This is a genomic window from Variovorax sp. P2_H12 (assembly GCF_056403395.1).
Window position 1 is genome coordinate 56049 of the sequence record NZ_JBFUFO010000015.1, and the last position, 108308, is coordinate 164356.

Sequence of the window (108308 nt, forward strand, 5' to 3'; positions counted from 1 at the left end):
GACGGCGGTCTGGCCATCGCCCAGCATTTCGTGCACGAGAACCGCATCCGTCAGGCCGCGTCGAGCCTTGGCGCGGCCGATTTCTGCGTGCGCGAGAGCGTGAAATACGCGCGCGAGCGCAGGCCCTTCGGCGAAGAACTGGCGCGCAATCAAGGCATCCAGTTTCCGCTGGTCGAGCTGGCCACGCAGATCGAGATGCTGCGCCTGCTGATCCGCAAGACCGCGTGGCAGATGGATCACATGCCCAAGCCGCAGGTCGAGAAGCAGCTTTCCGACAAGGTTTCGATGTGCAACTACTGGGCCAATCGCCTGGTGTGCGAAGCCGCCGACCGTGCGATGCAGGTGCACGGCGGGATCGGCTACTCGCGCCACAAGCCCTTCGAGCACATCTACCGCCACCACCGCCGCTACCGCATTACCGAGGGCTCCGAGGAGATCCAGATGCGCAAGGTGGCGGGCCACCTTTTCGGCTACATGGGTCCCAACCGCGTCGCCACTGCCGACTGAACTGTTTCTCCGACGACTGACCACGACCGCCATGAGGGCGTGGCACTCGCCGGGGTAGCCCATCGGCAGGGCCTTCCTGTCAGGCCACTTTCCGCTCGCGCCCTTGCCAGTGCCGCTCACGCAGCTTGTACTTCAGTATCTTGCCCGCCGGCGACAGCGGCATCTCTTCGAGGAACTCCACGCTGCGCGGGCACTTGTAGCCCGCGATCAGGGTCTTGCAGTGAGCCATCAGCGCCTCGGCGCTCAGGGTTTCGCCGGCGCGCAGCACCAACACCGCGTGCACGCGCTCGCCCCACTTGTCATCGGGCACGCCAACCACGGCGCACGCCGAGACCTGCGCAAGCTGCGCGATCGCGTTCTCGACCTCGGCCGAGTAGATGTTTTCGCCTCCGCTCACGACCATGTCCTTGAGCCGATCCACGACGTAGACGAAACCGTCGGCATCCATGCAACCGCCATCGCCGGTGTGCATCCATCCGTCGCGCAGCACCTCGGCGGTCTGCGCGGGCTTGTTCCAATAGCCGGCCATCACCATCGGTCCGCGCACGGCGATCTCGCCGACGGCGCCGTTCGGCACGGGACGGCCTTCGACATCGACGATCCGAAGTTCTGCGATGGGCACGGGCCTCCCGGCCGAGCGCCGGCGGCCCGACGGCTGGTCGAGGTGGTGGCACCACGTGGGCAGCACCGTGACCACGGGCGACAGCTCGGTCATGCCGTAGAGCTGGCAGAAGCCGGCACGCGGCAGCTTCTCGATGGCTTGCAGCAGCAAGGTGTCGTCGATGGGGGCCGCACCGTACAGCACCAGCTGCAGGCTGGAGGTGTCGAACTCGGAGAAGCGCGGGTGCTCGATGAGCCGCTTGATCATGGTGGGCACCATGAAGGTCTCGCTGGCGCGCTCGTTCTGAATCGCCTCCAGCACCTTCACTTCGTCGAAGGCGGGGATGATGACCTGGGTGCACAGTCGCATCATCAGCTGCAGCGTGAGGCCGGCGCCGCCCACATGGAACATGGGCGCCATGTTCAGTCCGACGGATTCGGCCGGGCGCGCGGCGGCCATGTTGGTCGAGAGCTGGCTGGCGTAGAGATTGCCATGCGTGAGCATCACGCCCTTGGGCAGACCGGTGGTGCCGCCGGTGTACATCACCGCGGCCAGGTCGGCGCCGCTGCGCCTGGCGTCGGACACGGGCTGCGCCTGTGCCATCAGCGCTTCGGCGTCGGCCATGCCCTCCGGCGCGGGGCCATCGCCGAAGTGCAACAGGTGCTTCATCGAGCGAGACAGTTCGCGCTGCTGCTGCGCGACGGCGCCGAAGTGCGTATCGGAAAGCAGGATGCGGGTGTCGCAATCGTCCAGCGAGTACGCGATCTCGCGCGCACTCCATCGGACGTTGACCGGGTTGATCACGCCCCCCGCCCACCAGGTCGCGTAGAGGTATTCCACATAGCGGTCGGAATTCAGGGCCAGCAGGCCCACGCGGTCGCCCGGCTGCAGGCCGAGCGATCGCAGCACGGCCGCGAGCCGCGCCACGCGGTCAGCGAACTGGGCGAAGGTGTGTCGGCGCTCGCCGCAGACGAGGGCGGTGGCGTTCGGGCGTTCCTGCAAGGCCTTGTGCAAGGGCTGGGTGAGGTCCATGGACAGCGTGTCTCCGTCGAATCGTCGTTGTCTGCCAAGTATGAGGCGGACGCGTCCAGCCCGGATCGTCGGAAGCGACGAGAACGGATGGCCTCTCGCTCGGGCGCTCTCAACCGTCCGTTCCGACGATGGGATGTGCGAGAGAAGCTACCTAACATCCGGCACGCGCGCCGAACGAGACCCAGCGAGAGGTCCGTGGGCAGCCGCTTCCCTTGAGAACAACCGAGACAACACCATGACATCTGCCATCCATTTGCCCCGTCACGCGTCGCGACACCGCCTCCTGAGCGCAGGCCTCGCGGCAACGCTCGGGCTCGCCGCCGCCTTCACGGCCCAGGCCGAAAAACGCTATGACACGGGCGCGAGCGACACCGAGATCAAGCTCGGTCACGTCATGGCGTATTCCGGGCCCGGCTCGTCCTACGGCACCATCGGGAGGGCGGAAGCCGCCTACTTTGCCAAGGTGAACGCCGAAGGCGGCATCAACGGGCGCAAGATCAATTTCATCTCGCTCGATGACGCCTTCAATCCCGCGCAAACGGTGGAGCAGACGCGCAAGCTGGTCGAACGCGACGAGGTGCTCGCGATGTTCGCCGTGCCGGGCACGCCGAACAACCTGGCGATCCAGCGCTACTTGAACGCGAAGAAGGTGCCGCAGCTCTTCATCGCCTCCGGCGCCACGCGCTTCGGCGACCCCAAGGCCTTCCCCTGGACCATGGGCTGGCAGCCCACCTATCTGACCGAAGGCAAGATCTACGCGCAACACATCTTGAGCGCCAGTCCCAACGCGAAGATCGCCGTTCTGACGCTGAACGACGACTCCGGCAGGGAATTCCTCAAGGGCTTCACCGACGTGCTGGGCGACAAGGCCAAGACCATGATCGTCGCGCAGACCACCTATGAGATGTCCGACCCGACCATCGACAGCCAGATGATCAGCCTCAAGGCCTCCGGCGCCGACACCTTCATCAACTTCACGATCCCCAAGTTTGCGGCCCAGGCGATTCGCAAGGCTGCGGAGATCGGCTGGAAGCCCACGCAGTACCTGTTCAGCGCCTCGGTGTCGGTCTCGACGGTGATCAATCCGGCCGGTCCCGAGAACGCAAAGGGCGTGATCTCGGCGATGTACATTCGCGACCCCGTCGACCCCATGTGGAAGGGCGCGAAGGAATTCGAGGACTACAAGGCCTGGATGACCAAGTACTACCCTGCGGGCGACGTGAGCGATTCGCTCAACGTGCTGGGCTATTCCATAGCTCAGACGATGGAACAGGTGCTGCGCAAAGCCGGTGACGACCTCACGCGCGCCAACATCATGAAGCAGGCCGCGAACCTTCAGTACACCCCGCCGATGCTGCTCCCGGGCATCGAGGTCAAGACCTCGCCGACCGATTTCTTCCCGATCGAGCGCATGCAGCTCGTGCGCTTCAACGGCACCCGCTTCGAGCATTTCGGCAAGGTGCTGGGCGACTGAGTTGCATGCCTCACCTTGAGAACCCGACCATGAGCTTTTCCGCACTCCATTCAAGGCTGACTGCCTGCCACCAGAGCGTTCTCCTCTTTTACTATGGCGTGGACCGAGGGGACTACGCCCTCGCCATGGAACAAGTGGCACCCGAATGCCTGTGGGAGCGCGGCGGCGTCTTGCTACGCAATCGACAGCAGATCGAGGAATCGTTGCGCAAGCGGTCGGCAACGCAGGTGGCTCGGCACATCGTCAACAACTTCGCCCTGCTCAGGCAGGACGCCGAGAGTGCCACCGCGGTCTATGGTCTGGCCTTGCATCTGTACGACAGCGGCTCGCCCGCCAGCCTCCCGGTGCCGGGCTCGACACCATTTCTGCTCGTCGACGTCACGTGCGAATTGGCACAGGCGTCGGACGGTGCCTGGCGCATCCGACAACTGGATATTCAGCGCACCTTCAGCTATTCCCGAGAGGTCACGTCCCCCCTGGTGGCACCCGCCGGCAAGGGGTGAGTCCCGCGCCACGACGAGGGTGTCTTGCACCTCGCTGATGTGCGCACCACGTCCGGCCGGACCGTTCCTAGAGCGTGGAGCAAAGGTGTCCCCCGTCGACCGGGATGCAGGCCCCCGTCATCCAGGCACCGGCATCGGTGGCCAGCAGCAGCAGCACGCCGTCGAGTTCCTCGGGCTGCCCCAGGCGGCGCATGGGAATGCGCTTGATCATGGCTTTTCCGTAGTCGGTTTCCCACAAGTCGTCGGTCATCTCGGTGCGGACGTAGCCGGGCTCGATGGCGTTGACCCGGATGCCGTACCGCGCCCATTCCAGGGCCAGGCTCTTCGTCATGTGGACGACGCCGGCCTTCGAGATCGAGTACGCGGCGACGCCGGGCGACACCCGCTCGCCCTGGATCGACGCGATGTTGACGATGGACCCGCCTCGCCCGGCCGCCTTCCAGCGCCTCGCTGCCTCGGTCGCAACGAGCCAGACGCCGCGCAAGTTGGTCGACATGACCGCGTCGAATTGGGCGATCGGCTGCTCCATCGACGCGGCGCCGCCCCCAATCCCAGCGTTGTTGACGACCACGTCCACCAGCGCCCCGGTCGCCGAGATGGTCTCGAAGGCCTGCGTCACCGAAGCCTCGTTGGTCACGTCGCACTCAACCACCGTCACCAGCGGTGAGCCGAGCGCCTGCAGTTCGACGGCCAGCGCCTCCAGCCGCGAAACACGCCGCGCACTGATGACCACCGCCGCACCACAGCGTGCGGCAAGCCGTGCGAAATGCGCGCCGAATCCAGACGACGCGCCGGTGATCAGCACCTTCTTTCCCTTCAGCTTTGCCCCGAGATCCATGTCTTTTCCTTGTCGATCAAATCGCATCGACGCCCGCTGACTTCAAGGTCGGATAGTCAGCGCTGGTAGCGCTGCGCGCTGGCCCACCCGAGTTGCGCCAACGGCTCGGCCTTGCGCCCGGTCTCGACGGCGTCGGCCGCCGCGGCATTGCCGGAAGCTGCGCGCTCCGCAATGCCGTGCAGGATCGCAGCCATGCGGAACAGGTTGTAGGCCATGTAAAACTCCCAGTGCTCCAAGGGCTCGCGTCCGGTGCGCCGTGTGTAGGCGCGCAGGTAGGCCGCCTCATCGGGAATGCCCAGGTCCTCCAGGTCCAGGCCGCCCACGCCGCGCCACAAGGTGGCCGGAATGCGCCAGGCCATGCATTGGTACGAGAGGTCGGCAAGCGGATGCCCGAGCGTGGAGAGCTCCCAGTCCAGCACCGCCACCACGCGCGGCTCGGTGGGATGGAAGATCAGGTTGTCCAGGCGGTAGTCTCCGTGCACGAGCGTGGTCTCGTCATCGGGCGGAACGTGCTCGGGCAGCCAGTCCATCAGCTCGCGCATCGCGGGACCGACCGGCAGCCGTGCGTCCCGGCACTGGCGCGACCAGCGCGCGATCTGTCGGGCAAAGTAGTTGCCGGCCTTGCCAAAATCCGCCAAGCCCACCGCCTGGAAGTCCACCGCGTGCAGCGCCGCGATCACCCGGCCCATCTCCTGGTAGATGGCGCCGCGCTCCGTCCGCGAACACTCGGGCAACGACTGATCGACGAAGACACGCCCCGCGACAAGTTCCATCAGATAGAACTCGCGGCCCAGGCAGGCCGTGTCGGCGCAATAGGCCACCATCTGCGGCACCGGCACGTTGCTGTCGATCAGCGCCTCCATCACCCGGTATTCGCGGTCGATGGCGTGCGCAGACGCCAGCAGTTGGCCGGGCGGCTTGGTGCGCAGGACGAGGCGCAGGTCGCCCGATGTCAGCACGTAGGTCGGATTGGACTGGCCTCCGGACAGGGGCATCAACTGGACTTCCGGCGTCGGGGTCAACCCCTGCGCCAGCAGATACTCGCCCAGCTTGCGCACGTCGATGGCGGTGTCCGCGGTCGTCATGCGCCGGTCCCGGCCGCCTTGACGATCTTGCGCGCCATGCTCCAGCGATGCACCTCGCTCGGGCCGTCATAGATCCGGAACGCGCGCATGTCGGTGAAGATGCGCATGACCGGCGTCTCTGCCGTCACGCCTTGTCCGCCCAGGATCTGCACGCAACGATCCACGACGCGCCAGAGCGCTTCCGAGCACACGACCTTGGCGCGGCTGGATTCGAAACTGCAGGGCTCGCCCTTGTCGAGCAGCCAGGCGGTATGCCAGATGTGCAAGCGCGCGGTCTGCAGGTCGATGTCGTTGTCCGCCAACTGGAAGCCCACGCCTTCGTGTTGCGCCAGCGGCTTGCCGAAGGCGTGGCGGCGGGCCGCATAGGCGACGGCCGCGTCATGCGCGCGTCGCGCCTGCCCCAGCCAGCGCATGCAGTGGGTGAGCCGCGCCGGCGCCAGGCGCACCTGGGCGTAGCGGAAGCCCTGGCCCACCTCGCCGAGCACGTCTTCAGCGGGAACGCGCAGGTTCTCGAAACGCAACACGCCGTGCCCGCCCGTGAAGCAGCGGTCCATCGCCTCCATGCTGCGCTCGAGGGTGATGCCGGAGCGATTCATGTCGGTGAGGAACATGGTGGCGGATCCATCCTCCATCCGCGCCATGACGATGCCATAGTCGGCGCCCTCGGCGCCGGTGATGAACCACTTCGTGCCGTTGATCACATAGTGGTCGCCGTCGCGCCGGGCGGTGGTCGCCAGCATCGACGGATCGGCCCCCGCGCCGTCGGGCTCGGTCATCGCGAAGCAAGAGCGGGTGTGCCCTTGCACCTGCGGCCGCAGCCAGCGCTCCTTCTGCTGCGGTGTCGCCACCTCTTCCATCAGATGGATGTTGCCCTCGTCGGGTGCGTGGATGTTGAGTGCCGTCGGCCCGAGCCACGAGTAGCCGGCCTCCTCGAAGACCATCGCCTTGGCGATGTGGCTCAGTCCCTTGCCGCCCATGGCGACCGAGGCGTGGGGCGTCAGCAGCCCGGCCGATCGCGCCCGGGCCACCAGTTCCAGGCGCAGGCTCTCGTCGGGCCCGTGCGAGGACTGGCGCGGATCGTTCTCCAGCGGGATGACTTGTTCAGCGATGAAGCGCCGGGTGGCGATCGTCAGTTCCTCGATAGAGGGGCAAATCGTGAAGTCCATGTCGTGTCTGATGAGAATCAAAGAGGGAGCACTGGGAACCGCGTCACCGTGGCGCCGGCGCCGGGTAGAAGGCCCGGCGCCCGGCCGCGCGATCGCGCAGCCATGGCGAGGGGCGGAACCGCTCGCCGTACTTGTCCGCCAATCGCTCGCACTCCGCCACGAACCGCGCGGGACCGACCGTGTCGATGAACGAGAGCGTGCCGCCGGTCCAGCTCGGATAGCCCAACGCCAGAATGGCGCCCAGGTCGGCATCCGCGACTTCCGGTACCATCTGCTCCTCGACACAGCGCGCGGACTCGAGCGCCTGGATGTAGAGCAGCCGGTGCTTCACGTCGGTGAAGTCGGGTTGCACGGCCGCCGATGGAAATAGCTGCGCCAGCCCATCCCACAGGCGCTTGGGCTGTCCGGGTGCGAAATCGTGGAAGCCGCCCCCGCTCTTGCGACCCAGCCGACCGCGCGCCAGCATCGCATCGACCACCGGCTGCGCGTGCTGCCGCAGGAACTTGCCGGGCAAACCGTCCGCCCTCGCCTGGTTGATCACCCGCGCCTGCAAGTCCAGCGACACCTCGTCGGTGACCGCGAGCGGACCGGTTGCAAAGCCGGCCTGGCGGGCGGCGTTCTCGATCAGCGCCGGCGCCACGCCCTCGGCCAGCATCGCCATGCCTTCGTCGACGTAGGCGCAGAAGATCCGGCTGGTGTAGAAGCCGGGACTGTCATTGACCACGATGGGCACCTTGCCGAGCTGCGCCGCCAGGTCCAGTGCACGCGCGAGCGCACGCGGCGAAGTGCACTGGCCCACGATGACCTCGACCAGGGGCATGCGCTCCACGGGCGAGAAGAAGTGCAGGCCGATGAACGCCTCGGGTTGCGGCCACAGGGCCGCCAGGCCCGTGACAGGAAGCGTCGACGTGTTGGTCGCCATCACGAAGCCATCGGGCAGCGCGGCCAGGCCTTCTTCGGCGTGGTGGAAGGCGGTCGCCTTCGCGTCACGGTCCTCGAACACGGCCTCCACCACGAAATCGCAGCCACGCAGCGACCCGTAGTCGGCGCTGGGATGGATCCGGGCCAACTGCGCGTCGGCATTCTCCTGCGTGCAACGCCCGGCCTTCACATCGCGCGCATAGCCGGCGGCGACCCTGGCCTTGGCGGCGTCGACCACGGCCTGCGAAGTGTCGATGAGAACCACGTCGATGCCGGCAGCCGCCGCCACCTGTGCAATGCCCGCGCCCATCATGCCGGCGCCGAGCACGCCCAGACGCCGGACCGGCTGCTTTTCGACGTCGCGGGGCCGGCGCACCAGCTTGCGTGCCGCCCCCTTGTTGATGAACAGGGTGCGCATCAGATTGCGCGCCACGGGACCCGCCAACAACTGGCCGAAGCAGCCGCGCTCGATGGCAAGGCCAAGGTCCATCGGGACCTGCGTGCCCTCGTACACGGCCGTCAGGATGGCCGCGGGTGCCGGGTAGTTGTCCTGGGAGTCGCGCCGGATTTTCGCCAGCCCCATGCTGAAGCTCTCCATGGCGTGCGGCGCCATCGCGCCCGCTCCGCCGGGCACGGTGAAGCCTTTGCGGTCCCAGGCGGGCTGCCAGTCGGGATGCGCGAGCACCCAGCGTCGCGCCGCCTCGACCACCCCGGCGGCCGGGCGCAATTCATCGACCAGTCCGAGCTGCAACGCCTCCGCTGCGCCAACGTGCCGGCCGCTCAGCAGAAGGGGCAAGGCCTTGGGGATCCCGATCATTCGCGGCAGCCTTTGCGTTCCGCCCCCGGCGGGCAGCAACCCGACCGTGACCTCGGGCAGACCGACGACCGCCTTGTGGTCGTCAGCCAGCACCCGGTAGTGGCAGGCCAGGCACAGCTCGAAGCCGCCGCCCAGCGCCAGCCCGTTGATCGCCACGGCCACCGGCTTGCCGCAACGCTCCAGCGCGCGCAATGCGTTCGCCGAAGGCGCCACCCATTCACCGGCTTCCCGCGCCGACAGTCCGCGGTCGTGCACATGCACGAAGTCGAGCAGGTCGGCGCCCGCCATGAAGCCGCTCTTCTTGCCGGAGGTGATGACCGCACCGACGATGTCTGCCCGGCTTGTCAGCTGGACCACGACGTCCTGCAGTTCCCGCGTGAAGGCCGGAGTAAAGACGTTCATGGTGCGATCCGCCACGTCCAGCGTGACCAGCGCAACACCGTCGCCGTCGATTTCGAGATGGATGTTTCTCGTCATGGTTGCCGCCTCAAGCACGTTCAATGATCACGGCCGTGGCCTGGCCGGCTGCCGCGCACAGCGTCACGAGTGCGCGGGCGAGGCCGCGCCGCTCGAGTTCGTCGAGCACGGTCCCCAGCAAGATGGCGCCGGTGGCGCCGAGCGGATGGCCCAGCGCGATCGCGCCGCCGTTGACGTTCATGCGTTCGTGCGGGATGCCGAAGTGGCGCATGTAGCGCATCGGCACGACCGCGAACGCCTCGTTCACCTCGAACAGGTCGATGTCGTCGATCCGCAGACCGGCGCGCGCGAGCACCTTGTCGGTGACGGGGATCGGGCCGCCCAGGCTCAACAGGGGCTCGGAAGCACAGGTTGCCGTCGCCACGATGCGCGCACGGGGCCGCAAACCGCGCCGCTCGCCGTACGCCCCGCTGCCCAGCAGCACCGCGCAGGCGCCATCGACGATGCCGCTGGATGACCCACCGGTGTGCATGTGCCGGACAGCCTCGAGATGGGGATAACGGCGCAACACGATGGCGTCGAAGCCGGCCTCGCCCGCAGCAATGAAGCTCGGCTTGAGCTTGGCAAGGTCCTCCATCGAGATGCCGGGTCTGGGTGCTTCGTCGCGTTGCAGGAGCAATCCGCCGAAGGCGTCATGCACCGGAAGGATCGAAGCGTCGAACCAGCCCTGCTCCCGTGCCATCGCGGCGCGGCGCTGGCTTTCCACGGCATAGGCATCGAGGTCTTCCCGGGTGAAGCCGTCGAGGGTTGCCATCAGATCCGCACACACGCCGTTGGGCACGTACGGGTACTGCTGGCCAAGCCTGGGGTCGGTGTAGGCCGCGCCACCGTCGGAGCCGATGGCCACGCGCGACATCGATTCGACGCCGCCACCGATCACCGCATCGGCCTGCCCGGAAGCGATCAGGCCGAAGCCCATTTTCAGCGTGTCCAGGCCCGAGGTGCAGAAGCGGTTGATCTGATAGCCGGCGACGCTTTCGCCGTAGCCGGCCGCCAGCAACGCGGCGCGGGCAATGTCCGCGCCCTGCTCACCGACGGGCATGACGACCCCGAGACCCACGTCCTCGAGGTCCTCGGGTTCGATGCGATTTCGCTCCTTGAGCGCGCGCAGCACGGCTGCCGCCAGGTGCACCGGGGCGACGGTGTGCAATGCGCCGTCCGGGCGGCCTTTGCCGCGCGGCGTGCGCACGTGGTCATACAAAAAGACGTTGTTCATGGGTTCACTGTGGGTGTCGACCGGTCGATCCCGGTTTTCGAATGCGACGAGCCAGCGCCTGGGCACTTCCGCCGAGCTTCGCGGCGGCCAGCCCAAGGGGGAAGGGCCGCTTCTCGCCGACTTGCAAATTCATCCGAGATGACTATAGGTTTGCCAGCAGCAAATGCGGTCGTCGCTTCCGACGGTTCCGCCGAATGTTTCAGCCGCCAGGGCCGTCCGAGGCCACCCGCTGACGCGCCACTCCTGCCGGCTCGAATCGTCGAATCCGACGATGCCGCCGCGCAACGACCAGTCCTACAGTCGCTCGTTCGAGGGCAGCACAATGGACCGCCCTGGCAGCACAAGAGCGCAGACCCATGAATCCGTACGCATTTCCTTTGCTGATCAAGCAACTTCTAGTCACGCCGATCGCCCAGCGCTCGCGCAAGGAGATCGTCTACCGCGACCGCCTGCGTTTCGGCTACCCCACCCTCGTCGAACGCATCGGCCGGCTGGGCAGCGCGCTCACGCGCCTGGGCGTCGGGCCTGACAGCACCGTGGCGGTGCTCGACTGGGACAGCCATCGCTACCTGGAGGCCTACTTCGCCGTGCCCATGCTCGGTGCGACCCTGATGAAGACCAACATCCGCCTGTCGCCCGAGCAGATCGCCTACACGCTCGACCACTCCGAGGCAGACACGGTGTTGCTGAACATCGACTTCATCCCCTTGATCGAGGAGATTCGCGCGCAGTTGCCGCGCGTCAAGCGCTTCATCTGCCTGGCCGACGACGGCCAGGTGCCGCCGCAGTTCGACTGGGCCGGCGAGTACGAGGCGTTGCTGGCCGAGGGCGATCCGACGCACGAGTTTCCCGATTTCGACGAAAACACGCGTGCCACGCTGTTCTACACCACCGGCACCACCGGGCTGCCCAAGGGCGTGTACTTCAGCCATCGCCAGCTCGTTCTGCATTGCCTGACCGTGTTGGCAACGGTGTCGCAGGCCGGCGAGAATGGCCGCTTCTCGCGCAATGACGTGTACATGCCATTGACGCCGATGTTCCATGCGCATGCCTGGGGCTACCCCTACATCGCGACGTTGTGCGGGTGGAAGCAGGTCTACCCAGGCCGGTACGAGCCCTCGATGCTCGTCAACCTGGCGAAGAAGGAAGGCGTCACCTTTTCGCACTGTGTGCCGACGGTGCTGCACATGGTGCTGTCCGCGCCCGAGGCGCAGGACGCAGATTTCGGCGGCTGGAAGATCCTGATCGGCGGCAGCGCCCTGTCGCGTGCGCTGTGCCAGCAAGCGCTGGCACGCAACATCGACGTGTACAGCGGCTACGGCATGTCGGAGAGCTGCCCGCTGCTGACCCTGGCGCAGATCAAGACGGACGCCGCCGAGGACATGGCCGACCACGAAGCCCGACGGAACTACGAGATCGATGTGCGCCTGACGCCCGGCATGCCGGTCCTCCTGTCGCAGGTGCGAGTGGTCGACGCCGGCATGAAATCGGTGCCGGTGGACGGCACGTCCGTTGGCGAAGTGGTGGTGCGCGCGCCCTATCTGACGCAGGGCTATCTGAAGAATCCCGACGCTGGCGCAGCGCTGTGGGAAGGCGGCTGGATGCACACCGGCGACATCGGGCAGTTCGACGAACAGGGCTACCTGCACCTGGTCGACCGGCAGAAGGACGTGATCAAGAGCGGCGGCGAGTGGATCTCGTCGATCGCGCTGGAGAACGCGATCAGCGGGCACCCCGGCGTGTACGAGGTGGCCGTGATCGGTGTGTTTGACGCCAAATGGGGTGAACGGCCGCTGGCCCTGGTGGTGCCCCGGCAGGCGGGTGCGCTCGACGGCGCCGAGCTGCGGCGGCACCTGCGCGCGCTGGTCGCTACCGGCGCCCTCCCGTCCTATGCGATTCCGGAGCGCTTCCAGTTCGTCGACCAGATCGAGAAGACCAGTGTCGGCAAGCTCGACAAGAAGCGCTTGCGCGAACGCTACGCAAGCCTTGCGGGATGAGGAAGGCCGCGGCAACACACCATGCTGCAACTTGACCAAGGGCATCTCGCCTCGCAGCGGGATGCCCGCAGATTCATCACGCAGGCACCTGGGCCGTCGCGCGAGCCAACTGGGTCACTTGCCCCACGAGGATCGGCAGGAGTTGTTCCGGGAGCGGATCAATGAGCTTGTCGCCATTGAATGCCTTGTCGGCAAAAGGAACAGACACCTGCTGGGTAACCACGAGCGTATGCAGGATGCCCAGGATCTGGCGCAGATGCTGAAGGCCTCGCAAGCCGCCAAAGGGGCCGACCGATGCAGACATGACGCCAGCGATCTTGTTTCGAAATGCGCGGCACGCCGTCTGTCCCTCGCCATCAGTGGGTCGGGACACCCAGTCGATCGCGTTCTTCAGAACCCCGGAAACGGATCCGTTGTATTCGGGCGATCCGATCAGGAATCCCGAGTGACTGACGAACAAGGCCTTGAGTTCGCGCGCAGCGCTCGGAAAGCCGGCCGCCTCGATCTGGGGCGAGTACAGCGGCAACGGGAAGTCCGCCAAGTCGATCTGCGTCACGACGGCCCCCATCTCACGCGCGACATCTGCCGCGCGATTGACTAGCGTCTGATTGAACGAACCAGCTCGCAGGCTGCCGGAAAAGGAGAGCAACTTAACTGTCGACATCGATTCACCCATATCAATAGAGTCCTAAGTTTATTGCAAGTTTGCTTAGTCGACTACATAATAATCCGGCTGATTGCACCCCGAGACATCGGCCATATCAAGAGGAACATCACATGACAACCAATGGGAACACTGAGTTCGACATTCGCGGCGTCAATCACTTGGCGCTGGTCTGCAAGGACATGCGCCGGACGGTCGAGTTCTACCGCGACGTGCTTGGCATGCCGCTGGTCAAGGTCATCGACCTGCCCAACGGAGGGCTTCACTTCTTCTTCGACATCGGCAACGGCGACAAGATCGCCTTCTTCTGGTTTCCGGTGGCGCCCGAGGCGCATCCGGGAGTCGCTGCACCCGCTGCGCTGCCAGGTCAGGGATCGTGGCTTTCGGCGCACGGCTCGATGAACCACATCGCCTTCAACGTCCCGGCGGACAAGTTCGATGCCTATGTCGCGCGCCTTGCACAGAAGGGCGTCGAGGTTTCCCGCGTCCTCAATCACGACAACTCTGCCAAAGGGGCCACCGAAACCCTCACGGATGACGTCTACGTTCGCTCGGTGTACTTTTTCGATCCTGACGGTGCCTGCCTGGAGTTTGCAGCCTGGACGCGTGATCTCGACGAATCCTATGAGCGTGATGTCACGCAGCGGATTCTGACTCGCCTCGGCATCCCGCAAAGCGCGTAAGGCCGACAGCAGCACGAAAGGGCGGGGCTCTGCCCTGCAGCCAGCGTGCCCGCATCTCGATCGGCAATCTCACGAAAGACGTGCGTGCCGTTGATATCTCGATGCGCGTGATCGGCTGAGCTGCTTACGGCGCTCCGTTGTCGGTATGAGAATCCGACACCAGGTCGTCGCGGGCAAGGTTGTCCAGCATCACAAGCATGGCGCGACGCGTGGTTGCGATGGCCGCCTCGTCGAGGCCGCGCATCGCCAGGCCGTTGACCTCCTCGGCCAGCGGCACCAGCTTCTTCTTCAGGGCTCTGCCGGCCGGGGTGAGGTAGACGTACAGATTCTTCCGGTTTCCCGCCATGTGCTCTCGCCGGATGTAGCCCAGTGATTCCATCGCGCGCAACGCGATGAGCGTGGTCGGCTCCATGACGCCCGCTTCCTGGCTGAGCTCGCGCTGAGTGAGGCCGTCGTGCTCCCAGAGAATCCGCAGGAAGGTCCAGTGCCCGAGAGACACGCCGTGCGTGACCAGCCGCGCTTGCAGCGATCTCAGAAAGCTGCGAGTGGTGTCCTTGACCAAGTGCGCCATTCGGTCATTCGGAACCGCCTCATGCCAATGTTTGAGCAATCGACCGGAGATTTCGGCTTCACGCGCCGCTGTGAGTTTGGACATGCGCGCTATTTTCTCAGAGGCGCGCAGGCCATGGCTTGGCGCGATTCACTGTTGCGCGATTTTCGGACCCTGCCCGGCCACGTGCGCGGCCGAGCTCCCGAGAAGAAAATCAGCTTGCAGCGTCGGCGCTCATAGCGGGAAACGCGCCTGGAGCCAAGGCAGCAGCTTTGCCAATTGCTCGGCCGCGCCGGCATCTTGCGGCTCGTCGCCATCCGGCTCGAAATAGTGCAGCCGATGGGGAAATTCAAACAAGGTCTTGTCGGTGCTCGCCAGCGAATCCATGATGCCCTTCGTGTGCTGCGGGTACGCATCGAGGTCGCGGCCGGCATGAACGACAGCGACTGGTTCGGTCACGGACGGGGCCGTTTTCAGGACATTGGCATTGCTGCTCAGCCCCGACCAGGTGGACAGCCACGCGTCTGGTGTCTGCAGCCGTCCGAAGCCGAGCAGCTGGAAATTCATGATGTCGGGCCGGTCGCTCAACAGACTGCCGTAGCCCCGCTCGCTCGGATCAATGCTGTTGTCCACGTAGTTCAGGTTGGCCATGGTGCGGTAGGTCGTGATCACCGGCGTGAACGTCGCTTGCTGGACGGCAGAACGCTGCAAATGCTGCGGGGCATTCTCGAAGCCCGGCCAGTTGCACAGATCCTCGCCGCGGCTGCGCTCGTCGATCAGCGAATGGGCCAGTGCGTCGATCCGCGCCACGCGTTCCAGCTGCTTGCGGCGGTAGCGAAGCACGAATTCGGGGTCGTATCGCGTCCACTGCGGGGCCGGCTGGAAACCGTTGATCGGGTCATACATATCCAGCGACGAATCGGTCAGCATGGGGTTGTGCTCGTCGACCACTGACGGATCGATGGTCTGGCTGAGCACCAATCCTTGGCCTAGATGCGCGGCCGAGATCATCATCGCGTCGAACGCAGGCATCGAGATATCGGCCAATGGCACCGGCCGCCCGGCCGGCGTCTTGCGCAGGCGCTCGGAAGGCTTGGCTTTGGCCTGCTGCTGGTAGAAGCAGCCCAGCGTGCCGCCGCCCGAATTGCCGAGCCACACGACCTTCTCCACGCCGCACTCGTCGCGCAGCCAGTTGACGTAAGCCGCCAGGTCGATGAGCAGTTGCTCGTGCACGCAGTTCAGGTCGTTGTTGATCGATCGCAGGTTGGCGCCGACGCAGGCGTAGCCGGCGCGAAGCAACGCCGGGAAGGCATAGTGCTGCGAAAAGTCCACCCGCGGATGCGCCGCGATCACGGCCACCTTGGGCCGCGGGTTCGACCGGGGTGTCCAGTGCAGTCCCCTCACCTGCACGCCATCGTGGGTGTTCAGGAGCACAGGTTCGCATTGGGCGAACTCGTTCACTGGCTCGCGAAAGCGAATCCAGCTGGCGCGCCAGTAAGTGGCGGAAAGCAGTCGGGAAGCAGTCATGGGGTCCTCGTCAAAGTATCTGAATTCGCTGCGCCTGTGCAGCAGTATGGCCGGAGTCCATGGCCTGCGCGGCGCGCCAAACGCCGCGAAGGTTCACATCCGTCGTCCTCGTCCGGCAGCATCTTCGCGGCGCCCTCGATGCGATTGCCATGGCGCGCTGCATCATCGTTCGATCACCACGCCCGAGCGCTGGACCATCGACCGCCAGGTCTCCATGTCGCGCTTCATGGCCGGCTGGAACTCCGGGCCGTCCATCCAGTTCATCGTGATATTCAGGTCGTCCAGCGTCTTGCGCATGGCGGGATCCTCGCCAATGGCGTGAAGCTCCTTGACCAGCCTGGCGGCAATGTCAGGCGGCAATTTGGCGGGTGCCATGAAGGCATACCATCCACCCGTCCAGTTGACCTCCTTGAAACCCTGTTCCAAGAATGTGGGCACGCTGGGCAGCGAGGGTGCGCGCCCGGGCGCGATGACGGCCAAGCCCTTGAGCGTTCCGCTTTGAATGTGCGCGCGCGCGGTGGCTACCGTCAGCAGCGCCAAGTCGATCTGGCCACCCACCAGGTCGGTCAGCGCCGGCGCTTCGCCCTTGTAGGGCACGTTGAGCATGCCCAGCTTGGACGACTTGTTGAACACCTCGAGGATCACCTGGGGACCGAGCCCCGTGGTGCCGAAAGTCAGTCCTTTGCCGGGCGCGAACCGCACCAGCTCCGTGGCGGAGTTGGCCCCCAGGGCGGTGCGGGCGACCAGCACCGTCGCCGCCGCGCCAATGCGGCACAACGGCGTGAAATCGGCGATCGGGTCGTATCCGACATCCTTGAACTGCACCGGATTCTGGACGTGCTGGGTAAAGGTCAGCATCAGCGTGTAGCCATCCGCTGGCGCGCGCGCCACGGCCACCGTGGCCGGAATGCCATTCGCGCCGGGTCGGTTTTCCACCACGACAGGCTGCCCGACACGTTCACCAAGCCGTCGGCCGAACTCACGCGCCATGACGTCGGCCGTGCCGCCGGGCGTCACGGGAACGATGATCTTGATCGGGCGCACGGGCCAGCGCTCCTGGCTACGCGTCAGCGATGTCATGGTTGGCAAGACCGATGCGCCCAACAGTTTGACGAAAGTGCGTTTTCTCATTCAGCGTCTCCTTCTCCAAAGTCAATCGTGAGCCAATGGCAGTGAAGAAGGCCGAGTAGCGCCAGGACACCGCCAAGGGTTGACCCGGCTGCATTCAGTGTAGGACCGCGCCTTTCGGCAACCCATCGTCCGTTGCGACGTATTCGATCACCGTGATCCGACCGGCCAAATTCGTCGAATCCGACGATGGCGCCCGCCGGAGCGCGCGGCGAGCATCCGTACCTGCGACGTGAGCTTCACGCCGACCTTGGTGCGCTGCCGCGCGTGCCAGGCAACAACGACTGACATGTTGAGGGATGGATGGCTGGACCGCTTACAGGATTGCGAATGGTCGAGATGGCCGGATTGGGGCCGGGGCCTTTTTGCGCCATGCTCTTCGCCGATCTCGGTGCCGACGTCATTTCCATCGACCGCCCGGGAGGCCCGGGAGGCCCGGGCGAAGTGACCGGACGCGGCAAACGCCGCCTGACGCTCGACCTGCACCAGCCGGAAGCCCGCGAAGATGCGCTCGCATTGATTGCCCAGGCCGACTTTCTGGTCGAAGGTTTTCGACCGGGAGTGATGGAGCGCCTGGGCTTGGGCCCTGCCGAGTGTCACGCCCTCAACCCGCGCCTGGTCTACGGCCGCATCACCGGGTGGGGCCAGACCGGCCCCTTGTCCGCCGCCGCCGGCCACGACATCAACTACATCGCCCTGAGTGGCGCGCTGCATGCCATCGGCCGCCCAGGCGAGGCGCCGCCCCCGCCACTCAACTACATCGGCGACTACGGCGGGGGCGCCATGCTTCTGGCGGTGGGCCTGCTGGCCGCCCTGAATGAAGCGCGCAACTCGGGCCGCGGCCAGGTCGTCGACGCGGCAATGACGGACGGCGCCGCGCTGCTGTCCTCGTTGTTCTATGGCCTGAAGGCGGCCGGGCAATGGTCTGGCGAGCGCGGTGGCAACCTGCTGGACGGCGGGGCGCACTTCTACGACACCTACGCATGCGCCGACGGCAAGTTCGTCGCCATCGGCGCCATCGAGCCGCAATTCTTCCGCCGCTTGTGCGAGCTGTGCGGGCTGGACGAGTCCTTCGCCGCGCAGCAAATGGACCGCTCGCAATGGCCGCTGATGAAGCTGCGCTTGGCCGATGTCTTTCGCACGCGCACCCGCGACGAGTGGTGCTCGGTGCTGGAAGGCAGCGATGCCTGCTTTGCGCCGGTGCTTGACTGGGACGAGGCGCCGGCCCATCCGCACAACCGTGCGCGCGGCACCTTCGTCACGCTAGGCGACGTCGTGCAGCCGGCCCCGGCGCCGCGCTTCTCGCGTACGCCCGCGGAAACGCCGCGCGCCGGCCGCAGCGCTGACCTGGCCGTGGCGCTGGACGACTGGGGTGCGCGGCGACCCGCCGCCTGCGCAGGCGCCTGATCATGCCCATCGATCTCCAGCGCAGTTGGTCCGACCCGGACCTGGAACAGTACCGCGACACGGTCGTACGCTTCATCCATGCCGAACTCGCGCCGGGCGACGCCCAGGCCAGGCGCGACGGCAACGTCGGGCTTGCGGTCTGGCGCAAGGCCGGCGAGCTCGGCCTGCTGTGTACCGACATCCCGGAGGAATGGGGTGGCGGGGGTGGCGATTTCCGCCATGAGGCGGTCGTCTATGAGGAACTGGCACGCCGAGCGCTCAGCGGCATGAACATTTCGGTGCACAGCATCGTCGCTCACTACCTCCTCAACCACGGCACAGACGACCAGAAGCGGCGCTATCTGCCGCGCATGGCGCGAGGCGAGTTGGTGGGCGCGATCGCCATGACCGAGCCGGGCGCCGGCTCGGATCTGCAGGGCATCCGGACACGGGCCACGCCGACAGCCACCGGATGGCGCATCGATGGCAGCAAGACCTTCATCAGCAACGGCCTGCTGGCCGGGCTGGTGCTGGTGGTCTGCAAGACCGACCCGTCGCAGCGCGCCAGCGGCATGTCGATCCTGATCGTGGAAACGGAAGGCGCGGCGGGCTACCGCGTCGGGCGCGTCCTGCACAAGATGGGCATGCAGGCCCAAGACACTTCGGAGCTGTTCTTCGACGGCGTCGAGGTGCCCGGGCAGAACCTGCTCGGCGGAATTCAGGGCCGAGGCTTCTACCAATTGATGGGTGACCTTCCCTACGAGCGCCTGGCGATCGGCGTGATCGCGCTGGCTGCCATGGAGGGCGCCTACCAGGCCACACTGGACTACGTGCGAGAGCGGCAGGCCTTCGGCAAGCTGCTGGTGGAGCAACAGAACACGCGCTTCAAGCTGGCCGAGATCGCCACCCGGATCATGGTCGGCCGGGCCTTCGTCGACCAGTGCGTCCAGCGCCTGCTCACCGGCGACCTGGACACCGCCACCGCCTCGATGGCCAAGCTATGGGCCTCGGAAGCCCAGGGCCAGGTGGTGGACGAGTGCGTGCAACTCTTCGGGGGTTACGGCTACATGGACGAGTACCTGGTCAGCCGCCTCTACACCGACGCCCGCGTGCAGCGAATCTATGGCGGCACGAGCGAGATCATGAAGGAAGTGATCGCGCGGTCGCTCTGAGCCAGCCGCTTCGATCGACAACCCGTTGCGTAGCGGGAACACATGGAGACTACAGAATGCTATGGAATTCCTTTTTCCGTCGCTGCGCCGTCGCCAGCGCAGTGCTGTGCGTCACCGCCGGGGCCGGGGCCCAGACTGCTTCTTCCCTGCACAAGCAGGTGGCGCCCATCGTGTCCGGCATGTACCCCTCGCTCGAGGTGCTCTACAAGGACATCCACGCCCACCCTGAACTCGCGTTCCAGGAAGTGCGCACCGCCGCCAAGCTGGCCGAGGAGATGCGCAAGCTCGGCTTCGAGGTGACGGAGAAGGTCGGCGGCACCGGCGTCGTCGCCATCTACAGGAACGGCGCCGGCCCCACCGTGCTGGTGCGCACCGAACTCGACGCCCTGCCGATTGAAGAGAAGACCGGCCTGCCTTACGCGAGCAAGGCCAAGACCCAGTTCAACGGCCGCGAGACCTTCGTCGCCCACAGCTGCGGCCACGACGTGCACATGGCCAGCTGGGTCGGCACCGCGCGCACCCTGCTGGCGATGAAGGACCAGTGGAAGGGCACCCTGATGTTCGTCGCCCAGCCGGCCGAGGAAACGGTGTCGGGTGCCAAGGCGATGATCGACGACGGACTGTTCAAGCGCTTTCCCAAGCCCGACTACGCCTTGGCGCTGCACGTCTCGCCCCTGCCCTACGGCACCATCGGCTACATGATCGGCCCGGGCAGCTCCAACTCCGATTCGCTCGAGATCACTTTCAAGGGTCGCGGCGGCCATGGCTCGGCGCCGGACAAGACGATCGATCCGATCGCCATCGCCGCGCGCTTCGTCACCGACGTGCAGACGGTGATCAGCCGCGAGAAGGACCCGGCCGAGTTCGGCGTGGTCACCGTCGGCGCCATCCAGGGCGGCACCGTGGGCAACATCATTCCCGACACGGTGGTGCTGCGCGGCACCATCCGCGCCTACAAGCCCGAGGTGCGCGAGAAGGTGCTGGCCGGCATCCGCCGCACGGCGAACGCCGCCGCCATGATGGGCGACGCGCCCGAGCCGGTCGTGGAGCTGGTGTCCGGCGGCAAGGCCGTCATCAACGATCCCGCCGTATCTACCCGCACCGCGGCCGCGCTGAAGGCGGCGCTGGGCAACGCCAACGTGGTCGAAGTACCGCCGTTCGGCGGCAGCGAGGACTTCTCGGAGTTCCTCAACGCCGGCGTTCCGGGCATGATGTTCTCTGTCGGCGCCGCCTCGCCGGATGACCTGGCGGCCTCGCGCAAGCCCGGTGGCAAGCCGGTCCCCTACAACCACTCGCCCTCCTTCGCGCCGGTGCCCGAGCCCTCGATCAAGACCAGCGTGGTGGCGATGAGCCTGGCGGTGCTGACGGCGATGGCGCCGCAGCCGTAAGTCGGCGCGCCTGAACCGGCGTGGCGTATCGCCGCGCCGGTCCTCTCAGCCGATCAGGCCGTGCCGGCGCGCGATCGACACCGCCTGGGTGCGATTCTGGGCCGCCAGCTTGATGTTGATGCTGCGAAGGTGGGTACGCACGGTGCTTTCGGCGATGAAGAGCTTCTCGGCCATCGCACCGTTCGAGTAGCCTTCCGCCACCAGTTTGAGCACTCGCAACTCCTTGTTGGTAATGGGCTCTCCCCGCCAAGGGGCTTGCGTCGCTGGTGCCGGGCCTGATTCACCAGCCAGCGCGTCGCCGCCCAGCGATGCGAGCAAGCGCTGCACGTACTCCAGCAGGATAGGATCTTCCGGCCGGCAGGCCTTGCTCAGGTTCTGCAGCACCGCCTGAATGGGGCCCACGACGGCCGCGCCTTCATCGAGGATCAATCGCGCGAAGCCCTCGCGGCTGCCCGCCAGCAGCACCTCGGCCATCGCGTCGGCGGCAGCCTGGGCGTTGTTCTGGCGCCATAGTGCCACCGCCCACAGCACCCGAAGCTTGTGCGCTCGACGGATGCGCGACTCGGCGTGCGCCATCGGCAGTTCGGCCTCGATGCGCCGGGCTGCCGCAGCCGCATCGCCGAACTGAACCTCCCAGCGCAACCAACCGATGCCGATGTCCAGCAGCTCGTGCGCCGGGAGCCGCTGACGCGCCACCCGATCCCATACTTCACGGTCGTCACTGCGCTCCAGTTCGGCGCGCGAGCCGAACGCATTGCCCTGACGCATGAGCATGCAGGCTCGCTCGAGTCTGGCCGACGCCACCACCCGCGGCAGTTTTCTCAGGTGACCCAGGGACTCCAATTCGGTCAGCACGCGCGACGCGCCATCGACGTCGCCGCGCCCGAAAAGCAGTCGCGAGCGGATCGCGTGGCACTCGATCATGTGGTCCGGCAGCCCGACATCGCGGGCCAGAGGCAAGTAGACGTTCAGCAGACTTTCGACCGACTCCAGGTCGTCGGCCTCGTACATCGCGCTCGCGTAGAGAACGCCCGCCCACGCATTGCCGCCGGTATAGCGGTACGAGCTGGAGCGCGTGCTGCCCACCGCGATCCGAAAGCGTGCCATGGCCTGGCGGAACATGCCGCGCTGGAAATCCAGCATGCCCTCCGTCGACTCGGTGTACATGCGGTTGAAACCACTGCCGTACTGCGCGCTGCGGGCCGAATCGAGCAGCCGCTGGGCCTCGCGTGTCTCGCCCAACACCGCCGTGACGTGCGCCATGCAATTGATCAAGACGGTGTCTGCAAAGCGCACCGCGGTCGGCAGCCGTGCCAGGCCCTCGCGGCCCAGATCGTTGGCCTCGGGATAGCGGTCAGCCATGGCGAGCAACAGTGGACGCAGCGCATTCACGTGGGCACCGATGATGGTGTCGTCGCTCGTCGCGATGCCGCTGTCGAACAGCAAGGCGTGGGCCTCGGCCGGACCCTGGGTGAACAGGACCGCCCAGATTTCCATGGCCTGCATCAGCGGATGCTGGCGCAACTGAGCGCGCGGGATGGCAGCGAACCAGCGCGCCAGCAACCGCATGCGCCCTTCTTCCAGAAAGCCCTGCGCCGTGCGTGACAGCAGCGTCAACGCATACGGAAAATCCCCGCCTTCGATCGCATGATCGATGGCGGATACCGGTCGGTCGGCCGATTCGTACCATGCAGAGGCGGCCAAGTGCAGCCGCACGACTTCATCCGGATGTTCGCGGGCCAATTGGGCCCGCAGGAATGCGGCGAACAGGCTGTAGAAGCGGTAACGAGGCTCGACAGCATCGGTCTCGACCGGCAGCAGAAACAGGCTGGATGCATGCAGGTGCGCCAGCATGCGTGCGCAGTCGGTACGCGGCAGCAACGCCTGGCACAGCGAAGGGCTCAACTGCCGCAGGATGCTGGTGCGCATCAGGAAATCGCGCACCTCCGGTGGCTGGCGGCCGAGCACGTCTTCGGCCAGGTACTCGGCGATGACGCCGCTCCCGCCGGACAGTCGGTGCACGAAGCTGGCCGGATCGTCGTGGCGTTCGAGCGTGATGGCAGCAAGCATGAGCGCCGCGACCCAACCCTCCGTGCGTGCGTGCAGTGTCTCCAGCACGTCGTGGGATAGCGCCGGCAGGCCACGCGCCTGCAGGAACTCGCGCGTCTCTTCCACGCTGAAACGCAATGCCTCGACGTCGATCTCCATCAACTGTCCGCGCACGCGCAACCGGCCGAGATCCAGATCGGGCAGGTGGCGCGAACCGACCACCAGCCGCCCGTTGCGCGGCAAGCGCGCGACGATCTCGCGCAGCAGCGCCAGCACGGCGGGAGACTGCAGGACCTCGAATTCATCCAGGAACAGTGCAAATGGGGGCCCCTCTCGCTCGAGCAGCGCAACCGCATCAGCATCGCCTCTGGTTTGCCCATCGTCGGCGATCTGCAGACGGGCTACGGCTTCCGCCAGACAACTGAGGAAGCGGGGCACGTCGTTGTCGGCCGCGTCGAGCGTGATCCATGCCGTCGCGATGCCGCGCGCCTGCAGCTGTTCGTGAATCTGGCGCAATGCCGTGGTCTTGCCAAAGCCAGCGGGCGCACGCACCAGCACCAGTTTGGCAGCGGCGCCGCGCTCGACGCGGTCGGTGACCACTTGGCGATGCACCAGTGAGGCGTTGGAACCCGGGAGGTCGAACTTGCCGGCGTGCGCCAACGCACGCTCGCGAGCCAGAGTGGCAGATGGGGGCGACGACATGGACAACTGCTGGCGAAGAGTGGCGTCGGATTCTAAGGCCTCTAATCGTTTTTGGAAGCCGCTCCAGCGCGCCCTCGGAAAAACACCTAGTCGCATGCGACGAATTGCACCGCGGACCCAGGCAATGGAATCCGTCTGAACCGACGATGCCCAGCGGGAAGGCCCCCGCCTAGAGTCCCCCGTCAGCAGCGCCATCCCATTGAGACCTGCAACGAACAGCGACTTCAGTCGCAGTTCACAGGGCTTTGGAGTCCAGATGAAACAAGTCTGGCGTGCCATCGCGCCAGCTTCCCATGAGGAAGCCGGCTCGGCGGACAGGGGGAGACAAGGGTGCCAGGCATCTCTATCCAAACTTGAAGAACTTGAAATGAAAAAAACGCTAATTGCTCTGGCTGCACTGAACCTCGTGGGTGTCGCCTCAGCTCAGTCGTCCGTCACCTTGTTCGGCACTCTGGACGCTGCCGTCAGCTACTACCGCAACGAAAGCACTTCCGGCGTGACAACCAGCCAGTGGGCGCTGTCGAACTCGGGCCTCGGTTCGAGCCGTCTGGGCTTTCGTGGCACGGAAGACCTCGGTGGCGGCCTGGCCGCCAGTTATTGGCTCGAGTCGCAACTGAACAACGACGATGGCCGCGCCGGATCGGCGGTCCAGTTCTTCAACCGTCGTTCGACGGTGAGCCTGTCGGGAATCCTCGGTGAAGTCCGCCTCGGCCGTGACTACACGCCGACTGTATGGAACGACGTGGTCTTCGATCCGTTCTACACCATCGGGTCGGGAGGCAACCTGCTCTTGATGGCCAACACCCCGTTCAACAACAACGGCATCGCCGGCAGTGGCGGCAACAACTACATTCGCGCCAGCAACAGCGTCGGCTACTTTTTGCCCCCGGGTCTCGGTGGTTTCTATGGCCAGCTGATGTACTCCTTCCCCGAAGCCACCAAGTTCGATCCTGGCGCCCTGACGCCAAACACACCGAACACTCAGCGCGCTGGCCGCTACGCCGGCGGCCGCTTCGGGTACACCAGCGGCCCGCTGGACGTTGCTGCTTCTTACAGCCAGAACACCATCGGCGACAACTTCTTCGTCGGCACCACCACCTCGGTGGACAACTTCAACCTCGGCGCTTCGTACGACTTCGGCGTCGTGAAGCTCTCCGCTGAATACACGGACTCCAAGGCCCACGTCGATTACAAGGTCACTCCGACAGACCCCGTGCATGACATCGATCTGAAGGGCTATCTGATTGGTGCGACCGTGCCCGTGGGTCCTGGCCTGATTCGCGCGACTTACGCCCAGGTCAAATACGACTTCAACCGCGTCGGCGTCAGCAACCCGTCCGCCTACAAATGGGCCCTCGGCTACGTGTACAACCTGTCGAAGCGTACGGCCTTGTATGCGACGGTGGGCTATGTGCACGACAAGGATGGCGGTGCCATGACTGTGTGGGGCCTGTTCAGCACCCAGCCAAAGAGCTCGACCGGCTACGATTTCGGTATCCGGCACAACTTCTGATTCGAAGCAGCCAGTTGGCGACGGATCCTCCAAGCGCCATCAGGCGCTTTCATGCGGCTTTGCATCGAGCTTCAATTCGCGTAGCCAACGCCACAGCGTCGAGCGACTGACGCCGAGATGCCGAGCAGCACGCTGGCGATTGCCTTCGCAAATGCGAATGGCCTCCTGAACGCGTTCGCGCAGTGGCTGTGTCGCAGGCGGATGCTTCTCGAACAGTTCGGGACAGTCGAGCCGCAGTTCGTCATAGGGAATGTCTTCGAGTCGCTCGAACTGCAGCAGGAAGACGGCGACTCTTTCGCAGATGTTCTCCAGCTCTCGCACATTGCCCGGCCAGTCGCACGCGACGAAGCGGGGCAGCAGCGGTGCGAGCGCGCCCACGGCGTCCATGCGAGAGCCCAGTCGATGGAGGCAACGCTCCACGCGGGCCTGCGCAAGCTCGGCGATGTCGTCACCACGCTCTCGCAGGGGCGGAATGCTCAGGCGCAGGGTATTGATGCGGTAGTAGAGGTCTTGCCGAAATCGCCGCGCTGCGATCATCTCCTCCAGTGGCTGATGCGTGGCGGCGATCACGCGCACATCCACGGGAACGGGGGCCGTCGCACCAAGGCGGGTGATCTCCTGCTCCTGCAGCACGCGCAGGAGCCGGGTCTGCAGCGACAGCGGCATGTCGCCGATTTCGTCCAGGAACAAGGTGCCCGTGTGGGCTGTCTCGAAGAGTCCGCGCTTGCCGCCGCGGCGCGATCCGGTGAACGCACCTTCCTCATAGCCAAACAGTTCGCTCTCCAGCAGCGTTTCCGGAAAGGCGGCGCAATTGACCGCGACAAAAGGCCGGTCGGCGCGTGCGCTTTCGTTGTGCATCGCCTGGGCGAAGAGCTCCTTGCCGACACCGCTCTCGCCAACGATCAGCACGCCCAGATCGGTCTTTGCGAAGCGGCGCGCCGTGGCGACGGCGCGAACGAAGACGGGGCTTTGACCGACCAGGCTTGCGAAGCCGTACTTCGCGGCATTCTGATGGCGACGCTGCTGAATCCGCAGGCTGGTATCGGCCTCGTGGATGGTTCGCGCGTCGTACAGCGTGATGGCCGCGCCCACGATTTCGCCATGCTCGCGAATGGGGGTGCGGTTGACGATCCAGTCGCGGCGGGCATAGCGCTGCACCGCGGCACGCGCTTCGGTGCCCGTATCCAAAGTGGCTTGGAGGGACAGTTCGGGCTCCAGGAGGTCCAGGCGCTGGCCCAGCAAGGGGCGATGCGGCGTGCCCAGCAGCTGCTGCATGGGCGGATTGACCGCGATGATGCAGTTGTCCCGGTTGACGGCGAGCACGGCCTCCTGCAGGTTGTGCAGCACGCTGTTGAGCTGCTCGTAGCGACCTGCCTCGAGCTGGGCCACCCGCGCCAGCTCGACGGCATCCTCGAATCCTTTGCGGATGCTGGCCAGCGAATAGGCCAGGAAGCCATGCAACCCGGCCTCTTCGGCCAGTTCGACCACCAGACTCGAGCCCACGATGACGTCGAATCCGTCGCGGCGCAACTGCTCGAATTGCTCGCGGGCGTCCTCCGGTGTCTGGTAGGCGTGCTGCTGGATCTCGAGGTTGAGAAGATCCTTGATTGCGTCCAGCTCAGGGATGATCTGGCCGTACGTCACCACGCCGACGCGGCTCGAGATGCGGCGCGCCTTGATCAGCGCCTGCAACAGATCGAAGCCGTCAAGCTGGATCGTTGCCACCGGCGCCTCCAGTCCCGCCCGCAGGATGCTGGCGTTGGAGCCGGCGCTGACGAACGCGTCGACCGTGCCGCGCTCGACGCGATCTCGCGCGATCGCCAACGCGCCGTCAAAGGTGCCGTCCACCACTTCGATGTCCGCGCGCCCGACGTATTCCATGACCACGGGCATGGCGAGTTCACGGATCTGCCGGTAGCCAAGAAAGCACAGCCGGGGCAGGCGCGTTCGATGAAGGGGTTTGGCGGCCATGGGATTCGGTGTCTCAATGAAACGTTCAAGCGTTTCACTAATGTCGCATGAAACCTTCAATCAAAGCGTCACTTTCAACAAGTCTTTGAAAATCAACACGTTACGGGCTCATCAGCGGTTGGCATGCCTCATGCAACACGAAGAGGGACTGCGCTCTTTGGAAACATCGCCTTGGCACTCGAACACATCACCATCCTCGACCTGACCCACATGCTCTCGGGCCCCTACGGCACCATGCTCCTGGCAGACCTGGGAGCGCGCACCATCAAGGTCGAGCCACCCGGCGCCGGCGAGGGCACGCGGCGATTGCTGGAAAAGGACCCCGACTACGCCCGCGACGGCATGGGCGCCTATTACCTGACGCTCAACCGCAACAAGGAAAGCGTGTGCGTCGACCTCAAGAGCGAGGCTGGCAAGGCGGTGTTTCTCGACCTCGTGCGGCAGGCCGACGTGGTGTTCGACAACTTCAGCGTCGGCGTGACGGCAAGGCTGGGCATCGATCACGCGTCGCTGGCGCAGGTGAACCCGCGAATCGTCACCTGCTCGGTCACCGGCTTCGGCCAGACCGGCCCCGAAACCAACCGCCCGGCCTTCGACCAGGTGGTGCAGGCCATGGGCGGTGGCATGTCGATCACCGGCACCCCCGAGACCGGCCCCACGCGCAGTGGCATCCCGATCGGCGACCTCGGCGGCGGCATGTTCGGGGCCATGGGCGTGCTGGCGGCGCTGGCCGAGCGCGAGCACACCGGCCGCGGCCAGCATGTGGACATCTCGATGCTGGATGTACAGATCTCCCTGCTCAACTACATGGCGACCATGCATTTGATGTCCGGCCATCTGCCCGCCGGCATCGGCAACGGGCATTTCGTGCATGTGCCCTACAACAGCTATCCGACGGCCGACGGACACATCATCATCGCGTGCATCGGCGATCCGTTCTTCGAACGCTTCGTCGACTTCATCGACCTGCCGGCCCTGCGCAAGCCCGAGTACCTGCAGCAGCCTGCGCGCTACGCGGCAAAGGCAGAGATCGATGCGCTGGTCCGCGCCGAACTCCAGAAGCGATCGACCGCCTGTTGGCTCGAGCGCCTGCATGCCGCTCGCATTCCCTGCGGCCCGGTCAACAGCTTCGAGCAGGCTCTCAACGACGTGCAGGTGCGTGCGCGCGACATGGTGGTCGAGGTGCCGCTCAAGACCGGCGAGACCCTGCGCATGCCGGGCAATCCCATCAAACTCTCCGCCGCGTCCGCGAAGCCCTTTTCCTGCCCGCCCGCGCTGGGCGAGCACACGCAAGGCGTGCTGTCCGAACTCGCCGGCTACTCGGCGGAACAACTCGATCGCCTGCGGCGCGACGGCGCGATCGCCTGAGGGGCCGCGCGATGGAAAGAATCCACATCACGGACGTCGCCCCGCGAGACGGGTTGCAGAACCAGCAGCTGCACCTCTCCACGGAATCCAAGCTGGAGTTGATCCGCCTGCTGGCAGCCGCTGGCGTGCAGAGCGTGGAGGCCACGAGCTTCGTGTCGCCCAAGGCGGTGCCGCAGATGGCCGATGCCAGCGAACTGGTTTGCCGGTTGAATGAAGCGCTGCCGCAGTTGCGCAGCTCGGTGCTGGTGCCAAACCTGAAAGGCCTGGAACGCGCGCATGCGGCCGGGGCACAGGAGATCGCCGTGGTGCTCTCGGCCACGGAGACCATGAACCGCAGGAACATCCATATGGGGCTGCAGGAAGCCACCGAGGTCAGCGCGCGGACCCTCGCAGAGGCCCAGCGTCTCGGCTTGCGCACACGCGCCTACGTGGCGGTGGCCTTCGACTGCCCCTTCGAGGGCGAGACCCCCCTGTCGGAGGTGACGCGACTCGCTGCGTGCATGCACGCCGCAGGTGCCGGCGAAATCGTGATCGCCGACACCATCGGGTCCGCCGCGCCGGGACAGGTGAAGGAGCGCCTGCGTGCGCTGCGAGACGTGGTGCCGGTGGAGCAGCTCGCCGTCCATTTCCACGACACGCGCGGCATGGGCGTCGCCAACGCCTGGGCCGCGCTCGAATCGGGAGTGCGCCGCTTCGATGCCAGCGTTGGCGGCATCGGCGGTTGCCCCTTCGCGCCCGGCGCCGCCGGCAACGTCGCCACCGAGGACTTGGTGCTCATGGCGCAGCGCAGCGGCTTTGCGACAGGCATCGCCACGGACGGGCTCCTGGATGCCGTGCGTTACGCCGAGGCGCAACTGCAGCGCCCGCTGGGCGGGCGCTCCATTCGCTGGCTGCGCCAGCGACGGGAAGTTCAACCACAACGCCGACCTTGACCGGCACAACACGCGGAGACACGAACATGTCACTCAATACCCCCACGCCCACGTCTCGTCTCGGCGTACCCATCCAAGGCGTGCACCACTTCGCATACTTCTGCCGAGATGCCGAAGAAACCCGCCACTTCTACGAAGACATTCTGGGTTGCCCGCTGGTGCACGTGATCCGAGTCGAAAACCTGCGCGGCAGCGGCGCGCGCTGCCCTTACAGCCATTTCTTCTTCCAGATGACGGACGGCTCGTTCCTCGCCTTCTTCGATCTGCTCGAGGCGCCCGACGATCCGGCGCTGGTGACACCTCAGCCATGGACCAACCATCTCGCGCTTCGCGTGGATTCGCTGGCGGAACTGCAGACGGCAAAAACCAATCTCCAGGCCGCCGGCGTGGCAGTGATGGGGCCGATCGATCACGAATTTGTCGAATCCATCTACTTCATGGACCCCAATGGCCTTCGCCTCGAGCTGACGACTGCGACGGAAACAGAGGAATTCGCCCGTCGCGAACGCGAGTCCGCGCATTCGAATCACGCCAACTGGATCCGAGAAAAAAGCGACTGGCGTGCCCGAAACCCGGTGGCTGCGACCAATTGAAGGTGGCGCCGACTGCAAGGCTGCTCTTTGCCCTCAAGGACCTCACACCATGGACCAAGCTACCACCACTTCCCCGGCCGCTCCGAAGGCGCCTCACGATGGCGCCGCAACGAAGCCCGACGGCCAGGCCCGCCATGCGTTCGATCGCATCCCGGTGATCCTGCGCTTCAAGGAGTCGATCGTCATGGCGGAGACCTATGGCTTCAGCGGCACCCAGGGCGAGGTGATCCTGCAAAGTCAGCTGATGATTCCGCGCGGCGTCAAATCCAAGGTGCTGTACGTCTTCATGCACCCCGCTGCCACCTGCGAGATGCTGCAGATGCCCATCGCCATGGCCGAGGCCGGCATGCACGTGTTGTGCGCCGGCAGCCGCTACCCGAAGAACGACTCTGCGCTGATCATGGAGAAGGTCGCCTTCGACATGGGCGTGCACGTTCGCGAAGCACGCGAGGTCTGGGGCTACGAGAAAGTGATCCTGGTCGGCTGGTCCGGCGGCGGTTCACTGTCGCTTTTTTACCAGGCGCAGGCCGAGTCTCCCACGGTCACCCACACACCTGCCGGCGACCTCTACGACCTGACAAGCGCCCGGTTGCCGCCCGCCGACGGTGTGATCTTCATCGCAGCTCACCTGAGTCGGGCCGAGACGCTCACGGGATGGCTGGACCCCTCGATCACCGACGAACTGGACCCGGACCATCGCCTGCTGGAGATGGACATCTACGATCCGCAATGCCCGCACCAGCCGTCTTACGACAGCGAGTTCGTGGCCCGCTTTCGCCAGGCCCAGATCGACCGCAATCGGCGCATCAGCCATTGGGTGTTGGAGACGCTGGAGCGCCTCAACCGAGGCGGCGTGGAGAAGGAGCGTGGCTTCGTGGTGCACCGGACCATGTGCGACGTGCGCTGGCTCGACCCCAAGGTCGATCCCAACGGGCGTCGAGCCAACTGGTGTTACCTGGGCGATCCGCGGGTGGTCAACAACGGACCGGCGGGGATTGCACGCTTCTCGACTTTGCGCAGTTGGCTGTCGCAATGGTCCTTCGACCATTCCAACATCAAAGGCGCGGTCAACGCGGCGCGCATCCACCGCACGCCGGTGCTCCAGATCGAGAACCAGGCCGACGACGCTGTCCCGGCCACCCACAACCCCATCATCCGAAGTGCGCTCGCGACACCCGACAAGGAGTTCGTCCAGATCCAGGGTGCTACCCACTACTACCTGGGACAGCCGGAGTTGATGCAGGAGTGCCTAGGTCACGTCAAGCGATGGGCAACCCGTCATTGCTTCACTGACTGAACGACGTCGCCCTGGACGGTCCGACCACCATCGGCGTCAGGGCACCGTCCATCGTGATGAGCGCCTCGGGTGCGGACATCGGCACCCCTCACTGCGCCGCGGGTCCCAGCGTCAGGAACGCGATGCCGAAGGCCAGAAGGAAGACGAAGAGCGCGAGCTTGCAGGCGATGCCGAAGGCGCGCAGGCGGCCGATGCCCAGGCGGGTGCGAAACCATTCCGCCTCGACGCCGAGGTACCAGGCGAGCGCGCCGATCGCCAGCACGGCGGCCGGGAGCTGAAAGCCGAGCCGGCCGGACACCGACGCCATCGAGAGCGTCACCACGAAAGGCGAAGCGAAGAAACACTGCAGGAAGAACGGCTGCCGCAGCGTCTGCCGATCGATCTCCCGCCGCTGCCGCCGAAGCAGGCCGCACGCCATCTGCAGCGCAAACAGGCTGAAGGTGAGCGCGCGAAAGATCAGCAGGCTGGTGTCGGAAGACGGCAGCTCCTTCGATATCCCCGAAGTGAACGGCGCCAGGCTCGCGTACAGGCTGATCTCGAGCGCGTGCGCCAGCAGGATCGACAGCACCAGGAACAGCGGCGGACTCACGAGGTCGTCGAACGGGTCCTCGGCCTTCTCGCTCATCTCGGTCTCCACCCGCGCCGCCAGCCCCAGCGGATGGCGCAGCACGCGCCACAGCGTGCGGGGATAGAAGACCAGCCATGCCATCGCCTCGTACAGCAGCGCTTCGAGTGACCGGATGAACTTGAGGAATTCCATGGTGGCGGGCGGTCATCATGGCGGATTCCGCCGGCCTTGGGAACGCCGCCACCGGGGCGCCCCGGKGGCGCGCGCGCCCGAACTGGCGCAGCATCCGGGCTCGGGACTCGCGATGACCACGACCTGTACCGGCTGCGGCGCCGAAGTGCCGCCCTCCTCGTCCTTCTGCCCGCACTGCGGGCAGCGGCTGGCGGATCCTCGCCCGGCGGAGCCCGAACCGGTGGCCGATCGCCGCCAGGTCACCGTGCTGTTCGCCGACCTGACGGGCTTCACCTCGCTGGCCGAGCAACTCGACCCCGAGACCGTGCGCAGCTTCCAGAACGCCTTGTTCGAGACCCTGGCGCAGGCCATCGCACACTGCGACGGCTTCGTCGAGAAATTCGTCGGCGACGCCGTGATGGCGGTGTTCGGCGCCCCGCGCGCGCACGAGGACGACCCCCTGCGCGCCCTCGAGGCCGCGCAGGACATGATGCAGCGCGTGGAGCGGCTGAGCCTGCAGTGGGCCGCGCGCCTCGGCCGCCCGGTGACGCTGCACATCGGCGTCCACACCGGGGCGGTGGTTGCCGGCAGCCTCGGCAGCGGCGCCGGTGGGGCCTATGCGGTCACCGGCGACACGGTGAACACCGCCTCGCGGCTGCTCACCGCCGCGTTGCCAGGCACGGTGCTGGTGTCGGAAGCGACCCACGCGATGGTGCGGCACCGCTTCGACTTCGAGCCGGCCGCCGAACTGGCGCTGCGCGGCAAGGCGCGGCCGATGCGGGTCCATTGCCTGCGCGGCCTGCGCACCGATGCGGTTTCCGCGCGCGGCCTCGCCGAACTCGGGCTGGTGGCGCCGCTGGTCGGGCGCGGTGAAGACATCGATCGCCTGGTGGCCGCGTTCGACCGCATGCAGGGCGGCCGGGCCCAGTTCGTCAGCATCGTCGGCGAAGCCGGCGCCGGCAAGTCGCGCCTGCTGGCCGAGCTGTTCCAGCGGCTCGAAAGCGACGCCCGGCTGGCGGCGACGGGCGTGCGCCGCACCACCTGCTCGTCGCACGGCGAGCCGACCTACGGCACCTTCGGCGCGCTGTTCCGCGAGGTCTACCGGGTCGACGCCGCCGACTCGCTGGAAGTCGCCCGACGCAAGCTGAACGAGGGCCTGAAGGCCCTCGGCGCCGACACCGACGAGGTCGATGCGGTCGAACAGGTGGTGGGCCACCTGCTCGGGATCGAGGACCCGGGGCCGCGCGACATCGACCCCGAGCAGCTGCAGCGCCAGATCACGCTGGCGGCCCGCGCGCTGCTCGAGCGAAGGCTGGCCCGGCAGCCGGTCATGATCGTGATCGACGACATGCAATGGGCCGATGCGGCGTCGATGGACCTGCTGCGCGAGGTGATCGACCAGCTGGCCGACCGGCCGCTGATGCTGCTGGCCGCGCAGCGCCCCGACGCCCGTGCGTTGCGCCCGCTGCGGGCCGAGCATTCGATCGTCGAGCTGGGCCCCTTGAACGATGAAGACGCCGGCGCGCTGGTGAGCCACCTGCTGGGCGCCGCGGCCGACGACGGCCTGGCGCCCGTACGCGAACTGGTGGCAGCGCGCGCCGGCGGCAACCCCCTGTTCGTCGAGGAGATCGTCCGCAGCCTGGCCGGCTGCGGCCTGCTGGTGCGCCAGGGCGAGCGCTGGGTCTGCGAGGCCACGCACGAGGCGGTGGATGTCCCGTCGACGCTGTACGGCCTGCTGCTGTCGCGCATCGACCGGCTGGACGCGCAGGACCGCCGGATGCTGCAGGAGGCGGCCGTGCTGGGCGCCGAGTTCGATGCCGGGCTGCTGCAGCGCATCGCGAGCGACCCGCCGTCGACCGAAGCAGCGCTGGGCCGGCTGGCGGCGGCCGATCTGATCCGGGCCGGGGCGGCGAGCGGACCCCGCTGGCGCTTCACGCACGCGCTGCTGCACGAGGTCGCCTATCAGAACCTGCTGCTGGCGCGGCGCACCGCGCTGCACCAGCGGGCGGGCCAGGCCCTGGAAGCGACGTTTCTTGCGGATCGGGAGCCGAGTGCCGATGGCGAGGCCCGCAGCCCGCGCCGCCTGGCCGAACTCGAGGCTCTCGGCCACCACTGGAGCCTGTCGCCGGACAAGGCGCGCGGCGCCCACTACCTGCTGGCCGCCGGCGACCGCGCGCGCGCCGTCTATGCCAACGACGACGCCATTCGCCATTACGAGCGCGCGCTGCGCACGCTGGCCGAGGCCCCGGCGGACACGCCGGCCGCCGTGTCCGCGATCGAGGCCGCGACGCTCGACGCGCGCGAGCGCCTGGCCGACCTGTTCGGGCTCCAGGGCCGGCGCGCCGAGGCGCTGGCGCAGTACGACCTCGTCCAGCGCGGCGCCGAACAGCAGCACGACCCGGTGCGGGCCGCGCGCGCGCTGCGCAAGATCGGCGGGCTGCACTGGGAAGCCGGCGAGCGCGAGCGCGCCGGCGCCTGCTTCAGTGCCGGCCTGGAAGGCCTGGGCCCGGACGGCGATCCGATCGAGCGCGCCCATCTGTTCCAGGAAATGGGCCGGCTCGCCTTCCGCGCCGGCGACAGCCCCACCGCCCTGACGCTGGCGCAGCGCGCACTGGCCGAACTGCCCCCCGACGCGCTCGGGCGCGAGCGCGAGGCCACCGTGGTGCGCGCCGAGGCCTGCAACACGCTCGGCGTCGCGCTGGCGCGGCTAGGCCGGCCTGCCGAGGCGGTGGCGCAGATCGAGAGCAGCGTCGCCCAGGCCGAGGCCCATCAACTGCTGCAGGCGGCCTGCCGGGGCTACACCAACCTCGGGGTGCTGTATGCGTCGCTCGATCCGCAGCGCAGCATCGAGACCTGCCTGCGCGGACTCGAGACCGCGCGCAAGGTCGGCGATCTCGGCTTCCAGTCGCGGCTCTATGCCAATCTCGCGGTCGCCTATTGCGCGCTGACCAACCGCTGCGAAGCCGAAGGCATCGAGGCCGCGCGCGCCGCCGCCAGCCTCGACCGCCGGCTCGGCCTGCTCGATCACCTGGCGGTGCCGCTGATCGTGCTGGGCCAGATCTATCAATGCCACGGCGACCATGCGCGCGCCTTCCTGTCCTACAACGAGGCGTTGCAATTGGCCGAGCAGATCGACGAGCCCCAGCTTCTCTTTCCCTGCTACGATGGTTTGGCGACGCTGTACCTCGACACCGGCCGCATGGCGCAGGCCGAGACCTATCTGGCCAAGGCACAGGCCGTTTGCGAGCGCGCCGGCCTCGAACCCGACGCCCTGATGGTGCTTCCGTTTCTCTGCTGAACCTGCCGGAAGGAGCTTCGACATGACCTCCCAGATGGAATCCCCCGTGGCACCGGGCGAAACAGCCCCGGACTTCGCGCTGCCTGCGGTGGCCGGCCCCGAAACCATATCGCTCGCCGACTACCGCGGACGCAGCCCCGTGTTCCTCGCGCTCATGCTCGGCCTGTGGTGCCCGTTCTGCCGCCGGCAACTGGTGCAGCTCGGCAAGTTCGAGGTCAAGCTGAAGGCGCTGGGGGTCGAGAGCCTGGTGGTGGTGGCCACCGATCCCGAGAACGCGCGGCTCTATTTCAAGTTCCGGCCGACGCCGCTGCGGCTGGCGTCCGACCCCGCCCTGTCGACGCACCGCGCCTACCGCGTGCCCAAGCCCGAGCCGACGCCCGCCTTGATCCAGGCCCTGGAGGAGATTCGCGTCAATCCGACCGGCGACCTGCCCGAACCGCTGCCGATCTCGCAAGCCGCCAAGGCGCTGACCGAACTCGACGGCTATGCCTGCACGCCGACCGACCTGGCCGACGTCGACCGCCAATGGCCGCAGCTCAAGGCGATGTTCATGATCGACCGCGAAGGCATCGTGCGCTGGCACGACATCGAATGCGCCAGCGAAGGGCTGGCCGGCATCGGCAAGCTGCCGTCCGAAGAAATGATCCTCGGCGCGGCCCGCGCCTGCGTCTGAACTGGCCCGGCGCCGGCCTGAGCGCACTCAAGTGCCGAGGGCGACCGTCTCCGGCGCCCCCGGTGCCCGCGGTGTGTTTGCCGCCATCAGGGATTCCAGTCGCTTGCGGTCGGCGATCAGCCGCGACGTGACCAGGGTCACGACCTGGAATCCGAAGGCCGGATTCTGGAAATACAGCTGCTTGAAGGTGTTTTCGTCGATCCTCAGGACGGTGCAGTCGGTGACACAGCGCGCGGTCAGCGAGCGGCGCTTGTCGGGCGCGAAGAAGGCGATCTCCCCGAACAGGCGCCCGGCCTCCATGAGCTCGCCGATCTCGACGAATTCGATCTGTCCCGAGGCGAGGAAATACAGGTGCCTGGCGGCGTCCCCCTTGCGGAACAGCACGCGGGAGGCCTTCATGCGCCGGCTGCGCATGTAGGGCCGCAGCCAGACCCCGGACAGGTCGCCCTCCGCCGCCGCGGCGGTCACGCGGCGCGTGAGACGCACCATCTCCGCGGTGCGCCAGATGTTGATCGGCAGCAGCGCCCCGTGCAGCAGCATCATGATCAGCGAGGGATGCAGCGCCCCGTAGACCAGGAAGCCGAGGTTGCCGCCCACCGCGAGACAGCGCAGCGGGATCATGGTCTTCACGAACGAGCTGACCACCACCAGCGCGCCGGCCACCGCCGCCGAGCACACGGCGACGACGCCGGCCGGCGTGGAGATCGATGACGCCAGATTCGCCATCGCGGTGTCCCACAGTACGTGCATTGACATGCGTGCTCCTTGTCCGGTCGATTCGTCGCGCCTTGCATTGTGCGACGAGGCAAGGAATTCTCAACGCGGCAGTTCGCGTCCGACCATGTAGAGGCCCAGCAGCGCCAGTCCGATGAAGAAGCAGCGCTTGAACACGGCCACGGGAAGCCGCAGCCGCAACCGCTGGCCCAGCGCCATGCCCGCCAGCGCGGGCACCAGCATCGCCAGCGAGGCGCCGGCCCATGGCGCCGAATAGCCGCCCTGCCCCGCCAGCGCGAAGCCGAGCGCGAAGGTCGAACTCGTGAACGACAGCCCCATCGCCTGGATCAACTCGTCGCGCGACAGCCTCAGCGCCTGCAGGTAGACCACGGCGGGCAGCACGAACACGCCCGTCAATGCGGTGATCGCGCCGGTGAGCGCGCCCGCGAGGGGCCCCAGCCACGCTTCGTGGCGCGCAGGCAGATCGAGCGGGCGCCCCAGCAGCCCCCAGGCCGCATAGCCGGCCAGCGCCAGCCCGAGGGCCAGCATCGCCCCTGATCCGGCCGGGGCGCCGAAGCACCAGGCGCCGAGCAGCGTGCCCGCGACGATGCCGAGCTGCATGCCGCCGAGCCGGCGCAGCATGCCCAGCACGCTCGCCCACGGCCGCAGCTGCCAGAGATTGGTCACGAGGGACGGCGCGATCAACAGCGCGGCGGCCGCCGCCGGCGGCATCCACACGGCCAGCAGCGCCATCGACAGCGTCGGCAGGCCGAGCCCGATGACGCCCTTGACGACGCCCGCGAGCACGAAGACGGCCGCCATCAGCGCCCACAGGGAGAGATCGAATTCCAGCATCGGGCCAGTTTCGCGGCCCTCGCGCTGTTTGAAAATGCGGAACCTGCACACCCTGCCTCAGGCACAGACTGAGGGCTACCGTGGTACCTTGCCAGCATGCGATTCGACCTCACCGACCTGCGGCTGTTCGTGAACATCGTCGAGGCCGGCAGCATCACCGGCGGTGCCGCGCGGACGCACATGACGCTGGCCTCCGCCAGCCAGCGCGTGCTCGGCATGGAGACCGACCTCGGCACGCCGTTGCTTCTGCGTTCCAGGCAGGGCGTGCAGCCGACCGAAGCCGGACGCACGCTGGTCCACCACGCGCGGCTGGTGCTGCAGCAGATGGAGCGCCTGCGCGGCGATCTCGGCGACTATGGCGCCGGCCTGCAGGGCCACGTCCGCCTGCTGTGCAACACCTCGGCGATGACCGAGCACCTGCCCGAGGCGCTGGGCCGCTTTCTGGCGCAGCATCCCCGCGTATCGGTCGACCTCGAAGAACAGGCCAGCACCGACATCGTCGACGCGGTGCGCGCCGGGCTTTGCGACATCGGCATCGTCTCCGACGTGGTCGACGTCGAGGGCCTGCAGCACTTCGTGTTCCGGCGCGACGACCTGGTGCTGGTGGTGCCGCGCGGCCATGCGCTGGCGCGCCGCCGGCGCGTGGCACTGGCAGAGGTGGTCGATGACCGGTTCATCGGCCTGGCGGAGGGCAGTCCGCTCCAGGCGCACGTGGCGCTGCACGCCCGGCGGCTGGGCAAGCGGCTGGCCTACCGGGTGCGGGTGCGCAGCTTCGAGGCGGTCTGCCGGATGGTCGCGCAGGGCATCGGCGTCGGCATCGTGCCGAAGGCCGCGGCGGACCGCTCCCCGTCCCTCAGGGAGATCCGAGCCATCCCGATCGCCGAGGCCTGGGCCGCGCGGCACCTGCTGGCCTGCGTGCGCGACCCCGATGCGCTGCCGCTCAACGCGCAGCGCATGCTGCACGCGCTGCTGGCGCCGGCGGCACAATAGCCGCGCATGCCAAGCCCCGTCGTCCCGGCCGACTCGATCGTCGCGCTGCTCCAGTCGCTGGTGCGCACGCCCAGCCGTGCCGGCACCGACGCGCCGGGGCCGGTGGTGCACTGCATGGAGGGCTGGCTCGATGCGCGCCGCCTGCCCTTCCGCCGGCTGCGCGGCACCGACGGCAAGGCCCTCGGCCTCTACGCCGAGGTGCGCGGCGGGCAGGCCGGCGGCCCCTGGACCGTGCTCGACGCCACGCTGGACACCGCGGGCTTCGGCGAGGCCACCACCTGGACCTCGCCGCCGACCGAGCCGAGGATCTCGCAGGGCTGGCTCTATGGGCGCGGCAGCGCCGACTCCAAGGGCGGCGCGACCCTGTTCGCGCACCTGCTGCAGGAATTCAGCCAAGCGCGGGATCGCTTCGCCGGCCGGCTCGGCGTGCTGTTCGACCTCGACGAGCATTCGGGCCGCTTCGGCGGCGCGCGCGCCTTCTTCGACCACCCCTTCGATGGCGCACCCGCGCCACGCCCGAACGGGGTGATCATCGGCTACCCCGGGATGCAGCGGATCGTCACCGGCGGGCGCGGCTTCCTGCGCGCGCGCCTCGCGGTGCACGGCATCGCCGCGCACTCCGGCGCCACCCGCCAGCGCGGGCTGAACGCGATCACCCGCGCCACCGCGCTCGCGCGCGCGCTCGAGGCGGCCGGACTGCCGGCGGCGGACGATGCCTTCGGGCTCCCGCCCCAGCTGACGCTGACCGGCATGCACGCCGGCGACGGCGGCTACAGCCAGGTGCCCGACCTGTGCGAGCTGCGCCTCGACCTGCGGCTCACGCCGGGCTTCACCGACGGGCACGCGCGCGAGCTGATTCACCGCACGGTCGAGCGGCAGGACGCCGAATACGCGCCCGCGCCGGCCAGCGACATCGAATGGACCGCCGGCTGGCCTGCCTACCGCGTGCCCGACACGAACCCGATGGTGGCCGCGCTGCGCGAGGCCGGCCGCGCCGAACTCGGCCTCGATCTTCCGACCACCGTGGTGGGGCCGTCGAACATCGGCAACTACCTCCACGGCCTGGGCGTGCCGGCCTTGTGCGGCTTCGGCCTGCACGGCGAGAACGTCCACGCGGCCGACGAGCGGGTTTCGCTCGACAGCATCGGCCCCGTGTACCGGATCTATCGCGACGCGCTGTACCGCCTGCAGCGCGCCTGAGGCGTCGCGGCGCGGTCGGCCGCACACGAGGACGCCGCCACTTGTGAGCGCTTACTCTCTCACGGCGTACCGAAAGAAGGGACCCTGAGGGAACGCGCTCAGAGCGACCAGCTGGCCTGCAGGGACGGGCGCTTCGAGAACTCGGCGAACCATGCCGCCACCCCGGCATGCCGCGTGCGCCAATCGAATTCGCCGAATCGCAGGTCCAGATACCCAAGCGCGCAGGCCACGGCGAGGGTACCGATGTCCACGCGGCCGGGTGCCAGCAGCGCCGGATTCGCGTTCAGGTGCGCCAGCGAAGTCTCGGCCTTGTCCAACTGCGCCGCTCGCCATTCGGGCCAGCGCAAACCCTCCGGCCGGGCCACATCCTCGTAGCGCGCCAGCAGTGCGCCGTCGAGGATGCCGTCCGCCAGCGACTGCAGGGTCAGCGCACCCCAGCGCGCCGCACCGCTGGCGGGAAACAGACTGCCGCCCCCCAAGCTGTCCAGGTACTCGCAGATCACACGGCTGTCGTACAGGGCCTCGCCGTCGTCGGTGATGAAGGTGGGGACCTTGCCCAGGGGATTCTTGGCAATGATCTCCTGGTCGCGTTGGACCGGGTTCGCGTTCGACGGCAGCAACTGCACGCGCTCGCCGAGGCCGAGTTCGTGCGCCACCACCAGGCATTTGCGCACGTAGGGAGAGAAGGGAGAAAAGTAGATCTTCATGAGCCGAGGGGTTCCATCGTTGAAAGTTCAGGCGCCTTCGCGAGATGCCGCCCGGCGATCCAGCCGAACGTCAATGCCGGGCCCAGCGTGATGCCGGGCGCCGGGTACTCGCCGCCCATCACCGAGTGCATGTCGTTGCCCGCCATGTAGAGACCGGGGATGGGTTGGCCTCCGGCGTCGAGCGCCTGGGCATTCTCGTTGCATGCGATTCCCGCCGCGGTCCCGATGTCGCCGGCCACCACCTTGACGGCGTAGAACGGCGCGCGACGCAGCGGCCCCAGGCAGGCGTTGGGCTTCTGATCGGGGTCGCCCAGATAGCGGTTGTATTCGGTACTGCCCTTGCCGAAGTCCTCGTCCTTGCCGCCGGCGGCCTGGGCATTGAAGCGCGCAGCGGACGCCGTCAGCCGCGCACCGTCGATGCCCAGCGATTCGCCGAGCGAGCCGAGGGTCGGCGCCTTCCAGAGGTAGCCCGCGCGTATCAGGTGCTCGCGCGGCCGGCCGCCCGGCAGCGCCAGACCCATGCCCCACTTCTCCATGAAGTCGTGGTCGCAGACCAGGTACACGGGCAAGGACGGCACGGTCTCGTACGAGCGGTACATGGCACGCACGAACTCGTGATACGACGTGGACTCGTTGACGAACCGCTCGCCGGCCTGGTTGACCGCCATCAGTCCGGGTTTGGCGCGGTCCCAGACCAGGTGCGGGTAGCGGACCACGCTGCCGTCCGGCCGCTGCAAGATCGAAACCGGCGCCCAGAAAGCTGGGCTCGAATGCCCGCTGCCCATCGCCGCGCCGGCATCACGGGCCACGGCGATGCCTTCGCCGCGATTGCCTTGCGGCGACATCGACCAGGCCCCGGTCGGCTGTGGGTACAACGCGCGGCGCAGCGTCTCACTCCATGGAAAACCGCCCGTGGCCACGACGACGCCGCAACGCGCGCGAACCCGCACCGCCTGGTCGCCGCGAAGCACCGTGACCCCGATCACACGGCCGTCGACCCGATGCAGCTTCTGCAGCGGCGCCTCGAGCCAGTAGTCGATGCCGCGATCCAGGACGCTCTTGAAGAGCCGCGCGGCGAGTGCATTGCCGAGCACCAGGCGGGTGCCCCGGTGGTATCCGCGCAGCCGGTCGCCGAAGTAGCGCAGCACCAGCTTCATGCCCTCGCGCCAGGAGGTGAAGGACTTCGTCACCGCGAGCAAGTGCCTGGCGTCGGTCATCGTGATCATCATGCCGCCGAGCACCATGAACTCGGGCAAGGGGTCGCGCAGCTCCTTGAAGCGCCGGCCCAGCAGGCGGCCGTCGAACATCGCGGGATCCAGCGAGCGGCCCCCCAGCGCGGCACCCTCGCGGTCCGGGTAATAGTCCGGCGAATAGCTGCGCGCCACGAGTTTCACTTCGGTGTGGCGCTCGAAGAAGTCGACCATGCCGGCGCAATGGCGCAGGAAGGCCTGCTGCATCGCGGCCGGCGCAGCGTCTCCCACCGTGCTGCGCATGTAGGTCCATGCCTTGTCGAAGCTGTCCGGATGACCGAGCTTCGCCGACTGCGCATTGAGCGGCGCCCACACGGCGCCGCCCGACACCGAGGTCGATCCACCGACACGATCGGTCTTCTCGGCGATGAGTACGCTGCGGCCCTCGATGCTCGCCGTCAGCGCCGCGGCCATGCCTCCGGTGCCCGCACCGATCACGACGACGTCGTACTCCGCGTCCCAGGTCTTTGCGTTCATGCGCCGGATCCACCCAGCGACTTGCCCCCATCGACGAAGAGCACCTGGCCGGTGATGAAGCCGGTCAGCGGCGACACGAGGAAGGACACGGCCTGCGCGATGTCTTCGGGCCGCCCCGCTTTGCCCGTGGGCTGCAAGGCCAGCTGCGCCTGCAGCCGCTCGGGGGTGAGCGCGCGCAGGATCGGCGTGTCGATCAGCCCCGGCGCAATGGCGTTGACGAGGATGCCGCGCGGCGCCAGCTCCATGGCGCTGGCGCGGGTGTAGCCCACGACCGCGGCCTTCGAGGCGACATAGTGGGGATGGTTCCTGGCGCCCAGGTAGGCGCGCGACGCGATGTTCACGATGCGGCCGCCGTCGGGCATGGTCTTCGCCACCTCTTGCGTCAGCGTGGCGACAGCGATCAGGTTGACCTCGTAGGCGCGCCGGAAATCCGCATTGCTGACCTCGAGGAACTTGCGCTCGTCGAAGATGCCCGCGTTGTTGACCAGCGCCTGCACGGGCGGAAGCGACCGCACCAGGCCGCGAACGGCCTCCTCGTCGGTGAGGTCGAGCACGCGGCATTGCACCTCGAGGCCGAGATCGGCCAGACGCTTGGTCTCGCGCTGCGCGAGCGCTTCATCGCGGTCGATCATCACCACCGAGAAGCCATCGCGCGCCAGGCGCTCGACCGTCGCCAGGCCCATGCCGCCGGCACCGCCGGTGACCAGGGCAATCGGTTTGTTGCTGTTCATCTGGAAAGGTCCTGTGTCATGCGGAAAGAAAGCCGCCATCGACCGGCAGCACCACGCCATTGACGTAGCTGGCCATCGGTGAACAGAGGAAGACGACCGGGCCGACGATCTCCTCGACCTCGCCGCCGCGCGCCATCGGCACTCGCTTCATGTACCAGTCGGTGCCGCCGGGGACGGCCAGCTGTGGCGCCACCATCTCGGTCAGCATCAGGCCCGGTGCGACGGCGTTGGCGCGCACGCCGAAGGGCGCCAGCTCGCGTGCGAGCACCTGGGTCAGCGAGCGCACCGCCCCCTTCGACGCCACGTAGCCGGCCGACGAGATGCCGCTGACGAAAGCGACGATCGAAGACAGGTTGACGATACATCCGCGGGTCTTCTTGAGGGCGGGCACGAAGGCGTGCGTGACATTGAAGAGCCCCTGCAGGTTGACTTCGATCAGGCGGTCCCACACCTCGACGGCCTGCGGATCGTCGATCCGCGACTTGCCCGAGATGCCGGCGTTGTTGACCAGGACATCGATCGGACCGAAGCGTTCTTCGAGGTCCGTCGCGCAGACCTGCACCGCGGCGCGGTCCGTGACGTCGATGGCAATGCTCCAGGCCTGGCCGCCCGCCAGGACAATCGACGCCGCGGTCGCCTCGGCGCTGCGGATGTCGATGTCGGCCGCGATGACGCGCGCGCCCTGCATGGCGAAGCCGTGCGCGATCGCCGAGCCGAGGCCGCCGCCGGCGCCGGTCACGAGTGCCAGCTTGTCTTTCAGTAGATCCATTCGATGGCTCCTGGGGGTGGAACTCGCCGCTTCAGACACCGAGGTACGCCTTGCGGACGGCCGGGTCGCTGGCGAGCTGGGCGGACGGTCCCTCGAGCGTGATCTCGCCGTTCTCGAGGATGTAGGCATGGCTGGCGACGGCCAGCGCGAGCCGCACGTCCTGCTCGACCAGCAGGATGGTCAGGCCCTGTTCCCGATTGAGCCGCTGGATCGACTCGAAGATCTGCTCGACCAGCAACGGAGAAAGACCCATCGAGGGCTCGTCGAACATGATCATGCGCGGGCGCGACATCAAGGCCCGGCCGATCGCGAGCATCTGCTGCTCGCCGCCGGACAGCGTCGCGGCGCGCTGGTCGATGCGCTCCTTCATGCGCGGAAACATCGCGAACACGCGGTCGAGGTCTTCGGCCATCTCGCGGCGGTTGCCACGCAGGAAGGCGCCCAGCTCGAGGTTCTCGCGCACGCTCATTTCCTTGAAGACCTCGCGGCCCTCGGGCACCTGCACCAGCCCGCGCCGCACGATCTCGTCGGACGGCAGGCGCTGGATCGGCGAGCCGGCGAAGACCACTTCGCCCGCGCTCGCATGGATCAGATGGGAAATGGCGTTGAGCGTGCTGCTCTTGCCGGCGCCGTTGCTTCCGAGCAGCGCCACGATGGCGCCCTGCGGCACGCTCAACGACACGTTCGACAGCGCCTGGATGGCGCCATAGGACGCACTGATGCCGCGCAGCGCCAGCAGGGGTTCGGTCATCGGGGTCTCAGGCATGGGCTGCTCCCTTGCCGAGGTAGGCTTCGATCACGGTCGGATCCTCACTGATTTCCTTCGGCGTCCCTTCGGCGATCTTCTGGCCGAAGGACATCACGGTGATGCGGTCGGAGATCGACATCACCAGCTGCATCACGTGCTCGACCAGCAGCACGGTGATGCCGTCGCGCTGCGCGAGTTCGGTCAGCAGCCGGTCGAGGTTCTCGATGTCGCGGTTGCGCAGGCCGGCGGCGGGTTCGTCGAGCAGCAGCAGCTTGGGCTTCAACGCCAGCGCCCGCGCGATTTCGAGCAGCTTCTGATGCCCGAAGTCGAGCTCCTTGGCGCGCGTCTGGCGGTCGTGCGTCAGGCCCACGCGCTCGATCAGGCCATCGACCAGGTCGCGGATCTCGCCTGCGGGCCGGCGCAGCAGCTTCCCGAGCGTGCCGGCGCTGTGGGAATGGCAGCCCAGCAGCACGTTCTCGTAGACGCTGAGGTCGCCGAACAGCTCCAGGTTCTGGAAGGTGCGTGCCACGCCCATCCCCGCCATGCGGGTCGGTGGGTGGTGGGTCACGTCCTCGCCCTCGATCAGGATGCGCCCTTCCGAGGGCTGGTAGTAGCGCGAGATGCAGTTGAAGGTGGTGGACTTGCCCGCGCCGTTGGGGCCGATCAGCGCGTGGATGGCGCCGCGCTCCACCTGGAAGGAGAGGCTGTTGACCGCCACCAGCCCGCCGAAGCGCACCGTGATGCCGGAGACCTCGACGAAGGGACCTGCGCTCATGGCCGGACTCCCTTCACCGCCTGGCGCGCGACGCGCCGATGGCGGTCGGCGAACAAGCCCTTGGGCCTGAACATCATGAAGCCCATGAGGATCAGGCCATAGATGATCTCCTGCACCGACATCAGCTGGCGCAGCAACTCGGAAATCAGCCCGAAGGCGATCGCGCCGGCCACCGCGCCGCGCACCGAGCCCATGCCGCCCACCACAACCATCGTCAGCACCAGGATGGTGGTCTGGAACCCCAGGCTTTCGGGGTGGATGAACGAGGTGAACAGCGTGTACATGCCGCCCGCGATGCCGGCGAAAGCGGCCGAGATCGCGAAGGCGCTCTGCTTCATCGCCTTGACGTTGATCCCCATGGCCATCGCGGCGACATCGCTCTCGCGCACCGCCCGCAGGGCCGACCCGTACTGCGAGCGTGCCAGCGCGACGGTCAGCCACAGCATCAGCGCCGCCAGCACCATCACGAACGGATAGGCCTGCAGGTCGTTGGTCAGCTTGTAGCCAAAGAACTCGGCCGGCTGCATCTTCATGCCGTTGGAGCCGCCGGTGACGCCCTCCCAGCTCAGGAAGACCCATTGCATGGCCTCGCCGAAGGCGAAGGTCGCCAGCGCCAGGTAGATGTCGCGCATGCGAAGCGCCAGATAGCCGATGAAGAAGCCCAATACCGCCGACAGCAGGCCGCCCGCCAGGATGGACACGATGAACGGCGGATGCCAGGCCGTGTTGATGAGCCCCGCGGTGTAGATGCCGATGCCGTAGAAGGCGGCGTGCGCCAGGGCGAACTGCCCCGCCTCGCCGATCACCACGTGCATGCCGAGCGCCAGCACCACGAAGACCATCAGCAGGTTCACCACATACAGCACATAGCCGGACACGGTGAACGGCAGCGCGATCAGGATCAGGGCGGCAGCCAGCAGCGCCCAGTGGTCACGGGTCATGGATGTCATACCTTCTTGACTTGGGGCTTGCCGCCCAGGATGCCCTGGGGGCGCACGATCAGCGTGACCAGGATGGCCAGGAAGGGAGCCACCACGATGGCATTGGTCGAGATGAACAACCCCACGAGGTTCTCGACGATCCCGATGATCAGCCCGCCCAGCACGGCGCCGGGCAGGCTGGTGAAGCCGCCGACGATCGCCGCCGCATAGGCCAGGATGGCGATGTGCGCGATGTCGGGCGTGATCAGCACCTTGGGCGTGATCAGCAGCGCGGCCAGTGCCGAGATGACGCCGGACATGGCCCAGACCATCATGCGGATGCGCGACAGGCGGATGCCCACGATCTGGGCGGCGCGCGGGTTCATGCCCACCGCGCGCATCGCCTTGCCGATGCGGGTGTGGCTGAACATGAGGTAGATCAGAACCATCACGACCACCGAACTGATGAAGATCGTGACGTCCAGCTTGGTCAGGAAGGCGTCGCCGATCATGACCGGGTCATTGGGCACGATGGAGGGCAGCGAGCGTGGCGTGTCGCCCAATCCCGTCTGCCGCACCAGGCCCTTGAGGGTATAGGCCAGGCCCAGCGTCGCGATCACGAGCTGCGGGCCCACGCCCTTCGAATGCGTGACCCGCTCCATGACGACGCGCTGGAACAGCGCCGCGCCGGCAGCTACCGCGATCACGGTCAGCGGAATGACGACCGCATAGGAAAGGCCCGCGATCAGCAGCAGGCAGAGCGCCACATAGCCCCCGATCATGAAGATCTCGCCCTGGGCGAAGTTGGGCACGTCGGTGGTCTTGAAGATCGCGACGATCGCGATGGCCAGCAGGGCGTACACGCTGCCGGTCACCAGACCGGACAGCACCCCCTGCTGCAGGAACAGCCAGATCTCGCTGAGGCTCATTGGGTGCGAGAGGCGCCCGCTCGCACAGGCGCCTCGTCTCCTTGGTGAATTACTTGGGCTGGTAGGTCCACAGGCTGCGATAGGCGCCCGGAACCGGAGTCATCTCGCTGCCGTCGAACTTCAGGTAGATGGCCGACTTCTGTCCCGCGTGGTCGGTCGGCGTGAGTTCGATCGGGCCCGCCATGACGTTGGATTCGAACTTGGTCTGCGACAGCGCCGTCAGGAACTTCTCGCGGGTCGGCTGCGGGCCGGCCGCCTTCAAGGCGTTGACCACGGTCATCGCCGACGGGATGCCGTAGGGCATGTAGGTCTGCGGGTAGCCGGGCTTGGCGGCGAGTTCGGGATAGGACGCCTTGTACATGTCGTACACCCACTTGAGCTTGGGGCCACCGGCCACGTCGGCCATGACTTCCTGCAGATAGACGTTCTTGAACGCCTCCTTGTTGCCGACGTTCTCCACCAGTTGCTTGAGGTCGGCGGTGCCGTTCACCGCGATCACGATCGGCTTGGTCCAGCCCAGTTCCTGGGCCTTCTTCACCAGCAGGCTCACGGGCCGGGCATAGGTGGTGATCAGCAGCACATCGGGATTGGCCGCGCGGATCTTCAGCATCGGGGCGGTGACGTCGGTCAGGTTCGGCGCCACCGACTGCACCTGCAAGTCGACACCGATCTTCTTGGCCTGGAATTCGGCCGCTTCGAGGTTCCAGCCGCCGTAGGCGTCGTCGTGGTTGATGTAGCCAATCTTCTTGGCCTTCAGGTGCTCGGCGGCGAACTGCACCATCGAGCCGCCGACGGCGCGCTGCGAGATCGAGAAGGCGCCGTAGATGTACTTGGACGGCGGGTAGAGCGCGCCGTCCCCCGACGCATTGAGCATCACGAAGGGGATCTGCGAACGCTCGACGTATTCGCGCGCGCCGACCACGGCCGCGGAGCAGGAGCCGCCATTGAGCGCGAACACCTTGTCCTGCTCGGTCAGCTTCTTAACCGCGGCCAGAAGGTCGTTGGCGTTGCAGCGATCGTCCTCGATCACGAGTTCGATCTTGCGGCCGTGGATGCCGCCTTCCTTGTTGATCTTCTCGTAGTACATCTTCGCCGCGTTCATGACGTCAAAGCCGTAGGCCATCGAGTTGCCCGACAAGGGACCGAAGAGCCCGATCTTGATGGTCTTGTCGGTCACGCCGGGTTCCTGCTGCGCGTGCGAGGCGCCGACGGCCAGGCCGAAGACGGCCAGCGCGGCGAGGGATTTGAGTTTCTTCATGCTGTCTCCTTGGGGATTGAACTTGGGCGAATGGGCGGGTGTCGGCGGTCTACTGCATGCGGTAACCGCCATTCACGTCGATGACGTCGCCCGTGATGTAGGCCGCGGCGGGCGACACCAGGTAGCTGACCGCCGCGGCGACGTCGTCGACCGTGCCCACGCGGCCAAGCGGGATGTTCTGGGCCGCCGCGGCCAGCGCGCCGCTGCTGGTGACGGTGCTGCGCAGCATCTCGGTGTCGATCAGGCCGGGCGCGATGACGTTCGACGTGATGCCCAGGTGGGCCGCTTCGCGCGCAAAGGCCTTGGCATAGCCATGCACCGCAGCCTTGGCACCGATGTACGCGGCGCTCGACCGATAGCCGCCGAGTTGCGCCGCCACCGAGCCGAAAAAGACGACACGGCCGTGTTCGACGTTCGCAGCCTCCCGCCGGCGCAGGTACTCGCGGCTGCAGAGGAAGGCGCCGCGGGTGTTGACCGCAAAGCTGCGCTCCCATGTATCCATGGTCATGTCCTTGATGAGCGGTCGCTCGCCGCCGGGAAGGATCAGGATGCCGGCGACGCAAACCAGCACCGAGACCGCGCCGAGCGTCGACTCGATGTCCTCGAACAGGGCCTGCACCGCCTCTTCGTCGGCCACGTCGACGGCGCGGCCGACGTGGGGTGCACCGAGGCTGGCGGCCACGCGATCGGCATTGGCGCGGTCGATGTCGGCGACCACCACCCGCATGCCCTCGGCCGCCAATCGGCGCGCCACAGCCTCGCCGATGCCCCGTCCGCCCCCCGTCACCACCGCCCACCGATCTGCGCTCGAACGCTTCGTCATGCCATGTCCTCAAAGTCGCGCCCCATTTGGCGCCAGGACCGATTGTGTATACATGATTGGCCATAGACACCCCGTGTTTACCCGATGAAAGGACAATATTTGCGGTTCATGTATACTTGAATCGTGGCGGCCACGACCGCTTGAACAAGAGGCAACGCGTTGGAAACACTGTCGCAACAGGTCACGGACACGCTACGCAACTGGATCCTGCACGGCCGCTTCAAGGCCGGCGAACGCATCGAGGAAATCCCGACCGCGCTCGAAATGGGGGTCTCGCGGACCCCCGTGCGCGCAGCGCTCGCGGCACTCGCCAACGAAGGACTGATCGACCACCAGCCCAAGCGCGGCTATCTGGTTCGTGAATTCGAGCTGGACACCATCGTGGCGGCGTACGAGGTGCGCGCCGCGCTCGAGGGCCTCGCCTGCAAGAAGGCGGCCGAACGCGGCCTCAGCGAGACGCAGGCGAAAACGCTGCAGGACTGCCTGTCCGATGGCGACAGGATCCTGGCGAAGGGGGTGCTATTGCCCGAAGACCACGCGCCGTACCAGAAGATCAACGTCACGCTGCACAACACCTTCCTGGAAGCTTCGTGCAATCCGTGGCTCGGCCGCTTCGCGGAGCAGGCACACAACATCCCTTTCGCGTCCGACCGCCTGGTTCTCTGGGACGTCGAGCATGCGGTGATCCTGCGCTCGCACGGAGACCACCACCGCATCGTCGAAGCCGTGCTCGCCAAGGACTGCACGCGCGCCGAGCAGCTGATGCGCGAACACGTGTACTACGCCGGCATCATCTTCAAGCAGAACTTCGAGCGATTGCTGAAGGGGACATCCACGCTCGGTGAGCGTGAAGCCGACGCGGGCTAGCAGCGCCCCTTCTTCGCCTGCCCCGGCGGGCAGTGGTAGCCGCCATCGCCATGGTCGTCGTGGTCGTGATTGCTGTGTTTGCCGTTCTTCTGCTTGCCCGGCTTCCACTGGTCGTCGACCCAGCGCCATCCGCCGCTCGCCTGGACCCAGCGGCCCGGTGCATAGACGTAGTCCGGCCGGTCTTGCTGCCAACGGCCGCCCTGCCAGACGTAGTCGCGCTCGTTCCAGACCCAGCGACCCTGCACCCACACCTGGCCCGGGCGCGGTCCTGGGACCATTTCATAGCGCGGCGGCGGCGGCGCCATCTGCACGATGCCGGGCACGTTGATGTTGATGTTGACCTGCCCGAGGGCCGGGAAAGTGGCCGCCGCGGCAAGGGCGGCGAAGGCGAAGGTGGCAATGCGCAAGGGAAGCTCCATTCAACTCGTGTCAGGCCATTTTAGGGAAGCGGCCGAGTCGAACGCGCAGGGGTCGTCAGCGTCGGCTTTCGGGCCGTCCCCGAGCAAGCGGCAACTGATTCTGGACCAACGGCCAGAATCAGCTGAAGATGCGATCGAATCTGGACAACAGGGAGCGCCGCGACATGGATCGACGAGACTTCATTCGCCTGACCTCGGGAGGCGGCATCGCACTGGTCGCCGCAACCGGCACCGCCTGCAGCCAGCGGATGCCCGAGGAGGCCGTCGCCGCCTGGAAAGGGCCCGGCGCCGAGCCTGACGCACGGCGCTGGATTCTTGGCTATGCCATCCTGGCGCCCCATTCGCACAACCTGCAATCGTGGCTGGTCGATCTGCGCACGCCGGGCGAGATCCTGCTGCGCTGCGACCTCACTCGCCTGCTACCCGAAACCGATCCGTTCTCGCGGCAGATCATGATGAGCCACGGCACGTTCCTGGAACTGCTCGACATCGCGGCACGCGAGCGCGGCCTGAGGGCCGAGATTTCCTTGTTCCCGGAGGGTCCGTTCGGCCCCTCCAAGCTCGACCAACGGCCGGTCGCGCGCATCCGCCTGACCGCCGACCCCACCGTATCCAGGGACCCGCTGTTCGCGCAGATCCTGACCCGTCGCACCAACCGCAGCGCCTACGATCTGGCCCGCCCGGTGCCGCCTCATGCCTGGCAGGCGATGATGGAGAGCGTGAAGCCGAATTCCTTGCGCTTCGGATTCGCCGGCCTGGATCAGCCCGATGCGCTCCAGCGCCACCGCGCCATTGCTGCGCAGGCGTGGCAGATCGAACTGACCACGCCGCGAACGATCATGGAGTCGTACAAGGTGCTGCGCGTGGGGGCCACGGAGATCGAACAGCACCGGGATGGCTTGTTCGTGCTCGATCGAATCCCCGTGTGGATGAGCCAGGTCGGGTTGTTCGACCGCAGCAGGCCGCCGGCGCCGGGTGACTACGCCACCACGAGCCAGATCAAGGACTTCAAGGCCAAACTCGATTCAACGCCAGGTTTTTTGTGGATGGTGACCGATGGCAATGACCGGTCAACCCAGGTCAACGCCGGCCGAGCGTACGTCCGGGTGCAACTCGCCGCCACGGCTGTCGGCATTGCGCTGCAGCCGCTCCAGCAGGCCTTGCAGGAGTACCCGGAGCAGGCGAAGCCCCACGCGGAGGTTCGAAGCCTGCTGGATGCGTCGCCATCGAACCTGACAGTGCAGATGTGGGCCCGGGCTGGCTTTGCACCGCCCGTCGGTCCCGCGCCGCGCAGGGGCGTGGACGCTCAGTTGGTACCAGCGTGAGTCGATGGTGACGTCGGGCTCCATCCTGGTCGCAGGGTTGGTCTCGGCCGCGGCCGGCGCGGTGGCGCTGGGCCGGTGGCGGTGGCAGCGACAGGGAGCCACCCTTCGCGCGACGATGCGGACGGCCTGCCTGCCCCCGTCCGTGAAGACCTACGACGCTCGCGAAATCGAAGCGCTTGCGCCGCCCGTGAGGCGTTACTTCGAAGCCGCGTTGCAGGACGGCCAGGCCATGATCACCAGCGTTCGGTTCTCGCAGCAAGGGCAATTTCGGCAGAAGGATGCCTGGCAGACCTTCAGCGCGACCCAGTTCGCGACGATGCACCCTCCCGGCTTCGACTGGGACGCGCGGATCAGGATGGCACCGGGCGCCGATGTCTGGGTTCGAGACACCTATGCCCTTGGCGCCGGATCCTTGCGCGCCGCGGTGCTCGGACTCGTGACCGTGGCGGACATGCGTGACACGGCGGCATCGGCACGCGGCGAATTGATGCGCTACCTCGCCGAAGCGGCGTGGTATCCGACCGCCCTGCTGCCCAGCCAGGGCGTGCGATGGGAGGGCATCGACGACGCGTCCGCGCGAGCGACGCTCTGCGACGGGACGACCACGGTCACGCTGGAGTTCAGATTCGGGACGGACGGCTTGATCGCGGCGGTGTGGGCCGCGTCCCGTCCGCGATCGGCGACCGAGTCGGCGCCGTGGCTGTGCCGCATCACCGGCTACGAGCTGCGAGCCGGCATGCGCGTCCCGCTACAGGGCGAAGTCGAATGGGAATTGCCGAGTGGGCCAATGCCGTACTTTCAGGGGCTCGTGACGGACATCGACTATGAGTTCGCAGCGCGGTGATCGCGTCCCCATTGAGCCGGTGCCGCCGCCCGCTCCGCTTAACCCGCAAAGGCCCTCGGTCAACTACTTCACAAGCAGGACGGGCACCTTCGACAGGTGCACGACCTTCAGCGTGATCGAGCCGACCAGCAGCTCGCGCAGCGCATCGCGCCCATGCGTGCCCATCACGATCTCGTCGCAATGCAGCGCATCGGCCAGCCGGGTGACGACCTCCCCGACATGGCCGACTTCGGTGTGGGCGCTGTACTTCACACCGGCCGCATCGAGCAGCGAACGGGCCTCGCGCAAGGCCTTCTCGCTCTCTTCGGCGTGAAACGTGGCGATCTGGTCGTGGCTGGCGAACTGGATGATCGCGCGGGACAGCGGCACCTGCACGTTCACCAGGTGGACCTCGAGATCGTCCGGATTGAGGTAATTGGCGCGTCGGGCGAGGACATGCTGGACGGCGTGCCGGGAGCATTCCGAGCCATCGATGGGCAGCAGAACCTTCTTCATGATGTCACCCCCTTTCCGGTGCGACATCGCTGCGAGGCCCGGCACCGGTCGGGCGAACTCGCCACGATTATGCGCGGCGGTGCGCGAGCGCACCAATGGTCAATCGTCGCGCGCCGCGGCCCGCGCGGCGGGCGTCGCCACCTTGCGCCGGCGCAGGTACAGCTTGAGCAGTTCCATCGCCACCGGAGAGGCGAAGAAGAACGGCAGCATCAGCAGCCAGTCGCTCGGCGACAGCGGCACGGTGTCGAAGAAGGGTGCCAGGAAGGGTACGTACACCACGCCCAGCACCAGCACGAAGGACGCCGCGACCGCGGCCACCATCCAGCCGTTCGAGAACAGGCCGATCGCGAACACGCTATAGCGCTCCGACCGCGCGGCAAAGGCACGGAACAGTTCCGAGGTGCACAGCGTCACGAAGGCCATGGTCTGCGCGGCTTCCAGGTGGTCCGGATAGCGCTGCAGCGCGAGATGGAACACCCCCAGGATCGCCAGCACGTCCACCGCGCCCACGACCCCGATGCTGAACGCCATGTCGCGGTTGATGACCGGTTCCTTCGGCGAGCGTGCGGGCTGCTTCATGATGTCGTCCTCGCCTTTTTCCATGCCCAGCGCGAGCGCCGGAGCGCCGTCGCTGACCAGGTTCAGCCAGAGCAGTTGCACCGGCCGCAGGGGCATCGGCATGCCGACGAGCATCGCGCCAAACACGATCAGGATCTCGCCCACGTTGCAGGCGAGCAGGAAGTAGACGAACTTGCGGATGTTCGAGTAGATGATCCGCCCCTGCTCGATGGCGGCGACGATGCTGGCGAAGTTGTCGTCGGTGAGGACCATGTCGGCCGTCTGCTTGGCCACGTCGGTGCCCGTGATGCCCATGGCCACGCCGATGTTGGCGCGCTTGAGCGCCGGCGCGTCGTTCACGCCGTCGCCGGTCATCGCCACCACGTGGCCGCTCGCCTTGAAGGCGTCGACGATGCGCGTCTTGTGCTGCGGCGACACGCGGCAGCAGACGTCCAGCCGCTCGGCCCGCGCCGCGAGTTCGGCGTCGGAGAGCCGGTCGATCTCGGCGCCCGTGAGCACCAGTCCGCCGGGCGTGCGCAGGCCGATTTGGCGCGCGACGGCCTCGGCGGTGTCGCGATAGTCGCCGGTCACCATGACGGTCTTCAGCCCGGCACCCTTGGCGACCTTCAGCGCTTCGATCACTTCGGGCCGCGGCGGGTCGATCATGCCCAGCAGCCCGACGAAGACGAGGTCGCGTTCCACCGTCTCGGGGCTGAGCGTCTCGGGCATCGCCTCCAGCGCCCGGAACGCCACGGCCAGCACGCGCAGCGCCTGGCCCGCCATGTCGCGGTGCTGCTCGAGGATGGTGTTGCGCATCGCCGCCGCGAGCGGCACGACATGGCCGCCGTCGAGCATGCCCGTGCAATGCTCGAGGACCACGTCGGGCGCGCCCTTGACCACCGCCGTCAGCGGCGGGTAGACGAACCCGGGTGCGGCACCATCGCCCGCATTGCGATGGATCGTCGTCATCCGCTTGCGCTCGGCGTCGAACGGAATCTCCTGCACCCGCGGCATCGTCTTCGCGAACGCGTCCTGCAGGTAGTCCGCCTTGGCCGCTGCGACGATCATCGCGCCCTCGGTCGGATCGCCGATGATGGTCCACGACCGTGAGCCCGACTCGTCGGGGCGCTCCTCCAGCTGGGCGTCGTTGCAGGCGATCGCGCCCTGCACCAGCGCCGAAGCATCGGGGCTTGTGCGCGGGTCGAAGGCCTCCTCGCCATGGAAGAACGCACCCTTGGGCGCGTAGCCTTCGCCCGTGATGCGCAGCCGCCGGCCGCCGGTCCAGGCCTGGACGACCGTCATCTGGTTCTGCGTCAACGTGCCGGTCTTGTCCGAGCAGATCACGGTGGCGCAGCCCAGCGTCTCCACGGCCGGCAGCTTGCGGATCAGCGCATGGTGCTTGAGCATGCGCTGCATCCCGAGCGCCAGGCAGATGGTCACGATGGCCGGCAGCCCTTCGGGCACCGCGGCGATCGCCAGGCTGACCGCAGTCATGAACAGGCTGATGATGTCCTTGCGCTCGGCCTCCAGGTAGTTCATCAGGCCGATCCTCGCAACATCGGCGATGTGCGTATCGCGGAACAGGCCGTACACGAAGACGATCGCGCAGATCGTCAGGCAAGCGGTGCCCAGCACCCTGCCCAGGTGCTCGAGCTTGGCCTGCAGCGGCGTGCTCTCGTCCTCGAAGGACTGGATCATCTGCGCGATCAGGCCGATCTGCGTGTCCATCCCGGTGCCGGTGACCAGGCCCTTGCCGCGACCGTAGGTGACCAGCGTGCTCATGAAGGCCGTGTTCTTGCGGTCGCCGAGCGGGATCTCCTTGTCCAGCACCACCGCATGGTCCTTCTCGACTGGCACGGATTCGCCGGTCAGCGAGGCCTCCTGCACCTTGAGGTTGAAGCACTCGAACAGGCGCAGGTCGGCCGGCACGAAGTTGCCGGCTTCGATCAACACCACGTCGCCGACCACGATCTCGCGGCTCGGGATCGACAGTCGGTGGCCGTCTCGGATCACCTGCGCGTTGGGCGCGGCCATCTTCTTCAGCGCCGCCAGGGCCTGCTCGGCCTTGGACTCCTGGATCACGCCGACCACGGCATTGAGCACGACGATGACCATGATGGCGATCGAGTCGACCCATTCGCCGAGCAGCAGCGACACCACGGCCGCGATCACGAGGATGATCACCAGGTAGTTGTTGAACTGGTCCCACAGCAGGGACCAGAAACCCGGGCGCGGGCGTTCCGACAGCTCGTTGGCGCCCAACCGCCCGAGCCGCTCCGCTGCCTCGCGAGCCGTCAGGCCCTGCTCGAGATGGGTCTCGAAGTCGGCGACGAGCTGGTCGATCGGCTTGCCGTGCGAATCGCGGTCGTGCATGACGGGCTCCTGGTCATTGCGCGAGTGTCGCGCGCCGCGCAGCGGATGGAAATCGGAAGTTTGCCGGGCGCCGGCGCGCCGCGAGACGGCGGCTTCGAGCGAGCGCTGTGCCCTGCGCGGCGGCGGACCGCAAAGCACAGGAGGCAGGCGCTGCGTGGCGCTGATGATCGGCTGCGCTGCCGATTGGGTGGCGCCTACTCCACCCAGACGCGACCCAGGAAAGGGTGGAGCAGGCAGAATGCGCCGCACAGCCGGGTTCGGCCAGGACCGGACCTCCGGCGCCAGCCCAAGAGTTTCGACAAGGATCACCGTGGCTGAAGGCCCCAAGGAGGATTACGGGATCCATCGGCACGACAGCGTGTGGAACAAGTCTCCGCTCACACCCGCCGAGATCTTCGAGCGGCTGCGCCACCTGCGGCCGGTGGAGACCCTGCGCCAGAGCTTCATCTACAACAACCTGATGTATGCCGCGGTCGGCCACATCATCCATTTGCTCTCGGGGCAGCCGTGGGCCGCATTTGTCCGGGACCATCTGCTCGAACCGGCGGGGATGGGCAAAACCCTGTTCTCGCACGCCGCGCTGCTGGCGAGCACCGACCGGGCCGTGCCCTATATCGAGAAGCGGGATTCCGAAGAGCTCCTGCGGTTGCCCGATGAAGACCAACTGAGCGGATCAAGCGCCGCGGGCGGCATGGTTTCCACTCTGGAAGACATGTCCAAGTGGCTGCGACTCCTGATGAACGACGGTCGCATGGGCGAGCGACAGATCGTCCCCCGGCAGGTTGTCCAGGAAACAATGGCACCTGCCATGGCGCTGCCCAACACGCTGGCGTTGACGCGGGGGTGGCGCGAAATCCTGAATGTGACCTATGGCATGGGGCGGCACACCGCCGTGTACCGCGGCCATCTCATCAGCTACCACGGCGGGTCGCTCGATGGGGTCACGTCCCAGGTCCTGCTGCTGCCGCACGAACGCATCGGAGTGGTGACGTTCGTGATCGGCGACAGTTTCGGGGTCCTGCGCGACACCATCGCCTACCAGGCCGTCGAGCGCCTGCTCGGCCTGGCACCAACGCCGTGGCACGAACGCTGGCTTGCCGTGAAGAAGGCCTTCCGCACAGGCATGACCCAGGCACGGCAACGCGCGGGAAACGAGCGCATACCAGGCACCGTGCCCTCGCACCCGCTCACGGCGTATGTCGGTGAGTACGAGCATCCGGCCTATGGACGGACTGTGATCCGCCACGACCCCGAAGGGCTCCGCTTCGCGTTCCGTGCTGCGGACTTGGCACTCGGTCACGTGCACTACGACCGATTCGACACCCCCGACGACGAGCTCCGAGGCAAGTGGTCCCTGAACTTCACCACGGATCCGCAGGGCGACATCGGCGCGCTGCACATGGTGCTCGACCAGGCCGAGGCGACATTCACCCGCGTCGTGCCCCACCCGACAGCCGACGTCCTGCTGGACCTGTGCGGCACATTCGAAACCGCGTCGGGCGTCAAGTGGCAGGTCGGCGTCAAGGACGGTGCGCGGCTCTATCTGTGCTTTCCGGGCACACCCGACGTAGAACTCGTGCCCTACAAAGCCTCCCGCTTCAGGATTGCGCAGTTCCCGGATCGGGTCTACGCGTTCGAAACGGACGAGGCTGGCCGGTGCCGTCTGCGCATCGCTGGGCCCGAGGGCGTCTATCTGCTGACGCGCGTCGAGCTGTGACGCCGCTGCGCTGCAGCCGGCGCGACGGCGGTGGCGTTCACTGGCGCTGCAGCACCTTGAGCACGCCGAGCGCGGCGGCGCACTTGAGTCCGCCCGACCCGATCACCACCGCCACCTTCGGCTTTCTCCTGTGCTCCGGCGGCCCGGGAGGCCCCTGCTTCATGCGACTTCCGCCGGCTCCGGGCTCTGCCGCATCAGTTCGCGCAGGTACGGCAGCTGCTCCTCGGCGGCGCGCTCGCCGGCTTCGATGATGTAGGGGATCTTGTCGGTGTCGAACAGCCGCACGCGCTGCTCGAAGCGCGGAATGATCGGGATGATCTCGCTGTGGTGGGCCAGGCTGTGGAAGGCGAAGTTCGACTTCAGCAGGTTGTTCGACATGATCGCGCTGAGCTGGAAGGCGAAGCGGCCGGCCGAATGGATGCTGGACTGGTAGGGGCTCTCGAAGCCGGCCGCCACGATCACGTGGGCGCCCTGCCGGATGGCGACGCCGATCGGCAGCGGGTCGGACAGGAAGCCGTCGATCAGCAGCTTGTCGCCGATGCGCCAGGGCGAGAAGGCGAACGGCAGCGCGATGCTGGCGCGCACCGCATCCACCAGGCGGCCCGACGACAGCACCACCTGCTCGCCGTTGGCGAGGTCGGTGGCGGTGACGTGCAGCGGCGTCGGCAGGTCCTCGATGCGGGTGTCGCCGAAGGCGCTCTGCAGCCGCTGCATGATCATCCGGTCGTCGCGCAGGCCATAGGTGGCCTTGTCGAAGCGCAGCCAGCGCGGCGCCACGGTCTGCAGCAGCGACCGGGTGTTGCGCCTGTTCGCCACTTCCTTGGTCCACAGCCGGCGCGTCATGTCGGCCGCCACGTCCGCATCGTGCCCGGCCGCCATCACGGCCGCATACATCGCACCGGCGCTGCAGCCCACCACCATGTCGAGCTCGAAGCCTTCGCGCTTGAGCACGGTCTGGATGCCGATGGCAGCGGCGCACTTCACGCTGCCCGAGCCGATGACCAGCGCGATGCGCTTGCGCCCGTGCGCGGATTCGGATGATTTCATCGCAGTTCTCCACCGCGCGTGGTTCGATCCACGCCGCATGACATCGCAGGACCGAAGCCAGGAACACCGCGGAACCGGCTCTGCCGGGCCGCTGGTGTTGCCCCCTCGAGGGGGCTGAGGGCCGCGGCTCCAAGCCTGCCTGCGCAGGCTTGGACGGACTCGAAGAGCCGCTGCCTCGGGCAGCGACTCCGGGCGGCTACACGAAGTGAGCAAGCAACGGGGGTGGGTGTCATTGCACTTCGGCGTCGAAGCTGGCGACTGCGGACCCGACGTCGCCGTAGAGCTTCAGGATGCTCGTGAAGCCCGACAGCTCCAGCACCCGCAGCACGCCGGGCTGGACGCCCGCGAGCCGGAAGTCGCCGCCCTGGCGCCGCGCGTCCTTGAGGGTCGCGAGCAGCGCCCTGAGGCCGGCGCTGCTGGTGTAGACCACCTCGCTGAAGTCGGCCACCAGCCGCACCCGTTGTTCGCTGACCGCCTTGCCGAGCGCCGCCATGAGGTGCTCGGCGGTGAGGCTGTCGACGCTGCCGCTGATGGCCGCGATGGTGACGTCGCCGGGGGTGATGTGGATCTGCATGCGAACTCCTCTGAACTGAATTAGGGGCGGATCTGCTTGACGAGCGTCAGGTGGTTGCCGCGCTCGGGGTCCGGCCGGTAGCGCACCTCGTCGACCATCTGGCGCACCAGGTGCCAGCCGAGACCGCCGATCGGGCGCTCCTGCCACGAGGCGTCGAGCGAGGGCGCGGCCAGCGCGTCCGGATCGAAGGCCCGCGCGCGGTCGGCGATCTCGATCGTCATCGGACAGCTTTCCCAGTCGCACGCCAGCGTGATCGGGCCCGGCGGGCCATCGGCGTAGCCGTGCGTGATGACGTTGACGCTGACCTCCTCGACCGCCAGCCGGACCTCGTCGCGCACCTCGCGGCTGGCACCGGCGCGCCGGCAGGCCTGGTCGGCCACGGCGAGCAGATCGGGCAGGTTGTCCAGCGTGGCGGCGCGGGTGATGCTGAGCCTGTTCATCAAGGCTCTTTCGGCTGAAGTGCGCGCGCGATCTTGTCCATCAGCCGCGCCAGGTCGACCGGCTTGGTGTCGAAGTCGTTGCAGCCGGCGGCCAGGGCGCGCTCGCGATCGCCCGACATCGCGTGCGCCGTGAGCGCGATCACCGGGATCGCCCGGGTCGCCGCATCGGCCTTCAGAACGCGGGTCGCCTCCCAGCCGTCCATCACGGGCAGGCTCATGTCCATGAGGATCAGGTCCGGTGCGGCGCTCGCGGCCAGCGCCACGGCCTGCGCGCCGTCGGTGGCGGCCGAGATCTGGAAGCCCTGGCGCGACAGCCGGCGCGACAGCATGTCGAGGTTCATCTCGTTGTCCTCGACGATCAGGATCCTAGGCATGGGCCAGGCCCCTCCTGGCAGCCACCGGCGCCGGCACGCGAACGACGAAACGGGCGCCCGCGCCGACCTGGCTGTCGACGTCGATCGTGCCGCCCATCAGTTCGCAATAGTGGCGCGTGATCGCCAGGCCCAGGCCGCTGCCGCCGAAGCGGCGCGTGGTGGAGCTGTCGGCCTGCGCGAAGGCGCGGAACAGCAGCTCGCGCTGGGCGCCGGCGATGCCGATGCCGTTGTCGTTCACCTGGATCACGAGCAGCTGGGTCTCGGGCTCGTGCCGGACGTTGAGCACGACCTCGCCGTCGCGCGTGAACTTGCCGGCGTTCGACAGCAGATGGGCCAGGATCTCCCGGATCTTCTCCGCGTCGCCCAGCAGGCGCAGCGGCGGGACGTCGCAGAACAGGCTGAAGACGTTCCCGTTGCGCTCGATCTGCTCGCGCATCTCCTGCGCCACGTCCGCCACCAGTTCGTCGGGCCGGAACGGCGCGTTGAAGACCTCCGCCTGGCCGGCCTCCATCCTGGAGAGGTTGAGCACGCCCTCGATCATGGCCAGCAGCGTCATGCCCGCGCTGCGGATCTTCTGCACGTCGCCGACGCGGTCGGCCTCGCCGATGTCCATGAACTCCGATTCGAGCAGCTCGCTGTAGCCGATGATGGCGTTCAGCGGCGTGCGCAGCTCGTGGCTCATGTTGGCCAGGAAGGCGCTCTTGGTCCGGTTGGCCGAATCGGCCAGCATGCGCGCGAGTTCGAGCTGCCGGTTCTTCAGCGTGATCTGCTCGTTGCGCTGGATCACCTCGCGCCGCGCCGCCAGCGCGCGCTGGGACTGCGAATACGAATGGACGCCGAACATCAGCAGGTAGGGCACGAAGCAGACCACCGACAGCAGCGCGGTACGCAGCGATGACTGCAGCTGCAGATCGAAGCCGTTGGCGGCCGCGCCCAGCAACGCCCCGGCCAGCCAGGCGACGAAGCCGCGCTGTGCCAGCGGCGGCCCGCCCAGGCTCAGGATCGACAGCAGGCCCGAGCTCAGCATCAGCGTGCTGGGCCACAGCGAGAAGGACACCAGCCCGCTCAGGACACCGAACAACAGCGCGTCGACCATCAGGTTGCGATGCTCGGCCTGGCGGCTGTCGGGCGCCCGGCGCGCCACCCAGCGTGCCAGCGGTGCCCACAGGAAGCCGTGGAAGACGAGCACCGCCCAGGCCCACGGCGGCGGCGGCCGCTCGAGGAAGTGCGACACCAGCACCACCAGGACCAGCAGGTTGGCCCAGCGCCGCACGCCGTAGTCGAGCTCGACGATCGGATGGGTCTTGCGCGCGCCAGGCCCGCCCGCAACAGCTTCAGCCGTGGGAACCATACAAAAAGTAATAATTGTGTTTTCTTTCGTTTGCAGATTAAGCTGCGCCCGGGCTGAAAAACTGTCCGCAGCCGCCAATCTCACTTGCCGAACGCGCCAAGGAACGGACACCGCAATTCATCGAAGGACCGACCTCGTGACGCCCACCGCCGCCTTGCCGTTCAACATGCTCGCCGGCATCCAGAAGGCCGGCATCGACCTCGCAGCGCTCGCGGTGCAGGCCGGGCTGTCGCCGGAGGCGTTGCGCAAGCCGCTCAGCGCGGAACAGGCGGACCGCTTCTTCACGGTGGCCTACGAACGGATCGGCGATCCGGCCGTCGGGCTGGCGCTGGGCATGCAGCCGATGCGACCCGAACTGTTCGGCGTGGTCGGCTTCTCGGCCATGACCTGCAGCAGCTTCGGGGCGGCGCTGGCGCGCATCGCGCGCTACAACGCCCTGGTGTCGGCCTGCGAACTCGACATCGTGCCGGACGCCGACGAGACCGCGGTGCGCGTTCGCTACGGCGGCCCCGGGCGCCCGTACAGCCGCTGCCGGATGGATCTGCAGATGGGGACGCTGCTGAACTTCGGCCGCCTGTTCACCGAGCGCGAGATCACGCCGGTGCGCCTGACGCTGATCGGAGAGCCGCCGCCCTATCACGCGCGCTATGCCGAAGTGTTCTCGTGTCCGGTGCTGTTCGGCCAGCCGCACGACGCGATCGTGTTCCGCCGCAGCGACCTGGACCTGCCGCTGGTCAGCGCGAATCCGACCGTCGCCGCCCTGTTCGAGGATGCCGCGGAGCGCGACCTGGTGGCCCACCGGTCCCCGCGCGACACCGCCCATGCGGTGCGCGAGGCGCTGCGGCAACTGCTGCACGGCGATGTGCCGAGCATCGCCCAGGTGGCCGGCGCGCTGTTCGTCAGCGAGCGCACACTGCAGCGCCGGCTGGCGCGCGAGGGGGTCCAGTTCAGCACGCTGCTGGACGAAGCCCGCCTCGAGATGGCGCGGCGCTACCTCGCGGCCGGCCGCGCGAGCCTGACCGAGATCGCCTACCTGCTCGGCTTCGTCGACCCCAACTCCTTCTTTCGTTCCTTCAAGCGCTGGACCGGGAAGACGCCGGCCGACTACCGGCTCGGCAACGGCGTCGAGCCGGCGAAGACGACGCCACGGGCCCCTGAGGCCGCGCCCGCGCCTTATCGCGCGACAGAACCCGCGTTCTTGCGCGGCATGAAGATGGAGTAGTTGCCATTGGCCTGCGCGACCAGGGTGTCTCCAGAGAAGATCCTCGAATCGAGATTGGCGATGGTCCTGCCTCGGCTGACGAGTTCAGTGACGCACCTGATGAGGCCGGCAGCAACGGGCTTGAAGTAGTTGATCTTCACCTCGATCGTGGCGCAGATCTCGTCTTCGGCCAGTGTCGGGTAGAGCGCGACGCCCATGCCGGTGTCCGCGAGCGCGAAGATGACGGCGCCATGCACGACATCGTGCGGATTGCGGTGGTGCTCCTCGACCTGCAGCGTGCACTGGCTGAAGCCGGCACGCTGCTCTTCAACGATGAGGCCGATGAGGTCTGCGTAGGGGTGGTTCATTGGAAGGATTCTGCACCCTGAGGTTGGACATCAGCGGCACCAACGGCGCGTTCGATGGAAATTCAGACTACGGGCCGGGGTGCGGCGCCTACCGAACGACGGGCGCTGGCCCCCCCCAGAGCGCGTGGCCAGGGCCGCACCCGACGGCTCGGCGGCTTCGACGACAGCGTGCTGAGGATGGTGTCCAACATCTGCAAGCGCGAGGGGCGTGACGGAAAAGCCGCGATGAAAATTGAGAATCATCGCATCTCGGCACGGGCCCAGTCGCCGTCTATTCTTTGCGCGGCAACAAGACAAGGGAGATACGCCATGAACAATTTCGCCTTTCAGAACGAGCTTTTGAAATGCATCAGGAATGCTCAGGACCCATACCCCGAAAACGAGCTCAAAGACCGACTCGAACATGAATTCAATCGGCTCAATCGGCGACTGACGCAAAGCGCCGTGGTCGTCAATTCGATTCGTTTGAAGGAAGACCGAGTGTCCGACGACCACTGGAACCACACAGCCGCACGGATGACGGGCGGAGCCGTGTGGGCGCTGGGGCGTGATTGGCAGAGCATTCCCGGCCGTGGGGGGCACGATCATCGCGATCGATGTCATCGAAACGCTGCTTTTGAAGAGTGCCGATGGCGGGTCTCGATACATGGCCGACGGTGGAGATTTCGGAGGACCCTCACCATCGATTCAGGATTTGAAGCACGCCATCACGACAGGACGACTGCGCTAGCTGCGCAGATCGACGGCGCCGAGCTTTTCGCACGTGCGCTTCAGCTGCGCCTTCGCGCGCTCGGCATCGCGCAAGCGGACCGCAGGCGCAGTAGGTCCCTAACCCGATCGGCCCGCCTTCCGGTCGGTGAATTCCTTCATGAAATGCTGGGGTTCGCCGGTGAGGAAAGCCGCTGCGAACTCACCCACGCCATCGCGGATGGAGGTCTCCAGCGGCTCCTGCTGCCATTGCCGAAGCAGGCGCTTCTGCTGGCGCACCACGGCGGGTCCGTAGGCGGCGAGTTGACCTGCCACGCGAGCCACTTCGGTGTCCAGCCTTTCGGCTGGCACCACAGTGTCGACCACACCCCATGCCAGCGCCTGCGTCGCATCGATCGAATCCCCAGTCAGGAGCATCCAGTTGGCGCGGGCATTGCCGATCAGCCGCGGCAGCAAGGCCGCATGAATGATGGAGGGAATTCCCACCTTGATTTCCGGCATGCCGACATGCGCCGCAGTCGATGCGATGCGCAGGTCGCACGCGAGAGCCAGTTCAAGGCCCCCGCCCAAGGTCCAGCCCGGGATGCGGGCGATGACAGGCACCGCGAGTTGTCGTATCGCTTCGCAAAGCTCACGCAGGTTGTCGATGAAGACCCGTGCGCTCGCCGAGTCCAGCGCGCCCATTTCCTTGATATCTGCACCGGCAACAAACGCCTTGTCGCCAGCCCCGCGCAGGATGACCACACGCACTTCGGCATCGCCCGATAGACGGCGAAATGCCTGCATCAGGTCCGAAATCACCGGCGTCCCGAGGATGTTGAGCGATCCGGCATCGCGGATGGTGACAGTCACCACGCCCTGGTCGTCGATGGTCACATCGGCATGGCGGAGAGTCGCTTCATTCATGGGTGTCAAAGCCTTTCGAATCCGATTTCCCGGACGACCTTCTTCCAGAAGGCATTCTGCTCGACGATGAGCCTGGCGAACCCTGCACGCGACATCGGACTCGGGATCGCGCCCAGCTTCTCGATCGCGGCGATGACGCCGGGGTCGCCCAGTGCTTCGCGCACCGCCTTATGGAGCTGATCCAGGATCTGGGGCGGCGTGCCCGCCGGGGCCCCCAGGCCGAACCATGAGGGGTTGTTCACGGCCGGCAGGCCCAGCTCGGCGTAGGTCGGCACCTGGGGCAACAGCTCGAGCCGCTGTTTCGCCGCCACCGCCAGCGGACGGATCTTGCCGGCCTGGATCAGCGAGGCGGACGAAGGGATGTTGTCGAAGACCGCATCGATCTGTCCCGATACCAGATCGGTCAAGGCCGGCCCCAGTCCCTTGTACGGCACGTGCAGCATCTGCGTGCCACTGACATGCTTGAACAATTCGCCATTGACGTGGCTCAGCCCGCCATTGCCGGACGAGCCGAACGAATACCGGCCCGGATGTGCCCTGAGTTCCTTGACGAACGCCGGCAGATCGGCCGCGGGAAAAGACGGTCGGACCACCAGCACATTGGGCACGTCGGCCATGTTGCTGATGGGGGCGAAATCCTTGACCGGATCGTAGGCCGGCTTGGCATACACATTGGGGTTCACCGCATGCGAACTCTCCACCACCATCACCAGCGTGTAGCCGTCCGCCGGCTCCCTGGCCGCGTAGGCACTCCCGACCGCGCCACCGGCGCCGGGCCGGTTCTCCACGACGAAGGGCTGGTTCAACAAGGCACCCAGCGGGGTCGCGACGATGCGGGCCAACAGGTCGGTGGTGCCCCCCGGCGCGTAGGGCACCACGACCCTCACCGGCCTGTTCGGATAGTTCTGCGCATGGGCAGGCAGGGCCAGCGCGCCACCGGCCAGGATCGACGCGACAAGAGTTCTTCGCTTCATGTCTCCAGGTCTTTCACTTCGAAAGAAGATCTCGACCGGTCCCTGGCCGGAATGACCAGGCCGCTTCCCCCGTCTCCGCCAGCAGTGGCGGCGGCGGCACCTCGGTCGAGGGTCGGCCGGATGCGCAGAGCATGGGATTGCGCACCGTCGGGATGTCGCCCAACACCGGATGGCGCAGTACCTGCACCATGCGCCGATGCCGCACCTGCGGGTCGTCGAAGACTTCTTCCAGGCTGTTGATCGGCCCCCAGGGAACGCCGGCGCCGTCGAAGGCTCGCGTCCAACTGTCGCGCGTGCGCGTCGGGAACAACGCCGTCAGGTGGCGGCGCAGCGCGGTCAGGTTTTCGATGCGATCGACATTTCGCGCGAACCGGGCATCCTCGGCCAGTTCGGGCACGCCCGAGACCTGGCAGAACCGCTGGAACTGGGCGTCGTTGCCCACGGCGAGGATGAGGTGTCCGTCGCTGCAGCGGAACACCTCGTAGGGCGCGCAGTTCGGATGCGCATTGCCGCTGCGCTTCGGGCTGACGCCAGACATCAGATAGTTCGCAGCCTGATTGGCATTGAAGGCGACCGCCACATCCAGCAGCGCGATGTCCAGATACTGGCCGCAGCCGGTGCGTTGCCGCTGGAACAATGCCGCCAGCACGGCCGAGGTCGCATACATGCCCGTGCTCAGATCGACCACCGCCACCCCGGCACGCAACGGGCCTGCACCGCTTTCGCCATCGGGATGGCCGGTGTAGCTCATCAATCCGCCCATGCCCTGGAACACGAAGTCATAGCCGGGCCTCTGCGCCATCGGCCCGGTCTGGCCAAAGCCGGTGATCGAAAGATAGATCAGCTTCGGATTGATCCGCTGCAAGGAGGCATGGTCGAGCCCGTAGCGGGCCAGCGTGCCGGCCTTGTAATTCTCGACCAGCACGTCGGCATCGCGCGCCAGATGCAACACCGCGTCCACGCCCGAGTCGGTCGAGAAGTCGAGTGCCACCGATCGCTTTCCCCGGTTGCAGCAACTGAAGTACGAGGACATGCGCGCCTCGCCATCCCCCATGAAGGGAGGGCCCCACTGCCGCGTATCGTCGCCGCGGTCGGGATGCTCGATCTTGATGACTTCGGCTCCCAGGTCGGCAAGGTTCTGTGTGCACCATGGCCCCGCCAGAATCCGCGAGAGATCCAATACCCTGATGCCATCGAGGGCCTGATCGAGCATGCTTGTTTCACTCCATTTGAAGGTTGCTGGATGCAGCCCTTGCGTCACGTCGATCTCGCCAGAATCGCGGTGGCCTGGCTCGACAGCACCCCGCCATTGCCATGCACGAGCGCCACTTCCGAGTCCCGCACCTGTCGTGCGCCGGCATCTCCGCGAAGTTGGCTCACCGCCTCGATGACGAGGAAGATGCTGTACATGCCCGGATGGGTGCAGGAAAGGCCACCGCCGTTGGTGTTCATCGGGAAGTCACCGCCCGGGGCGATGCGCCCGCCTTCCACGAATGCGCCGCCCTCGCCTTTGCGGCAGAAACCCAGGTCTTCGAGGAACAGGATCGGGTTGATGGTGAAAGCGTCGTACAACTCGACCAGGTCGATGTCGGCAGGGACGAGGCCCGCCTCGGCGAACGCGGTGCGTCCCGAGTCGACGGCCGGCGTCACCGTGAGATCGTCCATGCAGGAAATCTGCCGGTGCCAATGCGCATGACCGCTGCCCAGCACGTAGATCGGCTTGGCATGCAGGTCGCGCGCGCGGTGCGCGGCGGTGACCACGAACGCGCCGGCGCCGTCTGTCACCAGGCAGCAGTCGCGCACGGTCAGTGGGTCCGAGATCATCTTCGCGCCCAGCACGTCATCGAGGGACAGCGGATCGCGCGAAAAGGCCTCCGGGTTGAGCTGTGCCCATTGCCGCGCGGCAACCGCCACCTCGGCCAACTGACGGCGCGTCGTTCCGAACTCGTGAAAGTGCCGCGACGCGGCCAGCGCGTAGCTCGACACCGGATTGAAGGGCAGATAGGGATGCTCGTAGGGCTGGGGGTCGAGCTCCGCGCGCAATCGATGGATGCGGGAACTGCTTGGCGCGCTGCGCGGCGTGGCCCCGTAGCAGACGAGCACGTTCTCGCACTCGCCCGCCGCGATGGCGAGCGAGGCGATCTTGAGATCCGCGATGAACGACGAACCGCCGAACATGGTGCTGTCGCTGAACCGGGGACGAATGCCCAGGTACTCGGCCATGCGCAGGGTCCACCACGGCGAGGTGAGGCTGGAGGTGATGAGTCCGTCGATGTCGCGCATCGCCAGGCCGCTGCGCTGCACCGCCGTGCACGACGCCTGCGCGATGATCTCCTGCTCGGAGCGGCCGCCCGCATGGCCGAGGCCGGCCAGCCCGGTGCCGAGGATCGCCGTCGTTGCGCGATGACCGGCGCTCATGACGCCTCCCCGGGCACGAACACGAGAAGCGGGCCTTCAGGCGTGATGTCGATGCGCGCCTGCACAAGCATTCCGATGCACACCTGCTCCACGGGCCACTCGACGACGCGGCTCATCAGGCGCGGGCCCTCATCGAGGTCCACCAGGCATACGGTGTGGTCGCCTTCGATGCGACGCACCACGGTCGTCGCGTACACCACGCCCCGCCCTGACGGCAGGAACCACTCCAGCGCCAGCGAACCGCAATGCGGACAGAAATTGCGCGGATAGAAATGGGGCCGGCCGCACTCCGTGCAACGTGGAATCTGGAAGATGCCCTCGGCAAGCCGCTCGAAATAGCGGGCCTGTGCATGCTCCGTACCGCTGGGCGGACCTGGCGCCTCGTTCACACCCGGCGTCATTCCGACACCTTCACGCCCGTCATCTGAACGAGCCGGCGCCACTTGGCGGTTTCCAGTTCAACGTATCGGCGGACCTGCGCCACACCGCGGACACCGCCGGGTTCGCTGTACTGCGCCTTGAGCCGTTGCGTCATCTCCGGCGAGTTGATGATCCTGTTCACCTCCCGATTGAGCTGGGCGACGATGGGCTCAGGCGTGCCAGCCGGCGCATACAGGCCGAGCCAGGTGTAGACGTCGAAATCCCGGTAGCCCAGCTCCATGAGCGTGGGAAGTTGCGGGAACACCTCGCTGCGCTCGGCGCTGGTCACGACGATGGGGCGCAGCTGCCCGTTGGCGATGAAGGACGACACGCTCATGGCATCCTGGATGGCCACCGGCACCTGCCCGGCCACGGTGTCATTGACTGCGGGTGCGGCGCCCTTGTATGGCACGTGAGACAACGGCACACGCCCCTCGTGGCGCAGGAGTTCGCCGGCCAGATGCGTGGACCCTCCCACGCCCGCGGAGGCATAGGGCACGCTGGGCTGCGACCTGGCCCACTTGAGAAACTCGGGGAAATCGCGTGCCGGGACGGCCGGGTTGACCACCAGGAGGTTCGGCGCCCTGGCCAGTACGGCGATCGGCTCGAAGTCCTTGACCGGGTCATAGCCCACCTGGCTGCGCGTTGCCGGCGCGATGACGTGTCCGGTGGCGCTGATCAGCAGGGTGTAGCCGTCGTTGGGCCGCTTGGCGACATATTCCGTCCCCACCTGCCCTGCCGCACCCGCCCTGTTCTCGACGATGACCGGCTGGCCAAGCGTCTGGGACAGATCTTTGGCGAGCAACCGGCCCACGATGTCGGTCATCCCTCCAGGGGGAAACGCCACGACCAGCGTGACTGGCTTTTGAGGCCAGGGCACGGTCTGCGCCGCGGAAGAAAAAGCGCTGCAAGCCAGGCCGGCAACAGCCACCAGCATCGCCAGGCGGCGAGTGAGGATCCATCCCATTTTTGTCTCCTTGTAGGTCACCGGCCGGGCCGGTGCGGGCTGCCCTGGGCAGTCACCAGGAAGGAGTCTAGGAATGAGCTTTCAAACGCACCATCCGAAAGTTCCGAAGGAAGCTTTCGAAGAATTGAAAGAGAAGGCTCGGTGCTCAGCTTGCAGCTTCTCGCGTGGCAGCGACGCGCGGGTCGTCCAGCAGGAACCGCACGAACGCCTGTGCGAAGGCCGGCAGGCGCGCATCCTGTCGAACGGCCAGATTCAGCTCGCGCAGCGCCCAGTGCTCGGACAAGGGGATGGCGACGATCGCTCGTGCCTCCGGCGACGTGGCGACCACGCTGCGCGGCACCAGGGCGATGCCCACGCCGGCGTCGACCAGCGACAGCACCGAATCGAAATTGTGGGCGTGCATTCGCACCGACAGGGGGCGTGCCACCTTCTGCGCCATGTCCCGCAGGAACATGAAGTTGCTGCTGCTGCGGCTCATGCAGACGAAGCTGAAGCCGAGCGCCTGGGCAAGCCTGATCTCGCCATGCCCAGCCAAAGGGTGGTTCGACGGCACGGCGATGACGAGCCGGTCCAGCGCGTAGGGATGCACTTCGATGCCTTCGACATCGGTCGACCCCGCGAAGATTCCCACATCAACCTCTCGCGCGAACACCGCCGCAGGGATGGTCTCGCTCTGCCGCTCTTCCACTTCCGCGTCGATGTGCGGATTGAGCATCAGGAAGCGCCCCAGGCTGGGAGTGATGAATCCATTCAACGAACTGCTGTTGGCCGCCAGTCGCACGTGCCCCTTGAGTCCGGCGGCGAACCGGCCGACGTCCTCGTGCATGCGTTCGACACCTCCAAACAACTCGCGCACATGCGTCAGCATGGCCTCGCCGGCCGGTGTCAGTCCCATGCCGCGCGCGTTGCGCACGAACAGCGGCGTGCCCAGCGCATGTTCGAGATTCTTGAGCCGATAGCTGGCCGACGACGCCGTGATGTGCACGGCGGAAGCACCGGTCGAGAGGCTGCCTGCCTGGGCGATCGCCATGAAGAGGCGGAGATCGGTGAGTTCGTATCGCATGGCCTTCCGCGCGCTTGCATCACACGACGTTGATCTTAGCGAGCGTGCAGGCACGGCCGTCTGCTTGGCCATGGCGTCGGTGACGCAGGGCTCTCCCGGCCTCCGGCCCTACCCTGCCAGCGCGAAGTCGACCGCGGCAGCGGCGTGCAGCGCGGTGCTGTCCAGCAGCGGCAGCGCGCTGTCCTGGTCCTTGATCAGCAGCGAGATCTCGGTGCAGCCGAGCACGATGGCCTCGGCGCCGCGGGCCTGCAGCGAAGCGATCACGCGGCGGTAGGTGTCGCGCGAGGCATCGTCGACGATGCCGACGCACAGCTCGTCGTAGATGATCCGGTGCACCGCGGCGCGCTCGTCGGGCTCGGGCACCAGCACCTCCAGCCCATGCCGCCGCGCCAGCCGATCCTTCATGAAGCCCTGCTCCATCGTGAAAGCGGTGCCCAGCAGGCCCACGCGGCGCAGGCTGTCGCGCGCGGCGGCGGCGCCGACCGGATCGGCGATGTGGATGAAGGGCAGCGGCGTCGCGGCCTGGATGCGATCGGCCAGCTTGTGCATGGTGTTGGTGCACAGCACGATGCACTCCGCCCCGCCGGCGTGGAGCCGGCGCGCGGCGTCTTCGAGGATGGCGCCGGCATCGTCCCAGCGGCCCTCGTGCTGGGCCCGCTCGATCGGGCCGAAGTCGACGCTGTGCATCAGCAACTGCGCCGAGCGCAGCGGCCCGAGGCGCTCGCGCACCTGCTGGTTGATGAGGCGGTAGTACTCGCTGCTGGATTCCCAGCTCATGCCGCCGATGAGGCCGATGGTGCGCATGGGGATGGTGGAAGAGTGGATGGGCGGAATGGGGATCATGCCGCGGAACGACACTGGACCTTCGTGAACGCCCCATTTGACTTTCGGGGCACCGCTCGAGCGGGCCTGCCTGGCGGCGGCTCGCCTGCAGTTGCGCCGCCCGAAGTACAACACCGGACGAGGGGAGAAGGTAGCGCGGGCCGGCCGGCGCGCCCCGCGGCCCAACGGCAAAGCCGGAGGTGTAGTGGCAGGTGCCCTTGGGACGCCGAACCTGCCACGACGCGCCGCTATCCACTGAAGCAACGCCGCCAACTGCGAAATGGACTGATCGAGCCGGTCCACAAGTTTGTGGACGAAGGGGCGATACACCGCAGCAGCCAAGTCCGGGCGCTCGCGCTCCCGGCCTGAAGTCGATCACGGTGGAGCCGCAACAGGCGCCTCGGCTGCTCGGCCTGAACGCGGGCACTGCGCGGCATCGCGCGGAAGGGCCCATCTCTCCCACGGAGCCGCCCGCATTGACTGTGCGGACGGTGCGTAGCCCCGCGGCGGAATCGACGACAGCGATCAGGCGCCCAGTCTGCACCAGGTACATCGCGCTGACCTGGAATTGCGAATTGTGACCGGATCGACTTGGCAGAGCGTGCGCCTCAATGCACCTTAGAACGCGTGGCGCATTCCGAACTCGGTGCCGGTCGACGCATGGTTCGGCGAGGTCATTACTCCGCCGAGCGCTTGCGTCGCGCCATTGCTGTTGGTCAGCCGAGCAACGGTCGCGTAGACCGCGGTGCGCTTCGAGAAGTTGTAGATGTAGCCCAGCGCGATCTTCGATGAGGTCGGGTCCGGCAGGTTGCCCGCGGGCTCCCGCTTGTAGCGCGCGTACGAGAGCTTGATCTCGCTCGCACCGATCGGCAGGATGAAGCCCACCAGTGCGCCCGTGCCGTTCACCGAGCCCAGTGATTCGTCGTAGTACTCACCCATCAACTTCAGGCTCATCAGGGACTCGAAGGTGTACCAGGCACCCACGTTCGTTACGCGCAGATCGCCAACGGCGTACTTCGTCTTGCCTGTGGACAGAGCGATGTTGAGCGGGCCGTTGAGGTAGCCCACGCGCACGCCGGCGTAGTCGCCGTCGTCCTTGGTGGAAAGCGGGATGGGGCCTGGCAGAACTGCATTCGAGTTGTTCTCGCCCATGGCGTACATCACCTGCCCGTAGAAGCCGCCCAGGCTCGGTGGCAGGAAGTAGCCCACGCTGTTGGACGCACGCGTGCCGGTCGGCGAGGCGAGGCCACCGAGGCTGGAGAAGTAGATCTGGTTGGCGCCGATCCCGCTGCCCGTTCCGAACGGGTCGAAGAGCGCGGTGTTCCAGAACGTGGGCGTGTAGTCGCGACCCGCGCGCACTTCACCGAACGGGCCGGAAATGCTGACCGTCGAGCGCCGGTTGAAAGTCAGGCCGCTGCCCGGCGTGTTGCCATTGGCCTGGTTGTTGGTGTTGGTGACAAAGCCGGCGCCCGTGTCGTTCATCAGACCGGCTTCAAGCCAGAAGCCCGCTGCGTAGCCGCCTCCGAGATCTTCGGTGCCCCGGAATCCGAGGCGGCTGAAGGTATTGGCGCTGTTGGTCAGTTGCCATTTGCTGGTTGAAACAGGACCTGACCCTGTGGTGTAGGTCACCGCGGCGTCGACCACGCCGAACAGGGTCACGCTCGATTGCGCGCAGGCCCAGTTCGCGGCCGTGCAAGCGGCCACGGCCACTAGTCTCTTCTTCATTTAGTTTTCTTTCAGGGGATTGGGAAACTCATTGCGGCAGGAGGCTCTTCCAGGCGTCGTAGCCGTACACCCAGTCCGCGTCGCCGCCGGACTTGAGCCATTGGTTGCCTCGAGAGCCGATCTGGATACGGCTGGCTCGCTCGATTCGCATCGCCTCGTAGTTCGCAAGCGCGGGCTCCACCTGGGATGGGCTGCCGACGTTGGCGAGGTTGCGTGCCAGCACCACCGCATCCTCGATCGCCATGCCTGCGCCCTGCGCCATGAAAGGCATCATCGGATGGCAGGCATCGCCCAGCAGCGTGATGTGTCCCTTCGACCAGCGCGGCAACGGATCGCGCTCGTACAGCGCTGTCTTGAGCACGGCGTCGCAGGCATCGAGCAGTGCGCGCGCATCAGGATGGAATTGGGCGTAGAACCCGCGCAACTCGTCGACGCTGCCAGGCGTGGTCCACGACTCCTCGTGCCACGAATCCTGGGCCGTCGTGGCGAAGATGAAGGTGTCCCGGCCCTGGTTCAGCGGAAAGGTCACGATCTGGCTATCGGACGTCGGCCCCCACCATTTCGTGAAGGCGGCGATGTTGGGCACGTTCTTGACGCGCTCGGTCGGCACGACGGCGCGGAAGGCCACCACGCCGGTGAAGCGCGGACTCTCGGTGCCGAACATCGCATTGCGCACGACGGAGTGGATGCCATCGGCACCGATCAGCACGTCGAGCCTTGTTACTTCGCTCTGATCCTTGAAGCGGATGCTTGCGCCTTCATCGGACGCCTCGATGGCTTCGACGCGCTTGTCGAATCGGACGCGCTCGAGCGGGAACGCGTCTGCCAATGCGGCCAGCAGGTCGGCGCGATGGATGGTCAACTGCGGTGCACCGTACTTGCGTTCGGCTTCGTCGCTCATCGGCAGGCGCGAGGTCTCCTCGCCGGTGTCCCACATGCGGCTGATGCGGTGGGTGGGGCGGGCGCCCGAGTCTCGCGCTGCCTTGGCGATATCCGGGCCCAGTCCGTCCAGCGCTCGTACCGCGTTGGGCGTGAGATTGATGTCCGCGCCGACGCGGAAGAACTGCTTTGCCTGTTCGAAGACGGTGACGTCGTGGCCCGCCTGGTGCAGGGCGTTCGCCGCGGACAAGCCGCCGATGCCGGCACCGACGATGCCGATTCTCAATTGACCCATGCTTCTATCCTTTTGTTTCGTATGCGAGACGTGATCTAAGGGGCGGCCCGCTTGCGGACGCTGCTCGGGGGAAGCGGTCGATGTGTCAAGATCGCTTCCCTATGAGGCATCGCATGTTGATCGGGATGGCCTGATTCTTCGGAAAGCGGCGGTGACGCTCAACCGCCGGAAGTCCGCAAAAAGGCACGATTCATCCCACCCATTCGTACAAGCAGCAGGAGCAGTGAACCGTGGACGTCCTGAGCGAGGTGCTCGCCATCTGCCGATCGGAACGCGCAGTGACCGCCCGGTTCTCGCTGGGCGCGCCATGGGCCCTGCAATCGGACGGCGTGCCCGGAGCGATGATCCGGCTGTCTCGCGGCGCGCCCTACTGGATTCGGCTGGAGGGCGCCGTACCTGTCCGCGTGGAGAGCGGCGACCTCACCATGCTGCCGCTGGGAGTGGCACACACCATTGCGTCGGCGACGGATGTGTCCCCGGTGCCGTTTTCGGAGCTCATCGCCCGGCATGCCGATGGGCCCAAGGACGAGAACCCGCTGGTCTTCAGTCACGGCGGCGCTGGCGAAGCCACCGAGATCTTTTCGGCCCTGCTGTGGTTCTCCGCGTATTGCCGCCACTCGGTCTTCCGCATGCTTCCCCCGCTGATCCACATCCGCGAGAGCGAGATGCCGATGGCCGGATGTCTGGCCACGACCATGCAGTCGCTGATCATGGAGACGCTGGACCGCCGCCCGGGCTGGCGTCTGTCGGCCGGCCGAATGGGCGAGCTGTTGCTGGTCAATATCCTGCGCGAACGCCTCTCTCACCGCGCGGCCCAGGATCCTGGCTGGCTGCGCGGGCTCACCGACCCGGCAATCGCGCGCGCGATCATGGGCATCCATCGCGCGCCGCAGCAGGCATGGAGCGTGGAGCAACTGGCCGGGGAAGCGGCGATGTCGCGATCGCGCTTCTGTGCACGCTTCAAGGCGCTCGTTGGCGAAAGTCCCATCGGTTATCTCACGGCCCACCGCATGGCACTGGCCGCCGAGCAGCTCGAAGCCGGGCTGTTGCCTCTTTCGCGAATCGCGGAGCAGGCCGGCTACGAATCCGAGAAGGTGTTCGCGCGTACCTTCAGGCGCTGGTCGGGCCTGACGCCGAGCGCGTACCTGCGGCGCGAACGGGAACGCCGCAGGCGAATCCTGGAGATCCAGGCGCGCGAGACCGGTGACGCATAGCCGTCACTGCGAAGTCCGCGTAGTTGATCACTTCTCTGTTGTTCGGTCCCGACGGCGAACGTCAGCTTCCGAAAACCTGGACAGCCGGTGTGGGCCCAGCCGCGAAGAAGAGAGCCCCCTAACACTTGCACCTACCGGCGCAGACTGACGCTCCATCCCTACAGGAGCTCATCATGGAAGCAACTTCGACCTGTCATCGCGAGCCGTGGAACAAGGGCAAGCTCGCTGAGCAGAAGACCCCCTTCAGGCTGAAAGACATCTGGGCCATCAGAGTCCGCCTGCAGCTCCAAGGTCGCGTACGGGACCTTGCGCTCTTCAGCCTTGGAATCGACAGCAAGCTTCGGGCGCGCGACCTCGTTCAGCTTCGCGTCCGCGATGTTTCAAACGGCGAGCGCGTGGCTGCTCGAGCGAAGGTGATGCAGCAGAAGACGGGACAGCCCGTTCAGGTCGAGATGACAGGTCCGACGCGCCAGGCTGTTGAGACGTGGATTGCGACGGCACACTTGAGGCCCGGCGACTTCCTTTTCCCGAGCCGGGTACACGAATCGCCCCACATTGGGACCCGGCAATACGCCCGCATTGTCGATGGCTGGGTCGAAGAAATCGGTCTCGACAGCACGACTTAAGGAACTCACTCGATGCGCAGAACGAAGGCTTCGCTGATTTATCGGCGCACGAAGAATCTGCGCGCGGTGCAGCTTCTGCTCGGCCACAGCAAGCTTGAAAGCACGGTGCGCTATCTCGGCATTGAGGTGAAAGACGCGTTGGAGCTTGCGGAGCAGACCGACGCCTGAAGCGGTGGGCCGCCCGGACCGCCGGACCGGGCGGCTCTCCGGCAGAATGCGGCCAGGAGCGGAACTTCGCAGGTGACCGCCACTTGTAACTGCGCGGCGCGCTGCACTTCCACGTCTTCTGGCGGTCGGCCCGCTCCAGCTGTCAGCCCTATCGCCGGTGGCCCATGCGCAGGCGCTATCGGAAGCGCACGCGGCCGTCGTTGCCACCCGGCTCCTTCATAGCAGGGACTGCAAGCCCAAGGCCTCAGAGCCACCGGCGAACCCTTGCCTTGTAACTGGCATACACGTCACCGAATGCCGACATGAGGGCTCTCTCCTCAGGTGCTATTTGAAAGCGAGTCATGTAGGCCGTGAACACTACCGGCCCAGCCAGCGTCCAGGGCGCGCAAAGGAACGCCGCCCAGCCGACAAGCACGAAGAGCAACCCAACGTACATCGGATTGCGAGTGACTCGGTAGATGCCGGTGGTCACCAACGATGAGGAAGTTTCGGGCTTCATTGGGTTCACGGTTGTCTTGGCCCGGCGGAAGGCGGTGATGCCTGCGGCGCTGAATACGCCGCCGACGAGCGCGATGGCAACTGCTACAGCAATGCGCAGGGGGGGAGCGACTTCAAAGGTCAGCGTGAGCCGAGAGACAGCCCACATCGCCAACGCGAGAGCCAACGCCACGACCGGGGGCGGAACCTTCAGTTCAAGTGCATTCATGGAATTCCTGTCTCTGAATGCTTCGCAGGCTACTTCAATGTGCGGGGTTCAGTCGAGGATGCGTTTCCTCACCCCAGCGGTAGAGCACCGCACCCGACACGACCATAGCGATGGAAACGAACCAGAAAGCGCTCTCGAGCCTGCCACCCAGCGCGGCGGCCGCGCCCAGTCCGAGCGCACCGATGCCGTAACCCAGGTCGCGCCAGAAGCGATAGATGCCAATGGCCGAAGCGCGCCAGTTCGGATGGGCGATGTCCGCGACGGCGGCACTGAGGTTTGGGTAGAGCATGGCCATGCCGAAACCGGAGATGGCCGCTGCGGCGCTCCACCACGCTGACCCCTCGCCCAGCGGCATTAGGGCAACGCCGGCGCCGCAAATCCACATGCCCCATGAATTGAGTAGGTGTCGGCCCAGCCGGTCCGACAGCTTGCCGGTGAAGAGCTGCGCTGCCCCCCATGTGAATCCGTACACGCCCACAATCCAACCGATGCCCGGCAGGCTCACGCCGCGTTGATGCAGGTAGACAGGCCAGAAGGCCCATACCAACGCATCGACGAATTTTTCGACCATCCCGGCCTGGCAGAGGGCCGCCATGCGGCGGTCGCGCCAGCTCATGAGAGCGAACATCTCGCGGGTCGTTGGTTGAGAGGCTATGTTCGTCGGATAGCGAGGCCTCAGGGCCTGGGCCGTTGAGTTGGCATGACGCTTGACCTCATCGTGGGCCCAGGGGAGCGTCTCCACCACGGACAACCATGCCAGCAGAGTCGCCAGCCCGATGACGACAGCTCCGAACCAGAGCAACCCCTGGCGTGGTCCTAGCATCGACGCCAAGTAACCGGTGATGACGCCGGCCACGGCGACGCCGATATAGCCTGAGAACTCGTTCAGGCCGATGACCAGCCCGCGCTGGTCGGCTCGGGTGAAGTCGAGCTTCGCCGTCTGCGTCATCGACCAGGTCAGGCCCTGGTTGATGCCCAGCAGGACCGTGGCGAACACCACCCACGACCAGCTCGTGGCGAAGTAGACGAGCGGAGGGATGGGCAGCGCCACGAGCCATCCCAGCAGCAGCACCCGTTTGCGCCCCATCCGCTCGGCCATCCGCCCGGCGACGAAGTTCATCGCGCCCTTGACGAAGCCAAAGGCGACGACGAAGGCTACCAGCAGCATGAACGAGCCGCGCGGCACACCAAACTCGGCCTCGGCCAGCGCCGGCACAACATTGCGCATCATCCCGATGGTCATGCCCACGAGCAGCACCTGCAGCAGCAGCTGCAGGAACTGGCCGAGGTTGACGCGGATACCGAAGTGCATTGAGAGGTCAGGCGTGTTCGGGGGCCACGACACCTCGCACGTTGGCATCGACGATGCGAGCCATCTCGGCCGGCTGCGGCGGAATCTCGGCCGTCAGCGCATCAACGAAAGCGTCCTTCGACATCGACAACATCGCGTTGAACCGCTTCTCGAAGCCGATGGTGGATGCAGGTTTTCCAGACAGACCTGCTCCGCAGGCACTGCCGGCCTGATGCCCCGGGTAGATTTCGAGCTCGTTGGGCAAGCTCAGTAGCTTGTTCTGCAACGTGTCGTAGAGCTGCTCGGCCATCTCGTGCTCGCGACCCGCGAGGTCGGGGCGGCCGACTGCGCCGACGAACAGCGTGTCTCCGGTGATGACGAACCACGGCTCGTCACCGCGGCGCAGGTCGCGCACCAGCAGGCACACGCTGTCTGGAGTGTGCCCCGGCGTGTGAATAACGTCCACCAGGACGTTGCCTGCCTCCAGTCGTTGTCCGTCGCACAGCGGCGAAAAGTCGAAGCCCAGCCGCCCCTTGTTGCTCTCGTGCAGGTAGTACGGTGCACCGATGCGCCGTGCCAGCTCGGGCCCGCCCGAGTAGTGGTCCGCGTGAACATGTGTGTCGATGACGTGGACGATTTGCGCGCCTGCCCGCTGCGCTTCCTCGATGAACCAGTCCTCATCGCCGGCCACGACATCGACAGCAACCGCCAACTGCTTGCCGGCGCAGCCGAACAGGTAGGAGAGCGTGGCGTTGGTAGCCGGGCGTTGACGGAAGAACATAACTGTCTCCTGTGTCAGATAGCCAGAACCTTGCCGGCCCAGGTGGTCCACCTCATTCTGTTCTCCCTCACTTAGAAACCGGCAGACCCCGCGCGCGCCACTCGGCGACGCCGTCGGTCAGATGGAATGCCTGATAGCCCTTCTTGCGGAGCAGCTCAACCGCGTCCTTGGCCATCAGGCAGAAGGGCCCGCGGCAGTAGGCGACCACCGGGACTTCCTTGGGCAATTCCGCGAGACGTTTCTTAAGCTCGCCGACCGGCAGTGAGCGGGCGTGCGGCAGGTGGGCCGCCGCGAACTCCTCCTCCGGGCGCACGTCGAGGACGACAACCTCGCCGGCCGCTGCTCGGCGCAAAATGTCGGCTCGGTCGACTCCCTGGAGTTCATCGCCGTGCTCGGCGATGGAGGCCAGCGCCATCTGCAGTTCGACCAGCCTCTCCTCAGCCTCGGACCTCAAGTTCACCCAAAGGTCGGCCACGCTCGTGCTGGCCAGGCGGTAGAGGACGTACTTGCCGTCCCTGCGGGTGTCCGCGAGTCGCGCCAGTCGAAGCTCTTTCAGGTGCGCACTGGCGAGCTTGACGCTGATTTCGGCTTGAGCGGCCAGTGTCTCGACAGTTTTCTCGCCTTGGCAGAGCAACTCGATGAGCTCCAGCCGCTTCGGACTGGAGACCGCCTTGCCGATTCGGGCTACCTGTTCATAGAGCTGGTTCTTAACTTCTCTCATACGTTTATTCTAACGTTTATTGGAATGTATGGTGTCTTGTTCTCATGTTGCGAAGCGGTCGACTCGGGCCTGCTTGTGCCTGCAGTCCAAGGGGCTAGGTCCATCAGGCACTTTGCAGCGGAAAGGGCCCACATGTTCCTCACAGCACCGCAGCTTCGAGGATGTGCCTGCCCCGAGGTAGCAGGAGAACGCGCGACATGGGTAATCCTGAGTCCCAGGATGAATTCAATCGGTGGGTGGAGGCAAATGTCGCTTAGGGCGCCTGAACCATAAAATTTCTGTAGCGTTTGAGCGGCCGCTTTGGAGAAATCTGTACGGCCGGTATGGGCCCCTGAAGCGACTTTCGCCCTCCGCCTATAGCGGCTGTTCACCCCTGGCCGCCGGCGCCAGGTCGCTCGGGCGCCTGGGTTCAGCCTCGGTCGCACATCGACAGCCATGGGATGGACGAAAGCCCGGTGGCGCATGGCCAGGATGAGCGAAGGTCCAGCGGCGCGCCGCGCGAACATGTTGAGGCGCCGCTGCAAATTGCTTCTTGAAAATCAAGCGGTTGCGCAGGTGGCGTTGCGAACAGTGAGTGTCGTTCCGCACATGCCTTGCGCGCCGACAGCGCCTGCCGGCGCCGACGCTGAACACGCAACCAGAGGGCGGCCGATTTCATCAACGCCGCGAAGGCCAGCCCGAAACTCAACCCAGACATTTCTCCCCGCAGTTTCCGACTCGCCGGGGTTCGCGCAAGCGCCGCAGCGCAGTGAAATGGCAGGTTGCTGCATGCGCCGACGCTCTCTCCGTATTCGGCCACGCGCAACAAGCGCTCAGTGCTTCGCCCTGAGCAAAAAGGCGAGCCCCGAAGGTGCGCGAACACCAACGAGGCTCTAACCACAACGTGCAACCAGCAAAGGAACCGCACATCATGGCTACTTCGGATCATAGACACCCCTCCCGCATCGCCATCTCCGTTGGCGCCCCCTCGGTGCTGGTCGTCGTCAACACCTTCCACGCCCCGCCCCCGGACCACCGCCCGGCGGCCCCCMGGCGCGGCGGACTGGGCGCCGCGCCCCGCCATGGCCTTGCATCGATGCTCGCGCGCACCTTGCCGCGGCCGGCTGCCGCAGGCGGCGCCTTCATCGCCCGCCACGCGCCTTTCGACGTGTTCGCCGAACTGGCCAGGCTCGTGGCCTCGGCGCGCAGCGAGATCCTGATCGTCGACCCGTATGTCAACGCCATCGCCCTCACCGATGTCGCGATTGCCGCACGCGAAGGCGTTCGCATCCAGATCCTCGGCGACCGCGCGGGCGCCAAGTCCAGCCTCGCGCCGGCGGCCGGCCGCTGGCAGGCGCAGTACAAGGCCGCGCGGCCGCTCGAAGTGCGCCTGGCGCGCGCCAAGTCGCTGCACGACCGCCTGCTGCTGATCGACCGTGCGCAGGTCTGGAACCTGTCGCAGTCGATCGCGGATTTCGCGCGCACATCGCCGGCGTCGATCGAGCGCAGCAGCACGGCGATCGAGAAGGAGAAGGCGCTGGCGTATCTGGGGCTGTGGATGGGGGCGGCGCCGCTGGCCTGAGGGCCCGGCCTGAGCAGCGCGACCGGACGGAGGGCGCCAAGCCACTCCGCCCGCTACTCATCCGTTTACTGCAGGAACGTCGGCTTGGCGTAGCCCGGGAACTTGCTGTCGACCACCGCGCGGAAGTCCTTCGAGTGGTAGACCTCCACGATGTCCTTGGCCCACGGCGTGTCCTTGTCGGCGCGCTTCACGGCGACCACATTGAGGTAGTGGTCCGGCGTCTTCTCGAGCACCACCGCCTCGGTGAGCTTCAGGCCCGAGGACATCGCGAAGTTGCCGTTGATGATGGCGTAGTCGGTGTCACCGAGCGAGCGCGGCAGCTGCGCCGCCTCGAGCGGAATGAACTTCAGCTTGCGCGGGTTCTCGGCGATGTCCTTCTCCGATGCACGCAGCGGGTCGATGCCGGGCTTCAGCGTGATCAGCTTGTTCTGCTCCAGCAGCACCAGCGCACGCGCCAGGTTGCTCGGATCGTTGGGCAGCGTGAAGCGGTCGCCGTCCTTGACCTCGGCCAGCGTCTTGCGCTTGGTGGCGTAGACGCCCAGCGGCGCGATCGGGCCCTGCACCAGTTCGACGATGTCGAGCTTCTGGTCGGCCGCGAACTTCTGCAGGTAGACCCGGTGCTGGAAGAAGTTGGCATCGAGCGAGCCTTGCGCGAGCGCCTGGTTCGGCTGCACGTAGTCGTTGAATTCGACCAGCTTGACCTTGTAGCCCTTCTTTTCGAGGATCGGCACGATGCCGGCCTTGAGCTGGTCGATGTTGGAGCCGGCGGTGCCGCCGATCACGAGTTCCTTCTTGGTCGCAGCCTGGGCATGGGCTTCGAGCGAGAGGCCGCCGAGCGACAGTGCGAGCACCGAGAGGGCGAGGACGGAACGGCGGGCGAGAGATGTTTTCATGAGATTCAACAACAGTGGAGAAACGAAAGGTCGATACGCACGTAAGTGCTTCATGGCGCGATGCATAAAACCGCGGAGCCCGAGATGCCAGGGATACCGCGGAACCGGCTTCGCCGGGCCGCTGGTATCGCCCCCTTGAGGGGGAGGCGCCGCAGGCGCTTCGGGGGTGTCACCTCTTGTCGAGGCGACGTGCGGCGGTGTTGCCGACGAACTGGATGATCTGCACCAGCACCACCAGCAGCGCCACGGTGAGCACCATCACGTCGGTCTGGAAGCGGTAGTAGCCGTAGCGGATCGCCAGGTCGCCGATGCCGCCGCCGCCCACCACGCCGGCAATCGCCGAGTACGACAGGAAGCTCACGGCCAGCACGGTGAAGGCCAGCACCAGGCCCGAGCGGGCCTCGACGACCAGCACGCGCCAGATGATCTGCAGCTCCGAGGCGCCCATCGCGTGGGCGGCCTCGATGACGCCGCGCGGCACCTCGCGCAGGCACTGGTCGACCAGCCGCGCCAGGTACGGAATGGCCGCCACCGACAGCGGCACCGCGGCCGCCAGCGGCCCGATCGAGGTGCCCGCGATCACGCGCGTGAACGGCACCAGCGCCACCAGCAGGATGATGAAGGGGAAGGAACGCACGGTGTTCACGATCCAGTTGAGGATCAGGAAGGTCGGCTTGTGTTCCAGCGACTGGCCGGGGCCGAGCAGGAACAGCAGCACGCCGAGCGGCCCGCCGATCACAAGCGCGGCCGTGAGGCCGATGCCCAGCATCATGAAGGTCTGGGCAATGGCGAGCCCGAGCTCGGGCAGGATGGCGACGATGTTCTCAGGCATGGGCCAGCTCCGGGGTGCCTGCATGGCGGTGGATGGAAGACGCGGCCTGAGCCTCGAGCGCTTCGCGCGCGTCGCGCTCGCGGCGCCGCACCAGCGCGTCGATCTCGCGGCCCAGCGCGGTCGTGCGCTGGGTGGCCGGCGCATCGACCTCGAACTGCTCGACCAGGCGTCCCTGCTCGAGGATCGCGACCTGGCGGCACAGCACCTCGACCACCGACAGTTCGTGGGTGACGATGACGATGGTCACGCCGAGCTTCCGGTTGATGTCGCGCAGCGTCTCGAGCAGCGAGCGCGTGGTCTCGCTGTCGAGCGCCGAGGTGGGCTCGTCGCACAGCAGCACCTGGGGCCGCGGCGCCAGTGCGCGCGCGATGGCCACGCGCTGCTTCTGGCCGCCCGAGAGTTGCGCCGGGTAGCTGTCGATCTTCTCGGCCAGCCCGACCAGGTCGAGGCACTCGCGCACGCGGGCCTGGATCTCGGCGCGCGAATGGCGGCCGTGGATCTTGAGCGGGAAGGCGACGTTGTCGAACACCGTCGCGTTCTGGATCAGGTTGAACTGCTGGAAGATCATGCCGATGTTCTGCCGCGTGTCGCGCAGTTCGCGGCGCGACAGCGTGGTCAGGTCGCGGCCGCCCACGAAGACCTTGCCGGCATCGGGGCGCTCGAGCAGGTTGATGAGACGCAGCAGCGTCGACTTGCCGGCGCCGCTCTTGCCGATCAGGCCGAACACATCGCCTTCCTGGATGTCGAGCGAGAGCGAGCGCACGGCATCGAAGACCTCGCCGCCGGGAAGAACGAAGGATTTCTGCACCGACTCGAGTCGGATCAGAGGCGGCCGGGACTGTGGCTCGGCCAGGGAAGAGGAAGTCATGAACAGTTGAGGCGCGCACCGCATGCCAAGCACGCAGGCCGATGCGGTGGCACGGCAAAGTCTGCAAGTATCGCGACTCGCTCGCGTGAAGGGAACGACGCATTGGAAGGCTGCTTATATGCCTCGGGGCATAAGCGCGTCCTGCCCCGAAGCGAGGGAGCGCGGGGGCTCAATCGCCCCGGATCCCGACCGTCTTGACGATCTGCGCGTAGCGCGCGTACTCGGCGCTCACCTCGCGCGCGAACGGCGCTGCCGCGAGCCCGGTGACCTCGATGCCCTGCGCGACCAGATCGGCGCGCGCCACCGGATCCCGCACGATGCGGCTGGCTTCCAGCGCGATCGCGTCCACCACCGACTGCGGCGTGCGGGCCGGTGCGAAGAGGCCGAACCAGGTGCCGGCGCGGAATCCGGGATAGCTGGCGGCCACCGTCGGCACCTCGGGCAGCAAGGCTTGCCGCTCTTCGCCGCTGACCGCCAGCGCGACCAGGCGGCCGCTGCGGATGTGGGGCAGCGCCGGGCCGATCGCAATGAACATCAGGTCGACCTGGCCGGCGATGACGTCCTGCATCCCCACCGGTCCGCCGCGGTAGGGAATGTGCGTCGCATGGATGCGCGCGCGCTGCTTGAGCATTTCCATGCTCAGCTGCTGCGGGCTGCCGTTGCCGGCCGAGGCGTAGTTGTACTTGCCGGGATGCGCCGCGGCGGCGCGCGTGAAATCGGCCAGCGTCTTGAAGCCGGTCTTCGGATTCGCCACCAGCACGAAGTCGATCTTGCCGAGCGAGGCCACCGGCACCAGGTCGCGCAGTGCGTTGTAGGGCAGACCGGGCTGCAGGTTGGGCAGGATCGTGATCGGCCCGTCGGCCCCGACCAGCAGCGCATGGCCATCGGGTGCGGCCTTCGACAGTGCGTCGGCGGCGACGATGCCGCCGGCGCCGGCGCGGTTGTCGATCACCACCGGCTGGTTCCAGCGCTCGGACAGGCGCGTGCCCAGATAGCGCGCGAGCACATCCGGCGTGCTGCCGGGCGTGTTGGCCACCGTGATGTGAACGGCCCGCGCCGGAAAGGCCGGCGTCTGGGCCTGGGCATTGGTGTTGGCCGGCCAAAGGGGCGCGGCGCCGAGCGCCAGGGTCAGGACCAGCCTGAGGAATGCGGATGCTCGCATCGGGAGTCCCGGGGATGAAGGAAACGAGCCACGTCGACCGGATGTCGCGGCATGGGGGCGCGATTGTGCGGATTCGGAGTCGAAACGCGAACGACCGTTTCGGCAGATGCTTATCCGCGATCCGGCATATGGAAGCGGGACGTGGTGGAAGCCCGCGCTTGCCTGCCCGGTGCGGCGTCTACGGCAAGGCGTCGAACAGCTGGCGATCGACCTTCCAGTCGGGGCCGTAGGTGGCGTCGGCATAGGCGTACACCACGGCCGATCCCAGCAGCCCGTGCAGCACGTCGCCCTGCGCCGCGCGCCGGCTGATGACTGCGTTGAGCGCGCCCTTGCGCGCCAGGTCCTGGAGCGCCTGATCGACCCAGCGCTTGAGGTGCGCGGGTTCGAGCGCGGCGACTTCCTTCTTCATCGCCTCGATCTGCTCGCGCAGCCAGTTCGCGCCTTCGACGTTCGGCGCCGGGCTGGCGGGTTCGGGCGCGGATTCCGGCGCCGCGGGCGCGGCCGCGTCGGCACGCGCCCGGGTGTCGGGGGCGCCCTCGGTCACCGGTTCGTTGCGCAGCAGCGAGCGCAGGTAGGAGAAGGCGTTCTCGATGGTGCGCAGCGACTTGTTGGCGGCTCGGCGCTCGAGCACCTCGATCTGGGCCCGCACGCGTTCGTCGCCGAACTCCTTCAGCAGGCCTTCCAGCTTGATCTCCCGGATGCCCAGTGTTTCGGCGCGCAGTACCAGGGTGGCGTCCACCGGCTCGCCCGAGAGCGGCCTCGGCGCCGGCGCCTGGCGCTTCTTGCGGACGGCGAACTGGACCTCGGTGATCACCCTGCCCTGCTTGTGCTCGATCAGGTCGATCTCGAGATCGGTTTCGGCGTTGATCTCGACCACCGCGTCCTTCACCCGCTCGTTCTTGAACTTGCGCCATTCGCGCCGCTCGGGCCCGGGCCCGTTGCTCAAGGCGTCGACCCACCAGGTCACGGGCTTGCGGCTGGTGACGCCGCTGGGGTTCTCGCGGTAGCGCGCGCAGATCTCGTAGAGCGCCACGGCGGTGTAGGAGCCCAGCTTGGCCAGCACGTCGAGGTCGATCCGGGCCCAGCGCTGCGGGTCCCGGAGCGCGGCCATGATCGTCGGCGGATAGGACCAGCTGACCCAGTTCTCGCCGCGCCGCAGTTCCAGCGCGACTTCGGACAGCATCGAGAAGCCGCGCCACTTGACGCCGTCGCCCGGCGCGGTCGACTCCCAGTCGACCTCCAGGCTGCGCATCTCGATGAGGTACTTCTTGGCCGCCGTGCGCTCGCTGCCGCTGGAGCCCGTGGTGCGCAGGATGGCGGCCAGCGGGGCCTCGAACATGAAGTCGGCCGCAGGCATCCCGGGCAAGGCGACCAGCCGGGTCTGCGCCACCTGCAGCAGCGCGCTGTAGATGCGGCGCCCGGTCAGGGTCACGCGGGCCGAACGCGGCATCATCACGATCATCTCGTGCGGCTTCCTGAGCTCCAGCACGTCGTCGACGGCGTGGCTCATGATCGGCTTGTCGCCCGGATTTCCCGCGATCTGATGACTCATTGCAGCGTCGATCTTATGTCCAACCGGGTTTGGACACAAGCCAGCGGTGTCGGCCGCCGCCGAGGCCGATCAAATCCTGGACATTTGGCGTGCGAGGCGGCGCGGCGGGGCCGATTAAAAGCTGGACGTTTGCGGAAGGCGGGCCCGAATCGGGGTGGCCGCGAGGCGATTAAAAGCCGGACATTCGGCCCAGACCACTCTCCGAAGAGGCGCCAGGCGAGCCCGAGAGCCCGCTTAAAACCCGGACACTTGCGTCAAACGGCCTCCGAACGGGCCGAATCCGGCTGTGGATAAGGCTGTGTACCCCGCCGATGAGGAGCCGGACGGATTCCGACCAAAGGCTGGACGCATCCGATCAGAAGCTGGACGCAAGCGATTAAAGTCTGGACGGATGGAGCTCTGGATTGACTCTAAGTCGTTGATTTAATTGAAGAAATTTCAGTTGTCCCGGCGCTTAATCTCTTGAAGTTATTCAAGTTTCTCTCTTAATCTCGGGAGAGAGCCAAGAAAAGGGACCCAAAGCGGGATCCGCGTCCAAGTCTTCACTTGATATCGCGGCCATTCTTCGTTTTTTCCCCAGTGCCCTGCATAATCGCACGACACTCAAACTTTCAAGGCAGATTCCGTGGACATCAAGCAAACCATTCGACGTCAGAACCTGGAAGACATCGAGCAACAGGCACACAAGATCGCCGGGATGATGGACCGCATCCGCTCGGCGATGCTGGCGCCCACCGCTGTGAAGTCTGCGCCCAGCCTGAAGGCGGTGCAACTGGCGGACCTGTGCGGCGTCGACAAGTCCAAGATCTCGTACCGGCTCACGCGCGGCGACCTGCCTGCCGGGGAAATCCATGGCAACAGCCGCGAATGGACCATGGCGGAGGCCCAGAGCTGGGCGCGCGAATTGCGTTCCGAGCACCTGCGGCCCGAAGGCGCGGCCGGCATCACGATCACGGTGGCCAACTTCAAGGGCGGCGTGGCCAAGACGACATCGGCCGTGACGCTGGCACAAGGCCTGTCGATGCGCGGCCACCGCGTGCTGTTGGTCGATCTCGATCCCCAGGGCTCCGCCACGACGCTGTTCGGCGTGCTGCCGGATGCCGAAGTCGAGACCGAGCACACGGCCATGTCGCTGTTCACCGGCGACCAGGAAAACCTGAAGTACGCCGTCCGTTCCACCTACTGGCCCAACATCGACCTGGTGTGCGCGGCCCCCCTGCTCTACGGTGCGGAATTCCACCTGCCGGCGCGCCAGGCCCGGGATCCCGGCTTCGAATTCTGGCGGGTGCTGGACCGCGGGCTGGACCTGCCGCGCGAGGAGTACGACGTCATCGTGATCGACACGCCGCCCTCGCTGAGCTACGTGACCATCAACGCCCTGATGGCGGCGGACGGCGTGATCATGCCGCTGCCGCCGTCGGCGCTGGACTTCGCGAGCTCGGCCCAGTTCTGGGACCTGTTCTCGGACCTGTGCAACCAACTGGTTCGCAGCCGCGGCAAGGACAAGAGTTTCGAGTTCATCGACGTCCTGTTGTCGCGTGTCGAGGCATCGGACACCGCCAGTTCGGTGGTGCGGCAGTGGGTGCTCGAGGGCTATGGCGACAAGGTACTGCCGATCGAGATCCCGAAGACCGCGGTGGCGGCGACGGCGAGCGCCGAGTTCGGCACGGTCTACGATCTGCCGCGGGGGTCGGTCAACTCCAAGACCTTCTCACGGGCCAGGGTGGCCTACGACCGGATGTGCGAACTGATCGAGCAGCAGATCGAGGCGGTCTGGGCGCGTCAGGTCGCGGAGCGGCAAGTTCTGGAAACGGCGGTTTGACATGGGATTGAAAGACAAAGCTTCCAAGATCGACTTCGCGTCGATCATGCCGACTGCGCAGCCCAATCCGGAGCTCGCAAAGCCCAAGACGGCGCCCGGCGCGATGATGGCATTTGCCAACGATCAGCGCTCGGATCTGTTGCGGGAGAACGACCAGCTTCGAGTGCGCGCAGCGCAGGTGGACGAACTGGAAGGGCGCCTGAGCGAAGTCAGCGAGGAACTGCGCAGCTGGGATGGCGCGCTGCCGGCACGCCTCATCGACACCGCCGACATCGCGCGCAGCGAGTTCGCCAACCGGCATGCGTCGGCTTTCGAAGGAAAGCTGTTCGAGGACTTCAAGCGCGAGATCCAGGAGGCCGGCCGGAACTCGCAGCCGATCAAGGTTCGCGCGATCGCGAATCCAGGTGATGGCCCGCGCTACGAACTGGTCTTCGGGCACCGGCGTTACGAGGCGTGCCGCCAGATCGGCTTGCCGGTCTGGGCGGTGGTCGAGAACCTGGACGATCGGGCGCTGATCGAGGAGATGGACCGGGAGAACCGGGGCAGGGCGGATCCTTCGCCCTGGGAGCAAGGCATGACCTACCTGCGCGCGCTCGACAAGGGTGTCTATCCCTCGAACCGGCAGATGGCGGCGGCGCTGGGCGTCGACATCAGCAACCTCGGCAAGGCGCTGGCGCTGGCGCGACTGCCTGCGACGGTCATTGCGGCCTTTCCGACGCCGCAATCGATCCAGCTGGCCTGGGCAACCGATCTCGGCAAGGCGATGACCGAAGACGAATCGGGTTTGCTCGCGCGGGCGCAGGCCCTGTCGATGGACAAGGGCGTGCTGCCCGCCAAGAGCGTTTTTGCCAGGCTGGTTTCGCCGCCTTCGGTGGTGCCCGAGGCCGCTCCGCTGCCGGCACAGGCCAGCCATGCGCTGAAGGTGGCTGGCCAGAAGGTGGGCTCCTTGAGGTTCGACGCCATCGGGCGGCCCTCGGTGAGACTGTCGATCAAGCTGAACCAGGATCAGCAGAAGGCTCTGATCAAGGCAATGCAGGGATTTGTCGATTCGATCTGAGAGTCGTACTGAAGGCAAAAAGGGGGGTAGTTTGAAACTACCCCCCTTTTTTTATGGGTCTGGCACCGAGCCATGGAGGGGGTAGTTTCAAACTACCCCCGGCCCGCAGTGATCAGGCGCGACCCGCCTCGATGCGCTCCAGCGACGCGAGAATCTCCGCCAGCGTCGATTTCATGATGCCCATGTCCCGATCGCGGCGTGCCTCGGCCAAGGGGTCGAAGCCGGGCCCCGCGGCCTGAGCACCGCCGGCAAAGCCGTCCTTGGCGCGTGCCACCACATCGTCCAGTTTGGTAATGAGGTTGTTGCGCAGCGTCGAGAACTGGGCGAGTTCTCGACGTACCGCAGCCATTTCCCGCGTCAGCATCGCAAGCTGCTCCTGAACTTCCTGCAGCACTGGCTCCGGCGTGGCCACCGCGGGTGCCTGCACGGAGGGCGGGGGCGAGATGGGGCCGAGGGCGGAGCGGAAGTGGTCGGCGGTGCGGGCCACAGCCAGTTCGAGGACTGCGTGGGAATCGGACTCGGCCAGGAAAGGCCACAGTTCGTACACGCGTCCGATCGCCGCCGCAGTGCGCAGCCTGAGGCCGGGACGACCGCTGCGCCGCGGTCGCTGTAGCGCTTCATGGGTGAGCGAGGAGGGCGCTTCGCTGATATCGATCTCCGCCTGGCTGGCCATGCAGGCTCTGAATGCACCTGCGGCGCTCCACTTCTTGAGGGAGGCGTCGGCGGGTGCGCGTACGCCATGGATCAACGTCAGGATTCGGCCGAGTTCTGCCAAAGTGCAGACGGCTGGCCACCCTTGGCTGGCCGCAATTTCCCTGGTGGACTCTTCATTTTGACTGGCCGGGGAATGGCCGTCAGGGCTCGCCAGGCGAATGTCGACGAAGACTGGGGTGGGCTGCATGGCTAGATTTGGTTATGCGATAACCTAATTATGTGCGATGCGCGGCCTTGGATGTACAAAATGCGCAGCGTCGACGTCATTTCGTGAAACATTCGAGCCCATCCGTTGAGAAAACAACGATAACCTATTGTCAACAAACGAGAAAACAAGATGCTTCAAAATGTCGTGAAACATTGACGCTGCTCGGTCCGGCGAACCCGATTAAAAGCTGGACGCTGGGGTGTGTGTGTCAGCCAACTCTGAACTTTTCTCACTGAACCATGAACTCCGGCCCTGAGCCCTTGCAGGGAGGAATCGATCTTTGTGCAACGGGGCCCGGCGAGAAGGTCGAGCGGAGAAGGGAGAATCTCCCCAGCCGGGGATGGCTGGATAGGTCTGGCCCAAATGCGGGTACGTGAGGCCTCGTGACCGGACGCCCCTGCCGCCCCTGCCGCGCCTGGATCGTCGCGCCGCCCAGCGCTGTGGCGCGCGCCGGCGCAATTCAAGCAAAGGACAGGAAGGCAGCTCAGCGCGAGTCGTGAAGCCGGGCAGAATGCGGCCAACAGCCGCGACCGGCCATGAGCGCGCATGAGCGGGCATTTCCCTGATCCCGCCGAGCGGCCCGCTTCTGATGCGACGCGGACGTGGCCTTCTGTTGACCAGGGTGTGTCCCATCTGCCTTAAAGTCATCCACGGGGTCTCTCTCAACCCAAGGAGCTACATCCTGGATCTGCGCGATCTCCAGTACTTTGAAGTCATTGCCGAGCTCGAGCACATGGGGCGCGCGGCCGAACGGCTGCATCGCACGCAACCTGCGTTGACGAGTTGCGTGCGTCGCCTTGAACAGGCATGCGGCGCGCCCCTCTTCGAGAAGACCGGCCGCGGGATCCGACTGACCACCGCTGGAAAAGTCTTGCTCAAATGGGCTCAGCGCACACGTTTTGACGTGGAAAGCGCCCGCCGTGAGATTGGGGATATCGGACATGGCTTGAGCGGCAACATCAAGATCGGCATCGTGCCGACCGCGGCGCAGTTTCTGCTCCCGCCCGCAGCACGAGACCTGATGCGCGAAGCGCCCGATGTGACCCTGCGGACCAGCGTCGCGCTGGTGGACGTGCTGAAGCCGTTGCTACGTGCAGGCGACATCGATTTGATGGTCGGCACTGAAGTTCCCGCGGAACCCGGGTTCGCCTCGCAGTACCTGGCCGAAGACGTGATCGTGGTCGCCGCCGCCGAAGCGCACGCGATCTTCGACAAACCCAAACTCAGTTTGAAAGATCTGACGGGCTACCGCTGGGTGCTCCAGCCGCCCGGAGCACCGACGCGAGACTGGCTCGACCAGACGTTCGATCGCCATCGCATCTCGCGGCCGGTGGTGCAGGTCGAAAGCACCATGCTGCTGATGCTCCCTAGCCTGATTGGCGAGACCGGTCTGCTGAGCTTCATCTCGCGTTTGCACCTGCAGGCCGGTCGATCGGGCGCTGCCCTGCGGGAAGTGAAGCTGCCCGCCACAACCATGCGCCGCCGCATGGTCGTGACTTACCGGGACACTGGCTATATCTCCCCCGCAGCTCAACGCTTGATCGACCTGCTCGCCAAACACGCCGACGTGCCTGCGGTCTGATACCAAAAGTCAAATCTATCGATCTCCAAAAAGTATCGATTGGACTGAATGGGCCGAGAGACGAATACTTGCCTCCACTGAACACATCGCCCGCAATCGCGCAGGGTCGGTTCAACCGGAGACAAGTTCATGCAACATCGCGCTTCCCCCGCAGCGGCCCCGCGCCGATTCATTGGCTTCGCGGCCACTGCTCTCGCCGCCGGGGGGATGCTCCTGGCCAATGCGCCGTCTACGGCCCAGGCCGCCTATCCCTCGCGGCCCATCAAGCTCATCGTTCCGTTTCCCGCCGGCGGGGGCACAGACCTGATTGCGCGTGAAGTCGCCAACAAGGTATCCGTCGCCAACGGCTGGTCGATCATCATCGACAACAAACCGGGCTCTGGCGGCAACCTCGGTGTGGACGCTGCGGCGAAATCGCCCGCGGACGGCTACACACTGGTCCTGGGCCAGACGAGCAACCTGGCGATCAACCCCACGCTGTATCCCAAGCTGCCCTACAACCCCGAGAAAGACCTGACGCCGATCGTGAGCGTCGCCAGCGCGCCGCTCGTCCTCGTCGTGTCTGCCGATTCGCCCTACAAGTCGCTCGCCGACGTCGTGGCCGCAGCCAAGGCCAAGCCCGAAACGCTGAACTACGCCAGCTCCGGAAGCGGCACGGTGGCGCATCTCGCCACCGAGCTGTTCCAGAAGACCGCCGGTGTCAAGTTCACGCACATTCCGTACAAGGGCGCTGCACAAGGATCAACCGATCTGATCGGTGGCCAGCTCCAGATGTACATGTCCTCGGTACCCACCCTGATTGGGTACATCAAGAACGGGAAGATGCGCGCGATCGCCGTGACCTCTGCCAAGCGAACCGCCGACCTTCCGGCCGTACCCACGATCGCGGAGTCCGGCTTCAAGGGCTTCGAGGCCGTCACCTGGTTCGGCATCGCGGGGCCGGCTGGCTTGCCGAAGGATGTGGTGGACAAGCTCAACGGTGCGTTCAACAAGGCACTGCAAGACCCTGAAGTCAAGAAGAAGCTCTCCAGCCAAGGCACAGATGCGCTCGGTGGCACCCCGGCCGAGTTCGCGAAGCTGATCCATGACGACATCGTGCGCTGGGCACCGATCGTCAAGGAATCCGGCGCCAAGGTCGACTGACCAACCCTCACGCACACGCGCGCTGAAACGCTGAAGGCAGGGACGGGCCCGCACCGTTCCCGGTTCGGCGGAGCCACGCCCGTATCGCACCGACAGGACCCTCCCGCTCCACGTCAACACCCACGAAAGAAGCTCATGTCCAATCTTCCTGACATCATTCGCGACTTCGAACGCGTCCCTGCCCATGTCGTGGCGCAGGCCTCCGAGCTGCAGCCGGCAATCCTGGCTGATGTGGCCGGCCGGCGCGGCGCGCTTGACGGCCGCATCAAGGCGCTCAGGCCGCGCATGAAACTCGCGGGAACGGCGCTCACGGTCGAGGTGCGCCCCGGCGACAACCTGATGATCCATGCCGCCATCGCGATGGCCAGGCCAGGCGATGTTCTGGTGATCGATGGCAAGGGCGATCAGACCTCCGCCTTGATGGGCACCATCATGATGACCGCGTGCAAACAACGGGGTATCGCCGGTGTGGTGATGGACGGTGCGTGCCGCGACAGCATCGAGATCGACGAGATGGACTATCCGGTGTTCTCCGTCGGAACCAACCCGAATGGTCCGACCAAGAGTATCGGCGGGCGCATCGGCCACCCAGTGTCGATCGGCGGCGTCACGGTGCACCCCGGGGACTTCGTGATCGGCGACGGCGACGGCGTGGTGGTGGTCGAGCGCGAGAAGATCGAGGCGCTGCTGCCGCTGGCGGCAAAGAAGGTCAAGGACGAGGCCGCGCGCATCGCGGCCATCAAGACGGGCGACACGGCCGCCAAATGGCTGAATGCCGCCTTACTCACCGCTGGAGTCCTGAAAGAAGGAGAGACGCTGTGAGCGCCATCCTGGTGACCGGCGCAGATCTCGCGCCGCAAGCATTGGCCCTGCTGAAGGACCATGAAGTGGTGTTTGCCGGGAAGACGCCAACCGAAGAAGGAATCGTGGCCCTGAGCGCCAAGCACAATCCGGTTGCCATCATCGTGCGCTACAGCACAGTGGGCGCGGCGGCGATGGACGCGGCGCCTGCGCTGCGTGTCATCTCCAAGCACGGCAGCGGCACAGACACCATCGACAAGGCAGCGGCCAAAGCGCGAGGAATCGAAGTCGTCGCCGCTGTCGGCGCCAATGCTGCGGCCGTTGCCGAACAGGCCATGGCGCTCCTTCTCGCCTGCGCCAAATCCGTGGTCGAGCTCGATGCCCGCATGCATGCCGGCCATTGGGACAAGGCGACGCACAAGAGCATCGAGTTGGCCGGCCGAACGGTGGGCCTGATCGGCCTGGGCGCGATCGGCCTGCGCTTCGCCCGGATGGCCGATGCCCTGGACATGCGCGTCATCGGTTTTGACCCCTACGCCGAAAACCTGCCGCCGCACGTTTGCGCCGTTGACCTGGAGACGATCTGGCGCGAGTCTGATGCAATTTCCCTGCACTGCCCCTTGATGGAAGACAACCGCCACTTGGTGAATGCTCACTCGCTTGCGAAGTGCAAACACGGCGTGATCGTCGTCAACACGGCCCGAGGCGGACTGATCGACGAGGAAGCGCTTCGGGCCGCGGTGCACTCCGGCCAGGTATTCGGTGCAGGGCTCGACAGCTTCGCCGTCGAGCCGATGACCGCTGGCCACCCCTTCCACGGCGAGAGAGGCTTCGTGCTGAGCCCACACATCGGCGGAGTCACCAGCGATGCCTACGTGAACATGGGCGTCGCCGCGGCTCGCAATGCGCTCGGCGCCCTCGACAGGCAAGCGACTGCAGCCTAGGTCCGCCGCACTGAAACGACAGGAGACACCCGATGACCAAGAAGACCTCTCATTCCAGCCGGATCCGGACGCTCTCGTTCGGAGCCATGGCAGCGCTTTTTGCAGCCGCGCCCCTCGGCGCACATGCACAGGCAGCGTACCCGAACAAGCCGATCAAGATCATCGTTCCCTACCCGCCGGGCGGCGCGGTGGACGTCGTCACGCGCAAGATGGCGCAGAAGCTCACCGAACAGATGGGCCAGAGCGTCATCATCGACAACAAGCCGGGCGGCACCGGCACCATCGGCGCCAGCGTCGTGGCGCGTGCCGAGGCCGACGGATACACGCTGATGGCCAACGACACGACCTACTCGCTGTTGCCATTCATCTTCAAGAAGTTGCCCTTCGACTACGACAAGGATCTGGTGCCGATCAGCGCGTACCTATTCGCGCCGATGGCCATGGTGGTCAACGCCGGATCGCCGTACAAGACCTTGCCCGAGTTCCTCTCCGCGGCGAAAGCGTCGCCCGGCAAGCTGACCTACGGCACGGGTGGCGCCGGCACGACGCCGCACTTCACTGCAGAGGCGTTCGGAGTGGCCAGCGGCACGAAGCTGATGCACGTGCCATTCAAGGGCGCGGGCGAGGCAACGCAGGCCGTGTTGTCGAACACCATCGACATGCAGTTCTCCTCGACGCCTGGCGTCATGGGCAACGTCAAGGGCGGCAAGCTGCGGCTGCTGGCCGTGAGCGGCGACAAGCGGCTTGTCGCGATTGCGACCGTGCCCACCTTTGCCGAGGCCGGCGTGAGAGATTTCAGCGTCGTGAACTGGACCGGTCTTTGGGCGCCAAAGGGCACGCCGGCGCCGGTTCTCGCGCGCCTTCAGCAGGAGATCGCGAAGGCGATGGCCACGCCGGACATGAAGGCCTTCGCGGAAGGGCTGGGCGCCGAGCCACGGATGGCGGATTCCGGCGCCTTCGCAAAGATGCTGACCGACAGCAACGCGTTGTGGGGCAAGATTGCAGCCAACGCGTCGTTCGACAAGCAATAGACCCCCGGAGGCCGCCTTGTTCCTTCTTCAGCCGCCGCTGGTTCGGGATCTGGAGCTCTTCACGCGTATGCCGGACGCGCTCCGCCGGCGCGAGACCTCCGTGTGGGCCGAAGCGAACCGCGGGGGCCAGTCCACCGACTCGTTCCTGGAGGGTCCGGTGTTCGACGACGAGGGCAACCTCTACGTGACCGACATCCCGTTCGGGCGCGTCTTTCGCATCGATCCAGCGGGCCAGTGGTCGCAAGTGGCCGAATACGACGGCGAGCCCAACGGCATGAAGTTCCTCGATGCGCGCACGCTGCTGGTCGCGGACTACAAGAATGGGCTCGTGCGCATGGACGTGACGACCGGCGCGGTCACGCCGCACCTGCAGCGCCGCAACACCGAACGCTTCAAGGGGGTCAACGATCTCGTCATCGATGCGAAGGGGAGCATCTACTTCACAGACCAGGGACAGACCGGACTGCACGATCCCACGGGCCGCCTGTACCGGCTGCGCCCCGACGGACAGCTCGACCTGCTGCTGTCGAATGTGCCAAGTCCCAACGGCGTTGCACTCTCGCCCGACGGCAAGGTGCTGTACCTGGCGGTGACGCGAGGCAATTGCGTCTGGCGCGTACCGCTCTTGGCCGACGGCAGCGTGGCCAAGGTCAGCCAGTTCTTTACTTCCTACGGCCCCAGCGGGCCGGATGGCTTGGCCGTCGATGCACAAGGGCGCGTGATCGTGGCCAACCCCGGCCTGGGCTATGTCTGGGTGCTGAATGCACGCGCGGAACCCGTGGCCGTGCTGCGCGGTCCGGCGGGCGCTTCTATCACCAACGTTGCCTTCGGCGGTGCGGATCGGTCCACCTTGTTCGTCACCGACTCGAGCCATGGAAGCATCCTGTGTGCGCGACTCGACGTCCCGGGAGTGGCGCTGTTCCAGGGGAGCCCGCCTCGGTAAAGCACAAGGTCGGAGGCGCGAGTTCATGGGATTGGTCCGCGGCGTCTACGACGCCTAGGTCGGCTTTCGCAAGGACGCGCGCGCACAGGCCAGGAACGGCTCGATCAGCGGACTGTCCCAATCGCTGCGCCAGCAGACCGCGATGTCCATCCTTGCATCGACGTTGCGCAAGGGCCTGAACACCACGCCGGGCGGCCGGCCGATCTGGGCGCAGGCGGGCAGGATCGCCACGCCCTTGCCTGCCAGGACCAGCGCCAATGCCGAGACCATCGTCTCGACCCGCTGCGCAATCGGCATGCTGACATCGTGTCGCCGCAGCAGCGACGCGACGACCGATTTGTCGACATCGCCCTCGGGCACGGGCAGCCCGATGAGCGCGAGGCCCGAGAGGCGCGCCAACGGAATGCTGACCAGTCGCGCCAGCGGTGAATCGGTGCGCACCGCGAGCATCAACGGCTGGCTGCCGATGCGCTCCACCGCAATGCCCGCCTGCGCAATGGGAGGAATGCAGAGCGCCACCGACACGTCCGAGTTGGTAACGGCCGAGACGTTGTTGACGGCGTTCAGCTCCACATACTGGATCTCCACCTCCGGCAACCGGAGCCGCAACTCGTTCTCCAGCCGCGGCAACATCAGGTAGGACAGCGCGATCATCGTGCCGACCGTGAGCCGGCCCCGGCTGCCCGAGCCGACGGCGCGCGCCGCGTCGAAGCCCTCGTTGGCCAGAAGCAACGCCTCTTTCGCGCGCCGAAACAGTGCATTGCCCGCATCGGTGATCTCCATGCCGTGCGCCGCCCTGCGAAACAGCGACGTGCCCACCGCCGCCTCCAGGTTCTTGATGTGAACCGACAGCGGCGGCTGTGCCATGTTGAGCCGGCGAGCCGCCTTGCCGACGCTGCGTTCCTCGGCGACGGCCACGAAATAGCGAAGCATGCGCAGGTCTGGTGCAGTCATACGCTGTGCATATGCCCTTTCAAGAAAACAGTATTGGACGCCACGTTGCGGCGCCTCAATCATCTGCGCATGAAATATTTTCCCGTCCTCCCCCAGTCCGAGATCTGCGCGATGCCCGCAACGACGATGCGCAGGCTGGTCGCGCAGCGCGAGCTCTCGCCGGTGGAGATCGTGGAAGAAGTGCTGCGCCGCGCCGATGCGCTGCAGCCGCACCTGAACTGCTTCATCACGCTGTGCCATGAGCAGGCCCTGCAGCAGGCCAGGGAAGCCGAACAGGCGCTCATGCGCGGCGAGGCCGCGGGCCTGCTGCATGGCCTGCCCTTCACGGTGAAGGACATCGTCGACACCGCCAACGTGCGGACCACCTACGGCTCCCTGCTGCACCGCGACCACGTGCCCACGAAGGACGCGGTGGCCGTGGCGCGCATGCGCGAGGCCGGCGCCATCCTCATCGGCAAGACCACCTCGTCCGAGTTCGGCGCCAAGTGCATGACCGATGCGCCGCTGTTCGGAAGCACCCGCAACGCGTGGAGCGCGTCGCGCACGAGCGGCGGCTCCAGCGGCGGCGCGGCATCGTCCATGGCGGCGGGCATCGCGCCGCTCGCGATTGCCACCGACGGCGGCGGCTCGACGCGCATTCCCGCCGCCTGCAACGGCGTGGTCGGCCTCAAGCAGAGCCTGGGCGTGGTGCCTCACAGCCAGGTGCAGGACGCGTTCGGCAACTACACCTACGTGACGCCCACCACGCGCAACGTGGCCGACACGGCACTGATGCTGCAGGCCATGACCGGCGCGCATGGGTCGGACCCCTGGTCGCTGGGTGTGCCGGCCCAGCGCTATTTCGACGACCTGCAAGCCGGCGGCGACCTCCGCGGCAAGCGCATCCTTTTCCGCGCCGCGCCGGCGGGGCGGCCGATCGCCGCGGACGTTGCATCCGCCTTCGCGGCCGCTCTCGCGACCCTGGCGTCGATGGGTGCCGAGCTGCAGCCGATGTCCGGTGAAGGCTTCGACGTCGAGCCCGTGTGGCGCGTGATCAACCACACCAGTTGGCGCGGTCGCTTCGCCCCCTTGGCGGCGGCGCACGGCGACCAGCTGAGCCCGTCGCTGCTGCAGCAGCTGGCCCTGGCCGAGCATGTGGACGGCGTTGCGTTCCAGCAGGCCATGTTCGCGCGGACCGTCCTGTTTCGCGACATCCAGGCGCAGCTGGAGACGCACGACTTCATCTTCACGCCCACCCTTTCGCGCACGGCCCTGCCCATCGACCAGGACCTGTTCGGCAACATCGAGATCGACGGCAAGGAATATGCCGAGGTGCGTGCGAACTGGTTCCCCTGGACCATGCCGTTCAACCTCACCGGCCACCCCGCCATCAGCCTGCCCTGCGGCGCGGACCGCGACGGCTTGCCCATCGGCATGCAACTCGTCGGCCGCTTCCGCGAAGACGCGCAGCTGCTGCAGGCCGCCGCTTCATTCGAAGCCGCGCACCGGCCGGCGAATCCGCTGCCCGTCGTGGCTTTCTGAGTTCGTCGTTTTCTTCTCTTTCGGCCTTTTCAACTTGCAGGTAGCCTCCATGACCTCGTTCCTGAAGACCCTCGTGCTTGGCGCGTCGATCGCCCTGGCCGGCGCCGCCGCGCACGCCGACAACGCGCCCATCCGCCTCATCATCGGGTTTCCGCCGGGCGGCGCGCTCGACAACCTGGCGCGTTCGATGGCCGAAGAATTGCGCAGCTCGCTCAAGGAGCCCGTTCTGGTGGAGAACCGACCCGGTGCGTCCACGCGCATTTCCATCGAGGCCGTGAAAGCCGCGCGGGCCGACGGCCGCACCATCCTCATCGGCGCGACGCCGCCCTTCGTGCTGTTTCCGATGACCTATGCGCGGCTGAACTACGACGTCGACAAGGACTTCATTCCCGTTGCGCACCTGGCCAACGTGCCCAGTGTCGTCTCCGCCGGCGCGGACCAGCCGTACAAGACGATTCCTGAGTACGTCGCGTGGATCAGGAAGAACCCCGCGCAAGGCAGCGTGGGCATGACCAATCTCGGCGGCGGCCTGCACTTCAGCGTGCTGCAACTGTCGAAGGCCATCGGCGTGCCGCTCATGGCGGTCACTTACCGAGGCGGCGCGCCGCTGGCGACGGACATAATCGGCGATCACGTGCCGATCGGCACCGACGCTCTGGCCAGTCAGCTGGAATTGCACCGCTCCGGCAAGCTGCGCATCCTGGGCGTCGCAGGGACGAAGCGGCTGAGTTGGCTGCCAGATGTTCCGACCCTCAAGGAGGCCGGCTACGACGCCTTCGACCGCGCCAACGCGTCCTATGCCGCCTTCGTGCCCGCGGGCACACCAAAGGACGTTGTCGCGAAGCTGGAGACAGCCTTCCTGGCCGCGATGCGCAGCTCGCAGGTGCGCGGCCAGCTCGAGCGCGCGGGGCTCGAAGCGACCGGGCTGCCGGGTGCCGCAGTGGCGCGCATCATGAACGAAGACCGCGAGTATTGGCGTCCCATCGTCAAGGCTTCGGGCTTCAAGAGCGAAGAGTGAAGCGGTGACGGAGGACAAAGAAGAGGCCGGATGGGCGGTGCTCGTTGTCGCAAGCCTGGGTGCGGCGCTGTGCTTCCTGAACCTCAGCGCGCTCAACGTGGCGCTGCCCGCCGTTGCGCGCAGCCTGCACGCTTCGCCATCGCAGGCGAGCTGGATCCTGCTGTCCTACATGCTGGTCAGCACCGTCTGCATCCTGAGCTTCGGAAGGCTGGCCGACCTGTGGGGGCGGCGGCAACTCTTCCTCGCGGGGCTGGGCCTTTTCGTGATCGCATGTGCGGCCTGTGCGGTCGCAACAAGCGTCGGCGCGATGCTGGTCTTTCGCGTCTGCCAGGCCGTGGGCGCGGCCGGCGTCATGGCCAACACCAGTGCATTGGTCGGCGATGCGTTCGGCCGCCAAAGGGTGGGCCTCGCGCTCGGCGTGCTCGCGATGGTGGCCGCCCTGGCCCAGGTCGCGGGGCCGCTGGCCGGCGGCTTCGTCGTGTCGTGGTGGGGCTGGCGCGTGCTGTTCATGCTGAACGTCCCGATCGGGCTTTGCGTGCTGGCGGGGTCGTGGAAGGTGCTGCCGAAGCGCGCGGCGGCCAAGTCCGAACGCTTCGACCTGGCCGGCGCCGTGCTGTCGCTCGCCGGGATCGGAGGCGTGACCTATGCGCTCACGATGGCGGGGACGCGCGGCTGGACGAGCACGCCCGTGTGGGCCTTCATGCTCGCCGGTGTTTGCGCCATCCTCGTGTTCGCCAGTGTGCAACAGCGCGTGGCGAGCCCCTTGGTCGATCCGGCGCTGTTCAGGGATCCGAGGCGTCGCATCGCCTACGCAGGCATCCTGCTGCTGTCCATGTCGCAGGCCGCACCGCTGCTGCTCGTGGCCCTGTATCTCCAGGCCTGCGCGGGCCTGGCACCCTCGGAGGCGGGGCTACGCATCGCGCCGGTCGCGCTCGGGATGTTGATGGCCGCTCCGACGGCCGGCAGCCTGATGCGGCGCTTCACGCCCGACGTCATCTGTGTGGGAGGCATGCTGCTCGCCGGAGGCGCGCTGGCGCTGTTGGCAGCCGCGCTGCAACCGGCCATCGGTGCCGGGCAACTGGCCGTCTGCCTGTGGATGCTGGGCCTGGGCATCGGGAGCTTCGTGACCCCGAACAACGCGTCGATTCTCCAGAGCGTGGTGCCGCAGCGCCGGGGGATTGCGAACGGCGTCCGCTCGACGCTGCAGAACACCGGGATCATGGCGGGAACGGCGCTCACGTTGAGCGTGGCGATGGCCAATCTGCCCGACAGTGCGCAGCGCATGATTCTTGGAAATGGCGGTTCGGGCCTCTCGGGCTTCGATGTCGCCGTATTCACTCAGGGTGCAAGAGCTGCTTTCGCAATGCTCGCATCCCTGTGCTTCGTGGGTGCAGCCCTGATTGCGAAGAACTGCCGCACGCCCGAGGTGCGGCAACCCGTTTGAAGCGGGCCCGGGCCCCGCCTGTTTGTGCAGTGCGGCATCCCGGGCAGAGAAGGATCGCGACTTCCTGATGCGCGGAGACGTGTTCACCAAGGACATCATCGAGACTTGGCTCGAATACAAGTGGAAGCACGAGGTCGATCCCGTGAGGCTGCGCCCGCACCCGTGGGCCTTCACTCGCGCATGTTCGCAAACTTCACCAGAGTCGCGTACTTCGCCGTGTCCTCGCGCATGATGCGGGCCAGGTCTTCCTTGCCCGTTCCGGGAATGGAACCGCCTTCCTCCAGCCGGTGGCGGATCGCCGGGTCGGCCAGGCCGGCCTGCAGCGCCGCACGCAGGCTCTGGACGATGGGGGCGGGCAGGTCCTTGGGACCCGCCAGCGCGAACCAGCCGGTGAGCTCATATCCCTGCAGCTGCGGATGCTCGCCCAGCGCGGGCACCTGCGGCAGGGTGGGAAAGCGTTTGGCCGATGAGATGCCCAGCGGGACGACTCGCCCGGCCTGGATGAAGGGTCCCGCCGCGGTGGGCGACACGATCGCGAAGTCGAGCGTGCCGCCGGCAAGATCGCTCGTGAGGGAGGCTGTGCCGCGGTAGGGGATGTGCGTGAGGAAAATGCCGGCGCGCTGCTTGACCAGCTCGCCGGCGAAGTGCAGCGTGGAGCCCACGCCGGAGCTGCCATAGCTGTACTTGCCGGGGTCGCGCCTGGCCAGTGCGATGAACTCGTCGAGGTTCTTGACGCCCGTCTTCGGTCCCGCAACGAGCAGCACGGGCGCGGAGGCGATCAGGCCGAGCGGCACCAGGTCCCTCAACGGGTCGTAGCGCTGCGCCGGGTTCACCAGGGCCGTGGCTGCCATCTCGTTGCTGGAGCCGACCAGCAACGTGTAGCCGTCGGCCGGACTGCTCACCGCACGCTGCGCCGCGACCACGCCCGCCGCTCCTGCCACGTTCTCCACCACCACCGTCGCGCCGAGCTTCGCCGACAGGATGTCCGCCGTCACGCGCGCGGCCATATCCACCGAGCCGCCGGGCGCGTAGCCGACCAGCAGCTTGATCGGCTTGGCCGGATAGCCGCCCTGCGCGAAGGCGGGCGCAGCGAGGGAGAAAGCTGTCGCGCCCAGTACACCCAGTACGGCACGGCGCGAAACAGAACGAGAAAGACGGTCCATGATGGTTCCAGTGCAGAAGATGGAAATGGTGCTCAGCCTTGCGGCGCCAGGAAGCGCCTGACCAGCTGCACCCAGTAGCTGGCCGCGATCGGCAGAATCGCGTCGTTGAAGTCGTAGCCCGGGTTGTGAACCATGCAGCCGCCCGTGCCGTGGTGCTCGCCCTCCCCGTTGCCCACGATCAGGTAGCTACCCGGGCAGCGCTCGAGCATGAAGGAGAAGTCTTCGCTGCCGGTGAGCGGCGCGAGGGACGGCAGCAGGCCGTCCTCGCCCAGCCAGTCGAGCGCGACCTGTCGCGCAAAACGCGTGGACTCGTCGTCATTGATCAGCGCGGGATAGCGCCAGTGGTAGTCCACTTTCGCCGTGACGCCGAGCGTGGCGGCCTGGGCCTGCACCAGTTGCTTGATGCGATCGCGCAGCATCGCGCGGATCTCCGGGCGATAGGCGCGCACCGTGAGGCGCATCTCTACGCTGTCGGGAATCACGTTGGGCGCGTCACCGCCGTGAATGGCTCCCACGGAAACAACCGCCATCTCGCGCGGGTCCACGTTGCGTGACACGATGGTTTGCAGCGCCACGATGATGTGCGCCGCCGCGACCACCGGGTCGGCAGCCAGGTGAGGCGCAGAACCGTGACCGCCTCGGCCAGCCACCGTCACCGTGACGGAATCGGAGGAGGCCATGAACGATCCTTCCTTGAAGCCGAACTTGCCCGCCGGGAAGCCGGGCATGTTGTGCAGCGCGAAGATCGCGTCGCAGGGAAAGCGATCGAACAGGCCTTCCTCCACCATGCGGCGGCCGCCTCCCAGGCCCTCTTCGGCAGGCTGGAAGATCAGGTGCAGCGTGCCGTCGAAGCCGCGCTCTCGCGCGATGACGCGGGCGGCCGCCAGCAAGGTACTGGTATGTCCGTCGTGGCCGCAAGCGTGCATCTTGCCGGGCACCTTGCTGGCGTAGGGCAGACCGGTCGCCTCCTGGATCGGAAGGGCGTCCATATCGGCGCGGATGCCCAGGCTGCGCTTGCCCTGGCCCGATCGCAGCGTGCCCACCAAGCCGGTGCCGGCCAGCCCACGGTGCACCTCATAGCCCCACTCGGACAGGCGCGTCGCCACCAGTTCGCTGGTGACGTGCTCCTCATAAGCGAGCTCAGGATGGGCATGGATCTGGTGTCGCAGCGTGACCATTTCGGGAGCGACCTCTCGCACGGCGGGCAATACCTTTTCGATGGCGGCAGCGTCTTCGACGGTGAATGTCATGGTGGGATTCCTTTCGGCGAGTCTAGGAACTCAAGGCCCACCGGGGTAGACGGGCGCCGCCATTCGGCGGCGGGCAGCGCCTGTCGCTGGCGATAATCGGCGGCATGAAGCTGCACCAGCTCCGCTATCTCGCCGCCGTCGCCTCAGAGGGCGGCATCCGGGCGGCAGCGCGGACCCTGGGCGTCACGCAGGCTACCGTCACCCAGGGCCTGCGTGAGTTGGAGGCGCACGCGCGGGTGGCACTCCTCGTGCGCCACGGGGGCGGAATCGCCTTCACGCCCGCCGGCCAGGAGCTCTTGGAGCATGCGCAGCGTGTGCTGGCACAACTGCGCCAGGCCGAAAACACGCTCTCGCGCTACCGGGATGCCGACGCACAGCAACGCCTGGTTTTGGCCATCACGCCCTGGGTAGCGCAGACCTTGCTGCCGCGCGTGGTGCCGTCGTTCCGTGAGGAACTACCGCACGTGCAGTTGGAAATGATTGACGGCCTGTCCGCGCTCAGCTATCCCAGGCTGCGCGAGGGCAGCCTGGACTTGTTGATCGGCCGCATCGGCCCAGAGGAGGCGATGCAGGGTCTGCAGGCGCAGCCACTGTTCCGCTACGACATGACGGTGGTGGCACGTCGCGGTCACCCGCGAGCCGACGCGCAGTCGATGTCCGAGTTGCTGCAAGATGACTGGGTGCTGAACTTCATTCCCGGCGAAAGTTCCTCCTTCCTGGCCAATCTCTTTGGCCAGCACGGCCTTGCAGCGCCCGTGCACCACATCCAGCTCGCGCATTCGGCCTCGCTGATGCTGGGCCTCGTGCGCAAGACCGACATGCTCACCTTCTGTCCCTGGCCCTTGGTGGAAACCGACAGCCTGCGCCACACGCTGGTGACATTGCAGCTGCGCGAGCGCTTCCGCAGCAACGTCGTCGGGATCGTACGCCGGGCCCAAGAGGCGCCATCGCACGCCGCGGCGCGATTCGTCGCGCACTTTCTCAGGCAGTTGCCAATCTGGCAGGCCTCGGACGATCCGGAATTGCGCCGAGTGTTGCACTCTGTCGATCTCGTCGACGGTGCTCGGGCGGGGTGATCGACCCGCGGAGTTTTCTTCCTGGAGTCCGAGCCCTTTCACTCACGCGAGCAACTTCCCGTTGAGTGCGATCAATACCGTCTTCATCGTCAGAACCACGACCACCAAGCTCAGCACGCCCAAAAGCACCGTTCCAAGGATCCAGAGCGGTGCACTGGCCCGGAACTCTGCATAGGCAAGCGCCGCGTTGGCCAGCGCCGCCATTGGAAAACTGATCGTCCACCATGTCGGCGAAAAGCCAACGCCTGGGCGAAACACTTTCGCGGCGGCTACCGCAAACATGAAAAGCCCGAAGTAGAGCAATAGCGAAGCGAACGCGTCGATGCCGCCGACGATGTTCTTGTACGCAAGAAAGCCAACAGGAAAGGGCGCCACCAGGATCATCAAGGTCGGCGTCATCGCGCGAGAAAGCGGATCTCGATGCACGAGTCGGCTGACGATCATCGCGGCGAGGATGAGCGCCAGCACGGCGCCGACGGCTGCGGCACACAGGTTTATTTCCGTGGCCCACGTGGTGGGGATGTGTCCGCTGGTGACCGGGATGTCGAGCGTTGCTACACCCGGAATCAGCCAAGCTGGCACCGCGTGCGATGCGTCCACCTGACCTTTGAGCAAGCGCGAGACGACCACGAAGCTCAACGCGAAAGTCGAGAGTACTCCCACGCCCCAGGCGACTTGTGCAGTCGTTCGGCTATACGGCGCGACGACGGCTGAAAGCAGAAGAATCGAGAGCACGACGGTACCGAAGAAGTTGCCCGACACGGCGTGATGAAACTCCGCCGTGACGGCCTTCGGATGTTTTGCCAGCTTCGTGAGATAGCCCCAGGAAAGCAGAATGAAGACCGCGAGCGCGAACGTTCCGATAGCCTCGCCGATGAATGCAGGTGCATTCAGGCCGCGGTGCGCGACTCGCCAGGCGAGGCCGAGGCCGGCGAGCCCCATGACGGAGCCGAACAAGCTGACGGGCAAGTTCCGTATGGAAGCCGCAGCGAGCGGCCGTACCGCCGAAGGCGGGGCGAGAGAGTCGGCGTGCATGGCCTCAACCTTTGGCGGAATTTGCAGAAGTGGCTAGTTTCGGCCAGACTTCTTCCTCTGTCTGCGCCGTGAGCCGACGTTTACTGCCAACCATCGGGACTTATCAGCCATGCGCGTTGCCTTGCTCGCTTTTCCCCGTTTCCAGCTCCTTGACATTGCCGGCCCGGCTGACGTTTTCATGGAGGCATCCCGCCAGCTTGGACAGCCACGGGCGTATCAAGTCCAGGTGATCGGCACGAAAGCCGGTCTGCTTGCAAGCAGCAGCGGATTGCGCATTGCTGTCGACGCGACCGTGGCTTCGCATCGTGGACCCATCGACACCTTGCTCGTCGCAGGGAGCCCCAATCTCCGCGACATGGCCAGCGATCAAAAGCTGCAGGATTGGCTGCGCCGCAAGTCCAGGACGGTGCGTCGCTACGGGTCGGTCTGTACTGGCGCATTCGTTCTGGCGGCCGCCGGGCTCATCGATGGCAAGCGCGTGTCGACTCATTGGAATTCCGCCGCGCGTCTCGCAGCGCAATACCCGGGCGCGCGCGTCGAGGCGGATGCAATCTATGTGAAGGACGGACGGCTCTTCACCTCGGCGGGGGTGACCGCTGGCATGGATCTGGCGCTCTCGATGGTGGAGGACGACCACGGCCGGGAGCTCGCGCTGCGCGTGGCCCGAGAACTGGTGATGTTTCTGAAGCGCCCTGGCGGACAAAGCCAGTTCAGCGCCCATCTGGCGGCGCAGACATCGGAGCGGCCCGCGTTGAGCGAATTGCAGGACTACGTGCTGGCAAACCTGAAGGAAGATCTGTCGATACCTGTTCTGGCGTTGCGCGCAGGAATGAGCGAAAGGAACTTTGCTCGCACCTTCCGGCATGAAACGGGAACGACGCCTGCCGACTTTGTGGAGTCGGCAAGGATCGATGCTGCGCGCCGCCTGGCGGAGGAGTCGGACTTGCCGGCCAAACGACTGGCCGACGCTGTGGGCTACGCCACTGTGGATGGCTTCAGGCGCGCATTCGCTCGCCGTCTGGGAATAAGCGTGTCCGAATATCGAAGACGATTTGCTTCGTGATGGCGCCAACCTTCAGATGCCTGCGGCTGCGGGCATGGACGCGCTACCGTTGGCGACGATCCGCTTGCGGTGCTGGATGCGCGCCTGCGGGTGCGCGGCGTGAGCGGCCTGCGGGTCGTGGATGCCGGTGCGATGCCCACGATCACCAGCGGCAATACCAGCAGTCCGACCCTGATGATGGCCGAGATGGCCGCCAATTGGGTTCGAGCGGATGCGCGTTCCTCTCGGCACGCGGCCGGCGCCCCGCACATGTCCGGTGAATTGTTCAAGACGATGGCCGGCATCGCGCGGTACGGGTGGTTCGCGACCCATGGCGGATCTGGTTCTGTCGCGGTAACGAATGTAGGAACGCTGCGAACATATCAGTAGCTTCTTAGTGCAGACGCTCTGGCTCAGAGGCTACTTTTCAGGCTGGAGCCGGCTCAAGCTCCGGCGGCGTGGGCCTGCTGGTCGGCGTGGTAGCTGCTGCGCACCATCGCGCCCACTGCCGCATGGCTGAAGCCCATCCTGTAGGCCTCTTCCTCGAACATCTTGAAGGTGTCGGGATGCACGTAGCGGCGCACCGGCAGGTGGCTGTTGCTGGGCGACAGGTACTGGCCGATGGTCAGCATGTCGATGTCG

96 protein-coding genes and 3 pseudogenes (1 of these 99 only partly in view) are annotated in these 108308 nt (G+C 66.5%); 39 read left to right on the plus strand and 60 right to left on the minus strand.

The annotated features are described in order from the left end of the window. On the plus strand, nt 1–507 hold the end of the coding sequence (locus tag AC1DYK_RS12560; protein WP_478166606.1) for an acyl-CoA dehydrogenase family protein. It extends 783 nt beyond the left edge of the window; only the last 507 of its 1290 coding nucleotides appear in the window; the start codon falls outside the window, past its left edge; its stop codon occupies nt 505–507. Nucleotides 508–586: 79 nt separating this feature from the next. Here AC1DYK_RS12560 and AC1DYK_RS12565 read toward each other — a convergent pair whose 3' ends face one another. After that, nucleotides 587–2140, minus strand: coding sequence for a long-chain-fatty-acid--CoA ligase (locus AC1DYK_RS12565; protein WP_478166607.1), 1554 nt, complete (start codon nt 2138–2140; stop codon nt 587–589). 235 nt (nt 2141–2375) lie between these two features. On the opposite strand from AC1DYK_RS12565, the gene AC1DYK_RS12570 reads away from it, so the two are divergent. Beyond that, nucleotides 2376–3614 (plus strand): ABC transporter substrate-binding protein, encoded by a 1239-nt coding sequence (locus AC1DYK_RS12570; RefSeq protein WP_478166608.1) that lies wholly within the window; start codon nt 2376–2378, stop codon nt 3612–3614. A gap of 29 nt (nt 3615–3643) precedes the next feature. Then, on the plus strand, nt 3644–4117 hold the full coding sequence (locus tag AC1DYK_RS12575; RefSeq protein WP_478166609.1) for a hypothetical protein: 474 nt from the start codon (nt 3644–3646) through the stop codon (nt 4115–4117). A gap of 67 nt (nt 4118–4184) precedes the next feature. Here the strand turns inward: AC1DYK_RS12575 and AC1DYK_RS12580 are convergent, their stop codons facing one another. The 5 genes from AC1DYK_RS12580 to AC1DYK_RS12600 are packed head-to-tail and all read right to left on the minus strand — an operon-like array spanning nt 4185 to nt 10637. Continuing rightward, nucleotides 4185–4955 carry an SDR family NAD(P)-dependent oxidoreductase gene (locus tag AC1DYK_RS12580; RefSeq protein ID WP_478166610.1) on the minus strand — a complete coding sequence of 257 codons (771 nt, stop codon included), beginning with the start codon at nt 4953–4955 and terminating at the stop codon, nt 4185–4187. Between the two features lie 56 nt (nt 4956–5011). Then, nucleotides 5012–6040 (minus strand): phosphotransferase family protein, encoded by a 1029-nt coding sequence (locus AC1DYK_RS12585; RefSeq protein ID WP_478166611.1) that lies wholly within the window; start codon nt 6038–6040, stop codon nt 5012–5014. Then, nucleotides 6037–7206 carry an acyl-CoA dehydrogenase family protein gene (locus AC1DYK_RS12590; protein ID WP_478166612.1) on the minus strand — a complete coding sequence of 390 codons (1170 nt, stop codon included), beginning with the start codon at nt 7204–7206 and terminating at the stop codon, nt 6037–6039. Before AC1DYK_RS12590 ends, AC1DYK_RS12585 begins: the two co-directional genes overlap by 4 nt. A 43-nt stretch (nt 7207–7249) precedes the next feature. Then, complete coding sequence (locus tag AC1DYK_RS12595) at nt 7250–9421, minus strand: 3-hydroxyacyl-CoA dehydrogenase NAD-binding domain-containing protein (RefSeq protein WP_478166613.1); 2172 nt, start codon at nt 9419–9421, stop codon at nt 7250–7252. A 10-nt stretch (nt 9422–9431) separates the two neighbouring features. Then, entirely contained in the window at nt 9432–10637 is a 1206-nt protein-coding gene (locus AC1DYK_RS12600; protein WP_478166700.1) for an acetyl-CoA C-acetyltransferase, read from the minus strand. Between the two features lie 356 nt (nt 10638–10993). Here AC1DYK_RS12600 and AC1DYK_RS12605 point away from each other — a divergent pair, with 356 nt between their 5' ends. Next, complete coding sequence (locus tag AC1DYK_RS12605) at nt 10994–12634, plus strand: fatty acid--CoA ligase (RefSeq protein ID WP_478166614.1); 1641 nt, start codon at nt 10994–10996, stop codon at nt 12632–12634. A 76-nt stretch (nt 12635–12710) separates the two neighbouring features. Here AC1DYK_RS12605 and AC1DYK_RS12610 read toward each other — a convergent pair whose 3' ends face one another. Continuing rightward, nucleotides 12711–13310, minus strand: a complete 600-nt coding sequence (locus AC1DYK_RS12610) for an NADPH-dependent FMN reductase (protein WP_478166615.1) — start codon at nt 13308–13310, stop codon at nt 12711–12713. A 101-nt stretch (nt 13311–13411) separates the two neighbouring features. Here AC1DYK_RS12610 and AC1DYK_RS12615 point away from each other — a divergent pair, with 101 nt between their 5' ends. Beyond that, complete coding sequence (locus AC1DYK_RS12615; protein WP_478166616.1) at nt 13412–13981, plus strand: VOC family protein; 570 nt, start codon at nt 13412–13414, stop codon at nt 13979–13981. Between the two features lie 124 nt (nt 13982–14105). On the opposite strand, the gene AC1DYK_RS12620 is transcribed toward AC1DYK_RS12615, so the two are convergent. The 3 genes from AC1DYK_RS12620 to AC1DYK_RS12630 all read right to left on the minus strand — a co-directional run bounded on the left by AC1DYK_RS12620 (nt 14106) and on the right by AC1DYK_RS12630 (nt 17189). After that, entirely contained in the window at nt 14106–14636 is a 531-nt protein-coding gene (locus tag AC1DYK_RS12620; protein ID WP_478166617.1) for a MarR family winged helix-turn-helix transcriptional regulator, read from the minus strand. 129 nt (nt 14637–14765) lie between these two features. After that, nucleotides 14766–15992, minus strand: coding sequence for an alpha/beta hydrolase (locus AC1DYK_RS12625; protein WP_478166618.1), 1227 nt, complete (start codon nt 15990–15992; stop codon nt 14766–14768). 228 nt (nt 15993–16220) lie between these two features. Then, nucleotides 16221–17189: a Bug family tripartite tricarboxylate transporter substrate binding protein gene (locus tag AC1DYK_RS12630; protein ID WP_478166619.1), complete on the minus strand. Its 969-nt coding sequence runs from the start codon at nt 17187–17189 to the stop codon at nt 16221–16223. A gap of 300 nt (nt 17190–17489) precedes the next feature. Between AC1DYK_RS12630 and AC1DYK_RS12635 the strand changes: the two genes are divergently transcribed. From AC1DYK_RS12635 to AC1DYK_RS12645, 3 genes are read left to right on the plus strand one after another with little or no spacing between them, the layout of a single operon-like run. Then, nucleotides 17490–18593 (plus strand): CaiB/BaiF CoA transferase family protein, encoded by a 1104-nt coding sequence (locus AC1DYK_RS12635; protein ID WP_478166620.1) that lies wholly within the window; start codon nt 17490–17492, stop codon nt 18591–18593. A gap of 2 nt (nt 18594–18595) precedes the next feature. Continuing rightward, on the plus strand, nt 18596–19744 hold the full coding sequence (locus tag AC1DYK_RS12640) for an acyl-CoA dehydrogenase family protein (RefSeq protein ID WP_478166621.1): 1149 nt from the start codon (nt 18596–18598) through the stop codon (nt 19742–19744). Between the two features lie 56 nt (nt 19745–19800). Further along, nucleotides 19801–21132: an amidohydrolase gene (locus AC1DYK_RS12645; RefSeq protein WP_478166622.1), complete on the plus strand. Its 1332-nt coding sequence runs from the start codon at nt 19801–19803 to the stop codon at nt 21130–21132. A 45-nt stretch (nt 21133–21177) separates the two neighbouring features. Here the strand turns inward: AC1DYK_RS12645 and AC1DYK_RS12650 are convergent, their stop codons facing one another. Continuing rightward, nucleotides 21178–23841 carry a winged helix-turn-helix domain-containing protein gene (locus AC1DYK_RS12650; protein ID WP_478166623.1) on the minus strand — a complete coding sequence of 888 codons (2664 nt, stop codon included), beginning with the start codon at nt 23839–23841 and terminating at the stop codon, nt 21178–21180. Between the two features lie 409 nt (nt 23842–24250). Here AC1DYK_RS12650 and AC1DYK_RS12655 point away from each other — a divergent pair, with 409 nt between their 5' ends. Further along, nucleotides 24251–25396, plus strand: coding sequence for a porin (locus AC1DYK_RS12655; RefSeq protein ID WP_478166701.1), 1146 nt, complete (start codon nt 24251–24253; stop codon nt 25394–25396). Between the two features lie 39 nt (nt 25397–25435). On the opposite strand, the gene prpR is transcribed toward AC1DYK_RS12655, so the two are convergent. Next, nucleotides 25436–27367, minus strand: coding sequence for a propionate catabolism operon regulatory protein PrpR (prpR, locus tag AC1DYK_RS12660; RefSeq protein ID WP_478166624.1), 1932 nt, complete (start codon nt 27365–27367; stop codon nt 25436–25438). 171 nt (nt 27368–27538) lie between these two features. Here prpR and AC1DYK_RS12665 point away from each other — a divergent pair, with 171 nt between their 5' ends. The 4 genes from AC1DYK_RS12665 to AC1DYK_RS12680 are packed head-to-tail and all read left to right on the plus strand — an operon-like array spanning nt 27539 to nt 31557. Further along, nucleotides 27539–28735 (plus strand): CaiB/BaiF CoA transferase family protein, encoded by a 1197-nt coding sequence (locus AC1DYK_RS12665; RefSeq protein ID WP_478166625.1) that lies wholly within the window; start codon nt 27539–27541, stop codon nt 28733–28735. A gap of 11 nt (nt 28736–28746) precedes the next feature. Then, nucleotides 28747–29667 (plus strand): hydroxymethylglutaryl-CoA lyase, encoded by a 921-nt coding sequence (locus tag AC1DYK_RS12670; protein WP_478166626.1) that lies wholly within the window; start codon nt 28747–28749, stop codon nt 29665–29667. A 26-nt stretch (nt 29668–29693) separates the two neighbouring features. Continuing rightward, nucleotides 29694–30260 carry a VOC family protein gene (locus AC1DYK_RS12675; protein WP_478166627.1) on the plus strand — a complete coding sequence of 189 codons (567 nt, stop codon included), beginning with the start codon at nt 29694–29696 and terminating at the stop codon, nt 30258–30260. A 49-nt stretch (nt 30261–30309) separates the two neighbouring features. Beyond that, nucleotides 30310–31557 carry an alpha/beta hydrolase gene (locus AC1DYK_RS12680; RefSeq protein ID WP_478166628.1) on the plus strand — a complete coding sequence of 416 codons (1248 nt, stop codon included), beginning with the start codon at nt 30310–30312 and terminating at the stop codon, nt 31555–31557. A gap of 88 nt (nt 31558–31645) precedes the next feature. Here AC1DYK_RS12680 and AC1DYK_RS12685 read toward each other — a convergent pair whose 3' ends face one another. Continuing rightward, entirely contained in the window at nt 31646–32317 is a 672-nt protein-coding gene (locus AC1DYK_RS12685; protein ID WP_478166629.1) for a hypothetical protein, read from the minus strand. 112 nt (nt 32318–32429) lie between these two features. Between AC1DYK_RS12685 and AC1DYK_RS12690 the strand changes: the two genes are divergently transcribed. Beyond that, nucleotides 32430–35594 carry an adenylate/guanylate cyclase domain-containing protein gene (locus AC1DYK_RS12690; protein ID WP_478166630.1) on the plus strand — a complete coding sequence of 1055 codons (3165 nt, stop codon included), beginning with the start codon at nt 32430–32432 and terminating at the stop codon, nt 35592–35594. Between the two features lie 22 nt (nt 35595–35616). Next, nucleotides 35617–36267, plus strand: coding sequence for a peroxiredoxin family protein (locus AC1DYK_RS12695; protein ID WP_478166631.1), 651 nt, complete (start codon nt 35617–35619; stop codon nt 36265–36267). A 27-nt stretch (nt 36268–36294) separates the two neighbouring features. On the opposite strand, the gene AC1DYK_RS12700 is transcribed toward AC1DYK_RS12695, so the two are convergent. After that, nucleotides 36295–37023: a Crp/Fnr family transcriptional regulator gene (locus tag AC1DYK_RS12700; RefSeq protein WP_478166632.1), complete on the minus strand. Its 729-nt coding sequence runs from the start codon at nt 37021–37023 to the stop codon at nt 36295–36297. 60 nt (nt 37024–37083) lie between these two features. Next, a complete protein-coding gene (locus tag AC1DYK_RS12705; RefSeq protein ID WP_478166633.1) occupies nt 37084–37836 on the minus strand; it encodes a sulfite exporter TauE/SafE family protein in 753 nt (250 codons plus the stop codon). A 96-nt stretch (nt 37837–37932) separates the two neighbouring features. Between AC1DYK_RS12705 and AC1DYK_RS12710 the strand changes: the two genes are divergently transcribed. Then, the gene (locus AC1DYK_RS12710; RefSeq protein ID WP_478166634.1) at nt 37933–38826 is read left to right on the plus strand and encodes a LysR substrate-binding domain-containing protein; all 894 of its coding nucleotides are present in this window, start codon (nt 37933–37935) and stop codon (nt 38824–38826) included. Between the two features lie 6 nt (nt 38827–38832). Further along, the gene (locus tag AC1DYK_RS12715; RefSeq protein WP_478166635.1) at nt 38833–40026 is read left to right on the plus strand and encodes a M20 family metallopeptidase; all 1194 of its coding nucleotides are present in this window, start codon (nt 38833–38835) and stop codon (nt 40024–40026) included. A 98-nt stretch (nt 40027–40124) separates the two neighbouring features. Here the strand turns inward: AC1DYK_RS12715 and AC1DYK_RS12720 are convergent, their stop codons facing one another. From AC1DYK_RS12720 to AC1DYK_RS12765, 10 genes are read right to left on the minus strand one after another with little or no spacing between them, the layout of a single operon-like run. After that, complete coding sequence (locus AC1DYK_RS12720; RefSeq protein ID WP_478166636.1) at nt 40125–40733, minus strand: glutathione S-transferase; 609 nt, start codon at nt 40731–40733, stop codon at nt 40125–40127. Further along, nucleotides 40730–42460, minus strand: a complete 1731-nt coding sequence (locus AC1DYK_RS12725; RefSeq protein ID WP_478166637.1) for an FAD-dependent oxidoreductase — start codon at nt 42458–42460, stop codon at nt 40730–40732. The genes AC1DYK_RS12720 and AC1DYK_RS12725 overlap by 4 nt, the downstream gene beginning before the upstream one ends. Further along, nucleotides 42457–43191, minus strand: a complete 735-nt coding sequence (locus tag AC1DYK_RS12730) for an SDR family NAD(P)-dependent oxidoreductase (protein ID WP_478166638.1) — start codon at nt 43189–43191, stop codon at nt 42457–42459. The genes AC1DYK_RS12725 and AC1DYK_RS12730 overlap by 4 nt, the downstream gene beginning before the upstream one ends. A gap of 16 nt (nt 43192–43207) precedes the next feature. Beyond that, nucleotides 43208–43960, minus strand: coding sequence for an SDR family NAD(P)-dependent oxidoreductase (locus tag AC1DYK_RS12735; RefSeq protein ID WP_478166639.1), 753 nt, complete (start codon nt 43958–43960; stop codon nt 43208–43210). Nucleotides 43961–43991: 31 nt separating this feature from the next. After that, on the minus strand, nt 43992–44711 hold the full coding sequence (locus AC1DYK_RS12740) for an ABC transporter ATP-binding protein (RefSeq protein ID WP_478166702.1): 720 nt from the start codon (nt 44709–44711) through the stop codon (nt 43992–43994). A gap of 7 nt (nt 44712–44718) precedes the next feature. Continuing rightward, nucleotides 44719–45483 carry an ABC transporter ATP-binding protein gene (locus AC1DYK_RS12745; RefSeq protein WP_478166640.1) on the minus strand — a complete coding sequence of 255 codons (765 nt, stop codon included), beginning with the start codon at nt 45481–45483 and terminating at the stop codon, nt 44719–44721. Beyond that, the gene (locus tag AC1DYK_RS12750; RefSeq protein WP_478166641.1) at nt 45480–46424 is read right to left on the minus strand and encodes a branched-chain amino acid ABC transporter permease; all 945 of its coding nucleotides are present in this window, start codon (nt 46422–46424) and stop codon (nt 45480–45482) included. Before AC1DYK_RS12750 ends, AC1DYK_RS12745 begins: the two co-directional genes overlap by 4 nt. A gap of 5 nt (nt 46425–46429) precedes the next feature. Next, nucleotides 46430–47332 carry a branched-chain amino acid ABC transporter permease gene (locus AC1DYK_RS12755; RefSeq protein WP_478166642.1) on the minus strand — a complete coding sequence of 301 codons (903 nt, stop codon included), beginning with the start codon at nt 47330–47332 and terminating at the stop codon, nt 46430–46432. A 49-nt stretch (nt 47333–47381) separates the two neighbouring features. Beyond that, on the minus strand, nt 47382–48590 hold the full coding sequence (locus tag AC1DYK_RS12760) for an ABC transporter substrate-binding protein (RefSeq protein ID WP_478166643.1): 1209 nt from the start codon (nt 48588–48590) through the stop codon (nt 47382–47384). Between the two features lie 49 nt (nt 48591–48639). Next, nucleotides 48640–49413, minus strand: coding sequence for an SDR family NAD(P)-dependent oxidoreductase (locus AC1DYK_RS12765; RefSeq protein ID WP_478166644.1), 774 nt, complete (start codon nt 49411–49413; stop codon nt 48640–48642). A gap of 159 nt (nt 49414–49572) precedes the next feature. Between AC1DYK_RS12765 and AC1DYK_RS12770 the strand changes: the two genes are divergently transcribed. Then, nucleotides 49573–50280, plus strand: coding sequence for a GntR family transcriptional regulator (locus AC1DYK_RS12770; RefSeq protein ID WP_478166645.1), 708 nt, complete (start codon nt 49573–49575; stop codon nt 50278–50280). Here AC1DYK_RS12770 and AC1DYK_RS12775 read toward each other — a convergent pair. Continuing rightward, the gene (locus AC1DYK_RS12775) at nt 50277–50687 is read right to left on the minus strand and encodes a hypothetical protein (RefSeq protein WP_478166646.1); all 411 of its coding nucleotides are present in this window, start codon (nt 50685–50687) and stop codon (nt 50277–50279) included. The two genes, AC1DYK_RS12770 and AC1DYK_RS12775, sit on opposite strands and share 4 nt — an antisense overlap. A 260-nt stretch (nt 50688–50947) precedes the next feature. Here AC1DYK_RS12775 and AC1DYK_RS12780 point away from each other — a divergent pair, with 260 nt between their 5' ends. Both AC1DYK_RS12780 and AC1DYK_RS12785 read left to right on the plus strand, forming a co-directional pair. Further along, a complete protein-coding gene (locus tag AC1DYK_RS12780) occupies nt 50948–52024 on the plus strand; it encodes an Acg family FMN-binding oxidoreductase (protein ID WP_478166647.1) in 1077 nt (358 codons plus the stop codon). 142 nt (nt 52025–52166) lie between these two features. Then, the gene (locus AC1DYK_RS12785; protein WP_478166648.1) at nt 52167–52868 is read left to right on the plus strand and encodes a DUF6920 family protein; all 702 of its coding nucleotides are present in this window, start codon (nt 52167–52169) and stop codon (nt 52866–52868) included. 63 nt (nt 52869–52931) lie between these two features. On the opposite strand, the gene AC1DYK_RS12790 is transcribed toward AC1DYK_RS12785, so the two are convergent. After that, nucleotides 52932–53456 (minus strand): universal stress protein, encoded by a 525-nt coding sequence (locus AC1DYK_RS12790; RefSeq protein ID WP_478166649.1) that lies wholly within the window; start codon nt 53454–53456, stop codon nt 52932–52934. 6 nt (nt 53457–53462) lie between these two features. Next, nucleotides 53463–56294, minus strand: a complete 2832-nt coding sequence (locus AC1DYK_RS12795) for a cation-translocating P-type ATPase (protein ID WP_478166650.1) — start codon at nt 56292–56294, stop codon at nt 53463–53465. A 238-nt stretch (nt 56295–56532) separates the two neighbouring features. On the opposite strand from AC1DYK_RS12795, the gene AC1DYK_RS12800 reads away from it, so the two are divergent. Further along, on the plus strand, nt 56533–58011 hold the full coding sequence (locus AC1DYK_RS12800) for a serine hydrolase (RefSeq protein ID WP_478166651.1): 1479 nt from the start codon (nt 56533–56535) through the stop codon (nt 58009–58011). A gap of 37 nt (nt 58012–58048) precedes the next feature. Here AC1DYK_RS12800 and AC1DYK_RS12805 read toward each other — a convergent pair whose 3' ends face one another. The 6 genes from AC1DYK_RS12805 to AC1DYK_RS12830 all read right to left on the minus strand — a co-directional run bounded on the left by AC1DYK_RS12805 (nt 58049) and on the right by AC1DYK_RS12830 (nt 61797). Further along, nucleotides 58049–58174 carry a hypothetical protein gene (locus AC1DYK_RS12805; RefSeq protein ID WP_478166652.1) on the minus strand — a complete coding sequence of 42 codons (126 nt, stop codon included), beginning with the start codon at nt 58172–58174 and terminating at the stop codon, nt 58049–58051. Continuing rightward, nucleotides 58171–59058 (minus strand): patatin-like phospholipase family protein, encoded by an 888-nt coding sequence (locus AC1DYK_RS12810; protein ID WP_478166653.1) that lies wholly within the window; start codon nt 59056–59058, stop codon nt 58171–58173. Before AC1DYK_RS12810 ends, AC1DYK_RS12805 begins: the two co-directional genes overlap by 4 nt. 229 nt (nt 59059–59287) lie before the next feature. Beyond that, complete coding sequence (locus AC1DYK_RS12815; protein ID WP_478166654.1) at nt 59288–59632, minus strand: STAS domain-containing protein; 345 nt, start codon at nt 59630–59632, stop codon at nt 59288–59290. Between the two features lie 20 nt (nt 59633–59652). Beyond that, a complete protein-coding gene (locus AC1DYK_RS12820; protein WP_478166655.1) occupies nt 59653–60072 on the minus strand; it encodes an ATP-binding protein in 420 nt (139 codons plus the stop codon). Beyond that, nucleotides 60072–60446, minus strand: coding sequence for a response regulator (locus AC1DYK_RS12825; RefSeq protein ID WP_478166656.1), 375 nt, complete (start codon nt 60444–60446; stop codon nt 60072–60074). Before AC1DYK_RS12825 ends, AC1DYK_RS12820 begins: the two co-directional genes overlap by 1 nt. Continuing rightward, nucleotides 60439–61797: an ATP-binding protein gene (locus AC1DYK_RS12830; protein ID WP_478166657.1), complete on the minus strand. Its 1359-nt coding sequence runs from the start codon at nt 61795–61797 to the stop codon at nt 60439–60441. Before AC1DYK_RS12830 ends, AC1DYK_RS12825 begins: the two co-directional genes overlap by 8 nt. A 136-nt stretch (nt 61798–61933) precedes the next feature. Here AC1DYK_RS12830 and AC1DYK_RS12835 point away from each other — a divergent pair, with 136 nt between their 5' ends. Further along, a complete protein-coding gene (locus tag AC1DYK_RS12835; RefSeq protein ID WP_478166658.1) occupies nt 61934–63019 on the plus strand; it encodes an AraC family transcriptional regulator in 1086 nt (361 codons plus the stop codon). Here AC1DYK_RS12835 and AC1DYK_RS12840 read toward each other — a convergent pair. From AC1DYK_RS12840 to AC1DYK_RS12890, 11 genes are all read right to left on the minus strand, one after another. Continuing rightward, nucleotides 62971–63366, minus strand: coding sequence for a PaaI family thioesterase (locus AC1DYK_RS12840; RefSeq protein WP_478166659.1), 396 nt, complete (start codon nt 63364–63366; stop codon nt 62971–62973). The genes AC1DYK_RS12835 and AC1DYK_RS12840 overlap by 49 nt on opposite strands. Nucleotides 63367–64194: 828 nt before the next feature. Continuing rightward, complete coding sequence (locus tag AC1DYK_RS12845) at nt 64195–64980, minus strand: enoyl-CoA hydratase (RefSeq protein ID WP_478166660.1); 786 nt, start codon at nt 64978–64980, stop codon at nt 64195–64197. A gap of 5 nt (nt 64981–64985) precedes the next feature. After that, complete coding sequence (locus tag AC1DYK_RS12850; RefSeq protein WP_478166661.1) at nt 64986–65954, minus strand: Bug family tripartite tricarboxylate transporter substrate binding protein; 969 nt, start codon at nt 65952–65954, stop codon at nt 64986–64988. Between the two features lie 13 nt (nt 65955–65967). Next, complete coding sequence (locus tag AC1DYK_RS12855; RefSeq protein ID WP_478166703.1) at nt 65968–67167, minus strand: CaiB/BaiF CoA transferase family protein; 1200 nt, start codon at nt 67165–67167, stop codon at nt 65968–65970. A gap of 44 nt (nt 67168–67211) precedes the next feature. Next, nucleotides 67212–68372 (minus strand): thiolase, encoded by a 1161-nt coding sequence (locus AC1DYK_RS12860; RefSeq protein WP_478166662.1) that lies wholly within the window; start codon nt 68370–68372, stop codon nt 67212–67214. After that, nucleotides 68369–68773, minus strand: coding sequence for a Zn-ribbon domain-containing OB-fold protein (locus AC1DYK_RS12865; RefSeq protein WP_478166663.1), 405 nt, complete (start codon nt 68771–68773; stop codon nt 68369–68371). Before AC1DYK_RS12865 ends, AC1DYK_RS12860 begins: the two co-directional genes overlap by 4 nt. Continuing rightward, nucleotides 68770–69729 (minus strand): Bug family tripartite tricarboxylate transporter substrate binding protein, encoded by a 960-nt coding sequence (locus AC1DYK_RS12870; RefSeq protein ID WP_478166704.1) that lies wholly within the window; start codon nt 69727–69729, stop codon nt 68770–68772. Before AC1DYK_RS12870 ends, AC1DYK_RS12865 begins: the two co-directional genes overlap by 4 nt. A 175-nt stretch (nt 69730–69904) precedes the next feature. After that, entirely contained in the window at nt 69905–70822 is a 918-nt protein-coding gene (locus AC1DYK_RS12875) for a LysR family transcriptional regulator (RefSeq protein ID WP_478166705.1), read from the minus strand. 108 nt (nt 70823–70930) lie between these two features. Beyond that, entirely contained in the window at nt 70931–71626 is a 696-nt protein-coding gene (locus tag AC1DYK_RS12880; RefSeq protein ID WP_478166664.1) for an aspartate/glutamate racemase family protein, read from the minus strand. A gap of 636 nt (nt 71627–72262) precedes the next feature. Next, entirely contained in the window at nt 72263–73369 is a 1107-nt protein-coding gene (locus AC1DYK_RS12885; RefSeq protein ID WP_478166665.1) for a porin, read from the minus strand. Nucleotides 73370–73397: 28 nt separating this feature from the next. Beyond that, nucleotides 73398–74543 carry an FAD-dependent monooxygenase gene (locus AC1DYK_RS12890; RefSeq protein ID WP_478166666.1) on the minus strand — a complete coding sequence of 382 codons (1146 nt, stop codon included), beginning with the start codon at nt 74541–74543 and terminating at the stop codon, nt 73398–73400. 230 nt (nt 74544–74773) lie between these two features. Here AC1DYK_RS12890 and AC1DYK_RS12895 point away from each other — a divergent pair, with 230 nt between their 5' ends. After that, nucleotides 74774–75757: an AraC family transcriptional regulator gene (locus AC1DYK_RS12895; protein ID WP_478166667.1), complete on the plus strand. Its 984-nt coding sequence runs from the start codon at nt 74774–74776 to the stop codon at nt 75755–75757. 173 nt (nt 75758–75930) lie between these two features. Continuing rightward, nucleotides 75931–76551, plus strand: a pseudogene (locus AC1DYK_RS12900) (tyrosine-type recombinase/integrase). Nucleotides 76552–76795: 244 nt separating this feature from the next. On the opposite strand, the gene AC1DYK_RS12905 reads toward AC1DYK_RS12900, so the two are convergent. From AC1DYK_RS12905 to AC1DYK_RS12920, 4 genes are all read right to left on the minus strand, one after another. Further along, the gene (locus AC1DYK_RS12905; RefSeq protein ID WP_478166668.1) at nt 76796–77257 is read right to left on the minus strand and encodes a methyltransferase family protein; all 462 of its coding nucleotides are present in this window, start codon (nt 77255–77257) and stop codon (nt 76796–76798) included. Between the two features lie 34 nt (nt 77258–77291). Beyond that, nucleotides 77292–78569 (minus strand): MFS transporter, encoded by a 1278-nt coding sequence (locus AC1DYK_RS12910; protein ID WP_478166669.1) that lies wholly within the window; start codon nt 78567–78569, stop codon nt 77292–77294. A 7-nt stretch (nt 78570–78576) separates the two neighbouring features. Continuing rightward, nucleotides 78577–79329, minus strand: coding sequence for an MBL fold metallo-hydrolase (locus AC1DYK_RS12915; RefSeq protein WP_478166670.1), 753 nt, complete (start codon nt 79327–79329; stop codon nt 78577–78579). 67 nt (nt 79330–79396) lie between these two features. After that, entirely contained in the window at nt 79397–80050 is a 654-nt protein-coding gene (locus AC1DYK_RS12920) for an ArsR/SmtB family transcription factor (RefSeq protein WP_478166671.1), read from the minus strand. A 910-nt stretch (nt 80051–80960) separates the two neighbouring features. Here AC1DYK_RS12920 and AC1DYK_RS12925 point away from each other — a divergent pair. Continuing rightward, a complete protein-coding gene (locus AC1DYK_RS12925) occupies nt 80961–81611 on the plus strand; it encodes a hypothetical protein (protein ID WP_478166672.1) in 651 nt (216 codons plus the stop codon). A 65-nt stretch (nt 81612–81676) separates the two neighbouring features. Here the strand turns inward: AC1DYK_RS12925 and AC1DYK_RS12930 are convergent, their stop codons facing one another. The 5 genes from AC1DYK_RS12930 to AC1DYK_RS12950 form a co-directional block, all read right to left on the minus strand. Then, complete coding sequence (locus AC1DYK_RS12930) at nt 81677–82504, minus strand: MetQ/NlpA family ABC transporter substrate-binding protein (protein ID WP_478166673.1); 828 nt, start codon at nt 82502–82504, stop codon at nt 81677–81679. 169 nt (nt 82505–82673) lie between these two features. Continuing rightward, nucleotides 82674–83336: a methionine ABC transporter permease gene (locus AC1DYK_RS12935; protein ID WP_442286031.1), complete on the minus strand. Its 663-nt coding sequence runs from the start codon at nt 83334–83336 to the stop codon at nt 82674–82676. Then, nucleotides 83329–84204 (minus strand): methionine ABC transporter ATP-binding protein, encoded by an 876-nt coding sequence (locus tag AC1DYK_RS12940; RefSeq protein WP_478166674.1) that lies wholly within the window; start codon nt 84202–84204, stop codon nt 83329–83331. The genes AC1DYK_RS12935 and AC1DYK_RS12940 overlap by 8 nt, the downstream gene beginning before the upstream one ends. A gap of 169 nt (nt 84205–84373) precedes the next feature. Continuing rightward, nucleotides 84374–85366 (minus strand): Bug family tripartite tricarboxylate transporter substrate binding protein, encoded by a 993-nt coding sequence (locus AC1DYK_RS12945; protein WP_478166675.1) that lies wholly within the window; start codon nt 85364–85366, stop codon nt 84374–84376. Nucleotides 85367–85544: 178 nt separating this feature from the next. Then, nucleotides 85545–86918 carry a hypothetical protein gene (locus tag AC1DYK_RS12950; RefSeq protein ID WP_478166676.1) on the minus strand — a complete coding sequence of 458 codons (1374 nt, stop codon included), beginning with the start codon at nt 86916–86918 and terminating at the stop codon, nt 85545–85547. A 625-nt stretch (nt 86919–87543) separates the two neighbouring features. Between AC1DYK_RS12950 and AC1DYK_RS12955 the strand changes: the two genes are divergently transcribed. Together AC1DYK_RS12955 and AC1DYK_RS12960 are read left to right on the plus strand one after the other, a co-directional pair. Further along, nucleotides 87544–88740 (plus strand): ParA family protein, encoded by a 1197-nt coding sequence (locus AC1DYK_RS12955; protein WP_442286035.1) that lies wholly within the window; start codon nt 87544–87546, stop codon nt 88738–88740. 1 nt (nt 88741) lies between these two features. Further along, on the plus strand, nt 88742–89797 hold the full coding sequence (locus AC1DYK_RS12960) for a ParB/RepB/Spo0J family partition protein (RefSeq protein ID WP_478166677.1): 1056 nt from the start codon (nt 88742–88744) through the stop codon (nt 89795–89797). 112 nt (nt 89798–89909) lie between these two features. On the opposite strand, the gene AC1DYK_RS12965 is transcribed toward AC1DYK_RS12960, so the two are convergent. Further along, nucleotides 89910–90698, minus strand: a complete 789-nt coding sequence (locus AC1DYK_RS12965) for a hypothetical protein (protein WP_478166678.1) — start codon at nt 90696–90698, stop codon at nt 89910–89912. A gap of 643 nt (nt 90699–91341) precedes the next feature. On the opposite strand from AC1DYK_RS12965, the gene AC1DYK_RS12970 reads away from it, so the two are divergent. From AC1DYK_RS12970 to AC1DYK_RS12995, 6 genes are all read left to right on the plus strand, one after another. Beyond that, complete coding sequence (locus AC1DYK_RS12970) at nt 91342–92301, plus strand: LysR family transcriptional regulator (RefSeq protein WP_478166679.1); 960 nt, start codon at nt 91342–91344, stop codon at nt 92299–92301. 129 nt (nt 92302–92430) lie between these two features. Further along, the gene (locus AC1DYK_RS12975) at nt 92431–93444 is read left to right on the plus strand and encodes a Bug family tripartite tricarboxylate transporter substrate binding protein (protein ID WP_478166680.1); all 1014 of its coding nucleotides are present in this window, start codon (nt 92431–92433) and stop codon (nt 93442–93444) included. A 135-nt stretch (nt 93445–93579) separates the two neighbouring features. After that, complete coding sequence (locus tag AC1DYK_RS12980) at nt 93580–94266, plus strand: RraA family protein (protein WP_478166681.1); 687 nt, start codon at nt 93580–93582, stop codon at nt 94264–94266. Beyond that, nucleotides 94263–95189, plus strand: coding sequence for an NAD(P)-dependent oxidoreductase (locus AC1DYK_RS12985; RefSeq protein ID WP_478166682.1), 927 nt, complete (start codon nt 94263–94265; stop codon nt 95187–95189). Before AC1DYK_RS12980 ends, AC1DYK_RS12985 begins: the two co-directional genes overlap by 4 nt. Nucleotides 95190–95221: 32 nt before the next feature. Continuing rightward, nucleotides 95222–96220, plus strand: coding sequence for a Bug family tripartite tricarboxylate transporter substrate binding protein (locus AC1DYK_RS12990; protein ID WP_478166683.1), 999 nt, complete (start codon nt 95222–95224; stop codon nt 96218–96220). A gap of 16 nt (nt 96221–96236) precedes the next feature. Beyond that, a complete protein-coding gene (locus tag AC1DYK_RS12995) occupies nt 96237–97163 on the plus strand; it encodes an SMP-30/gluconolactonase/LRE family protein (protein WP_478166684.1) in 927 nt (308 codons plus the stop codon). Nucleotides 97164–97217: 54 nt separating this feature from the next. Here AC1DYK_RS12995 and AC1DYK_RS13000 read toward each other — a convergent pair whose 3' ends face one another. After that, nucleotides 97218–98180, minus strand: coding sequence for a LysR family transcriptional regulator (locus AC1DYK_RS13000; RefSeq protein WP_478166685.1), 963 nt, complete (start codon nt 98178–98180; stop codon nt 97218–97220). A gap of 6 nt (nt 98181–98186) precedes the next feature. Between AC1DYK_RS13000 and AC1DYK_RS13005 the strand changes: the two genes are divergently transcribed. The 3 genes from AC1DYK_RS13005 to AC1DYK_RS13015 are packed head-to-tail and all read left to right on the plus strand — an operon-like array spanning nt 98187 to nt 102100. After that, the gene (locus AC1DYK_RS13005) at nt 98187–99638 is read left to right on the plus strand and encodes an amidase (protein WP_478166686.1); all 1452 of its coding nucleotides are present in this window, start codon (nt 98187–98189) and stop codon (nt 99636–99638) included. A 49-nt stretch (nt 99639–99687) separates the two neighbouring features. Continuing rightward, complete coding sequence (locus AC1DYK_RS13010) at nt 99688–100656, plus strand: tripartite tricarboxylate transporter substrate-binding protein (protein WP_478166687.1); 969 nt, start codon at nt 99688–99690, stop codon at nt 100654–100656. 4 nt (nt 100657–100660) lie between these two features. Beyond that, the gene (locus AC1DYK_RS13015; protein ID WP_478166688.1) at nt 100661–102100 is read left to right on the plus strand and encodes an MFS transporter; all 1440 of its coding nucleotides are present in this window, start codon (nt 100661–100663) and stop codon (nt 102098–102100) included. A 170-nt stretch (nt 102101–102270) separates the two neighbouring features. Here the strand turns inward: AC1DYK_RS13015 and AC1DYK_RS13020 are convergent, their stop codons facing one another. Both AC1DYK_RS13020 and AC1DYK_RS13025 read right to left on the minus strand, forming a co-directional pair. Beyond that, entirely contained in the window at nt 102271–103263 is a 993-nt protein-coding gene (locus AC1DYK_RS13020; protein ID WP_478166689.1) for a Bug family tripartite tricarboxylate transporter substrate binding protein, read from the minus strand. Between the two features lie 32 nt (nt 103264–103295). Continuing rightward, nucleotides 103296–104513 carry a M20 aminoacylase family protein gene (locus AC1DYK_RS13025; RefSeq protein ID WP_478166690.1) on the minus strand — a complete coding sequence of 406 codons (1218 nt, stop codon included), beginning with the start codon at nt 104511–104513 and terminating at the stop codon, nt 103296–103298. Nucleotides 104514–104617: 104 nt separating this feature from the next. Between AC1DYK_RS13025 and AC1DYK_RS13030 the strand changes: the two genes are divergently transcribed. Then, nucleotides 104618–105589 (plus strand): LysR family transcriptional regulator, encoded by a 972-nt coding sequence (locus tag AC1DYK_RS13030; protein WP_478166691.1) that lies wholly within the window; start codon nt 104618–104620, stop codon nt 105587–105589. 42 nt (nt 105590–105631) lie between these two features. Here the strand turns inward: AC1DYK_RS13030 and AC1DYK_RS13035 are convergent, their stop codons facing one another. Next, nucleotides 105632–106624 (minus strand): SLAC1 anion channel family protein, encoded by a 993-nt coding sequence (locus tag AC1DYK_RS13035; protein WP_478166692.1) that lies wholly within the window; start codon nt 106622–106624, stop codon nt 105632–105634. 109 nt (nt 106625–106733) lie between these two features. Here AC1DYK_RS13035 and AC1DYK_RS13040 point away from each other — a divergent pair, with 109 nt between their 5' ends. Together AC1DYK_RS13040 and AC1DYK_RS13045 are read left to right on the plus strand one after the other, a co-directional pair. Further along, a complete protein-coding gene (locus AC1DYK_RS13040; protein WP_478166693.1) occupies nt 106734–107687 on the plus strand; it encodes a GlxA family transcriptional regulator in 954 nt (317 codons plus the stop codon). A gap of 36 nt (nt 107688–107723) precedes the next feature. Beyond that, nucleotides 107724–108056 (plus strand): annotated as a pseudogene (locus AC1DYK_RS13045) (GMC oxidoreductase); the annotation flags it as partial. 53 nt (nt 108057–108109) lie between these two features. Here AC1DYK_RS13045 and AC1DYK_RS13050 read toward each other — a convergent pair. After that, a pseudogene (locus tag AC1DYK_RS13050) lies at nt 108110–108308 on the minus strand (lipoyl synthase); the annotation flags it as partial.

Excerpts from the sequence above, each read along its gene's own strand:
- AC1DYK_RS12690 (WP_478166630.1), top strand. The coding sequence starts at position 32,430 with ATGACCACGACCTGTACCGGCTGCGGCGCCGAAGTGCCGCCCTCCTCG.
- AC1DYK_RS12685 (WP_478166629.1), bottom strand. The coding sequence starts at position 32,317 with ATGGAATTCCTCAAGTTCATCCGGTCACTCGAAGCGCTGCTGTACGAG.
- AC1DYK_RS12630 (WP_478166619.1), bottom strand. The coding sequence starts at position 17,189 with ATGAGAAAACGCACTTTCGTCAAACTGTTGGGCGCATCGGTCTTGCCA.
- AC1DYK_RS12830 (WP_478166657.1), bottom strand. The coding sequence starts at position 61,797 with ATGGTTCCCACGGCTGAAGCTGTTGCGGGCGGGCCTGGCGCGCGCAAG.
- AC1DYK_RS12875 (WP_478166705.1), bottom strand. The coding sequence starts at position 70,822 with ATGCGATACGAACTCACCGATCTCCGCCTCTTCATGGCGATCGCCCAG.
- AC1DYK_RS12640 (WP_478166621.1), top strand. The coding sequence starts at position 18,596 with ATGCCCATCGATCTCCAGCGCAGTTGGTCCGACCCGGACCTGGAACAG.
- AC1DYK_RS12610 (WP_478166615.1), bottom strand. The coding sequence starts at position 13,310 with ATGGGTGAATCGATGTCGACAGTTAAGTTGCTCTCCTTTTCCGGCAGC.
- AC1DYK_RS12825 (WP_478166656.1), bottom strand. The coding sequence starts at position 60,446 with ATGCCTAGGATCCTGATCGTCGAGGACAACGAGATGAACCTCGACATG.
- AC1DYK_RS12930 (WP_478166673.1), bottom strand. The coding sequence starts at position 82,504 with ATGAAAACATCTCTCGCCCGCCGTTCCGTCCTCGCCCTCTCGGTGCTC.
- AC1DYK_RS12920 (WP_478166671.1), bottom strand. The coding sequence starts at position 80,050 with ATGAGAGAAGTTAAGAACCAGCTCTATGAACAGGTAGCCCGAATCGGC.
- AC1DYK_RS12935 (WP_442286031.1), bottom strand. The coding sequence starts at position 83,336 with ATGCCTGAGAACATCGTCGCCATCCTGCCCGAGCTCGGGCTCGCCATT.
- AC1DYK_RS13005 (WP_478166686.1), top strand. The coding sequence starts at position 98,187 with ATGAAATATTTTCCCGTCCTCCCCCAGTCCGAGATCTGCGCGATGCCC.
- AC1DYK_RS12575 (WP_478166609.1), top strand. The coding sequence starts at position 3,644 with ATGAGCTTTTCCGCACTCCATTCAAGGCTGACTGCCTGCCACCAGAGC.
- AC1DYK_RS13040 (WP_478166693.1), top strand. The coding sequence starts at position 106,734 with ATGCGCGTTGCCTTGCTCGCTTTTCCCCGTTTCCAGCTCCTTGACATT.
- AC1DYK_RS13000 (WP_478166685.1), bottom strand. The coding sequence starts at position 98,180 with ATGATTGAGGCGCCGCAACGTGGCGTCCAATACTGTTTTCTTGAAAGG.
- AC1DYK_RS12815 (WP_478166654.1), bottom strand. The coding sequence starts at position 59,632 with ATGCAGATCCACATCACCCCCGGCGACGTCACCATCGCGGCCATCAGC.
- AC1DYK_RS12635 (WP_478166620.1), top strand. The coding sequence starts at position 17,490 with ATGGCTGGACCGCTTACAGGATTGCGAATGGTCGAGATGGCCGGATTG.
- AC1DYK_RS12990 (WP_478166683.1), top strand. The coding sequence starts at position 95,222 with ATGACCAAGAAGACCTCTCATTCCAGCCGGATCCGGACGCTCTCGTTC.
- AC1DYK_RS12605 (WP_478166614.1), top strand. The coding sequence starts at position 10,994 with ATGAATCCGTACGCATTTCCTTTGCTGATCAAGCAACTTCTAGTCACG.
- AC1DYK_RS13020 (WP_478166689.1), bottom strand. The coding sequence starts at position 103,263 with ATGGACCGTCTTTCTCGTTCTGTTTCGCGCCGTGCCGTACTGGGTGTA.
- AC1DYK_RS12725 (WP_478166637.1), bottom strand. The coding sequence starts at position 42,460 with ATGAACGCAAAGACCTGGGACGCGGAGTACGACGTCGTCGTGATCGGT.
- AC1DYK_RS12670 (WP_478166626.1), top strand. The coding sequence starts at position 28,747 with ATGGAAAGAATCCACATCACGGACGTCGCCCCGCGAGACGGGTTGCAG.
- AC1DYK_RS12745 (WP_478166640.1), bottom strand. The coding sequence starts at position 45,483 with ATGAGCGCAGGTCCCTTCGTCGAGGTCTCCGGCATCACGGTGCGCTTC.
- AC1DYK_RS13010 (WP_478166687.1), top strand. The coding sequence starts at position 99,688 with ATGACCTCGTTCCTGAAGACCCTCGTGCTTGGCGCGTCGATCGCCCTG.
- AC1DYK_RS12590 (WP_478166612.1), bottom strand. The coding sequence starts at position 7,206 with ATGGACTTCACGATTTGCCCCTCTATCGAGGAACTGACGATCGCCACC.
- AC1DYK_RS12715 (WP_478166635.1), top strand. The coding sequence starts at position 38,833 with ATGCCAAGCCCCGTCGTCCCGGCCGACTCGATCGTCGCGCTGCTCCAG.
- AC1DYK_RS12580 (WP_478166610.1), bottom strand. The coding sequence starts at position 4,955 with ATGGATCTCGGGGCAAAGCTGAAGGGAAAGAAGGTGCTGATCACCGGC.
- AC1DYK_RS12940 (WP_478166674.1), bottom strand. The coding sequence starts at position 84,204 with ATGACTTCCTCTTCCCTGGCCGAGCCACAGTCCCGGCCGCCTCTGATC.
- AC1DYK_RS12840 (WP_478166659.1), bottom strand. The coding sequence starts at position 63,366 with ATGAACCACCCCTACGCAGACCTCATCGGCCTCATCGTTGAAGAGCAG.
- AC1DYK_RS12755 (WP_478166642.1), bottom strand. The coding sequence starts at position 47,332 with ATGAGCCTCAGCGAGATCTGGCTGTTCCTGCAGCAGGGGGTGCTGTCC.
- AC1DYK_RS12620 (WP_478166617.1), bottom strand. The coding sequence starts at position 14,636 with ATGTCCAAACTCACAGCGGCGCGTGAAGCCGAAATCTCCGGTCGATTG.
- AC1DYK_RS12945 (WP_478166675.1), bottom strand. The coding sequence starts at position 85,366 with ATGCGAGCATCCGCATTCCTCAGGCTGGTCCTGACCCTGGCGCTCGGC.
- AC1DYK_RS12735 (WP_478166639.1), bottom strand. The coding sequence starts at position 43,960 with ATGGATCTACTGAAAGACAAGCTGGCACTCGTGACCGGCGCCGGCGGC.
- AC1DYK_RS12585 (WP_478166611.1), bottom strand. The coding sequence starts at position 6,040 with ATGACGACCGCGGACACCGCCATCGACGTGCGCAAGCTGGGCGAGTAT.
- AC1DYK_RS12675 (WP_478166627.1), top strand. The coding sequence starts at position 29,694 with ATGTCACTCAATACCCCCACGCCCACGTCTCGTCTCGGCGTACCCATC.
- AC1DYK_RS12810 (WP_478166653.1), bottom strand. The coding sequence starts at position 59,058 with ATGAAATCATCCGAATCCGCGCACGGGCGCAAGCGCATCGCGCTGGTC.
- AC1DYK_RS12850 (WP_478166661.1), bottom strand. The coding sequence starts at position 65,954 with ATGAAGCGAAGAACTCTTGTCGCGTCGATCCTGGCCGGTGGCGCGCTG.
- AC1DYK_RS12910 (WP_478166669.1), bottom strand. The coding sequence starts at position 78,569 with ATGCACTTCGGTATCCGCGTCAACCTCGGCCAGTTCCTGCAGCTGCTG.
- AC1DYK_RS13030 (WP_478166691.1), top strand. The coding sequence starts at position 104,618 with ATGAAGCTGCACCAGCTCCGCTATCTCGCCGCCGTCGCCTCAGAGGGC.
- AC1DYK_RS12765 (WP_478166644.1), bottom strand. The coding sequence starts at position 49,413 with ATGACGAAGCGTTCGAGCGCAGATCGGTGGGCGGTGGTGACGGGGGGC.
- AC1DYK_RS13035 (WP_478166692.1), bottom strand. The coding sequence starts at position 106,624 with ATGCACGCCGACTCTCTCGCCCCGCCTTCGGCGGTACGGCCGCTCGCT.
- AC1DYK_RS12760 (WP_478166643.1), bottom strand. The coding sequence starts at position 48,590 with ATGAAGAAACTCAAATCCCTCGCCGCGCTGGCCGTCTTCGGCCTGGCC.
- AC1DYK_RS12820 (WP_478166655.1), bottom strand. The coding sequence starts at position 60,072 with ATGAACAGGCTCAGCATCACCCGCGCCGCCACGCTGGACAACCTGCCC.
- AC1DYK_RS12655 (WP_478166701.1), top strand. The coding sequence starts at position 24,251 with ATGAAAAAAACGCTAATTGCTCTGGCTGCACTGAACCTCGTGGGTGTC.
- AC1DYK_RS12710 (WP_478166634.1), top strand. The coding sequence starts at position 37,933 with ATGCGATTCGACCTCACCGACCTGCGGCTGTTCGTGAACATCGTCGAG.
- AC1DYK_RS12865 (WP_478166663.1), bottom strand. The coding sequence starts at position 68,773 with ATGACGCCGGGTGTGAACGAGGCGCCAGGTCCGCCCAGCGGTACGGAG.
- AC1DYK_RS12695 (WP_478166631.1), top strand. The coding sequence starts at position 35,617 with ATGACCTCCCAGATGGAATCCCCCGTGGCACCGGGCGAAACAGCCCCG.
- AC1DYK_RS12845 (WP_478166660.1), bottom strand. The coding sequence starts at position 64,980 with ATGAATGAAGCGACTCTCCGCCATGCCGATGTGACCATCGACGACCAG.
- AC1DYK_RS12965 (WP_478166678.1), bottom strand. The coding sequence starts at position 90,698 with ATGCAGCCCACCCCAGTCTTCGTCGACATTCGCCTGGCGAGCCCTGAC.
- AC1DYK_RS12800 (WP_478166651.1), top strand. The coding sequence starts at position 56,533 with ATGCGCCGCACAGCCGGGTTCGGCCAGGACCGGACCTCCGGCGCCAGC.
- AC1DYK_RS12700 (WP_478166632.1), bottom strand. The coding sequence starts at position 37,023 with ATGTCAATGCACGTACTGTGGGACACCGCGATGGCGAATCTGGCGTCA.
- AC1DYK_RS12615 (WP_478166616.1), top strand. The coding sequence starts at position 13,412 with ATGACAACCAATGGGAACACTGAGTTCGACATTCGCGGCGTCAATCAC.
- AC1DYK_RS12885 (WP_478166665.1), bottom strand. The coding sequence starts at position 73,369 with ATGAAGAAGAGACTAGTGGCCGTGGCCGCTTGCACGGCCGCGAACTGG.
- AC1DYK_RS12565 (WP_478166607.1), bottom strand. The coding sequence starts at position 2,140 with ATGGACCTCACCCAGCCCTTGCACAAGGCCTTGCAGGAACGCCCGAAC.
- AC1DYK_RS12645 (WP_478166622.1), top strand. The coding sequence starts at position 19,801 with ATGCTATGGAATTCCTTTTTCCGTCGCTGCGCCGTCGCCAGCGCAGTG.
- AC1DYK_RS12720 (WP_478166636.1), bottom strand. The coding sequence starts at position 40,733 with ATGAAGATCTACTTTTCTCCCTTCTCTCCCTACGTGCGCAAATGCCTG.
- AC1DYK_RS12595 (WP_478166613.1), bottom strand. The coding sequence starts at position 9,421 with ATGACGAGAAACATCCATCTCGAAATCGACGGCGACGGTGTTGCGCTG.
- AC1DYK_RS12780 (WP_478166647.1), top strand. The coding sequence starts at position 50,948 with ATGCCCGAGGAGGCCGTCGCCGCCTGGAAAGGGCCCGGCGCCGAGCCT.
- AC1DYK_RS12870 (WP_478166704.1), bottom strand. The coding sequence starts at position 69,729 with ATGCTGGTGGCTGTTGCCGGCCTGGCTTGCAGCGCTTTTTCTTCCGCG.
- AC1DYK_RS12730 (WP_478166638.1), bottom strand. The coding sequence starts at position 43,191 with ATGAACAGCAACAAACCGATTGCCCTGGTCACCGGCGGTGCCGGCGGC.
- AC1DYK_RS12740 (WP_478166702.1), bottom strand. The coding sequence starts at position 44,711 with ATGACCGAACCCCTGCTGGCGCTGCGCGGCATCAGTGCGTCCTATGGC.
- AC1DYK_RS12880 (WP_478166664.1), bottom strand. The coding sequence starts at position 71,626 with ATGCGCACCATCGGCCTCATCGGCGGCATGAGCTGGGAATCCAGCAGC.
- AC1DYK_RS12680 (WP_478166628.1), top strand. The coding sequence starts at position 30,310 with ATGGACCAAGCTACCACCACTTCCCCGGCCGCTCCGAAGGCGCCTCAC.
- AC1DYK_RS12750 (WP_478166641.1), bottom strand. The coding sequence starts at position 46,424 with ATGACCCGTGACCACTGGGCGCTGCTGGCTGCCGCCCTGATCCTGATC.
- AC1DYK_RS12805 (WP_478166652.1), bottom strand. The coding sequence starts at position 58,174 with ATGAAGCAGGGGCCTCCCGGGCCGCCGGAGCACAGGAGAAAGCCGAAG.
- AC1DYK_RS12795 (WP_478166650.1), bottom strand. The coding sequence starts at position 56,294 with ATGCACGACCGCGATTCGCACGGCAAGCCGATCGACCAGCTCGTCGCC.
- prpR (WP_478166624.1), bottom strand. The coding sequence starts at position 27,367 with ATGGCCGCCAAACCCCTTCATCGAACGCGCCTGCCCCGGCTGTGCTTT.
- AC1DYK_RS12890 (WP_478166666.1), bottom strand. The coding sequence starts at position 74,543 with ATGGGTCAATTGAGAATCGGCATCGTCGGTGCCGGCATCGGCGGCTTG.
- AC1DYK_RS12600 (WP_478166700.1), bottom strand. The coding sequence starts at position 10,637 with ATGAACAACGTCTTTTTGTATGACCACGTGCGCACGCCGCGCGGCAAA.
- AC1DYK_RS12705 (WP_478166633.1), bottom strand. The coding sequence starts at position 37,836 with ATGCTGGAATTCGATCTCTCCCTGTGGGCGCTGATGGCGGCCGTCTTC.
- AC1DYK_RS13025 (WP_478166690.1), bottom strand. The coding sequence starts at position 104,513 with ATGACATTCACCGTCGAAGACGCTGCCGCCATCGAAAAGGTATTGCCC.
- AC1DYK_RS12905 (WP_478166668.1), bottom strand. The coding sequence starts at position 77,257 with ATGAATGCACTTGAACTGAAGGTTCCGCCCCCGGTCGTGGCGTTGGCT.
- AC1DYK_RS12860 (WP_478166662.1), bottom strand. The coding sequence starts at position 68,372 with ATGAGCGCCGGTCATCGCGCAACGACGGCGATCCTCGGCACCGGGCTG.
- AC1DYK_RS12915 (WP_478166670.1), bottom strand. The coding sequence starts at position 79,329 with ATGTTCTTCCGTCAACGCCCGGCTACCAACGCCACGCTCTCCTACCTG.
- AC1DYK_RS12980 (WP_478166681.1), top strand. The coding sequence starts at position 93,580 with ATGTCCAATCTTCCTGACATCATTCGCGACTTCGAACGCGTCCCTGCC.
- AC1DYK_RS12570 (WP_478166608.1), top strand. The coding sequence starts at position 2,376 with ATGACATCTGCCATCCATTTGCCCCGTCACGCGTCGCGACACCGCCTC.
- AC1DYK_RS12855 (WP_478166703.1), bottom strand. The coding sequence starts at position 67,167 with ATGCTCGATCAGGCCCTCGATGGCATCAGGGTATTGGATCTCTCGCGG.
- AC1DYK_RS12960 (WP_478166677.1), top strand. The coding sequence starts at position 88,742 with ATGGGATTGAAAGACAAAGCTTCCAAGATCGACTTCGCGTCGATCATG.
- AC1DYK_RS12950 (WP_478166676.1), bottom strand. The coding sequence starts at position 86,918 with ATGAGTCATCAGATCGCGGGAAATCCGGGCGACAAGCCGATCATGAGC.
- AC1DYK_RS12975 (WP_478166680.1), top strand. The coding sequence starts at position 92,431 with ATGCAACATCGCGCTTCCCCCGCAGCGGCCCCGCGCCGATTCATTGGC.